The organism is Arachnia rubra (assembly GCF_019973735.1).
GTDB classification, from domain to species: Bacteria; Actinomycetota; Actinomycetes; order Propionibacteriales; family Propionibacteriaceae; genus Arachnia; species Arachnia rubra.
The window spans coordinates 2,218,782-2,334,124 of sequence record NZ_AP024463.1; the positions used below are offsets into that span (position 1 = coordinate 2,218,782).

Genomic DNA, 115,343 nt, shown 5'->3' on the forward strand with positions numbered 1-115,343 from the left:
TCCGCCGGTGGGCACTGGGACAGACGGCATCCAGGCGCCGTCATGACAAGACCCACCGGCTCGCGCACCGGCAAAGCCCCACAGCCGCGGCGAGGCCCAGACCTCTGCTCTGGGCGATCACCACTGCGGGATCCCTCATACCGCCCGCTCAGGCAGCTCCCCGAACCGGGCATGGACGACGTCACCGACCGCGAAGACCTGGACTCCAGCATCCGTTTCGACTTGAAGCCTCCCGTATTCATCGACTCCATGCCCGGTGCCCGCTATCGCCCGCTGCTGGTCGACGACGATCCGCAACGGGATGCCTATGGATGCGCAGTGCCGCTGATACTCGCTGCGCACCTGACCTGCTGCCTGCCATGACTCGTAGAGCCGCTGGAAGTGTTCCAGCACCGATACCAGAAGCCGCCGGGGATCTTCGGGAAGCCCGGCTATCCTGCAGGATGTGGCGGAAGGCACCGGAAGCTGATCCTCATCCATCGAGATGTTGATGCCGACTCCAATGACGGCTCTGGCCCCTCCCGGATGCTCGATACGCTCGCTGAGGATGCCGCACACCTTGCGACCGTCGATCAGGACATCGTTGGGCCACTTGAGCTGCACCCTCTGGGGTTCACGGGCCATCCCGCTGATAGCGGCATGCACAGCCATGCCCGCCAGCAGCGAAAGCCACCCCCACTGCGAAGGTCCAGGCCTGGGCTGGAGCAGCAGTGAGAAGGCCAGGCAGGCACCGGGGGGAGCCACCCAGCTGCGGTCCAGGCGTCCACGGCCGGCCCGCTGATCCAGCGTCGCGACAACGAGGCCTTCCGCTTCCCCTCTCCTGGCTTCGGCCGCCACATCGGAGTTGGTGGATCCAGTGTGATCCAGCCACCGCACCTCACGCCACATATTCTCGGACATGCTGGTCACCTTAGAGGCTCCACCGATGGGAAGGGGCGGCAAGGCAGCCCTGCCCATCCCTGCCAGCGAACTCTCTCATGAGGCCCATGACCTTAAGGAATCGGTACCGGGGGTTCTCCGTCCCACAGATAGCCCCTGCCCAGGTCTGTGGAAACCGTTATGAACCGGTCTGGCAGTGGGTGTCACGGCTGAGCGCTAAGGTGCCCTGCATGGACATCGACATCCACACCACCGCCGGGAAGCTGACGGACCTCGGACGCCGCATCGACGCGGCCGTCCATGCGGGCTCTGCTGCCGCAGTTGAGAAACAGCACGCGAAAGGCAAGATGACCGCCCGTGAGAGGGTGCTTGCTCTCCTGGATGAGGGAACCTTCGCAGAGCTGGACGAATTCGCCAGGCACCGTTCCAAGAGCTTCGGGATGGATGCCCGGCGTCCCTACGGGGATGGCGTGATCACTGGCACTGGAGCAATCCATGGCCGCCCTGTCTGTGTCTTCAGCCAAGATGTGACGATCTTCGGCGGAGCCCTGGGAGAGGTCTACGGCGAGAAGATCGTCAAGATCATCGACTTCGCGCTGAAAACCGGCTGTCCCCTGATCGGGATCAATGAGGGTGGCGGCGCGCGGATCCAGGAGGGGGTGGCCTCCCTGGCCATGTACGGGGAAATCTTCCGCCGCAACACCCGCGCTTCGGGAGTGATTCCGCAGATCTCGCTCATCATGGGCGCGGCGGCGGGCGGTCACGTCTACTCCCCTGCCCTGACCGACTTCGTGGTGATGGTGGACAGAACCTCGCAGATGTTCATCACCGGGCCTGAGGTGATCAAGACGGTGACCGGCGAGGACGTGTCCATGGAGGAGCTGGGGGGTGGCCGCACGCACTCCAGCAGGTCCGGGAACTCACACTATCTGGCAGCTGACGAGAACGATGCCCTCGAATATGTGCGCGACCTGATCAGCTATCTACCACAGAACAACCTGGAGGATCCCCCTGTCTACGACGACGCCGAGGTAGACCTGGTCATCACCGACCATGACCGCAGGCTGGATCAACTCATTCCAGACTCCGCGAATCAGCCGTACGACATGCGCGAGATTATCCACAACGTCCTGGACGATGAGGAGTTCCTCGAGGTCATGGAGCTGTTCGCAGGCAACGTGATCACCGGTTTCGGACGCATCGAGGGTCGTCCAATAGGGATCGTCGCAAGCCAGCCCACTGTGTTTGCTGGCTGCCTGGACATCGACGCCTCCGAGAAGGCCGCACGTTTCGTCCGCACCTGCGATGCCTTCAACATCCCGGTGCTGACGTTCGTCGACGTGCCCGGTTTCCTTCCTGGAGTCGACCAGGAGCATCAGGGAATCATCCGGCGCGGTGCGAAGCTGATTTTCGCCTACGCTGAGGCCACTGTGCCCACGATCACGGTCATCACCCGTAAGGCCTACGGCGGTGCCTACATCGTGATGGGGTCGAAACATCTCGGGGCAGACGTGAACTTCGCCTGGCCAACGGCACAGATCGCGGTGATGGGGGCTCAGGGCGCTGTCAACATCCTGCATCGCAAGACCCTGGCGGAGGCTGAGGATCCCGGCCAGCGGCGGCAGGAGCTGATGGCGGAGTATGACGAGGAATTGGCGAACCCTTACGTGGCGGCGGAGCGGGGTTACATTGATCAGGTGATCTACCCACACGAGACGCGCGCCCAGATCATCCGGGTCCTCCGGCTGCTGCGCACAAAACGTGAGCAGCTGCCCCCCAAGAAGCACGGGAATATCCCACTGTGACCGGGCGCTACGACATCCGGGCCGCCGGGGCCACAGAGGAGGAGATCGCAGCCCTGGTGGTCGTACTCCAGGCCCTGGGCATGGCCGAGGACAGGCTCAAGGCGGCTGATGACCGTCCGCTGGCGGGTGGCTGGAAGTCCTACTACCGGACCGTACGCCAGCAGCTTGTCTATGGCCGTGATGCCTGGCGCACCTACATCAGGTTCTGATGATGCGGTTCATACTCGCCTCCAAATCCCCTTCGCGGCTGGAGCTGCTGCGCCGGGCCGGACTGGACCCCGAGGTTCAGGTCAGCAATTTCGACGAATCACTCATCGTCGAACCCCAGCCTTCCCGGCTCGCGCTGCGGTTGGCTGCCGCGAAAGGAGAGTATGTAGCCGAGCGCGTCGCCGGCGACGCGATCTTCGTTGCCTGTGACTCTGTGCTGGAGTTCGAGGGACGAGCCCACGGCAAACCCCACACGCTGGAGGCTACGACTGCACAGTGGAGGCGGATACGTGGCCGTCAGGGAGTGCTTCACACAGGACATTTCGTGCTGGTACGCCATGGCGGCGAAGCCAGGCAGGCCATCCGCACCGCGAGCACGGTGATCAAGTTCGCCGACATCACCGACGACGAGATAGCAGCCTATGCCGCCCAAGGTGAGCCCCTGCAGGTTGCCGGAGCCTTCACCATTGATGGCCTGGGAGGCGCCTTCGTCACCGGCATCGAAGGTGATCCTCACAACGTCATCGGGCTTTCTCTCCCCCTGCTCCGGCAGATCCTGCTCGATCTGGGCGTCACTTGGCCAAGCCTGTGGAAGGCAGAAGCCACCAGCTGACGCCCGAGAGGGCTGACTCCGGTCCCTGCCGGACCTCTCAGGTCATTCCTGCCCAGATGGTAGGTCACTCTCCATCCGGGTGATCCGGTTCCAGTCATCAAAGCCGCAGCGCACGCGGGCTCCACCGGGATAGTTCAGGATAATGCCGCCGTCATCGGTCCGCTCCGGGCTGAGACCTCGCTGAGCGCCGTAGGTGCCGATCGTCTGCCGGTGGTTCCCGGAATACTCCAGGCAAGTCGACATCATCCGCGGGAGCACCACAGGCGTAGGATCCGACAGTGCCAGATTGAGTATCGCCAGGTATGCCACGCCCTGCTGGTATGGGGCGGCATAGATAGCGGTTGCACCCGCTAGCCTCGCGGTGAGGAAAGCAACCGCGGAGCCCGGCCGCATCCCATAGTCAGTCACACCATCGAGCGAGAACATCTCGGTGGTGAACTCCGGGATACCAGCCTCACGCCCCTTGGCGCAGCCCGGCAAGATCGCCGAGACCGCTGGATGCGAAGAGCCATAGCCCGGGTTCGCCCAGGACCACATCCAGGTGTTGGAGATCTCGGATGACGTGCCGATCACCGCGACGTCATAGACATGCTCTCCGAGCCACAGTTTGCGCTTGTCCAGGTCGGCTTCCCAGGCAGCGGAACCGGCCTGGTCAAACAGGGTTTGTTGCCCCTCAACAGCCAGCAGGGCAAAGTCATTCAGAGCATCGGTGAGGGTTACAGCCATGGGGCTATGGTTCCACATCCCCGGACCGGCACCCGAGCGTTTTCCAGACCACCTCAAAGGGTATGACATTTTCTTTTAAGCCCCGCCAGATCGTTATCGCCGGTTGACCGGTCATGGCAGGGACTTGAAGGACGGCTCAACCGAGCAGCAGAATTGGGGCATGTCGCTACCTGCCCGCTCTCCCCTGACCGACGTCGGGGCGAAGGCTGCCAGGATTCTGGACCAGGCGCAGGCCATGGCAGACCAGCTGCGAGCCGAAACCCGGGCTGAGGTGCTTGAGATCCTGCGCCGCCACGAGGCGGAAAGAGCCGCTGCTGAGGACCTGGCGGCAGCGAATGCCCAAGCGAGGCATGAGCTAGCCGAAACGCGGGATCAGGCCCGCCAGCACATGTCTGCGGCAGATGAAGAGGCGCAGTCCACTATGCGCGAGGCGTCATCACGCGCAGCCCGCCTGGTGGCTGGGGCGGAGCAGACCTGCGACCAGCTGCGGGCTGACGCCACGCGGGAAGCAGACCAGATAGTGCAGCGCAGCCGCGATGAGGCGGACAAGATCCTGACTGAGGCCAAGGAGGCCGCGGAAAAGATCGAGGCGCAGCGAGACGCCGAGCAAAAGCGCCTGGAGGCTACCTGGTCCAAAAGAGAGCAGGAATGCGACAAGGGCATCGCCGAGCGTACTGCGGTGGCCGAGGCCGAGACCCGTGAGCTGCTGTCCTCGGCCCGCAAGGAGGCCAAGGAAATCGTCGAGGCGGCCCACAAGGAGGCGGAACGGCTCAGGGAGACAACCACCACATGGCGCGAGGAGTACATAGCTGCGACGCAGGCCACAGTCGATACAGCTGAAAAACAGCGTGAGGAACTGCTCGCCTCCGCTCAGCGGGAATCCCAGCAGTTGCTCAAAGAGGCATCCTCGCAGTTGAGCTGGACCAAACAGACTGTGGCAGACCTACGAAGCAGCGTAGAGGCCGAGGTGGAGGCGAGGCGGGTGGAGGCCGCGGAGGAACTGGAGGTCTGGAAGCAGACCCAGCGCGACGACTTGGATGCCTTCATAGTCTCTCGCCGTCACGAGTTGGCGGTGGCTGAGGCCGCCACCATCGCGGCTGTGCGGGAAGCCAACGAAAGGGTCGGCAGTCTGTTGTCGGCAGCCCAGGAGGAGGCCGAGCGAACCCGTCGTACCGCCGAGTCAGAGGCTGATACCCGCCGCCGCACCGCTGGGGAGGAGTCCCGGGAGCTGGTGGAACGGGCCAACCGGATCCTCTCCGCTGCGAAGGAGGAGGCCCGGACTCTGCGTGAGCAGACCATGACCGAGCTGGACCAGCTCCATTCGGAGCATTACACGAAACTGCGTGCCGATCGTGAGGCAGCCAAACGTGAGGTCGAACAAGCCAACGCTGAGGCTGAGCGAACCCGCGCAGAAGCCCGCCGCCGGTTGAGAGAAGCCCGCGAAGAGGTCAATCTGCTTTCCAGGCGACGTGATGAGATCACAGCCCAGTTGGGTAAACTGTCCGGGGTCATTGAGGCTTTAGCTGCCCCCGGCGACGATGAAATAGGAGACCGATGACCGACGAAACATTCGCAACGGTGCGCCGGGGCTATGATCCAGCCCAGGTTGACTCCGTTCTGCGCCGTATGCGCCAGACGCACGCTGCCGCCCTGCAGGAGGCGGCCACTCAGACAGTGGAGATCAATAAATTAAACCAGGCGCTTGAAGCCTCGCAGGGCCGTGTCACCGGTTTGCAGCAGCAGGTCTCCGAGCTCCAGGACCAGCTCAACCAGGCCCAGGCCCATGTTTCCGCGGCCGCGAACGGGACGGATTTCGCCTCTCTCGGAGAGCGGATCGTGCAGATGCTCAACCTGGCCCAGGAGGAGGCAGAGGACATCCGACTCCGTGCCCAGGAGGACGCCGAGGCTATGGAGATCCAGGTGGCCCATGAGGTTGAGCATGCCCGCGCCGCAGCGGACGGTTACGCCAACGAGACCCGTACCAAGGCTGAGGCCGATGCAGCACGGATCATCGAGCAGGCCAACCGCGAGGCCGACGAGCTCTTGGACCATGCCGATCGTGAGGCGTCAGCGCGCCGGCGTGAGGCCGAGGCCGTCTTCGAGCAGCAGCGTGCCGCTGCAGGAGCCGCAGCAGCAGAGTTCGAGGCCACGCTCGCGGAACGCCGGGAACGTGCGACAGCAGAGTTCGCCACCCAGATGGCAAACCACGAGCGCGCTCTCGCGGTGGCCAACGACAAGCTGACGGAGGCTCAGGCGGAGGCCGTCCGCGTGCTAGAGGAGGCCCATGCCTCAGCGGAAGACGAGAGGGAACGTGCGGCCACCGAGGCAAAGTCGCGGCTCGAGAACGCCCGGGTCGCAGCCGAGCGTGTCAAGCGCGAGTCCGAACGAGAGCTGAGTGCGCTTGCCGCCCGCCGCGACTCCATCACCGAGCAGCTCGCAAACGTCAGGCAGATGCTCTCCACCCTCGGAGGCAGCGCCCTGGCAATGAACCTGTCGCCCAGCAGCCCTGCCAGCCCCAGCGAGGCCGCTGTTGATGAGGGAGCTGCGAAGAAGATCTCGCCGGCGAAAGCCACTGCCAAGGCCAAGTGACCCCCAGTTACTCGCGATCAGTGCGCAGGGTGAGAGCCGACAGTTCCCCAGCCACCGTGAAGGCACCTTGCCACTGACCGCGTTTGAAGAGCAGCGAATCCTGCCCGTCAGCCGTGATCTCGAACCCGGCGGCGGGCAGATTCCGTCTCAGCCAGGCGGCCAGTTCGGCTCTTGCCGGGGATGTGATGGTCAGGGTGATGTTGGATTCCAGGTCCACGCGGTCACGGATCACCAGGCCCTCGGGCAGCCAGAAGTCGGTGGGGCCGTTCCGGAATCCGAGCTGAGTCAAAGTGGCCCCGTCGCTGGGGGCGACTGCCGTCCAGGTAACCTCCGGGGTGGTGGCCTGCGGTGGTGGGGTGGTACATCCTGAGAACGCTGAGACCAGCAGCAGCCAGGCTGCAGTCCGCCTCATCGGCGTTCCAGCCCCAGCACGACATCACGGGGATCATCCAGGCAGATTCGCACCTGAGCGGCCAGCCGGGCCTGTCTGGGAGCCGGAAGCCGTCCTGCCGGGAACCATCCGACGTCACTGATCTCACCGTCACCGATCCCAGGTTCCCCGCCGACCAGGCGGCCCCGGAACCCGTGATCCAGGAAACGGCACCGGTCACCGTTGGGGAAGGTGACCTCGTCCATCGCGTCCAGCCACAGCATCCGGTCCACCTCTACCTCGACGCAGGCCTCTTCCCAGGCCTCACGCACCACCGTTTCGGCAGGGTTCTCCCCTGGCTCCACGATCCCGGAGATCGCTGACCACTCGCCGTCGTCGGCGCGACGGCAGAGCAGCACCTCCGGTCCTATGCTCCCCTCTCGCACCACTAGGAGGCTGGCTCCGCTCAGCCACAGCGAGGCGCTTCCGATGTGGCGGCGCAAGTCGAGGATGAATTCAGGCGTTGGCATGCTCCAACCCTAGTTGGGTGCGACGCAACGCAACGATCCGTAGTTGCAGCTAGACTCCGCGGCAAAGAATCCGACTCAAGGAGGCTAGGGTGGGCAGCACGACCATCTCGAAGGTTCTGATCGCCAACCGTGGGGAGATCGCTGTCAGGGTGATCCGGGCTGCCCGGGATGCCGGCATCGCCTCGGTGGCGGCGTATGCGGACTCAGACGCGGATTCGCTGTTCGTCAAGCTCGCGGACGAGGCTTTCGCCCTGGACGGCGCCACCCCAGCTGACACCTATCTGAACGTCGGCAAACTCCTGGACGTGGCGCGCCGCTCTGGAGCCGACGCCGTGCATCCGGGGTACGGCTTCCTGGCTGAGAACGCGGACTTCGCCCGCGCCATCATCGATGCGGGCCTGAAGTGGATTGGCCCGCCGCCCGAGGCGATCGAGAGCCTGGGGGACAAGGTCAGAGCTCGTCACATCGCGCAAAAGGTGGGTGCCCCGCAGGTTCCAGGCACCGTCGACCCGGTCGCCGATGCCGCTGAGGTGGTGCGATTCGCCGAGCGCCACGGCTTGCCGGTCGCGATCAAAGCAGCCTTCGGTGGAGGCGGGCGCGGCCTGAAAGTGGCCCGCACGCTTGAAGAGATCCCCGAACTGTTCGACTCCGCGACCCGGGAGGCCATCACCGCCTTCGGGCGCGGGGACTGCTTCGTCGAACGCTACCTGGATAAACCGCGGCATGTGGAGACCCAGTGCCTGGCGGATGCGCACGGCAACGTGGTGGTGGTCTCCACGCGTGACTGCTCGCTGCAGCGCCGCCATCAGAAACTCGTCGAGGAGGCACCGGCCCCCTTCCTCAGCCACGAGCAGGTGGAGCTCCTCCGTGGCTCGTCCAAGGCCATCTTGAGGGAGGCTGGTTACGTCGGCGCCGGCACCTGCGAGTTCCTCGTCGGTCTCGACGGCACGATCTCCTTCCTTGAGGTCAACACCCGCCTCCAGGTGGAGCACCCGGTCTCCGAAGAGGTGACGGGTATCGACCTGGTGCAGGAGATGTTCCGCATCGCCGAGGGCGAGGAGCTGGGATACGACGACCCCGAAATCCACGGGCACTCCATCGAGTTCCGCATCAACGCCGAGGACGCGGGCCGCGGCTTTATGCCAGCTCCAGGCACCCTGGTCAGGTGGCATGCCCCCACCGGGCCTGGAATTCGCGTCGACGAGGGATATCACGCTGAGATGACAGTGCCAGGCGCCTTCGACTCGCTCGTGGCGAAGCTGATCGTCACAGGGGCAGACCGCACCCAGGCCCTAGCCAGGGCACGGCGGGCACTGGGCGAGCTGCAGGTCGAGGGCATGCCGACGGTGGTCCCATTCCACCAGGTGCTGCTGGAGGAGCCTGACTTCATCGCTGCCGACGGCAAGTTCAAGGTGCACACCCGCTGGATCGAAACCGAGTTCGCCAACGAGATCCCCGCCTATACGGGTGTGCTAGGTGAGCCTGAGGCCCTAGGCGAGCCTGAGGTAATCTCCGTGGAGGTCAACGGACGCCGCATGGAGGTGAAACTGCCCGCCGGGTTCGGCACCCGGCCCGAGGCCCGCGGCAAGACTCAGAAACGACCGACCAGGCGTGACCGCGGTAGCGCCAAGGTCTCCGCGCCGAGCGGCAACGGGCTGATCTGCCCCATGCAGGGCACCATCGTGAAGCTGTCCGTCCAGGAGGGCGAGGTCATCGAGGAGGGCCAGGTCGTGGCGGTCATCGAGGCGATGAAGATGGAGCAGCCGCTGCATGCCCACCGTCCCGGCCAGGTCGCCAGGCTGGCCATCGCCCCAGGCCAGGCCGTGAATGCAGGTGATGTCATCTGCGAGATCACGGACCCGGAGTAGTCCTTGGCCTTCTACTGGGCCGACGGCAGGAACTGGTCCATGTCGAGAGCGGGCAGGGCAGCGCTGGGCACGCTGACCACCCTCGCTGGGATGCCCGCGACGGTGGTGCGTGGTGGGACGTCCTTCAGCACCACGGAGCCCGCCCCGATCTTCGCTCCCTCGCCGACGCGGATGTTGCCGAGCACCTTGGCCCCAGCACCGATCATCACGCCCCGCCCGATCTTGGGATGGCGGTCGCCACCGACCTTTCCGGAACCACCGAGAGTAACCTCGTGCAGCATCGAGAAGTCATCCTCGACGACGGCGGTCTCGCCAATGACCACGCTGGTGGCGTGGTCGAACATGATGCCCTTGCCGATCTTCGCCGCGGGGTGGATGTCGACAGCGAAAACCTCCGAGATCCGCGACTGCAGGTACAGGGCCAGAGCCCGGCGATCACGTTCCCAATAGGAGTGCGCCACCCTGTAGGCCTGGATGGCATGGAAACCTTTGAAATACAGCAGGGGGCCGGCGTACCCCGAGGCGGCAGGATCGCGATGGACCACAGCCTGCAGGTCGGCACGGATAGCGTGCTGGATGCACTCCTCGTCACGCAGTACATCGAGAATGATGTCGCGGAGGCTGAGCGCCGGGAGGGTGGCGTTGTCGAGCTTGGCGGCGAGAATATATGCCAGGGCAGTCTCAAGATCCGGCTGGCTGAGCACGACATGTGACAGGAACCCGGCCAGTAGTGGCTCGTTGGCGGCAGCCTCTGCGCACTCGGCACGGATGGATTCCCAGATCAGGTGGTCGGCGACGATACGTGCAGGATCCATTGCTTCTCCAAATCGGTCGAGTGGTTGTCAGCCTAGTGGAAGCCGACGCCACTTGCAGGTTCCAAATAGTTGGCCATCATCCACAGGGCACATGCTGACTGATAAAACAACAATCACTGACAGCAAGATCAAAGATACTCTAAGTTAACCTCGACACCAGTCTTCAGAGAACTCGATATATCTCATTGTTTTCCCCAAGAAAGCGAACAGTACTTTGATACTTAGGATATGAATTGCTTAGAGCTAATTCAATAGCATTCACCCCACCGGGAAGTTCCGCCCCGCACCCCAGGGAGTCAATCTGCCGCGAAAATAATTCAGAAAACTCTCGCCCCAGCGACCCCCCTTTTCGTATGACCGACTTGAGCGCAGGGTGGCCCTTATCAAGTCTCAACAAGATCACCGCAGCAGCAACCCACGAATCTATTTCACCCAAGAGATATGCCTTGACAATCGCATGCATGTCAGCAGGAATATCATCGACTTTGGCGACTTCCTCAAGAAGCCTCTCCCTAAGAGAATTATTTAGCTCATCCAAACGACCTAACTCATCGAAGCCAGTTTCGAATAACCGCCTCGCCTCAGCACCTCCATACCCAGCGATTCTGGTTAAGCCAAGCAGGTCAACGATCACAGAAATAGCAACCTTCAAACAAGCAGCGCTATCTCCAACAGAAGAGCCATCGACGGCATTCACCTCTTCAAGCACATCAGACGCTTGAACAAACTCCCCACTCCAGAACAATGATTCCGCAAGATTAAATCTCGCTTTCGCATCTTCAGTCGAGAGAGATAACTGAGCACGATACATGTCAACCGCAGCTTTATACGCTTTGATCCGCCACGCCGAGTGCCCTGCAAGCCCAAATGCGTCTTTCCTTTCGCCATATCCGCCACCCGGAATTGACACGCAGCAATAGAACATGAGGAAGCTGACAAAGAATTGGACAGAGTAGCCACCAGGAGAGAAATGGAATAGATTTCCAAGGTTATAACAGCGACGAGCGACTTCGGCAGGTCGAGAAGCAGCGTGGTTTTCAACCATTTCGAGAGAAGCACGAAACAACCTATCAAGCTGCTCGTTATCAAGACCTCTTCCAGCAGACTTAAAAAGTACTCCGTCGATCAAATCCGACTCACCCAAGGACCCAGATTCACACTGGCTCACAAAATCATCAACAGCTACACGCAGAAGGGTCGCCGGCAATTTTTCTCCTTCCAGAATTGCCGACAACTCTTGTGAACTTAGATCTAAAATCGACCCGTCGCTGTTTTCCGCCAGCAGAAACAAGCCATTGAAAATGGTTAGCGGATCAAAGTCGTCCTTATCATCGAACCCCGCCGCCAAGACCACCCCTCCGGGGTCTGGCCAAATCAGCGGCGCTTTCACGGTTCCGAATTCCTTTGGTAACAGCATTTCCAATAACCAGAGACTTTCCTGATCGGGAGCAATGCCGACAACAAGTATCAAGTTCGGCATACCTATGAGCATCAGCGCCAGATTGTCTCGAAAAGATGGTTGCGCCATGTTGTGACCACCCGGCATAAATAGACCTTCATAGCGCGTTGCGATGAATTGCTTTAGCCCCATCACGGGTCGAATCCACACCTTGCAGCGCGTTGGTATCTCCTGATGCGCAGCCATTCTGCGCACCTCAGTATCGGTAAAGCACCCCTGGCTCTTCTTTAAAGCAATAATATAGGTCATGGCGGTTTTCACTGCCCAAACTGCCAGATATCGCGTATCGAGACCGCTTGCATGGACGGTGGAACTCTTCATGATCACGGGCGAGAGAACACGCTTCACCTTCGCCTCCAAAATACTCATCCAACCGTTGTTGCATTTGGAACAAACCGGAGCAGTGATTTGCGGAACCAGCTTGGCGGCATTGACATTTTTAGGAACTGCCACAACTCTACCGTTTTCAATGCAAAGATCAGCATATTCGTAAGGCATTCTCTCTCCATGCGCATTTGCCAATAAGTTTTTCGCCATGGGAGACTGGCGAAGCCATTTTGGCCAAACATGTTCCTTGGTCTGACGCCCCGCTCTTCCACACATAGGACATTTCCACCTGCCCATAAAGTTTTCCTTTCTCTTCGGAGCCCACTATCCCAACAGCCGGCCAAGTCAACAGGCATCTTGGAGTAACGCAAGTAAATTTTACCAAAACCCTCGGGGCGACCCGAGCAGTTTCTTATTTGTACAGGGACAGGTCGAGCAGTTGCATGCCCTGCGAGCTGTAGGAGATCGAGACCCGCATATTGTCCTTGATGAATTCGGTCTGTTCCATGCCGGGAATCTCGTAGGAGAGCGTTTTCTCCTGCCAGCTGGGAAGCTGCCGGTACTGCTCGACCAGCCGTGTATACGATTCCTGGCTCTTCACGCTCCATTTGAGGGATGTGAGGTTTGACATGTCATTGACGACGATGAGTCGTTTCATTCTCTTGAAGCGGCAGTTCTGAGGGCCAGGTTGCGGGTATTTCTCTGCCCTTGACCAGTTCCGAGGTCAAGGGATCATTCGGGCCGCTGGCCTCCCCGGCCGCGGATGACTCTGCGGCGTTTGGCGTCGCCTGAGAGGTTTCGGCGCTTGCCTCGAGGGAAGGCGCAGTCTGCGTCTGCCCCCCGCTGCAGGAGCTCAACCCCAACACGGCAGAAATGACACATAAAAGCCCGGCAAAACCGAGTTTTCGTCCTGTATCCATCACGACTCCCATGAACTTCGATGTTCCTACCTTGAGTATCCGCCAAGCATATCTGCTACAACCCCGGGTAAGCTCGGTTGCATGACCGCAGAGTTGCGTAACGCCCAGCGCGATGAGTTCTGTCGCGTGTTGTCCATGGTCGCTCCGGATGCCCCGACGCTGTGCTCGGGTTGGACCGCGTTCGATCTCGCCGCGCACATCTGGATCCTGAACCACGAGCCCCTCGCCTGGGCGGGAATGCTGCTGCCGCCGTTCTCGTGGCTCACGGACCGGGAGATCCGGCGGACGAAGGAACGGTTCTCCTACGCCGGGCTGGTCGAGGAGATCCGCACCGGCCCGGCGTCCTTCGCGTGCATGCCGACCGATCCCCGGGAGGATCACCGGCACTCCCTCGGCGAGTACTTCATCCACACCGAGGACGTGCGCCGCCCGAACCGGCTGCCCAAACAGGAGATCTCCCCCGACCTGGCCGAGGCCCTGTGGCGGCGTCTCAGGACGGCCTCCTGGCAGCTGCACCCGTTCGCATCCTGGGAGTTCCGCACCCCGCAGGGTGGCCACGGGAGGATCGGGCGCGGCCCCGTCACCAAACAGATCACGGGCGAACCCGGTGAACTGCTGATGTGGGTGTACGGGCGCACCGAGGCCGCCCGGGTGGAGATCGTGAAGTTCTGAGGTTCACAGGAAACGCACTGGCTTCTCAGGGGAAACCCATCGTTGCGAGCCCAAGGATTCTTCCCAAGGGACGAAACCGAAAGGCGGGACAGCAATGGGATTCAGGAAGATCACGGCCAGGTTCGCGGGGCTCGCCGCAGCAGTCCTGCTGGCGGCCGGGACCCTCGTCGGATGCGTGAACGCGAGCGATGTGAAGGCGGAGGAACCCGCCTCGGTGAGCAGCACAGCGCCGGCCACGAAAGCCTCGACCACCTCCGCGGGAACCACGACCGGCTCCAGCGCCGGGGCCACCTCGGCGGCGAGTACCGCAGCCGGCACGAACACCGAGCTGCCCTCCGGTCAGGTGAGCGTGACCATCGACGGTAAGTCCACGACCCTGTCCGGTGCCTACGTCGTCGACGGCATCGACGCGGTGATCGACGGCGGAACCTACTCCTCCGCCACCGCCGACCAGGCCGTCTTCCTGGTGGTCAACGGCGGCAGCCTGACCATCAGGAACGCCGGGATCACCAAATCCGGGGACACCTCCAACGAGGAGCAGTCGAACTTCTACGGATTCAATTCCGCGGTGCTGGTGGCCGGTGAGGGATCCAGCGTGACGGTGGAGAACACGACCATCACCACCCAGTCATCCGGTTCGAACGGTGTCGTGGCCACCGGCGGCGCCACCGCCACGGTGGGGCAGACCACCATCGAGACCCACGCGAACTCCTCGCGTGGCCTGCACGCCACCTACCAGGGAGCCATCACCGGCGAGAACGTGGCCATCCACACGCGCGGAGCGCACTCCGCCACCCTGGCCACCGACCGCGGCAACGGCACCGTCACGGTCACCGGGACCAACGACCTGAACACCGAGGGCGACGGCTCTCCCCTGCTGTACTCCACCGGCCAGATCTCGGCCAGCGGGGTCACGGGGGAGGCGAAGGACTCCGAGGTGGTCGTGGTGGAAGGCAAGAACTCCGCCACCCTGACCGATTCCACGGTCACATCCAACGGCAAGAAGGCCGTGATGCTCTACCAGTCCTTCAGCGGTGACGCGCACGACAAGGACGCCACCGCCACCCGGTCCACGTTCACGATGACCAACACGAAACTCACCGCAAACGGCACGGACGCGGTGCTCTACGCCACCAACACCACCACCTCCGCGACCCTCACGAACGTGGAGATCACCTCCAGCGCCTCAGTCGGCGTCAAAGCCGACGAGGACCGCTGGGGCAAGTCCGGAAGCAACGGAGCCACGCTGCACCTGATCCTGGACGGCACCACCATCACCGGCGGTGCGACGGCAGGAAGCAGCTCGGCGATCACCATCGCTTCCACCAACGGTGGCAAGGTGGAGGGGGAGGTGAGCGGTTCGGTCACCAATTCCTGACATGGCTACAACGGGCGGCCGGGAATCCCTCCCCCGGCCGCCCGTCCATGCCGCCAGCCGCGATCGGCGCAGGGCGGTTAGCCACATGGTTTCGACACGACCGGCTCGCTGACGCTCGCTGGTCGGCTCAACCAACTTCGGAGAGTCACAGACCGCCTCGCTGACGCTCGCGGATCAGCTCGACCAATTCCGGAAAGGACAGGTCGGCTCGCTGACGCTCGCGAATCGACTCAGCCAGCTCCGGAAAGGGAAACCCCACCGGCTCGCGGGGCTCGGCTCAATCAGCGCCGGAAGGGAAACCCTCCCGGGTTGTCGTCATTCGCCGGGGGCGCGCACCCCGATGGTGAGCAGCAGGTTGGCGTAAAGCCGCTGGTCGGCCGAGACGATGACGACGGTGACGTCCTCGGCCTTCGCGGCGTCGTAGAAGTCCCAGCGGGGAATCTCGTCGAAGGCCACGCCGGGCAGGGCGGCACGGTACTCGTCGTGGGCGGGGATCACCTCCGGGGCCTCGATGCCCACCGCGTCCGCGGCGGGCACCATCAGGCCAGCTCGTTCGATGGGGATGGTGTCCTTCAGCACGGCAAGGATCTGGGTGACATTCAGCAGACCGGGCGCAAGGTTCAGGAAAATGCGTTCCGCCGCCGCGGGTGCGCCACTTGCGACCGGGTAGTTGCCGTCGGTGATCAGGATCTTGCCGCTGTGCCCACTGCGCCCCAGCGCCGCCAGCAAGCCTGGGTGGGTCATGGGTCCGTACAGCATCTCAGTGTCCTTTCGTGGATTCTCGGATTATCAGCTCGGGCTCCAGGATCGTGTGCCGCGCCGGTCCTCCCCCGATCAACTCGGCCAGATGCCCGACAGCGCACGCCCCCACCTCGTGGTGCGGCTGGCGGATCGTGGTCAGGGGCGGTAGGAAGCTGTCTGACCCGTCGACATCGTCGATGCCAACCACAGCGACTTCCCCGGGAACGCTGCGGCCGTGCTCGGCAAGCCAGCGCAACGCCCCGAGAGCCAGGTGGTCGTTGCTGGCAAACAGCCCGTCGATGCCGCTGGGGAATTGGGCTCCGAGCAGATAGCCGCTGGAGGCAGTCCAGGACCCAGCCGACACCTTGACCGGTTCAATTCCTGCCTCCTCACAGACCGCCTGGAAGCCGTCACGGCGCTCGTGGGCGTCGAGCCAGTCGGATGGCCCACAGATGTGCAGCAGGCGGCTGCACCCAAGCTCGATGAGGTGTCGCGTCGCTGTGCGGGCGGCTGCCTCCTGGTCTATGGCGACGCTGGCAACGTCATCCGGCAGGCCGGAACGCTGCCCGATGAAGACCGCGGGGATCCGGCCGTGCACCACCGACACGAGGCCTGCGGACTGGGCGTGCCCTCCCAGCACGACAATTCCGTCCACCCCCAGCGGAACCAATTGGTCGAGAGTGGGTTTCTGATCGGCCGGGCTACCGGCTATGGAAGTCTGATAGCCGAGTCTCCCAAGCTCCGAGACCACGGAGAGAAAGGTGCGGGCGTGCCCACCGAACAGCGGGGTGGCATTGACCACATGGATCACGCCGGTGCGGCGATTCGACAGCGACCTGGCAGCCAGGTTGGGACGATAGCCAAGTTCCTCCACCGCAGCCAGCACCCGTTCCCGGGTCTCGGGCGCCACGACGCTGGCCCCTCGAACTACCCGGGAGACGGTCTGGCTGGAGACCCCCGCAAGCTTGGCGACATCGGACAGGCGAGCCTGTCTGGCGCTGAACCTCATGGCCGGTGGATCCGGGTCTCAGCGGTGGCCGCGATGACCTCATTCCTTTGGTTAGGCTCGAGAGCCCCCATCACCTCGAACTGCACCAGCAGCGAACCGAGGGTTGAGGCCTCAGCAGGCCCCGCCAGCACGGGGATCCCGAGGCAGCGTGCGGTCAGGTCACACAGAAGCACATTACGAGAGCCGCCACCGACCAGGTTGAGCTGCGTCGGCTGCTGGCCTGTGAGCGCGGCCAGGTCCCTCACGCCCCGGGCATAGCGTTCTGCAAAGGACTCACACAATGCACGCACCAGCTGTCCCTGGCTGATCTCCCCTAGCGCGCCCGCAGTTTGAAGGGCCCGGGTGACGCGTTCCACCATGGATCCTGGCTGGGCATACTGCGGATCATCAGGGTCGATGACCACGCCGAGGGAGTCCGCTTGGCAGGCGCACTCCACTAGTTCCGCGATGTCGTGCACCTGGCCCGCGGCCTTCCAGTCGCGCTGGCTCTCCTGCAGGATCCACAGACCCGTTATGTTGAACAGCGGCCGCACACCGTGGTCGGCACACGCCTCATTCGTCAGCCCCAGGGAACGGGCCTGGCCGCCCAGCAGCGGGGAGTCACGAAGGACCCCGAGCACCGACCAGGAGCCGGCGGACAGGAAGCAGGTGGCACCCTCGTCGCGTTGCAAGGCCTCCACAGCGCAGGCGGAGTCGTGGGCACCGGCACGCACCACGGTCAGCTGCTCCAGCCCAGGGACGGTGCACGCCCCGGCCACACCATGCTCCGGAGTCAGTTCCCCCACCCAGGCCCGAGGGATCCCGAGGGCCTCAAACACCTCACTGGCCCAGGCGTTCGCACCTGGCGCACACAGGCCTGAGGTGGAGGCAATCGACCGGGACCAGCCCGTGACCCCGGTCAGCAGATAAGTGAACCAGTCGGGCAGGAACAGGATCTGGTGCGTACGGGCCGCCAGCGCAGGTTCCTCTGTCAGATAGGCGAACAGCTGATTCGCCGAGTTGATGGTGGCGGGGGCGATCCCAGTCAGCTCCCAGGCACGTTCGTCGGAAAGCCGCGCCTGGAAACCCCCGAGGGTACGGCTGGTGCGCTCGTCCCGGTAACAGCGCCCTGGGGTCAGGGGATCGCCACCGGCATCCAGTGGCACCCAGTCGACGCCCCAGGTGTCGACGCTCACTGAGGCGGCGTCCGGGAATTGGGCGACGGCCAGCCTCAGGCCCTGGACCATTTCCCGGTAGATCAGGTCAAGGTCCCAGCTCAGGTAGCCGTCACGCATGGTGGCGGTGTGCGGGAAACGATGAACCTCCGTCTCGGTGATCCGGCCATCGGCCAGCACCCCGGCGATCACGCGCCCTGAGGAGGAACCAAGGTCAACGGCTAGGGCGGTGGAAGTCACAAGAGGCTCCTGAGAAAGTCTGGTCTTAAGAATGAATGTTAGCGCTAGCAGAGGCGGTGCGAGACCCCTGAGCGGGGGTGCGGGAATCGCCACGAGTTATACTCGTGGCGATTCCCGCACGAATGGGTCCGATACGACCTCAGCCGTACAGCGGACCGAACTGAGCGCAGGCGCGGTAGTCCGCACCTTCCAGGTCGGCGGTGCCGAAACCAAGCCAGTTCTTCGGGCGGAAGACCTGGTCAGCCGGGACATTGTGCATGTTGACGGGAATGCGCAGCATGGAAGCGAGCGTGATGAGGCGGGCTCCGATGTGGCCGTAGCTGATGGCTCCATGGTTGGCTCCCCAGGCATTCATCACCGAGTAGACACTGGTGAACGCGCCCTCGCCGGTCAGGTTCGGCACGAACCAGGTAGTGGGCCAGGTGCGATCGGTGCGGTTCTCGATAGCGGTGGCGACCTCGTCAGGCAGTTCGACGGTCCAGCCCTCGGCGATCTGGAGAACGGGGCCGAGGCCATCGACGAGATTGATGCGGCACATCGTCACGGGTACCTCGCCGGCGGAACGGAAGTGCGTCGACATGCCCCCGCCAGGGAAGTACTCATAGGTGGCCGGATGGAAGGTGGTGCTCTCAAGCATCGCCTTCTGGTCCTCCTCGGTGACCTCCCACCACGGCTTGATGACGTGCTTGCCATCGCGGACCGCAGCGAAGGATCCGTCGAGGGTGGTTGATCCGGAGTTGCGCAGATCGATGATGCCTCCGGCTGCGCGACCGGTCAGCTTGTGGCCCGTGACCCGTTCCACGGCTCCCGGAGACCAATAGGTACGCACGTCGCTGAACAGCTGGGAGGTGTTTGTGAGCAGATGGTTGAACAGCATCGAGGCGCCGTTGAGGGAGTCGTTCTCCGTCGCCAGGATGTAGGGGGCGCGGGTGCCGTTCCAGTCGAAGGTGGTGTTGAGGATGGTCTCCATCAGGTCGCCGTTGGGGAAGCCGTCGGTCCACTGCCGCTGCCCCTGGAACCCAGCGGCGATGGCACCCCGGCCGAGAGCCTCCTCACCCCAGCCCTTCTCAGCCAGGCGCGGGTTCCCGGCCATCAGGTCGCGGGCGATGAGCGTCATCTTGACCGAGTAGCTCCACCACTGGTCATGCAGCTCCGGTTTCTGGTTGTGAGGCGGGTTGAAGTCCTCGCCCTGCCGGAAGTTCTCACGCACCCAGGCGAGCGCCTTCTCATGCTCCTCGACGTCGTAGATCTCCTCATCGACGCGGCGCGCAAACTCGCTCATGTCGATGTACTCGTTGCGCATACCGAGGTACTTGGTCCAGAACTCATCCTTGACCACAGAGCCTGCGATGCCCATCGACACCGCCCCCATGGACAGGTAGGAGCGTCCCTTCATCTGGGCGACGGCCAGTCCGCAGATGGCGTAGTCGAGTAACCGCTGCCGCACCTCGGCGGGGATAGTCTCGTCGTCAGCGTCCTGCACATGCTGCCCGTAGATGCCGAATGCCGGAATGCCCAACTGGGTGTGTCCCGCGAGTGCGGCAGCCAAGTAGACGGCGCCGGGACGCTCCGAGCCGTTGAAACCCCAGATAGCGTGAGGGATGGTGCGGTCCATGTCGACGGTCTCCGTGCCGTAGGCCCAGCAGGGAGTGACAGACAGCGTGAGCCCGACATTCTCGCGGCGGAACTTCTCGGCGGTGGCCTGCGCCTCAGCCACTCCGCCGATGGTGGAGTCGGCGATGACGCACTCCACAGGGCTGCCGTCCGTGTAACGTAGTTCCGCCTCGTAGAGGGCAGCGACCCGTTTGGCCATGTTCATGGTCTGGTCTTCGAGGCTCTCGCGTACCCCGCGGCGGCGGCCGTCGATGATGGGCCGGATACCGATCTTCGGGTGATTGGTCATGGGTTTTCCCTCATTTCAGTTGTGGTTGCTGGACTTGAACAATTCCGATGTCCCGAAGCCGGCGGATCCGCGACGCGGGAATCGGCCAAGAAAGGTTCCTGCCGGGTGAGTCCCAGCTCACCCGGCAGGAACGGTGGGGTCATTCGTAGAGGCTCTGCGCGATCGCAGGATCGGTCATATTGTCCTTGTCGAACCAGGAGTAACCGGAGTCGATGGTGGGCGGCAGTTCCATGCCGTTGGCTGCCTTGATGCCAGCGATCACGGTCTCATAGCCCATCTTGACCGGGGCCTGGGTGATGGCCCCTGCCTCTGTTCCTGCCTTGATGGCGTCGATCTGGGCCTTCCCGGAGTCGAATCCGACCAGGGTGAGTTTCTTGCCGGATTCGTTGACCCCCTGCAGCGCCCCGATGGCGGTGGCCTCGTTGGACCCATAGATGCCGTTGATGTCGGAGTTCGCGGTGATCAGGGCCTTCGAGGTGTTGGCCGCGAGGCCAACCTCACCGGCGTACTGCGGTTCCAGGAGCTTGATGTCTGGGGCGTTGGTCTTCATCCACTCCTGGAAGCCCTCGCACCGCTGCTTACCGGTGGCTGAAGTCTGGTCGTGGCAAACCATGCCGACAGTTCCCTTACCGCCCAGCAACTCGGACATGTGCTTGGCGGCCACCCCGGCAGCAGCCTTGTTATCGGTGGAGACGGTGGTCTTCGGGATGGTGGAGTCCACCCCGGAGTCAAAAGCGACCATCGGGATACCGGCCTGCTGGATCTCCTCCAGCACCGGCTCCGCGGACCCCGAGTCGAGGGCGGCGAAACCAATGGCAGCAGGTTTCTGCGCCAAGGCCGTCTTGAGCTGGTCGAGCTGCTGCTGCGTGGCCTGCTCATTGTCGGGCCCGACGAATTCAATCTTGTAGTTGAACTCCTTGCCAGCCTGCTCGGCGCCCTGTTTCACAGCCTGCCAGAAGCGGTGCTGGAAGCCTTTGGAGACCAAGTAGATGGTCTTGCTGCCGTCTCCCTTGGGAACGTTGGCGCTGTTGGAGGAGGAGACGGAAGGGGCGGCGCTGACCGGTGATGATGGAGAATCGGATGAGTTCTTGGAGCCACCAGAGGTGGAGCAGGATGCGAGACCCAGAACCAGCACTGACGACAGTGCCAGTGCGGAGCGCAGCATGCGCATGGCGGTTTCCTTTCGGTTGATGGGAGGAGAGCCTCCCAAATTCTTCTGTGCAAAATCAGAGAGCTGCGGCAGCCCGTTTGCGGCGGAGAATGTCGGCATAGACAGCGAGCAGGACGACCACACCGGTGACGACGAACTGCCACTGCTGCTGGACGCCCATCATCTGGAGACCGACGCTCAACGTCATCATCAGCAGCGCACCGGTCATAGTGCCGATGATGTTGGCGCGCCCGCCCGACAGCGAGGTGCCACCGATCACCACGGCCGCGATCACCTGGAGCTCCATCCCCAGGCCTTCTGCGGGCTGCACGAAGCCAAAGCGCGCGGAGTAGAGGATGGCACCGAAGGCGGTGAAAAGCCCCGCGGTGACGTAGACCAGGAGCTTCCATTTCTTGACGTTGATGCCGCTGAGGCGGGTGGCTTCCTCATTGGAGCCGATGGCGAGGGCATAACGACCGAGCAGGGTTTTGCTGAGCAGCACAGCCGCGATGATGCCGAAGACGACGAAGATCAGGGCTGCGTTGGACAGGTAGGGCACCAGGTTCCCATTGGCGATCGCAAAGTAATCGGGGTTGGCGATCTTGATCGAGGAAGATTTCGAGATGATCAGCGACAGGCCCCTGGTGACCATCATCATCGCCAGGGTCGCGATGAACGGCGGAAGGTCGAGATAGGCAATCAGCAGGCCATTCACGAGGCCGACCGCGACCCCGACGAGAAGGGTGAGCAGCAGGCCGAGCCCGAGCGGCAGGTCCATGAATTCACTGGACATGAAGACACCTGCCATCACGGCGCAGAACGTCATGCCCGTGCCAACGGACAGATCGATGCCGCCGGTGGCGATGATGAAGGTGGCTCCCAGCGCCATGGTACCGATAGCCGCGGACTGCAGGAGGATGCCTGGGATGATCTCCAGCCCGAAGTTGCTGGCGGCGAACATGAAGAAGACGAACACCACGATCAGCGCTGCGAACACGAACAGCTGCTGAAGCCAGGACCTCACGAACTGCAGGTCCTTCGATGGCTGCGGGGACGATGCGGCATTGATGCTCACGCTGCGGTTCCTTTCAATTGCGCTTTGCCGACGGTGGCCAGCTCCATGATGTTTTCCTGGGTGGCGTCCTCGTTGTTGAGGAAGCCGGTGATGCGGCCATGGGCCATGACTGCGATGCGGTGGGACAGGCGCAGCACCTCCGGCAGCTCGGAGGAGATGACAATGACCGCCTTGCCCTGCCCGGAGAGCTGCTCAATGAGGTCGTAGATCTCCTCTTTGGCCCCGACGTCGATGCCGCGGGTGGGCTCATCGAAGATCAGGACATCGCAGTTGCGCACGAGCCACTTCGAGATGACGACCTTCTGCTGGTTGCCGCCGGACAGTTTGCCGAGCAGCTGATGGACGTTGGGGGTCTTGACACGCAACTTCTGGCTGTACTCCTGGCCGACAGTGCGGATCTTGCCGTCGAGAATGAAACCACCGATATTGAAGTCGCGCATCGCGGCCATCACGGTGTTCGCCTTGATGTCCTGTTCCAGCAGAAGCCCGAACTGCTTGCGGTCCTCCGACAGGTAACCGATTCCGGCCCGGACCGCATCGGACGCCTCCCGGACGTTGACCGTCCTGCCGTGGACCTGGATCGTTCCGGTGGAGCGTGGGTCGGCCCCGAAGACGCAACGCGCCACCTCGGTGCGGCCAGCACCCATCAGGCCTGCAAAACCCAGGACCTCACCCTTGCGGACCTCGAAGCTGACATCTCGCAGCAGTTTCTTGGTGGAGAGCCCCTCGACCTTCAGCATCACCTCGCCGGAGGTCACCTTGGTGCGGGGCCGCGCCTCAGCGGACACCTCCCTGCCCACCATCATGGAGATGATCTCGCGCATCTCGACATCCCGGGTGGTCACGGTGCCGACATACTGGCCGTCGCGGAGCACCGAGACCCGGTGTGTGATCTCCTCAATCTCCGGCATACGGTGTGAGATGTAGATCAGGCCGGTGGAGGGAGTCACGAAGTCCCGGATCATGCCGAAGAGGGCCTCCGTCTCTCCAACGGTCAAGGCCGCTGTGGGCTCATCCATCACGAGGATCCGGGAGTTGTAGGACAGCGCCCGCGCGATCTCGACCATCTGCTGGCGGGCCACGGATAGGTCACCGATCCGGGCTGTCGGATCGAGGTTCATCCCGAGCCGCTCGAAGAGCTTCGCGGCCTCGTGGTTCAGTTTGGAGTCATTGATCCATCCCGACTTGTGACTGCCGGGGCGGCCAAGGTATAGGTTCTGGGCCACCGTCAGGTCGGGGACCATATTCAGCTCCTGATGGATGATGGACAGTCCCAGCTCACGGGCATGAGCCACACCGCCCACCGTGACCTGCCTACCTTCAAGCCAGATCTGGCCGCCGGGATCGGCGGTGTAGATACCGGTGAGGATCTTCATCAGCGTCGACTTGCCTGCGCCATTCTCACCACACAGACCGAGGACCTCTCCTGCTTCAAGGTCGAGGTTGACGTTCTGCAGGGCCTTTACTCCTGGGAAGGTCTTGCTGATGTTCTTCAGCTCAAGCAGCTTCGTCACTTGCACTCCTTCGTGTCCTGTTCCGCCGAGGCCTGCGACATCGCCGTCAAACCCTCGGGATGTTAACGCTAGCACTGTTGCGGCCGGATTCGTCAAATGCACTCTGAAGCAGTTAACGGTTTTTTCTAAAACACCTAGTCAAAAGCATATAGCGGCGCTGTCATATACCTTCGTGGACCAAGCTGCCACCCTGGCATCCTCCAGGGAACCGGACATCAGGCCGGGCGACTGCCTCGCAAGACAGCCGCCCGGCCTGGTTCTACCGGCTACCGGTTACAGATCAGGCGTGAGTTCCCGCGGAACGCAGGTACTCGCACGCCTCAACGACCCGCTTGGCCATACCGGCCTCAGCGGCCTTGCCCCACGAACGCGGGTCATACTGCTTCTTATTGCCAACCTCGCCGTCGACCTTCAGCACACCGTCGTAGTGACGGAACATGTGGTCCGCGACGGGGCGGGTGAAGGCGTACTGGGTATCGGTGTCGATGTTCATCTTCACCACGCCGAAGTCGACGGCGTCCGAGATCTCCTGTGGGGTGGAGCCGGAGCCACCGTGGAACACCAGATCGAACGGACGTTCCTTACCGTACTTGGCCCCGACGGCATCCTGGATCTCCTTGAGCACCTCCGGGCGCAGCTTCACCGCACCCGGCTTGTACACGCCATGGACGTTACCGAAGGTAAGCGCGGTCAGGTAGCGGCCCTTGTCGCCGAGACCGAGCACCTCGACGGTACGCAGGCCGTCTGCGACGGTGGTGTAGAGCTTCTCGTTGATCTCCGCCTTGACGCCGTCCTCCTCGCCGCCGACAACACCGACCTCGATCTCAAGGATGATGTTCGCCTTGGCGCAGCGGCCCAGCAGTTCGTCGGCGATGGACAGGTTCTCCTCCATCGGAACCGCGGAACCATCCCACATGTGCGACTGGAACAGTGGGAGCTGACCGTTCTTCACGCGTTCCTCGGAGATGGCCAACAGAGGACGGACGAAGCTGTCCAGCTTGTCCTTGGGACAGTGATCGGTGTGGAGGGCGACGTTGACGGGATAATTCTTCGCGACCTCTTGGGCGAAGGCTGCGAAGGCCGCGGCACCAGCAACCTTGTCCTTGATCGTAGGACCCGAGAAGTACTCGGCACCGCCGGTGGAAACCTGGATGATGCCATCGGACCCGGCTTCGGTGAAGCCTTGCAGAGCGGCATTCAGCGTTTGGGACGAGCTGACATTGATGGCCGGGTAGGCAAACTTGCCCTCCTTGGCCCGGTCGATCATCTGGGCATAGACCTCAGGGGTTGCAACTGGCATGGTGCCTCTTTTCCGTGCTGGAACTAGGAACAGGACCAGCCTATCGCGGCCACTCCCCCATGGAACCGTCAGTCTTAGAGATCCGGCACATGGGCATCGACTGTGACGGAGCCACCCTGGTCAGAATATCCTCCGGTCGAGGGAAAAGCCGGTGTAGATACCAGATCCGTGGATGACAACGCCTGTCTCACCTGGGCCAAGCGGCCTGCTCCTCCCATCAGGAGGATCATAGATCTTCACGATCGCCCTGCCGTGCCTGCGGACATCGATCCGGTAGTCCCGCGTGCTGATGAGCTCCACCCCCAGGGCCGCGGCAATGGCGCCGGTAGCCAGCGCTTCAAAGAAGGGCGCCGAGGCCGGCGACACCAGCCTGACGATCATCGCCGTCACGTGGCTGTGCTGTTCCAGAGCCTCGAAGACCTCATAGACACGACTGAAGACGCCCACATCCACGGCATCTGCCGCCCCCAGGAACTGCGCCATCTCGTGGGCTGTGCTCGATGCCCTCAGTGTTCCGCCAGCCACCCTGAGGAGGGCACCAAGCCCGGCGAGCAGCCTGCGATCGCAGGCCAGCACATCGCAAACGTTGATGTTGTGCACCGACCGGGTTGCGACAAGGGCATCGAGCAGCCCATCCGACCCACCCAACAGGCTGGCCGGCGCATTGATTGTCCGCTCGGGAATACCCAGGCCGTGCATGATCCGTAAGCAGTCCGCCAGCCGTTCCGGGGTTCCGGCCCGGTATGGCGTATCCAAGAAGGTGTAGGAAGCCTCGAGCTTCCCGGCGCCCTGTTCGGACCGGAGGAAACGGGCACAGTCCGTCAGTGCAGTCTCCAGATCCGCTATCTCCGCGAGGCTGTCGTAGGCCAGGTGGATGTTCAGCGGCCCCGGCTCGCGGGTGTAGTCGTGCTGCTCGGTGCTCACCCTGTCAGCCAGATCAAGTTTCACCGTCCTCACGGGAGGGTCCTCTCATGCTCGGACCTACCGATGAGGTCATGACCGAAAGGTGTCCCATCGGAACCGTAGACCGCCCACTCGTCGATGTTCTGCACGATCACCGGTTTGCCGTAAAGCCTGCCAGCCTTCGACAGTCTCCCGTACGACTGGAGCTTGTAGATGCTGGAGACATCGAGCAGGCCGTAGGAGTCGATCATGCCCCGGTAATCGTCGTTCACACGCTCCCGGACGTTCAGCAGCACATCGACCCCCTTGACGTGCCTGACTGCGAACACCGCCGCGGCAACGGTGTCCATGTGGCCTGAGATCTCCTTTAGGATCCAGTAGTTGACGCTCACCTTCAGGCAGAAGGCGACCTCTGGCCTCTCGCGGCGCAGCATGACCATGTGCTCCAGGTGGGAGATGAGGTCGATGCCGTTGGTGAGGATGTTGACTTTGACGATGTTGTCCAGCGTGAGCGCGTAGTGGAGGATGACCCAGAACCCGGGATGCGTGAAGGGTTCACCTCCCTCCAGCTGGACCTCCACTGGGACGCCGCGGGCGTTGGCCATATCGAGGATGTCGAAGGCTCTACGCACTTCGATGAAAGTCTCGCGGCCAGTGCCGGAGTACATGCAGCAGAACGGGCAGTCCAGGTTGCAGTTGCTGGTCAGTGACAGGTAAACCCGGTAACCGTTTCTCACCGCGATGCCCCTCGGTCATGGTAGCCGTCGTACCGGTCGAGGATGTCCTCGGTCTCGATCCACGAGCCACACAGGTTGCCGTTCTCATGCAGGACCATCTCATAGACCATGTCCGGGTTGTCGTCTTTCTCGGTGTACTGCCGGCTCAGGTCCGCGGACTCGGAGGCGACAGTGCAGTCCCTGTACCGGTAGACCTCGACGTAGTAGTAATAGCCGAGGATATTCAGGACTCTGCGGAAACTGGCGTCATCGTCGATCTCGCCCCAGAGATCGTTCAGGCGCACCTTGTTCTCGTCCATGTAGCGCATCATGGGGAGGTTCACGGCATTGCGGTCGTAGTCCATGAGCTCCCGGAAGATGAAGTTCCTGGCACCCACCTCCCGCAGGACGTCGAGATAGGTTTTCATCGTTCCGACGGTCCCCACCCCCTCCCGCAGGAGGATGCAACTGATGCGCGGGGCAAGCCTCTCACCCTCAAGGTAGGACAGGATCCTGGCCAGATGTGCCAGGCTGGTGTCACTGACAGTGCGTTTGTAGCGCATGATGCGCGCATTCTCGGCGTCGTCCCAGTGGGCACGCGAGATGTTGAGGTGGTCGAATCCCGCTTCCAGCAGGGCGTCAATGGGCGCCTCCCGGTGACCGCCGACCGGGCGGAATAGCCCTGACCCATTGGATGTGATGGTCTTCTTCCTGAAACCGAGCTCTCTCAGCGCCTTGGCGATGATGTATGTACGCGGCAGGATCGTCGGCTCGCCCCCGGTCACGCTCACCGACGGATTCAGTGGGCGAATGGCCTCAAGGACTTCGTACAGGCGTTTCTCGTATTCGGCGTCGGAGGAGATCTTCTGCTTGGCGTAGATCAGGCTCTTGTGCTCGTAGCGAAGCAGGGAGACGCAGAACGGGCAGTCGGCATTGCATAGCTCATCGACGAAGACCGACAGGTTGAAGTTCTTGTAGACGTTGCGCTCACCCCCGTCCTTGAAAACCCAGGGCACGGCCTCATATTCACGCACGTCATATCTGTCCTGGCGAGCCGATCGCAGTCCTTCTTCATAGACGGCCTCCCTGTGGCTGCCCGTCTTCCGCAAGATGCCCGTCAACCCACGAGATTCAATAACTGTCATATTGACAGTATAGCGAGATGCGTAGCACCGGAAAAGACACACGAATGAAGACCGGGTAGCAGTTATTGACGCTGGAGCACAGGCTCGGTACATCCCGTCTCGCATGGCAATTCCTCGCCGGTTTCCCTGGCGGCGAGGTTCACGTCCGGCCTATCCACAGCCGGTGAGAGGGCGTCACAGCATCCGGTCCAGGTCTGAAGCGTCGAGGCCGATTCGCCCCATAGATCTGGCCCTGACCGCCGAATCGATGTCCCCTGGGCTGACAGCCAGGAAACTGGCGGGGATGCTCACCACCTCCTGACCTGCCACCTCCAGCCGGAGCCGCGGGCCAGCGCCCCATGACGGCCCCGAGATCTTCAACGCCGTGATCTCAGCCCAGCGGGCACGCACCTGTCGTGGCCGGACGAACTCCATCCCCGCCGGGTCGATGTAGAACGCAGTACCTTGGTCCAGCGACACCAGGTCCCGTTTTGCACGACTGAGAAAAAACACGGTGACACCGATGCGCACCAGCGTGGCGAGAGCCCAGAAGGCTGCGATGGCCGGAAGCCCCCACGCAGGAAGTATGTTCTGCATCGCCTGACCTACCCCGCCTGGCAGGAGCTGGGGTCCCAGCCAGATCATCAGCAGGACTGCCCCGAAGATGGCTGCAAAGATGATCTGGAGACGTAGCGAGGAACGCTGCCTGGAAACGCGAGCGGCTGTTGGCGACGGCGTCAGGCCGACCACGAAACGCTCTGGATTCATGGCCTCATGCTAGTGCCGGGTACTGTCATTTCGCCGGTGCTTTCTTCTCTCAGATGCGGCGCCTCGCTCACGGTACACCCAGTAGCGCTTTGCTCGATTCTTGGCACAATCTGCCCCGGAACCGCTAGCCACGGCACCAGCTAGGCCAGATGCTGGAGGGACCAGTGGTACATGGCGATCGCCGCTGCGGCCCCGGCGTTGAGCGAACGGGTGGAGCCGCGCTGGGTGATGGCAACCAGCCGTGAACAGCCGGCGACCATGGCGGGGGTGAGGCCTGGCCCCTCCGAACCGAAGATCAGGCAGGTCTCTCGCACGAGACGGCAGCCTTCCAGGGGTGAGGCCCCCGGCAGGTTGTCCACCCCCACCGCCTCGATGCCCCGCTCCCCCAGCCAGCTGAACAGCGATCCCTCGTCCTCGTGATGATGGAGGTGAAGGTAGCGGTCGGTGACCATCGCGCCCCTGCGATTCCAGCGGCGCCTGCCGATGATGTGCACTCCGCTGGCATTGAAGGCATTCGCGGTGCGGATGATGGAGCCGATGTTGAAGTCGTGCTCCCAGTTCTGGATGGCGACGTGCAGGCCGGAACGGTTTAGGTCAAGATCGGCGACAATTGCCTCCACCCGCCAGTAACGGTAGCGGTCGATCACATTGCGGCGGTCACCGCCGGCCAGCAGGTCGGGGTCGAGACGTTCATCACGCGGCCACGGCGCGGGATGGGGACCAACTCCCACTACTGGGGCCGTGGGGTCGTCCGGTTCGGAGCTCACCGCCGTTGCAGGCGCCGGTCAGCCCAGACGACACCGGCCACCACAGCGGCACCAGCGAGCGCCAAGCCGAGCAGGACGGGCCAGCTCACATTGGGAGCGAGGGGAGTGCCGTCGGCAGCCCACGGCCACACGGCTCTGAGCGAGCCGAGCAGCAAACCTGACATGATGGCCATGGTGGCGGCGTGCCGGTTCTCGAGCAACCAGTTGAGTCCCTTGACGAACAGGCCGAGCCCGACAGCCGCACCGGCCGCGAACAGCGCCAGATAGCCGAAGTTCCTGTCGGCGACAGCAGCCATGGTCGGCACGTACAAACCGAAGATCTTCAGCATGAAGGATCCTGAGATGCCTGGCAGTACGAGGGCACAGATCGCGATGGCAGCCGACCCGAAGATCATCCAGGCTGGCGGATTCTCTATGACGCTACCTGCGCCGAGACCTGTCAGGAAGAAAGCAGCCACCGCGGCGACGGCGAACAAGCCGGCCAGGATGCCCTTCTGGGCGCCTGTGTGCCTGTCCTCGGGCCGGATCTCCATGACGGGAACCACCACGGAGGCCAAGACCATCCCAAAGAACAGCGCATGAGCAAGCTGCGGGGTGTCCTCCACGAACACCCTCATGACCCCCGCCATGGCGGCCACCACGACGACCATACCCAGTAGGGCGGGCACCACGATGTCCCAGCGAGCCTTCCTCACCTCAGCCCAGGCGGCCGCGAACTTGAGAGTCACGCAGTGCTTGATCGCGGTGACCACGTGGTCAGCTGAGTTGATGAGGGGCTCATAGATGCCAGAGATCAGGGCGATGGTGCCCCCTGAGACCCCAGGCACCAGCTCAGCTGAGCCGATCAGGATCCCCCTGACGAAGTTTGCAACGGCGGCAAGCGGGTTGAAGCGCCCAGTGGCGCGCCTCGGGTTCTGCATCAGGCTCCTAGTTTTCGCAGCGACCTGGCAAACGTTAGCGTTATCCGGTGGTCGAATGCGATCAGGCTCCGGCAGGAGGACCGAAGTTCACAGCCGGCGCCTGCCGGACTGTGGGGTCATTGACCTCGAAATAGGTGGCCTGCTGGAACTTCCCCATGCCTGCGACGATGTTGGAAGGAACCGACTCAATGCGGGTGTTGTAGTCACGCACGTTCGCGTTGTAGAAGCGACGGCTGGCGGCGATCCTGTCCTCCGTGTCGGAGAGTTCACGCTGCAACTCCAGATAGTTGGTGTTCGCCCTCATCTGCGGATAGGCCTCCACGGAGATCATCAGGCCCCGGATCGCATTGGTCAGCTCAGACTCGGCGGCGGCGCGTTGTTCGCTGGGAGCTCCCTGGAACTGGTTCGCCAAAGCCATGGCACTGGTGCGCAGGCTCGTCACCTTCTCCAGGACGGCGCTCTCATGGGCCGCAGAGCCACGGACGGTCTCAACAAGATTCGGGATGAGCTCGTAACGGCGGTTCAGCTCCACGTCGATCTGCCGCCAGGATTCCTGGATTACGTTCCGTGCTTTCACCAGGACGTTGTAGGAGAAAACCCCCCACACAACAGCTATCAGGACCAGCACCAACACCAACCCGACGAGGCCCAGCACAAAACCGAGTGCGCTTGTCATGAGTCAACTCCTTAGAAGATCTCGGATCACCATCAACGTTATCTCGCCCACAGGGTCAAGTTGGGCGCTTTCACAGGCCCAGGTCGGCCAGCCCGATGGCGTGGCGATATTCCAGTCCTGCCCCTGCGATGCGTTCCGCGGCTCCGGTGTCACGATCCACGATGACGGCGACGGCCACTACCTCACCTCCCGCCTGGCGCACAGCGTCCACCGCGGTCAGGGCCGACCCACCTGTTGTCGAGGTGTCCTCCACCACCAACACACGCCGCCCAGCCACCTCGGTTCCCTCGATACGCCGCTGGAGACCGTGTGATTTGGCCTCCTTGCGCACCACAAAGGCATCCAGCCTGCCGCCCCTGGCTGCCCGGGTATGGAGCATGGAGGCCGCCACTGGATCAGCGCCAAGGGTAAGCCCCCCCCACAGCGTCGAAGTCCAGGTCTGCGACGAGCTCCTCCATGACGCGTCCTACGAGGGGGGAGGCCGCCCCATCAAGAGTCACGCGACGCATGTCCACGTAGTAGTCCGCCTCCCTGCCCGATGCCAGGGTCACGCGGCCCCGTACGATGGCCAGTTCCCTGATGGCCTGGATCAGGTCTTCACGATCAGTCATCTCGGCTCCGTAAGTCTCAGTCATCTCACATTGTCCCATCAGGAAAAACGCAGCTTGCTACCGGAGGGCAGCGGCGAGTCCTGGGCATCGGCATCTGTGAACGGCTCCGCTCCCCCAATCCAGCTTCGCAGCTCCCGTCCCTCGGCCCAGCGGTAGGGGAAGGGCTGCCGTGCGGCGTCGCGTCGCAGGCCCTTCATGTCCACCTGCGCCGCGGAGGCCGCAAGCAGCAGGTTCCCAAACCGGCGTCCCTTCCAGACCGAGTGCTCGGTCCCGGTCACCAGGTGCCGCCAGCGCTCAGCCAGCCCGGCGGCAAGACGTCTGGTCCACCGGAAGGGTGCCGAATCGGTCACGTTGTAGATCACCATTCGTCTGTTCCTGCCTATCCTGGCCAGCTCATCTAGGAACTCACCGCTGACCAGGGACCTGGGGACCTGGGCGCCGTCGAAAGCGTCCACGACCACCAGATCGGCATAGCTGGCTGGCATGGCGGCGACTCCAGCCCGGCCATCGATGTCACGGACCTTGATCCCGCTTCGTGGGGGCAGGGGCAGTTTCCGCCTGACCTGAGCAGTAAGATCGGCATCGGGTTCGCACACAATCTGTGCTGTTCCAGGACGCCGCCAGGCAATCCACCGCGGGATGCTGAGCCCGGCTCCACCGATGTGAATGACCCGGAGCCGCTCGGTTCCCCCCGCGTCTGGCAGACCGTGCTCAAACAGCAGCGACACCTGAACGACGTATTCAAACAGCAGGAGATCAGGACGATCCGGGTCTACCCAGGACTGCGACGTGTCGCCGAACATCACACGGAAGGCACCGGGATGTTGGTGGTCAGGAACCAGCGGCATGCACCAATTATCCCAAGGACGGCCTGGGGGATGACAAGCATATGTTCCCGGGAGAAGGAGCCAGGAAGATGGGGCAACAGCCAGATCACCCTCGCGGCCGCCTCTCCGTTTCGCGGGACGCTCATTCACGGATGACACCACCCTGGCTGACGCTCTGCGGCCAGTGAGTCCGCGACGCGCGAGAAGATCGCGGCCCGTCTTCCCGAGCTCGTGGCCTGGACGTAGAGTGGGCCCCGCGCGGCCAGCGTCCAGGAGGCCGCAGCTCATGTCGAGTCACTGGACGAGGAGATCGGGATCGCCCTGATAGCCACGGCCCTGGCAGGCGACGGGAAGGCCCTGGTGCGCGGCCTGGATCTCTCCCTACCGGTGTGTCTGGAACGCGTCACAACTGAGTCGGGGCTGCTCCAAGCCCTGTTCTCAGGCAATGCCCTTGCCCACTTCGGGCAGGCCACCGCACAGCAGGACCTGACAAGTCCTCGCGCACAACTGGCGGTTGCCGCCTACGCCTATGTGGCCGGGATCGCCGGGCTAACGGCCATAAGCCGCAATGACAGTCGCACGCTCTTTGAGGACTCGGCGCACCAATAGTGTCATTTCAGGGATGGACGCAGGTCTGTACTGGGTCCGAGACCTGTCCCTTGGCGCGGCGCAGCACGATCTTCACGCAGGTCTGCTCGCCCCTGACGGGAATGATGATGCTAGGCTCCTCGACGCTGCGCCGGGCCTCCGCATCAGGAGCCCCGACAACCTCAACCAGGTAGGTGTCAGCAGGCTGGGGATCAGGGTTGGTCCAGGTGAACTTGACCTCTTGGCCGGTTACCTTCCCAGAGGCATCGACGACGGCGGGGACATTCTTGGGACGATCCTCCCCCATGGCATCCTGACGGGGACCGATCACACCGTTGAACCACAGCACCCCCAGAGTCACAGCCGTGGCAATCGCGAAGACTCCCGTCAGCAACAAGACCAGCTGTCCGCACCCCTTCTTGTTCTTCAGCGCGGCCCCGGCCTCCTCGGCCTGGTCCTCCTCGGGGCTCTTGGGCTGGGGAACCGGAAGCCCCTCGACATGCCGCAGCCCGGCCTGGGCGAATCCATGGCCCCGCAGCAGTACCCCCGGACCCGGTGCTCCCGTCGATATCCCAGGAGGGGTCGGGTCGAAGGCAGGACTCATCGTGTCGTGGAACGTATATCCGCCGGTGAGGGACGACATCCCCATCGTGTATCCCGCGGTGAGCATCGAGCCGGAGTCGCCCAGCAGCCAGCCCGTCTCCAGTGACCCCGGGTCTCCATGTTCTGTGCCATACGCGGTGTGATCCTCGGACTCCGTCAGGACATCGACCGGGGTGACGGGAACTCCCATGGAGGCCTGGACCGCTTGGATCGCACGGGCGAACTCCAGCGCAGAGCTGTACCGCCTAGCCGGATGAGCGGCCATCGCCGTCCCCAGCACCTGCTCCAGCATCTCAGGCACGTCAGGCCTGCCGGTGCGAGGTGCCACGAAGGAACGAGCCCGCTCCCGCAGGGCGTGACGTTCGTTGTCACCGCCAGGGACAGCGAGTGGGCTCCGGCCCACCAGCATCGCCCAGGTGGTTGCCGCCAGGGAAAAGACATCGCTCCACGGCCCCGCCTCCATGGGCGAATCGGGATGCATCTCGGAGGGAGCCCACAGCGGACTGAGCGCGTTCGCAGCGGCGGAGAAGTCACGGGACGCGGAAATCCCGAAGTCGGTCAGGGCGGGACGCTGGAAACCTGTGAAGAGAATGTTCGCGGGTTTGATGTCCCGGTGGAGAATGTCCTGCCGGTGCACGGTCTCGACCGCTCCGGCAAGCTGCACCGTGTATTCCATGGCCAATGTGGTGGCGAGTACCCGGTTCGCCACCCGGGTGCCAAGGTGAGCCGTGGAGCATTCCTCCATTACGAGGAAGGGACGGCCATCGGCAGACAGCCCGGAGCTGTGGATGGTGACGATGTTGGGATGCCCTGACAGCCTGGCCATCAGCACCGCCTCCGCGGCGAAAGCGTTGAAGGTCGCTTCGTTGACGGTCTGATGCAGCACCTTCACCGCCACCCCACGTCCCAGCGAATCACGGTAGCGGAAGACGTCAGCGAAGCCACCACCACCGAGCCATTCGATGAAGGTGAATCCCGGAATCTCCGGAGGAGTCGTGCGCTGTGCCATCAAGGAATCCGATCAAGATGTAGGAGCAGGTCGTGACCCATGTCGATCACGTCTCCAGGAAGCAGGGTAATGGGCCTTTGGGGCAATCGCACGGGTGGTTTGGCCCTGCGTCGCATACAAGTTCCATTACGGCTGGCCAGATCCTGCGCCAGCACCCGCCACCCGTCCAGCACAATCGCCAGGTGGTTTCCCGAGACATGCCGGTATGGCAAGGCAAGTAACTTCGGCGCCTCTTGCAAGGAGAGCGCATCTGCGCTGGGATGCCGCCCGATGATGATGGGACCAAGCAACGCGATGGGTTCCATACGGGGAACCTTCAACCAGCCCAGCTGGGGGCGTCCAGCTCTGCAAGGCTCGCCTTCGACCGGTTCGTCACACACAAAACAGCGAGCCCGCTCCGGGGGGTTTGCATGCCCAGCTGTGCAGAACCGGGACAGCACCTCGGCGACCTCCGGGCGACGCGGCCGGCTGGCCGGAATCGCGTCGGAGAGGGTTTCCCCGAGCAGCAGCTCCTCAGCTGTGCGGGGCGCCGGGCCGTGCCTCGGGGCAGGAGCGGCCTCATCGTCTGGGTCATTACCGCTTGGCTTTTCCAGGGCATCCGGCGGGAGCGACCCGGGGATGGAATCCTCGCCGGACTCCTCCAAGGAGCGGCTGGCCCTGGGAAAATCACCGAACCCCACGCCCTCAGCCAGTACGACACCCTCGACGAGCGGGCTGGAGGATGCCCTGACCTGTCCAAGGTGCAACGCTGTCACGTCAACCACAACCCGTTCTGCCCAGGTGGCCACCCCATCACCACGAAGTGGCTCATTGCCGTTGGGGCTAGCCACTCTGAGGGTCAGAGCACCACGTACGGCGAGATGCCACCTGTCCCCATCAGCGATCGCCACGGCGAATGAGGGCAGCTCCAGCAAGCCAGCCCCCGTGCCCTCCGACAGGGTCCTGAGGAATATCCCTAGCTCAGAGTTTTCCCGCAGTCTGGAGAACAACAGCTCCGCGAGCGGCAGCCCCGCGCTGGGGGCGAGCAACGCGAACCCCCCTTGCCAGGCGACAGCGATCCACCGCCCCTCGCTCCACCGCAGCACGCCCTTGAACGCCATCACTTGCCCTCCGGATCAGGAATGGTGTCGTCGTGATTCCATGAGACTGTTTCCTCCTCACTCTCGTCAAGCGACATGACGTCATCCAATTCGCCACCGGCCACCTGGATCACCTCAAGACAATCCACCACCGCCAAGGAGACATTGTCCCTTCCCCCGGCGGCTAGGGCCTCGTCGAGAAGACGCTGAACGGTCTCCTGAGGATCATCATCCCCCACCATCGCGGCAGCGAGCTGTTCCCTTTCGACCGCGTTGCTCAAACCGTCAGTACAGACCAGCATCCTGTCCCCCACCCTGGCGCGGATCAGCCACTGGTCGGCAACCGGGCTCCCCAGCCCGGCGCCGAGGGCGCGGGTCAGCCGAGGTCTGTCGCCCTTCCCGGAATGGGACCCGACCGAGTGGTCAACACTGATCTGCCTCAACTCTCCGGAGCGCATCAGGTAGACCCGCGAGTCCCCGATGTTGAAGACAAGCCAGCAGGGCGTACCGGCATACCTCGCCAGGGCAACCCCGGCCACAGTAGAACCCGGTGGCCGGCCCCGGTGCTCTAGGCTCTCGATGTTGTCGGCCGCCCGCCGCACGATTCTGGTGATCTCAGCGCCGCTGAGCCATTCTCCGGCACAGGATTCCTGGAACCTGCGCCGCACCTCGCCAGAAGCGCGCTCACCCCCCCTCATGGCCTCCCATCCCGTCCGCCACCAGGAAGACGGGAGGCACCGCCAGGCAGGCGTCCTCGTTGTCGGGACGCACCAGCCCCGGATGAGTCACAGCGGCGAACCGCACCGTCATCCGGGGCTGCGTCACGACACCAGCCTCAGGGTGCGCCCGCCGAAATGCACCAGCGTCCCCGGCGCAAGCCGCTGAGGCTCGTGGACTGGTATGCGGGTGCGCTCCCGGTCAATCTCGATGTAGACGCCGTTGGTGGCACCGATGTCGATCACCTGCACATGCCCGCCCTCTGGTATGAGCACCAGGTGGGTCTTGGATAGTCGCATGGTCTCGTCAGTGACCTGCACCGAGCGTGCATCAGGGTAAGCATCAGGGGCGAGGGGGTTGCGTCCCAGGACCAATGGGCCATCGACCTTGATCCGCAGGCCGTCGTCCAGCACCACCTCTGAGATCACGTCCGGCACACCGGGAGCGTCATCGGGCAGTGTCTCTTCCTGTAGGAAACGCGGGCTCGGGACGGCCCGAGCCGCCGGAACGGGCTTCTCCTGCTCCTGCTGCGGCTCGGCAGGAGAGACGGCGGTGGCCCGAGCCGGGGCAACCGGGGAGACCGGTGGGAACACGGGTGCCCCCGAGGTGGCCGCCCACGGCCCAGCTGCCTGGAAAGCAGATGCCTGCGGAGGGCTCAAGGGTGACGAGAACGGCGAAGGCTGGGGGGTGAAGGGGCTCGGTGGCCGCACAGGCTCTGCGGCACGTGCAGGACTAGGCATCCGCACAGGCGATTCCTGCTGCCCAGCTGACAGCTCAGCACCCGGTGCCCCGGACGGTATGCCGCGCTGCGCCTGGACCTGACCGCCGGCCTGCCCGGGTTCGCCGGAGACCGCAGGCTGCGGCAGCACTGGGAAGCCACCAGGAGCCGGAGTGATCGGATCCGCAGTCGGCGGGTAGACGGGAGAGGCTGGTCGTGGAATACCAGTGCTCGGAGCAGCCGACGGGGAGAGGCTGGAATACTGCTGTCCCCCGAAACCCGCCTGACCACTTCCAGCGCCCATTCCAGCCGCGACAGGCTGCGGTATCCGAGTCTGCTGGTTTGAGAGTGCCTCACGAGAAGCAGGGCCGCCATAGGCAGGCGGTGCGAAAGCAGACGCCGCACGCTGCGACGTGGCACCAGCGGCAGAAGTGGAATAGACGTCCCGCGGTGGCTGCCAGAGGGAATCTTTCTCACTGGCTACCTGGGAATTATCGCCGGGGCTACTTTCCACCGGCACCAGGTTGAAAACCCGATCGAGCCAGTGCTGTCCGTCCCGGTAGGTGAAATAGTAGGAAATCGTCACCAGGAACAACGTCAATACCTCGACGGCACCCTGCACCAAGACCTTCACCAAAACCATGGAGCCATTCGCCTGATTGGTGCGGCTGTCGACGAAACGATAGCCGAGGAGCCTGCCGCCCATGGTGGTGGACCACAGCAGCGCCGCCGCGACGCTGAAAGCGAAAACGGCAACGCACAGAAGCCAGCCGATCACGGTGAGGATCGCAGTGACCAGCTCAGATCTGATGACCACTCCGCTCATGGTGAGCAGAGTGGGGACCAGGAAAGCCAGCACCAGCAGCAGGTGACCGGAAACCCGGCGGCCGATGTTGACGGGCCTGGCTTTGGCGCTGCCGAACTGCCCAGGCATCATTCACTCCTCATTTCCTCGGTTCTCCGGCGGCTTGTAGAGCGGTCGAATTGCCATTCGCACCGCCTTGCCTACGTAACCACAGCCTCCGGGAACGTCGCTGCGCTTCCACCCCAGCCCGCTTCAACGATTTGAGAGAGAATAAAGCAGCGGGCCGAGCGTACCAAGGCTTGGTCGCCAGGAGTGAACTCTTGAGTTTTCCGGCCTGTTCCCAAACAGAGTCCCGCGCGGTGATTTCAGGTTCTGACGGGCCGAAAACAGAGGAGTCGATCTTGTCGGCCGTGGCCCTGATGGGAAGATCCCGGTACCTCTCCTGGAGGGAATTGGCGGATTCCCGCCGGGTGTGGTTCGCGACGGCGACAAAACCAAGGTCCCTGGCCCGGTCCACCACCTCATCCCAGGCGCCCGCCACCTGATCTGCTGTTTTTCCCCGCCGGCGACGCTTGAATGCCCGCCTCGCCTTGATGAGGGCAATCACGATCAGAGGCGACAGGAGAACCAAAACCCCTCCGGCACCAATCGCGACCATGATCGCAATCTGCACCCAGTCCTGGGCCTGCTCCTTGGGGTCATCGAATTCGACCTCCTGCTGGTCAGCCACGACGGTCTCATCCTCGACGTGCTCAGGAGGGCTCGGCGGCGGCTCCACCCGGGGTTTCGGCTTCGGCCGGGGTTGTGTGCTCTCCGAGTCAGGCAGACGGTCGCGGTCGGGAGTGGGATCGAAGGTGACCCAGCCCGCACCGTCCAGGAAAGCCTCCACCCAGACGTGTGCCTCCGTGCCGCGCACCTTCCAGCCATCGGTCACATCGACGTCAGCCGCCGGATAGAAACCCATCACGACCCGCACAGGAATCCCGAGTTCCGTGGCCATCAAGGCCATGGCGGCCGCGTACTGCTCGTCATCGCCGACCCACTGGTCCTGGTTGAACATGTAGGCGAGACGTTCCGAGGTGTGCCCGGCCCGGGAACGGTTGTCGGAACCGTCCGAGTAGAAGCCCTCGGTGTGAAGCTTCTGCTCGATCATCGTCAGCTGCTGGTACGAGCTGGCCGCCCCCTGGGTCCAATCCGTGGCGTTCTTGACCAGTACTTCCGGAACCCTGTCCACCCGCGCCAGAGGCGCCGCACCGATGCCTGCCCCGCTGATCCGGTCACGCTGGGAGTCGCTGAGCGGGATGGCTGCCACCCCCGACACCCGCAGCGAACTGCCATCGCCGATCCTCGCAGTGGTGAGAGCCTGCCGGGTAGCGCGATTGAGGTAGAGCCCGTGCGCCTGCCTGCTGGCCTGCTCCCCGTCGAACTCGATACGGGACGGCTCGCCGAAGGCCGGCACCCAGACGTCGTCGTAGGCCTGTGCTGAGATCACGGATTCCTGGGTGGCCACATCCGGCGGCCATGGCAGTTCACGCCCCACACGCAGATACTCTCCACTGTTCTGCGAGACATTGAAGACCACGCCGTTCCACTCGTCCATCACAGCCAGCCGGAGCCGCCCGCCGGCTGGCGTCCCAGAGACGGTGAACAGCACATCGTCCTTCTGGTTGAGCTCATACAACCTGTACTTGGTGAGCGGGCTCGGATACTCCTGCAGGTTCAAGGGGGGGGGCGACATTGTCCCGCAGCACCTGCCGGTTGATGTCCTGGCTGGACAGGGCATTGACCCCGAGAGCTGCTCCCGAGGCCAGTGTGACAACGAGCGATGCCGAGACCGCCTGCCAGGCGCGGCGGGACAGCCCACGAGGCTGGCGCACCAGGAACTCCGCGTTGGCCGCGCTCACCCGGCTGATCCGGTGAGCAGTGGCCCAGGCAAGCAGCTCCGCGCCCAGGACGACCCCCAGCCACAGGGCAGTCGTCGTCTGCCGGATCCCGAAGGCGATACCCAGGGCCAGCCAGCCCACCGGCAGCAGCATCGGCCACACCACAGCCCGCGTGAACCTCACGATCCCGGCCAGCGCGACCGCGAACAGGATCCCACCCAGCAGCGGAGCCGCCTGCGGCCCGGAGAGATCACCCGCGGGGGTCGCCACCGTTAGCACGTCATACCAGCCCTGATAGACGAGCTGCACCAGTCGCGCGAGAGTGTCCAGCGTCGAGATGAAACCACCGATAGTGGTCTCCGGAACCGCCAGCGGTCCTCCAAGAAGCAGGTAGGCCGCGAGGATGGCCGCGAACCACAGCGCCACACCCCAGCGGAACCTGGCCGCCAGCAACGGGATCACGATGCCGGCGGTGATCCCCACCAGGGCAGGAAGGTAGCCACCCGCTCCCCCGAAGACCGGTTGGAACGCCACCACGCCTGGCAGCAACAACAGCCAGGCCCCCATGACTCGGGGCAAGGAGAAGTCAGCCTCGCGTCTCATGCCAGGCTCCTGACGGCCGGACGCAGGTCATCCAGCTGCGGCACGTCCAGGATCACCAGGTCCCCGACCTTCCGCCTGGCCAGTTCCTCATGGCCCAGGCAGCGCACCGCGAACGGGAACACCCCTGGCGGCAGGGCCAGCTGAGCAGAGCGCAGCGCCGCCGGGGCGGAGGAGCCGGTGATGAAAGCGGTGACCGAGACGCCCGGGACCGACCCGTACTTCAGGGCGAGCTCCCGCAGGTCGTGGCCTTGCTCCCTCAGCTCTACCCCGGCCAGCCGGTCCAGCAGACCCATGGCGTTCGGGATTGGGATCTCCCCCGTCGAGGTACAGAGACTGACCTGGCGTTCCTCCCGGAGCGCCGAGACCCCAAGGGACCCGGCGGTGGAGACCGCGAGCTCGAAGTCCTCTGGCGTTGCGTAGTCGTTCTCGACCGTGGAGAGCAGGATCAGCAGATGAGCACGCATCGTCTCCTCGAACTGGCGCACCATCAGCTTGCCCGTGCGGGCTGTGGTGCGCCAGTGCACGGAACGCCGGTCATCGCCTGGCACGTATTCACGCAACGCATGAAAGGACACATCGGAGGAGGAGAGGTTCTGCGTCGCGATCCCTTCGATGTCCCGCAGGAAACCTATGGCCCCGGCCTCCACCCGCACAATCCGTGGGTGGACGAACAGCTCGCTGGTCCCGGAGAGCAGCTTCTTGCGACTAACCGCGGCCAGCGGATCGGTCATAGCGGACCGCACAGGCCCCAGCAGGATCACGCCCCGGCGGCGGGCCGGGATCGAGAACGGTTCCCGATGCACCTGCCCAGGTCCAAGGGCCGGGACTCTGAAAGATGCGACCTCCCCGCCCACGGGGAACTCAAGGGTCGCCGAGCCCGATGCCTTCCCGCCGGCCGACCGCACCTGTAACTCTCCCGTTGCCACATCACCAACCTGCACCCGTGGGCGCGACAACTCAAACAGCACCTCGTGCTCACGCCTACCCAGCACCGACAGGACCGCGACGGTCATCGCGACCAGGCACATCACCGACAAGGCCCGGAACTCCAGCCAGCCGAACAACCAACCCGGGATCCCGGCCACCACCGCACCGGCCAGCAACGCCCACCCCAGCGGGGTCACCGAGGCGATGGGACGCAGTCCCAGGACACGTCGCAGAGCCCGCATCGGCAAGGACGACCGGGAAACAGCTGCTGAGGCGGAGGACTCAGGCACGGGTCTTAGGCGTTCATCCGGTTCGTGGGAGCCTCCACCAGGGTCAGGACCCGGGCTATCACGTCGGTGGGCCCCACCCCGGCGAACTCGGCCTCCGGGGACATGATGAGCCGATGCGTCCACACCGGCGCGGCAAGCTCCTTGATGTCGTCGGGCAGGACGTAGTTGCGGCCGTGGGCAGCCGCCCACACCCGCGCGGCCCGGACCATCGCGATGGCTCCGCGGGTGGAGACGCCCATCGAGGTGTCATCGTCGTCCCGGGTGGCCTCCACGAGTTTCTGCGCATAGTGCAGGACCGAGTTGTCCACGTAGTTGTCACGGACCGAGTCGATCATCTCCGCCACGGCCTGCTGGGCGAGTACCGGGTTGAGCTGCCGGGAGCGGTCAGGCTGCGAAGAGCCGGCGAGCACATGGATCGCGGCCTCCGTGTCGGGATAGCCCACCGATGTCTTCATCAGGAAACGGTCGAGCTGCGCCTCGGGCAGCCGGTAGGTGCCCGCCTGCTCGACGGGGTTCTGGGTCGCAATGACCATGAACGGCCGCTCGGTCGGGTAGCGTTGGCCGTCCACTGTGACCTGGGATTCCTCCATCACCTCCAGCAGCGCTGACTGCGTCTTCGGTGAGGCCCGGTTGATCTCGTCGGCCAGCACGATCGAGCTGAAGATGGGGCCGTGGTGGAAGGTCCAGCGCGACGTGGACTGGTCGTACATGGTGATGCCCGTGATGTCGGAGGGCAGGAGATCCGGGGTGAACTGGATTCGATTGTGGCTGCCGTGCACCGAGGCCGCGATCGCCCTGGCCAGGGCGGTCTTCCCGGTGCCCGGCGCGTCCTCAAGCAATAGATGCCCCTCCGCCAGCATGCAGGTCAGCGCCAGGCGGATCACCGGGGCCTTGCCTAGCAACGCCTGACCGACGTTGTCAGTCAGCCGCGCGAAGGTGTCCGCGAAGAAAGCGGCCTGTTCCGGGTTCATGGTCATCTGGGTCAATTCACCTTTGTTTCAGTTGGGACGTCACTTGCACTCGCCAGTGACATCTTTGCCATCGCCATAGCCCTCGGATAACAAATCAGCCGGGAATGGATCACTCGCCCCGTTGCCGCTGGGGTCGATCCTGCGAACCCTGATCTTTATTTTTTCATCATCGTCGTGCCGCCTGGGGCTAGGAAGTTTGCAGGTTGTCTCACCAGGTTCCCAGTTCTGCACTGTGACTTTAAGGCATCCCCACCCCTGGCCCTGGCAGTTGTATGAGTCATCCCTGGTGAGGGTCGCCTTCTTGTCTCCCCAGGTCGAGGCGCAGGACTCGCTGGAATACTCACTCCAGACGCCGTGTTCGTTCTGGGCCCGGGCTTTCACACAGACATTCTGCTTGCGTCCGTCGCCCTTGTCCACGGAACCCGACAGGTCGTCTGTCGTCCAGGTATCGGTCTTGGCGTCTTTGCCCTCAGCCTTGACCGTGGTGGTGATCTCGACCTGCTTGACACGGGCCCCGTTGCTGGAGCCGGGAACCTGCCAGCGCAGGGAGGCCTGCTCCACCCCACCCTCACTGCTGACGACGGGTGCCTGGGGCGGGCCGTAGGCCGTCACGGTGGCGGTCGCCGCCTCCCCTTCGGAGGTCTGGCCGAGGACATTCGCGACAGCGACGAGCCGGACGGTGACCGATTGCCCCAACTGGAAGGCAGAGCTGGTCACCACCGTCGTCCCCGGCTTGACCGTGCCGGAATGCCCCCCAGCGCTCCAGCGGTAGGTGATCTCGCTCTCCTTGACCCCGTTGCCCGAGGCGGCCCCGAAGTCGAACTGCACCTCGTTGCCCTTGCCGGTCGGCTTCAGGGAGAACCTGGTGGGTGCCCCCGGCGGCTGGAAGGCACGCACGGCGTTCGACGCGGGCGAGGGGGCCGACCACTGACCGGACTTGTTGGTGGAGCGCACCGTGAACGTCACCGTCTCGGTGGACGGGTCCATCGGCGTCGTGCAGGTGGTGGACTGCTGCTCCGGGCACACCTCCCGGCCATTCTCATCGGTTACCACATACCGGAAATTCGAGTCGCCATTGGGATTCCCGGGTGGGGACCACGTGATGTTCGCCCTGGGTTTGACCGAACTCGAACTCGTGTCCATAGTCACCTTCGGCTCCCCCTGGTCTGACGGAGCGCCCGCGGGGGTCTCCGCGCGTGACTCATCACTGGTGGGCGGGGTGAGCTGGCTGTTTTCGTCCGTCAACCGGTTGTGGGCTGTGACCGTGAACGTGTAGGCCTGCCCGTTCGTCAGACCCGTCCACGTGAGGCTAGTCGCGGTGGTCTCCTGCTTCTGCCCGCCGGGGTACATCGTGACGGTGTACCGGGTGACCGGCGAGCCGCCGCCCGGGACCGTCGCGGCATCCCAGGCAAGGGAGATCTGCTGGTCGCCGAAGGCGGGGACGGGGGCGGAGGGTTTGGACGGGAGTGCGTCCACCAGGATCTCGTTGCTCGGCGCGGACTGCGGGCTGCGGGAGTTCAGGTCAGACTCCTCCACCTCGGCCTTGACCGTGAACGTGTAGCGCCCGCTGTTCGCCAGCCCTGGGATGTCGCAGGTGGTCTGGAGCCCGCAGGTCTTGCTACCGCCACGCCAGAAAACCGTGAACCCCTTCGGGGTGGCGCCCCGCCAGCCGGCATGGGTCCAGGAGACCCGCGCCGTCTGGGAACTCACATACTGGGCTGTCACGGCGGTCGGCGCCCTGGGCACGTCCTTGACAACGATCCGGATGATGCCTGTGCGCTCCCGCGAAGGATCGTTGGTGGCATCCGCCACGCGGTAGGAGACCAGGACATCGTCCACGGAATCCGCCCCTGTCCCTGGGTCTGTTGGCGTGATTGTGAGAGTCCTGCCCTCCGCGCTCACCGTGGCCGACCCGCGCACCTGGGGGCTGCCCACCAGGGTGATCTCCCCACCCGAATCCGCGAAGGGGTTCGTAACCAGCCTCGACAGGTCAAAGGAAACGGGGTTCCCCACCCTCCCGTCGCGTTCAACCACCTCAGAAACCGTCATAGGTGGCCGCGTAGATGCGATCACGGTGACCGGGATGGTCATGTTCACCGGCTCCGTCGACCCGTCATGCGCCTGGACGACCACGGAGGCCGAGGCGCCGACCGGTGTGCCTGTGGGCACGGAGATGGTGAGCTCCTGCCCCGACACGCTGGCCTGAACTGGGCCATCTGTGCTCACCAGAGAGTAGGTCATCGTGTCGTTGTCCCCCGGATTCGGGTCCGTAACCATGGCACTCAGCGAAATCTGCTGGGCAGGCTCGCCGGGGGCAACCCGGAGCTGGGTGGGTCTGAGCTGCGGTGGCTGCTGCCCGTCGCCCTCGACGATGACGCTCAGGCTGAGTTTGCTCTTCAAGGCCTGCGGGTCATCCATGGATTGACCGTCGGTGACCTCGAAGGACACCGTCGTCTGACCCGCGAAACTCTTGTCGGGGGTGAACTCTATGGTCTGGTCATCCACCACCTTGACGCCATTGTTGCCAGCCTCAGCGCTTCCTCCCGGGCCAGCGAGCACCGAGTCGACGCTGGTCAGGCGTGCAGTGCGCCCAGGGCGGGTGACCACCCAGTCCTGGAATCTGATGTTCAGGGGCTCACCCGCCTTGACACGAGCCTGTCCCCTGCTGGTGTTGATGGCGGGTGGAACGGCTGCCCTTCCGGGAACCACGATGGCGGCACGCGAAGACAGTCCGTCGGCATCGGTGATGGTGTACAGCACGATCTGCCGTTCGTCAGAGACCGGCACCGTGACCGTTCCCCCCCTTGACCGTGGCTGGGGACTCGGCCGTGACCTTCAATTCGGAGACCACCCCGTCCGGGTCGGAGTCATTCTCGAGCACAGGCACCTCGACCTGGTCGGTCCCTGCGATCTTCGCGGCCGGGACGACGTCATCATTCGCCACGGGCGCTCTGGGCGAGACTTTGGAATCAACCCTGACCGTGACCACGCCCCGGTCGGAGACACCGCCGCCGTCGGTGATCGTGTAGTACAGGTGATAGACCCCCTCCTCAGGAGGAGTGACCACGACGATCCGTTGTCCCCTAGTCTGCGCCTTCGGCTCCCAACTGCTGTCAGTCGCAGCGGCCGAGCCCTTCACCAGCTGTAGCTGGTCACCGTCGGGGTCGATGTCGTTGGCCAGGGCCGGGATCTCCAGCCGGGTCGACGGGCGCGCCGACACCTCATCGGCGACAGCGACAGGCGGCTGGTTGGCAGCTGGCGGTGGTACCACGCCGACGCGGATCACCCCCTCGCCCTCAGCCCCGAAACGGTCGAGCACGCGGTAGGTGAAGGTGTCGGTTCCCGAAACCCCTTTCGCCGCTTCGTAGACGAGGTAGTTCCCCTCCACCTTCACAGCCCCGAGCTTCGGCACCTGCCCTCCAAGCCCGCCCAGCGTGACCGAGTCACCGTCAGGGTCGATGCCGTCTAGAGGCACCGGTATCCGCACCGAGGAGCCCGCGAAGGTCCTGGAGTCGAGCTGTTTGGGCGCCGGCTGCTCATTACGCACATCCATGGCACGGATGTTGATGGTCACCGTGGTCGAGGCCGGATTGCCCTGCGAGTCACGAACAGTGTAGATCGCCTCCGCGGTACCGGCTTCGCTTCCTGCCCGGAACCGGACCATACCGTCGGAGATGAAGAACTCGCCGAGCGCCGGGTCCGAGCGAACGTCGAGCTCCGGTGCCAGGGACAGGTCAAGGTCCGCCGGGGAGTAGTCGTTGCTCAGCACGGGCACAGTCACCAGGTCACCGACCCGTACGTTCGTACTGTCTGGCGTGGCCACTGGTGACTGGACCGTGGCCGGCGGTTCCTTCGGGATCACCAGCACCTTCGCGGTGGCGGACTCATGACCATTGCTCACCGTGTACGTGAAGCTCTGCGGCGTGTCGATCCCAGCCGGGGCGGTGATCCGTAACTGGGAGTGCTTGACTACCTCGATGTTGAGCCCTGGGGCATCGGCCTGGGAGACCCCCTGGATGGCCAGCACCCCGCCCGCCGGGTCGAAGTCATTCTCGAGGGCGTTGATGGACACGGAGCCGTTGGAGGGCAGCAGCCCCAGATCGTTCTCAGGCACAGGCTGCAGACCCGAGGAGTTCGGGTCTACCACGTCCACCCGGATGCGCCCCTTCGCATTATTCGGGCCGTCCGTGATCCCATAGACCAAGGTGTAGTTCCCTGGCTTCGAGGCCACAAAACGGATCGTCCCCGCCTGGTAGTCGGGTTTTATCTCGGTGTCCGCCGGGGCGGCGGAGACCTCGACGAGTTTCAACTCATCGGAGTCGGCGTCCGTGTCGTTGCTGCGCGGTTCCAGGGTGATCGCCTGCCCCACCGTAGCGACGTAATGGTCGTTGTTGGCCACGGGTGGGGAGTTCGTGGATCCCGGGGACACCTGCGCAGCCAGCTCACCGGTGGCCGCGTCACGTCCATCGGACACGGTCAGGTTCACTGCGCGGTGCCCGGGTCCGCCCTTGCCCAGGTCCTTCAGGGACACATACCCATCAGGCCGCCACGTCATCTCAAGGCTGTTCTCCGCGCTGGCTTGCTGGAGGTAGATAGGGTCGCCGTCCGGATCCACCCAGTCCGCAAGCACCGAGTAGCTGGCGGAGGCCCGCTCGCTGATGTTGACCTGGCTGTCACGCACCCTGCGAGGCGCCGAGTTCTCGTTCTCTGAGCGGAGGTTCACCGTGACCGTGGCGACATTCGAGACATCCACGCCATCGAAGGCCTGGTAGGTGAAGGTGATCGGCCCCTTCGCGTCCGCAGGCACCTCGATACGGATCGCACGTCCCTCCTTGGCGAGTGAGAGCTTCACCCCCTCGGGCACATCCCGCAGCACCGCCGTCAGCACATCGCCATCCTGGTCTATGTCATTCATCAGGACGGGGAGCACCGTCGCGGTCCCCGGCCTGGCTCCCAGATCATCGTCCACGGCCTGTGGCGGGTGTTGTTCCTCCGAGAACTCACGGGTCTGGGACTTCTCAGTCTCCTCGGGGTCCTTCTTTTGTTTCTCGTCCTCCAGCTGGGACTCGACCTGTTCCCAGTTGTTCACCTTGGCCATCTGCTTCAGGGGCAGGAAGACATCGCCGGTGACCTCGTCATTGATGACGACCACCTTGCGGTTGGTGCGGAACACCGGCTGTTTGGCCGAGGCCAGCTCGGGATGCTGGGTCTTCTCATAATCTCTGCCACCGCAGTCACGCATGTAGTAGCCCGACTCCGCCCACAGCGCATGGATACAGCCCTGCAGCTGGACCGGTGCGACGGGCTTACCACTCGAGATGCTCTCCCGGGTGATCCTGCCTGAGGCGATCTCCACCTTGATCAGCTCCGACGGGGTCGCGACCACGACCATGCTGGAGGGTCCTGATGGCTGCTGGACGATGCCTCCCTCGAACCCGGGATCCTCGACTGCGCGCCCGTCCACGGTCAACGTGGTGCCGTCCAGCACGGCTACCTTGTCACCGACTACCGTGAGCTGGGCTGAGTCCGACAGCCTCCCATTCACCTTCTGGCCCTGTTCCCTGACCGTTGCCTCAGAATCGGTTCCCGTGACGGTGCGCAGCTGACCCTCGGCGGTCAGGACGTACCCGGTGCCGTCTGTGCCGACGGCTACCCGAGGTGTGTCCAGCCCCTTCAAGAGCGGCTCGGCTGTGAGGCTGAAGCCCGCGGCCCCCCGGGTGTCGGTGGCCCAGATGCGTCCCTCACTCTGATCAGCGAAGAGCACCTCGTCCCCGCCATGAGCCACGAGAACCCCAGCGACTCCGGCCTCGCCCAGGAAGGCGACCGAGGCCACATCCACCGGCTGGACGCTGTCGGCACTGCGCACGAGAACGTTCCCAGCCGACTGGGTGACATCGAAGGAACTGGCCGAGGGCCGGATCGCCCCGTCGATCGTCTGTGACTCGTGGTTGAGGTGCCCGACCAGTCGCTGCGTCTGATTCGTGACCCACACCCCGCCGTCGTTGAGTTCGACATCAGCCGCAGGCACTCCCCGGTGAATCAGGGCGAGAACCCCGAGGGAAAGCGCGACGAGACCAACCAGCGCGGTCTCGACGCGCCTGCGCGTGACCAGAGCCATGCGACCTTCTTCCTCCCTCTTGCCCAGTCAAATCATCAGCCCAGGCACCCCCCGCCTTCCACGCTCTCAGGAATGTGCCTGGGCTGAGTGGAACATTAGGGGTTACCCTGGGCCCGTCTCCAAACTATGGGGTGTATGGACCTGTACGAGACTGGCTCTACAAACATCATGCCTAGCCAGAACGATTTGATTTTTCTGCATCCTGCATGCAGGAATTCACTTTAGGCCAATGATCCGTGCACTCAGCCCTCCTTTTAGATGACACCCTTTAGGGTAGTCCACATGCTCCCTCCTTTCAGCCGCAGCGCCCTGACGCAGCAGATGGCAGCGGCACGGAGCCGGGCTGGCCTGTCTATCCGGCGCGCCGCCGCGATAGCTGAGGTCCCCGCCTCGACCGCCCAGGGATGGCTGGAGGGCAGGCATCTGCCCACCCCGTCGCTCATGCCGCAGTTCATGAAACTGCTGCGCGCTCTGCAACTCGTCACGGTTCAAGACGAGGCGGCCTGGGCAGAGGCAATCGACCGGATGCGCCGTTCCAGCGTCGTCGTGGAACCCCCCTATGTCGGCCTGCGGCCCTACACGACCGCGGAGTCCGGCCTCTTCATGGGACGAGAACGCACCCTGGAGGAGCTTCTGACGGCCTGTGCCGAGGCGGAACCCCCCCCGGGTGGTGACACTGATCGGGGCATCTGGCACGGGCAAGTCGTCGCTTCTCGCAGCTGGGCTCATCGGGCGCGGCACGGCCCCGGACGGCCCACTGTCCAGTCTGATTCCCGCGCAGCTAAGGGTGCGCGACCTCCTCACCTGGAAGGTGCCCCCGGAGGCGAGCCTGCTGGTCGTCGACCAGTTTGAGGATCTCCAGCACCTCGACGACGACGAGACTGAGCAGCTCGCCGACATCCTGTGCCAGCTGCCCGGCCATGTGGTCTGCGTGACCGGCCTCAACGCGGACGCGGTTGGCACTGTCCTGCGGCATCCCCGCCTGGCGTCCTTCCTGGCCACACCGGTCCTGATAGGCCCCCTAACGACTGCTGAATACCATCAGATCATCGAGGCCCCAGCGCGGTACCACGGCCGCGCGGTCTCCCCCGAACTGGTCGAGGTGCTGATCCGTGACCTGCACCAGTACGGCTATCCCGACCCGGGGGTCGTACTGCCGCTGTTGTCAAACACGCTGCGCCACTGCTGGACCGCTTCAGCCGGAGACACCCTGACAGCCTCCAGCTATCTCACATCGGGCGGGCTGTGGGCCTCGCTGAACGACGAGGCCGAGGCCGTGCTGCAGGCCCTTCCGCCCGGCGGTCAGCAGCTGGTCCAGCGGCTCATGCTGTCGCTGGTGGTCGTGGACGCGAAACAGCTGCTGCGCCGCTCGATCCCGTTCAGCTCGCTATCGCCACAGCTGGTCCCGGTGGCAGAGGCGTTCGTGGCATCACGTCTCCTCAGCCTCAGGGAGGACCAGCTGAGCATCGCTCATGAGGCCCTGCTGACCCGCTGGCACCGGCTGCGTAGCTGGGTCACGCAGGAAGAGGCCACGCTGCTGGTTGGGCGGCGGATCCACATGGCGACGCGGCTCTGGGATGAGGGCGGACGGAAACCAGAGGGCCTGTTGCCCGCGGAGGCCGTGATGTGGCAGTCCTGGTCGCAAAGCGAGAACGCCCCTGTCTTGACGAAGGATGAGCGCGAGTTCATTGAGGCCTCGCTGGCCACAGGCCGCAGCCACGAGGCCGCGCAGGAAGCCCAGCTGAAGCGCACCCGCGCCCAGCAGCATGGCGCCCTGGTGATTGCAGCCATCGCCGTGGTCCTGGCTGTGGTGGCGGCTTTCCTCGGCGTCCGTTCCAATGGATTCGCCCAGCAGGCAAGCACCACCGCCAGAACGGCCCAAGCCCAGCAGCTGGCCCTCGTCTCAGGCCAGACCCGGGACACCGACCCCAATGAGGCCGCCGAGCTGGCCGTCGCATCATACCGGCTGGAGGACAACTCCCAGACACGTTCGTCTGTGATCGAGTCGGCGGGCACAGCGGCTCCACAGCGGGTCCTCGGCCCCACGGGAAACACCATGGTGGCGACCGCACCGAGAGACGCCGCCGTCCTACGGGGAGACAGCAGTGGAAAGCTGACCCTGTGGCGGGACGGCAACCTGAAGACCGAACCCGAGACCATCGACACCGATGGGGGGCAGCTCTTCGCGGTGCAGCCGGTGTTGCAGGATGGCCGCCGCCTCGTGATCGTCGCCGGCCAGCGCACGGCATCGGTGTGGGACCTGACCCGCGCTCCTCGGAAACTGGGTGAGTGGGCCACACCGGGCGTCACCTCATACAGCACGGCCTGGCAGGGCAGGGTGGCGCTGATAGGGAACCTGCACGGCGAGGTGCTGCGTATCAACCTGGAGAAGCCGGACCACCCTGAGGTCCTGAGCACCCTCCAGCTCGGAGAGGATGTTGCCGTCATGGCCCTGACCGCCACGCCCGATCTCGTGGCCGCGGGTGGTCCCCGGGGCCGGCTGGCGTTGTTCGACTCCTCGGGAGCCGCTTTGCCGGATGTCCAGGTGGGTGGGCAGATCCTCTCCCTCGACGTCTCCGAGGACAACACTGAAATCCTGGCTGGAAGCAGCGCCTCGAACGCTCTGCTGCTCGGCATCTCTGGGACCTCTGCGCAGGTCGCGCGGGAGCTTCCCATGAAATCGGGGGTGCACGCGGTCAAGCACCTGGGAGACCGCGTGGTCCTGGGCGGCTCCCAGGGTGAGGCCGTCGTCATGGACAAGACGGGCCAGACCATCGAGAGCAGTCCCGTGCGCAGCGTCATCACGAGTATCGCCAGGGGTGCCGACGGATTCCTGACCGGCGCCACCGACGGGACTGTGGCCCTGTGGCGGCCGCCGCCGGTCCTGCTGGGTAGCAACGGCGTCAAGATGCATGATGTCCGACAGGCCGGAGGCAGGCTGATCATCACCACGGCCGCTGGCCCGCGGGTTCTGGATGCCACCACCCCGGGAGCCCACGAGATGACGGTGGCGCCCTCCCCCGACGGCACCGGCTACCTGTCGCACGCCGCCTCAGATGCCACGGGGAGAACCCTGGTGACGCAGTCAGATGACGGAAAGGTGGTGGTGCTAGGCGCCAACGGTGATGGCTACAGCGTGGAGCAGGTCATCGATGAAACCCGGGCGGTGATCGACCTTGTCATCTCTCCGGATGGCAGGCACCTGGCGATCGGCCACCGGAGCCAGGCCGGCTATCACCTGTATCGCAGGACAGAGACCGGCTGGTCCCTTCAGGGCAGCCTGCACGCATGGCCGGGTGGGCTAGCGTTCAACTCTGATGGCACGCTTGCGGCGGCCATGAGCGCCGACGGCACGGGATTCGTCGTGGCGGCGATCACCGATGCGGGTCCCGAGATCCGTGCCGAGGCGAGCCTGCCTGGGCATCTGGTGCCATGCACCTTCGATTTCTCTCCCTCTGGCCAGCTGGCCGTCGGGGCCCTCAACGGGGAGATCTCGCTCATCGACCTGGCCGATCCGGCCAGCCCGCAGGTGTCGGCCCGGCTCTCCGACGCTCATGTCTCCTTGGAGAGACTGCGTTTCAGCACCGACGGCACTCATCTGCTGGCCACGAGTGTGGAAGGCGACCTATGGGCCTGGGAGACAACACCAGATGCCCCAGCGCTGAGCCTGCACATCGAGCACCCGGCGGCCTCTATCGCCGGTGCTGATTTCGCGGATGGCCGGCTCCTGCTGGCGCTCTCGGACGGTACGGCGGTCTCGTGGCCCGGCGAGGGAGCCGCTGCCGCAGCCGACCTGTGCTCCCGGCTCGGCGATCCGTTGACGCCCCAGGAATGGAGCCGCCTCGCCCCCGGGGTGCCTTTCATGAACGGCTGCTCCTGACGTCTGGTGTCGTGTGGTGGGAGTTCGAGTGGGAGGCGGTTCCGGGGCCGAAAAACACCGGCGAACTCACGCCACACGACACTAGGATCACGGGGTGCCGCAATCTTTGAATCGTCAGATCCTGGAGTTGGCGCTGCCTGCGTTCGCGGCGCTGGTAGCCCAGCCTCTGTTCGTCATGGCCGACACCGCGATCGTCGGGCAGCTCGGCACGGAGCCCTTGGCCGGCCTGGGCGTTGGCTCTACCTTGACGCTGGCAATGGTCGGGGCGTTCATCTTTCTCGCCTACGGTTCCACAGCGACCGTGGCGCGCCTGATGGGTGCCGGGCGGCAGCAGGAGGCGGTGGAGTCTGGGATTCAGGCCATGTGGCTGGCTGTGGTCCTGGGGATGGGCATCGGCGTGGTCTCCTGGGGTTTCGCCCCGCAGCTGGCGGCCTGGCTCGGAGCGAGTGGTGCCGTCCTTGAGCAGGCGATCGCCTATCTCAGATGGTCGCTGCCGGGATTACCGGGGATGTTCCTGGTGTTGGCTGCCACGGGAACGTTGCGTGGCATGGCCGATGGCCGCACCCCGATGCTGCTGGCGATCGGGGCCGCTGTCCTGAACCTTCTCGGGGACGTCCTCCTGGTGTTCGGGTTCGGCATGGGAATCGCAGGCTCGGGGGCCGCGACCGCACTGGCCGAGACCCTGATGGGGCTGGCGGCAGCTGGGGTCGTGCTGCGTGGGGCGGGGCGGGTTGGGGCGGCACGGCGCCCTCGGGCCGCGGGTATGAGGACGAGTCTTCTGGTCGGGATCCCATTGTTGATCCGTACCCTGGCCTTCCGCGCCGCATTGTTGCTGACGCTATGGACAGCGGCCCGCTACGGCGAGGTAGCACTGGCTGCGCACCAGGTGGGGTTCACCATCTGGAGTTTCCTGCAGTACGTCCTGGATGCGTTAGCCATCGCAGGGCAGACCCTGATCGGGCAGGCTCTCGGTGCGTCCCGGCCTGAGGAGGCCCGGGCGTTGGCGCGCCGGATGACCTGGTGGTCGCTGTGTGCCGGGGTCGTCCTGGGGGTCGTGACGCTGCTGGTGCGGCAGCCGCTGGCGGCGCTGTTCTCCCCGGACCGGGATGTGCGCGAGGCAGTGGCGGCAGTGCTGGTGGTGGTCGGCTGCACGCTGGTGATCGCCTCGTGGGTGACCCTGTTCGACGGGGTCCTGATCGGCGCCGGGGATGGCCCCTACCTGGCCTGGGCGAGCATTATCACGCTCGTCGTCTATGCACCGATGATCTTGGCCGTGGCCTGGTACGCGCCCGCGGGCATACCGGGACTGACCTGGTTGTGGCTGGCGTTTTCGCTGGGCTTCATGGGGGTCCGGGCCTTGACGCTGTGGTGGCGGGAACGCTCAGACGCCTGGCTCGTCGCCGGCTGAAATATCCCACCGATGCGGGCTGGCACGCACTACGGTGACCACATGGATGATTCAACCAAACATCTGAACCTGGAGGCCGACCTTCTGGTCATCGGCTGGGGTAAGGCAGGCAAGACCCTGGCCCGCGACCTGGCCTCCGCGGGTAAACGGGTCGTGCTGGTGGAGCGCGATGATTCGATGGCCGGCGGCACCTGCATCAATGTTGCCTGCGTTCCGACCAAGACCCTGGTGAATCTCGCGGAACGCCGCGGGGAGCAGGCCCCGGATGAGTACCTGCCAAAGGCCATCGCATCCCGTGACGCCCTGATAGATAAACTCCGCGCCGCCAACCATGCGATGCTCGCCAGTTTGGAGACTGTCACCCTCGTCAGCGGTGAGGCGCGCTTCATCGGCCCGCACGAGGTGAGGGTCCAGGCCGGTTCCGAGACCCTCGATATCAGCGCGGAGGCGGTGGTGATCAACACCGGTACCTCTCCTGCGATGCCTGACATCCCAGGTATCAACGGTGAGTCCGTCTACGACTCGACCACCATCCAACACATCGCTGGCGGCCGGGTTCCCCCGAGCCTGACGATCATCGGAGGCGGCTTCATCGGACTCGAGTTCGCGAGCATGTTCGCCGCCTTCGGTTCAGCGGTACGGATCCTGGAACGTGGTTCAACCTTCCTGCCTGCCCTGGATGATGACGTGCGTGAGGCTGTGGTCACCACCCTGGCCGACCGCGGCATCGAGATCGTCACCGACGCTCCCGTCTCCGCCATCGAGGACGACGGTAGGCAGGTGGTCTGCGGCGCAGGCACGTTCGAGACCGACGCGGTGTTGGTGGCCGTTGGCCGTAAGCCGGAGACCGCTGCGCTGGATCTGCCCGCTGCCGGGATCGAGACTAACGAGCGGGGCTTCATCGTCGTAGATGATCAGCTGCGCACTAGCGCCGACGGCGTCTGGGCGGTGGGTGACGTCAATGGAGGTCCACAGTTCACCTACGTCTCCCTTGATGACTACCGGATTGTCAAGGACCAGCTCGTCGGTGACTCACACCGGTCCCGGGCCGACCGAAAAGCTATCCCGACCACGACTTTCATCACTCCCCCGCTGGCGCAGGTGGGGCTGAGTGAGCGTGAGGCCACTGCCCAGGCAGTCACCTACCTAGTGGCGTCGAAACCTGTCGCGCAGATCGCGGCCATGCCCCGCCCCAAGACCCTGGGCGAGACTCACGGCCTGATCAAGGTCCTGGTTGCGCCCGGCACCGACGAGATACTCGGTGCGACCATCTTCAGCGTCGATGCCCAGGAGGTCATCAACCTGGTGGCGCTGGCCATGAGGAATGGGGTGACCGCCTCACAGCTGCGCGACGGGATCTGGACCCACCCGTCGACTACAGAGGCGTTCAACGAGGTCTTGGCCGGGTTGCACACGCCCTGATGATGCGTTCATAAAAGCCAAAGCGCGAAGGGACGGACGGCATAGCGCGTCCGTCCCTTCATCTCATGTTGGGATCATTGAGCAACATCCTGAGCCGAGGCGCTCTTGCCGCCACGTGCCTTCTTGTTGATGAAATAGCAGGGAATGATAATCAGGAACCAAACTGGTGTCCAGAGGACGGCTGCCCGCTTATCCTCATCGAAATACAAGATCACCAGGCTGATCGCAAAGAAAACCAGAACAACCCAGCACATGACCCTTCCGCCAGGCATCTTGTAAACAGACTTCTCGTGCAGCTCGGGATTCTTTTTCCGATACACCAGGTAGCAGACGACGATAAAAGCCCATATGAACAGGAACAAGACCGCCGTGATAGTGGTGACCAGCTCAAAGGCCTGCACAATATCCTCAGAGGTGTACTGGAAAACGACTCCCGTCATGAGCAGCGCACAGGAGCAGATCAATGCATTACGAGGAACTTTGCGCTTGGACAGCTTCTTGAAAGCCTGGGGAGCTTGACCATCAAGTGCGAGCCCGTACGCCATCCGGGAGGTCGAGTACAGGCCTGAGTTATCCGAAGAGGCAGCAGCCGTCAGCAGAACAAAATTCATCACGTGAGCAGCTGCCCCAAAACCTGCCAGAGAGAACATTGAGACGAAGGGGCTCACACCAGGAACGACTTCCCGCCACGGGATGACGATGGTGATGGCCGCCAGCGCCAGCACATAGAACAGCGCCAACCGCACTGGAATCGCATTAATGGCTTTGGGCAAGTTACGCTCAGGATCCTTGGTTTCCGCAGCTGCGGTTCCAACAATTTCAAGCCCAACGAAGGCGAAGAAAGCAATCTGGAAGCCGCGCAGGAACCCGCCGAAGCCCTTGGGGAAGAACCCACCGTCATTCCATAGATTCTCGACGGTGGCGGGCTGCCCATCCGGCGAGACGAAGCCAGAGAACAGCAAACAGGCCGCAACCACCACCAAGGCGCCGACAGCAACCAGCTTGATCAGAGCAAACCAGAACTCAGCCTCGCCAAAGTATTTCACGGCCAGCAGGTTCAAAACTAGAAGTGTTCCCGCTAGCACAGCAGCAGGCAACCACTTGGGAACCTCTGGCCACCAGAACTGAGCATATCCCGTAATGGCAGCAAGATCACCCATGGCCGCTACAACCCAGGCAAACCAATAGGTCCATCCAGCAATGAACCCGCCGGCCGGCCCGAGCAGATCCTCCGCAATATCACGGAATGAGCGGTATTTCAGATTCGACAAGAGCATCTCACCCATGGCGCGCATCATGAAATACAGGAAGAATCCTATAACGGCGTACACAAGCATGCTTGAAGGGCCAGCTTCATGGATGGTGTTGCTAGACCCCATAAACATTCCGGTGCCAATGGCTCCACCAAGAGCAATCAGCTGAAGGTGCCGGTTACTTAGACCTCTCTGCAGCTCTTGTCCTTCTTCACTTTTCTCGTCTGGGCCTGCATCGAAGACCTTATTCTCAGTACTCACTGGGAACTCCTTTGTTCGATAACTACTGAATCTCTCGGAACTGTACTAATGCCGCCGCACGGCCTGTTTCCGGATGTGGGGGGAGGTGCTGGCGGACAACAGTCCTCCGTAGCTGGGTAGGAATCGCACCTCAGAGCCGACAGCGACCGGGGACCTGGCGTCGGTAACGTCGATGATCAGATGATCGCTGCTGGCTCCAAGCACCTCTATGCCTGGATCGATGGGCTCGATGGCTTCCGGGGCGACGTCCTGACGCCCGATGTCACAGATGGCACGGAGCCGCAGGCCACGGTCGGTGAAATGGGTGGTGTTGCCGAAGGCGTCCTGCCCGGTCTCGCCCACCGGCACCGACGGCTTGCGTTGCAGCTCGATCACCCCTGCCACGAGTCCCACGGTGTCCTGCCGGGTTCCAGGCCAGGGTGAGCGGTCCAGCACATTGCGGCCCAGGACGATGGCCTCCCCGATACGCAAATGGTTTATCCCATCTGGCATGTCTCCGCTTGCCAGCAGCGGCAGGTTTGCGCTGTTGCCGCCGGAGACCAATTCCAGGGGATGCCCGGTGACGCTGCGGCATTCGTCACGGATACCGGTCAGCATCTCCATCTTCTCCCGGGTGGGCACCACCCCGCCGAAGCACGCGAGATTGGTTCCCAAACCAGCCACCTCCAGGTGGGGCAGGTGGGCGATGCCTGCGACGACGTCGACGGCACGGTCCGGCCACACTCCCTCACGCAGGTCACCGACGTCGACCATCACCACCACCTTGTGCCGCAACCCAGCCCAGCCAGCGGCCCCTGAAAGCGCCTCCGCGGTCTCACGTGACGAGATGAGGGAATAGTCAGCCCAGCGCACCGCCTCAGGGGCATTGCAGGGAGTCGGCGCCCGCAACAGCATGGTGGGCAGCCCCATGCCGGCCTCCGCGACCCGTTTCAAGTTGTCGATCCGGGAATCGGCCAGCATCACACACCCCGAGCCCTCCAGCGCCCGGAGAAGAGCCGGGTGAGCCTGCATCACCTTGGTGACCGCCGCCACCTGGATTCCGCTGGAGCCGCACTGGGAGATCACGGCGGCGGCATTCTGAGCGATCCGGTCGATGTGGATCTCAAGCCTGGGTGTCTCCACGCTCATACGTCCGGCACCTCCTCACCAGTGACACGGGGAATCTCTCCCACCTCACTGGTCACCCAGTCGGCGAAGGTGGCAGCAACCTCCTCGTGATAGACCTGCGCCAGGGTCCCCAGCGCAGAGAACCGGTAGTCGCGGTCAATGAGGATGCGTGCCTCGGGAGGTGGCATCAACCGCGCCCCTGCGCCGAGACGGATTCGGCCCAAGATCTCCTCCCCGCCGGGGATCCGCGTCAGGGCACCGCCAGTGCCGATGATCCAGCGGACCGCGGTCAGGTCCTTGCCACGCACGATCTGCTTCTTGCCCGTCGGGGTGAACAGGTCGCTGACAGTGCCAACGTGCCTGCGAATCCCGACCTCGACCGCACACTCAGCCAGCCAGCGGGTGACGTCCTCCTCCCGCTCGTCGGAGGGAATGGCCCGCAGATACTCGAGCCTGTCCCCATCACCGTCCTCACCCGCCATCGCCGCCACCTGCCGGGCATTGACGAAGACACCGAGGTCACCTTCCACGGTGCGTTTGGCCCTGGGTTCCGGGTCGATGCTGCGGCTCGTCCACTCCATGGAACCGTTGGTGACGCTGTGGATGTCTGTAGTGGCGCCGCCGACATCGATCACCAGGGCATCGCCAAGGGTGTCGGCGAAGATCTCAGCGGCCAGCAGCACCGCCCCGGGGGTCGGCAGGATCTCGAAGGTGGACAGCTCAGTGAGCCGGGCCATGCCGGGAGCCGTGACGATGTGCTGGTTGAAGACCTCATGGATCAGCGCGCGCACTGGCTCGATCTGAAGCACATCCACGTCGGGGAAGACGTTGTCAGCGCACATCAGCTCTACACCGTTCCTCGCGAAGATGTCCTGCACCCGGCGCCGGAGGGCAATGTTGCCGGCGTAGATCACTGGCACCTGCAGCCCTGACTCCGCGATCATCCTCGCGTTGTCGACCACGATCTGTTTCTCGCCGTAGTCCACTCCCCCCGCCAGCAGGACGATATTGGGGCTCGCCTCAAGCAAATCCTCGATGTCCCAGGAGTCGATCGCCCCGACGGTGGTCAGGCCCACGATCGCACCAGCGCCCAGTGCCGCCTCCCTGGCGGCCCTGGCGGTCATTCCCTGTGTGAGCCCGTGCACGCTCATCCGCAACCCGCCGGCAGCAGAGCTGTTGACGAAAACCTGCGTCTTGTCGATCTCGATGCCGGATGCCCGGATCGCGGCATCGACACCGATCGTCACGTCTCCCTGCGCGACGGAGGTCGGGGCGAATCCCTGCCCGATGTGCCTGAACCGCCCGTCCTCCAGGCAGAAAGCATTCGCCTTCGTGATCGTGGACCCGATCTCGAGGGTGGTGACGACCCGCATCAGCTCACCCGGCCTTCCCCAGTTCACGCCCACGCATGGTCCGCACGATGGCGTCGAGGACGTCGATGCCCTTGGTGCCACGCCCGAAGGTCGCATCGAGGCCCGTCTCGGCCGCCATGTCACGGCTGACCTGCGTTCCGCCCGCGATCAGCACCTTCTGGTCACGGATGCCCCGTTCCCTGGTGAGTTCGGCGAGTTTCTTCATCATCGTGCGATGGACCTCGTTGTGGCTGATGACGGTGGAGATCAGGATCGCATCCGCACCCGACTCGATGGCGGCGTCCACCATCTTCTCGATGGGCACGGAGGTCCCGAGGTAGTGGTACTTCACACCATACTTCTCGAGGCCACCGTGTTTAATGTCGAGGATCTCGCGCATACCGACGCTGTGCTCGTCCTCGCCGACGGTGCCCGCCACCACGGTGATCCCGTGGTCGGTGACGAACTGGCGCAACTCCTCCTCCGGCAGCAGCTCAATCTTCTCCGGGATGGTCAGCTCGGTCTTGTCCACATCGAAGCCGACATGTCCCTTGACTTCGACGAAACATCCCTCGGCGGGCTGCAGCACCTGGAGGTTCACCACCTCGGGGTCTCCCAGCCCCATGCGCCTGGCCATCTCCAGGGCAGCCTCGACGGCGATCTCGGCGCGTTCTGGAATCATCAGCTCCACCAGCGCGACCCCATCCCCGGCCCACTCGGCCTCGGGGCGCAGCAGGTTCCCGGTCCGGTATTCGCCGGTGCGTTCGAGCCGTTTGTGGGCGTTGTCCTCTGGGTCGAGCTCGTCGATGTAGACGATCTTCTCGGGATCGCAGAGGGTGCAGCCCCCGATCAGGTCACAGGCCTTGCCTACCCCGGCGGGCAGGCTGTTGTTGCCGAAGTGGTCGCAGACCGGCGCCAGGTAGTCGGGGTCGCGCTCGATCACAGTGCCGACGGCGATACCGCCCTCGCCGTCGCGGGCGATGCCGTCGTGGTTGCGCTCCGGGAACTCCGCGGAGTCGACGAAGAACCCCTGTTCCACCGCCGCGAAGTAGCCACCCGCGTGCAGCATCTCCGCAAGAAACCCGATGGCGCGTTCCTTGAGGTCACGCACCATCTCGCCGAGGGGACCCTCGCGGTTGAGGGTGAGCAGCTCCTTGATACCGTCCAGCGCAGCCCAGGTCTGCTTGACCGTCTGCACCCCACGCACCGAGTTGTAGTGCCAAGGCAGGTTGCGGCCCTCGTCGGGGGTGATGGTGCTCTGGATGTCTGCGCTGGTCAACATCGAGATGAGCGTGTCGATCACGTGGAGGCGGATTGCCTCGTTGATGTCGGACTCGATGTAGCGGGTGTTCTGCTGGGCGCGCATCTTGTATTCGGAGAAGAAATCACGCAACGCCACCGCGTAGGGCAGGTCGTACCACAGCTTCGGGGTCGGCGGGGCGCTGGGCGGCACCGTCGAGAGCCCGATCAGGTCCTTCGGCATCCCGACCATGGCGGAGAAGGCGGAGTTCAGGCCGTGCTGGACCATGAGCTCGGGCATGACCTTCCAGCCGTGCCGGGCTGTGGCGTTGGCGTTGTGGGCGCCGTCGATCTGGAAGATCCGGGCACCGGTCATGACCTTCTTCGCCTCGCCAGCGTCGACGTAGCTCCGGTAGGCATTGATGTTGCGGTAGAGCACGTTGTACTGGGGGTCCTGGTGGGCCCCGTTGACGCCCTCCTCGGCGAACAGCACCGCCACTTCCGGGCCGGCGATGCCGGAGACATAGCTGTGGAAGTTGATCGGGCGGCCGACCTCCTCCTCGATGAGGTCGCAGGCCTTGCGGCTGGCGCGCAGCTGCTTGCGGGTGATCGGCACCCCGCCGATGCCCTCGGGCGTTCCCTCCATGAGGCCGTCGATGTGGCTCTGCCCGGTGGTGCGGATGACCATGATGTGGTCGGCCCCGTTCCAGGCCGCCATGCGCATGCGCCGGATGTCGTCCTCGAAATGCCCGGAGGCGATCTCGGAGGTGACCACCGGGATGGGCTGCGGGTCGATGCCCTCGAAGTACTTCGCGGTGGGCATCGGGACGCTGTTCTCCAGCGGCTCGGACATGTCCCGGTAATGGAAGCCGCCCATGTCGACACCGTCCTTCGGGACGGTACGCCAGGTCCAGCCCTTGCGCGGCGGATGGTAGTTCTCCAAGTCCTGGAGGATCTCCTCCACATCGATCTTGGTGTTCGGGTCCAGCTTGTCAGTCATGCTCGTCACTCCTCGAAGAGCCCGGCCAGCACAGCCGGATCGTCGGCTATGGCGGCGGCCGCCGCCCGGATGTCCAACCCGTCGCGCTGGGACAGGCGCAGCACCACGTGACCTGCGCCCTTCCCCAGTAGCCCGGCATTGAGCACGTTCTCCACCACGGCATGGGTGGTGACCGAGTCGATACCCATGCGCAGCAGCACCGACCGCTCGATCGACGGCGTGGTGTGCGTGCGGGCCAGGTCCACCACCGGCTCCATCACCTTGTGGCACAGCTCCCAGAACCTGGTCTTGAGGGCGTCGTCGTCCAGCGTCGCCAGTTCAGCACGTAGTTTCTCGAAGCGGTCGACCCGCTCCTGTTCCTCGGTGTTCATCATCGTCCTTCCTGTTCACTCGCCGCCCGCGACCCCAGGGACGAGCGATCGCACGTGTTCTTCGGTGGTGTTGGCGTCGGCGGCCAGGAATTCGACGTCCTTGCTGCTCCACCGCTCGGGGGGCAGCACCTTGGCGGCGTGCCTGATGTAGCTGCCGCGCAGCCTCTCGAGATCCAGGGGTTTGCCCGCTACCTGGTCGAGTCGCTCCGGGATGACGATCGCCTTGCCGGGGACGTTGTCCGCCGGGTCGCCCCTGCGCACCTCGATGCCCCGGCTCTTCGCGAACGACAGCTGGCTGTTGTGGTGCTTGCCCGCGCCGGTGTACTCGGTTTCCTGGACGACGATGATCTGGTCGCGGTCCATCTGCATGGCAAGAGCGACGGCCGCCGTCAGGCTGGTGTTGCCGGCCGGGCCGCGTTCCAGGCCCTCAAGTTTCGTCAGCAGCTCGGTCATGTAGAAGACCTCGCCCTGGGTGACCAGGTGGTAGCCGTCCATGTACCGCAGGGCGCGGGCCGCGTTGCGCGGCACATCCACCCGGTCGGGCCAGGTGGCGAACGGCACCCCGAAACCGGTGTGGCCCGTGGTGAAGGATTTGTTGTTGAAGTCCTTGTCGGATGCCATGTGCAGGCCGGTGAGGTCGACGGAGACCGCCACCACCTGGGTCTGGTCGCAGCCCACCTTGCGCAGGCCGCGGGCCGTGCCCGTCAGGTTGCCACCGCCGGCGTGCGTTACCGCGACCACGTCGGGCTGGCGTCCGTAGCGTTCCTCCACCTCACGGCCGATCTCGGCGCCGAGCGTCTCCACCCCCGCGATTCCGTAGGGGGTGTAGAGGCTGGCGTTGAAATAGCCGGTCTCCTCCAGGGTGCGCAGCAGCACGTAGAACAACTCCGGCCCCACCGTCAGTTTGACCACCTCGGCTCCGTAGGCCTCACAGGCCCGGGACTTCTCGACGATCTCGGGTTGCCCGACGTGCTCGGAGTCGTAGACCTCCTGGATCACGATGCACTTGAGTCCCTGCTGGGCGGCCTGCGAGGCGACGGCCGCCCCGTAGTTCCCGCTCGTCGCGGTGACCATGCCCTTGAAACCCTTCTTGCGGGCCTCGTGGGCGCTGAGGGAGGCGCGGCGCGCCTTGAAACTTCCGGAGGCGTTCGCGGCCTCGTCCTTGACGAGGATCCTGGCCCCCTTGCCGGGGCCGGCGATGGCCCGCACCGCCTCGGTGAGGCGATGCAGTTCGTGCAGCGGGGTCCTGCCGACCTTGGTGGCCCGCTGGATTTCGGCCACATCGTCGAGGGAGTAGCCGGTGGCCGCCATCATCGCCTCATAGTCGAAGGCAATGGGGCTGATGGCGAACTCGTCGTAGTCCAGGCCCAGGGAGGAACGCATGATCTGGTTCTTGCGCGCCATCACCTCGGCGTAGGAGTCGCTCATGATTCGTACTCCGTTCCGATCGTGAGGATCTCGTCCACGGTCTCACCGAAGCTGTGGGAGTATCCCGGGTTGATCCGGCTCAGCACCCCGGTGTGGGTCCGCCCGATGATGGTGCGGATGGTCGCCTCCTCACCCAGCGCAGCGGGTGCCGTGAGGAAACCGTCAACCCACTGCAGCAGCGGAGTGGCCGCCGTGTCCGGCGGCACCCCCGCCGCGCGTTCCCCAGGAGCCAGCACCACCTGCTGGATCTCCACCCACGCCCCTTCCGGGGCAACCGTCGTTGCGCTCACTGCATCACTCCAATCGCTCGGGAACAGCGGTCACCGGCGCTCGTAAGCCTCAGGGCCCATGAGCGCCGTCGGCGACGGCAGGTCGATGATCCGTTTCAGCCCGGGGGTGGCCGCGAAGATGCGGGGGATGGTGTTGACCGCTATGCCCGCCGTGGCCTTGCCGCCGGCAATCTCCGGCCCGGTGGACATGCTGATCTCGGGCACACCGTGGATCGTGATGTAGTCGCCGGTATCGACGCCTTCGGCTCCGGGATCCACCTGCTGAGGATGGACGAGCCTGATGACCTGTTCGCCGCCGCTGTAGCCGGCCGCTATGTGGTTGCAGCCCGCAACCCTCCCCGGCTCGATGACCTGCCCCCTGGCCTGGCGCGGCACCTTCGCGATGATGGGCTCAAGCGTCTGCTCCACGCGGTCAACCCCGAGACCGAGGGCGTCGCTGATCAGGCGGACAGACTCTGGGAAGCCCACATGCCCGACGATGGACCCGTCGGCCACCCCCGCCCTGAACTCCTCCGGCGTGGTCCCGACGCCCTGGGTCGAGAGCACGGTCTCACCGTAGGGGCTCAGGTCGTTGATGCGGCTGGCCTCGATGCTGGTGACCTCCTGGCTGCCCGCCGTCAGCACCACCACGAGATGATCGAGCACAAAGCCCGGGTTCACTCCCACGCCGATGGCGGAGACACCATGTTTCTTGGCGAGAGCATCCAGTTCAGCCGCTATCTCCGGGTTCTGTGCCTCGGGGGCGGCCATCTCCTCGGCGATACTGACCACATTGATGCCCGCGGAGATGATCCTCTTCAGATCGGGAAGCTGCTTGGCCACCCAGGAGGTGGTTGCGATGGTGATCACATCCACTTTGGCTGGATCGAGGATGCTCGCTGGATCGTCGCTGACCACAACTCCCGCGAGTTCCACGCCAAGCACCTCGCCGACATCCTTGCCCGCGAGCTCTGGCCTGATGTCGAATGCGCCCACCAGCTCCAGGCCCTGTTTGGCCAGGATCACCTTGGCAACACCCTGGCCCATCGCGCCAAGACCCCACTGGGCCACCCGGATTCGCTGATTCTTGTTCACTTCTCTCCCTCGAGTCGTCGTTTCCACCTCAGCCGAGACACAGCACGGGCAGCACGTTCAGGACACCGGGATGAATGTCCCCACCTGGGAGAACCGGATCCTGAGTCCGCCGATACCGCTTCGCCCTGCCACCCTGGCGGTTAGTATGTTCGCCATGTCCAGGGCTCCTCGCCCGGCGCGCATCCCTACGGATGCCCGTCGGCTCACTGTCGTGAAGGTGTCGTCACTGACCATTCCGGTTTCACGGTATCCACGGCCCCCCGCATTCACCCCGCTAAAGCCAGATTTGAAGGCGATGAAGACCCAACAATTGCGATCTTCCCATTGCCAGGAGTCCAAACCGGAAAAACTCCCAGAAAACCCCTCGGATAGGGGGCGCTGGTGAGGGACGAGATGGATCTTCAGCTGATCGGCCTGCTGCAGATCGACCCGCGCATCTCCTGGTCCAAGGCGGGCGAGATCCTCCAGATGTCACCAACGACGGTGGCGAACCACTGGAATCAGTTGGTGGATAAGGGACTGGCCTGGATCTGCACCCATCCGAATCTGGAACACCGGTTCACCGCGGTGGTCGAGGTCGACTGCCAGACCGAGTTCCTTCCCCCGGTGATCGAGAAAATGTGCTCCCATCCCCTGATCACCAGCGTTGACGAGACCACCGGGCAGCGCGACCTCCTGCTGACCATCATGGCCCCCGATATGGCGACGCTGACCTCCCTGATCATCGACTGGATCGGCGGCCTCGAGGGGGTGCATGGAACCCGCAGCTCCCTGGTGACCAACGTCATCGTCGGAGCCGAGGCCTGGCGGGTGAACATCCTCACTCAGCGCCAGGTCAACCAGGCGCTCCCGCAGCGCACCCCCGACAAGCCTGCGGTGGACACCGACGATGCGGACCTGGCGCTAGCCCAGGCCTTGGCCCACGACGGCAGGGCCAGCATCGCTTCGCTGTCCCAGGAACTGGGTATGCCGACCAGCACAGTGCACCGCAGGATGCGCCGGCTCCTCAGCAACCGGAACCTGATCATGCGCTGTGACACTGCCCCCGAGGTGGCAGGCTGGCTGCTGGAGTGCACCTGGCTGACAACAGTGGCCTTCAATTACAAGACCCGGGTGATAGAGCTCTTGAGGGAGCAGCCGTCCCTGCGCTCCTGCATGTGGATGACGGGTGGGAACAACCTGCGCGTCAACTTCCGGCTGAACCACAGGAGCGCCATGGGCGCCCTGGAGTCATCGATAGCGGCGGCCATCCCCGGACTAGCACCCGACGAGACCATCGTGCACCTGCGCAGCCACAAGTCGATGGGCTGGCTGCTGCGCCCCGACGGCAGCTGCACCGGTGAGTTCGTCTCGCCGTACTCGGTTCCCAAGAGATCCCGCGGGTAGCCGCCTGCAGGGGGCACCGGGGGGATCTTTCGATCCCCCGGCAAATCATCCAAGCCGGTCGTAATTGCCCCCGGCAGCTCCGGGTGTTCAGCACCGCCGGCCGTTCAGACGATCGCGATGCCGTCGTCCACCCGGTCGAAACGGACCTTCTCGCCGTCATGAATCTGGCCAGAGAGCAGTCCGCGGGCAAGCTGGTCCTCGATGGTGTTCTGCACGAGACGGCGCAGCGGACGAGCCCCGTAGACCGGGTCGAAGCCCACCTCACCCAGCCAGTCGGCTGCGGCATCGGTGACCTCCACAGTGATCCTGCGCGACGCCAGGCGGCGGCCCAGCCGCTCCAGCTGGATGGCGACGATCCTGCGCAGGTCCTCACGGCTGAGCGACTCGAACATGACGATATCGTCCAGCCGGTTCAGGAACTCAGGACGGAACGCGGAGCGCACGACTCCCATCACCTGCTCCCGTTTCTCCTCATCGCTCAGCAGCGGATCGGAGAGGTACTGCGACCCAAGGTTGCTGGTGAGGATGAGGATGGTGTTGCGGAAGTCGACCGTGCGTCCCTGGCCATCGGTGAGACGACCGTCATCGAGAACCTGCAACAGGATGTTGAACAGATCGGGGTGGGCCTTCTCCACCTCGTCAAGCAGCACCACGGAGTACGGGCGCCGCCGCACCGCCTCGGTGAGCTGGCCACCCTCCTCGTAGCCAACGTACCCGGGAGGTGCGCCGACGAGCCGGGCCACCGAGTGCTTCTCGGAGTACTCACTCATGTCGATGCGGACCATCGCGGTCTCGTCGTCGAACAGGAAGTCCGCGAGCGACTTGGCCAGCTCGGTCTTGCCGACGCCCGTGGGCCCGAGGAACAGGAATGAGCCGGTGGGACGGTTCGGATCGGAGATACCGGCCCGGGAGCGCCGCACCGCATCCGAGACCGCTTTAACGGCCTCGCGCTGCCCGATCAGGCGGACCCCGAGACGCTCCTCCATCTCCATCAGCTTCTCGGACTCGCCCTGCAGCAACCGCCCGACCGGGATCCCCGTCCAGGCACCCACAACCTCGGCTATGTCGGTCTCCGAGACCTCGTCGGAGACCATGCGGGAGACATCAGCGTCGGTCCTCTCAGCGTCGGTGAGCTGCTGTTCAATCACAGGGATCTCCCCGTACAGGATCTGGGAGGCGCGCCCCAGGTCACCGGCACGCTGTGCCTTGTCGGCCTCGACGCGAAGGGCGTCGATCCTCTCCTTGAGATCGCCGACACGGTTCAGCCCGGACTTCTCCTGCTCCCAGCGGGCCTCCAGGGCTCGCAGCTTCTCCTGCGCATCCGCAAGTTCAGCACGCAGCGTGGCGAGACGCTCACGGGAGGCGGCATCCTCCTCATTCTTCAGGTGTAGTTCCTGCATCAGCATGCGGTCCACATCACGGCGCAGCATGTCTATCTCTTCGGGGCTGGAGTCGATCTCCATGCGCAGCCGCGAGGCGGCCTCATCCACCAGGTCGATGGCCTTGTCTGGAAGCTTCCGGCTGGTGATGTAACGGTCAGACAGCACCGCGGCCGCGACCAGCGCTGAGTCTGTGATACGGACCTTGTGGTGGGCCTCATAGCGCTCCCGCAGCCCACGCAGGATGGCGATGGCGTCCTCCACGGAAGGCTCACCGACATAGACCTGCTGGAAGCGGCGTTCCAGCGCCGGGTCCTTCTCGATCCGTTCCCGGTACTCGTCGAGTGTGGTGGCACCGATCATCCGCAGCTCGCCGCGCGCCAGCATGGGCTTGAGCATGTTGCCCGCATCCATGCCGCCCTCACCGGCAGCACCCGCACCGACGACGGTGTGCAGCTCATCGATGAAGGTGATGATCTGCCCCTCAGACTCCTTGATCTCGTTCAGGACAGCCTTCAGACGCTCCTCAAAATCGCCGCGGTACTTGGCTCCAGCCACCATCGAGGTGAGATCCAGGGAGACCAGGCGACGGCCCTTGAGGGAGTCAGGGACGTCACCCTCCACCAAGCGCAGGGCAAGGCCCTCCACAACGGCGGTCTTGCCGACCCCTGGCTCGCCGATCAGCACCGGGTTGTTCTTGGTGCGGCGCGCCAGCACCTGGACGACACGGCGGATCTCCTGGTCACGGCCGATGACCGGGTCAAGATTGCCGGAGCGGGCGCGCTCGGTCAGGTCCACGGAGTACTTCTCCAGCGCCGACTCGCCACCCTCGGACTCAGCCGAGGTGACACGCTTGCCACCTCGGGACTCCTCGAAGGCCTTGGTCAGTTTCTCCGCACTGGCCCCGGCATGCTCCAGGATCGTCCGGGCCTGGGAGTCCACGGAAGCGAGGGCTATCAACAGGTGTTCGGTGGCCACGAACTGGTCGCCGAGCTGCTCGGCGAGGGTCTCCGCGGTGGCCAGCACACGCGCCAGCGCCCCCGAGATCGTGGGCTGCGTCACCGAACTTCCGGTGCTGGAAGGCTGTTTGGCGATGGCCTCGGTGGCCTGGGTATCAACGGCGGCCGGATCGGCGCCGACGGCGGCCAGCAGGTGGCCAACGGTGTTGTCGGGTGTCAGTAGTAGGCCGTGCAACAGATGCACGGGTTCAGCGGACGGATTGCCCGCGGTCAAAGCCTGCCGCACTGCCGCGGTCACGGCGTCGCGGCTCTTGGTGGTCAGTTTCTCAGTGTTCACTTAGTCCTCCAGAGTGCCGATTACAAAGTTGAGCCTACCACACTCAACCTTATTCCATGCAGTTTCAACACCCGCCCAGCCACTGTCCGAATCGCCGTCATTTCAGGGGAACAGACCACAGCGGCTACTCCGGGCGTTAGGCTCAGCACTATGGACGGGGCAGGATTCCCACTGCAGGACCCAGCCACCGCCCGGTCGCCCATCGAAGTGCCGACGACAAGGAGTCCCATGTCTCACCTGACCAAGAACGGATTGACCACCACCATTCCTGTCACAGGGAGAATCCCGAACCTCCCGAGCGTCACCGCCTGGGTGGAGGAGATCGCCTCGCTGACCAGGCCCAGCGCGATTCACTTCCTCGACGGCTCCGATGAGGAATACGAGCGTCTTGTAGAAGGGCTCATCGAGTCCGGTACGATCGTCCGGCTGAATCCGGGCAAGCAGCCAGGCTCCATCTATGCGCGCACCGATCCTGACGACGTCGCCCGCGTCGAGGACTCCACATTCATCTGTTCTGTGGACGAGAACGATTCCGGCCCCACCAACAACTGGATGGACCCCAAGCAGATGAAGACCATCATGACCAAGCTGTACAACGGCTGCATGGTGGGACGGACCATGTATGTCATCCCCTTCTGCATGGGGCACGTGGACTCCCCTGACCCGAAGTTCGGGATCGAGATCACGGACTCGGCCTATGTCGCGATTTCCATGAAGATCATGACACGGATGGGCACCAAGGTGATGGAGGCCATGGAGAAACTCGAGGCGGACTTCGTGCCCGCGCTGCACTCCGTCGGCATGCCCCTGCCGCCCGGCATCAAGGACGTCCCCTGGCCATGCAACGACATCAAATACATCGTCCACTTCCCCGAGGAGCGGACCATCTGGAGCTACGGCTCCGGATATGGCGGCAACTCCCTGTTGGGCAAGAAGTGCTACGCGCTGCGGATCGCATCTGTGATGGGACGCGACGAGGGCTGGCTCGCCGAGCACATGCTGATCCTGAAGCTCACCTCCCCCGAGGGGAAGTCGTATCACCTGTGCGCAGCTTTCCCCTCAGCCTGCGGCAAGACGAACCTGGCGATGCTGGAGCCCACCCTGCCGGGGTGGAAGGTGGAGACACTCGGCGACGACATCGCTTGGATGCGCTTCGGTGAGGATGGCAGGCTCTACGCCGTCAACCCGGAGGCCGGGTTGTTCGGGGTGGCTCCCGGCACGAGTACGGGGACAAATCCCAACGCCATGGCCGCCATCGAGGCCGGGAACTCGATCTTCACGAACGTGGCACTCACCGATGACGGTGACGTCTGGTGGGAGGGGAAGACGAAGCAACCCCCGGAGCACCTGACGGACTGGAAGGGCCGGTCCTGGACCCCTGAGGGCGGCCCGGAGGGCGGCAGGCCCGGAGAGAAGGCAGCGCATCCGAACTCCCGCTTCTGCACCCCCATCTCGCAGTGCCCGATCCTCTCGGACGAGTTCTACGACCCACGCGGTGTGCCGATCGACGCGATCATCTTCGGCGGTCGCCGCGAGAACACGATCCCCCTGGTGGCTCAGTCACGCAGCTGGCAGCACGGCGTGTTCATGGGAGCCACCTGCTCATCCGAGACCACGGCCGCAGCCAAGGGGGCCGTGGGTGTGCTGCGCCGCGATCCGATGGCGATGCTGCCGTTCATCGGCTATCACGTCGGCGACTACCTGCGGCACTGGATCCGTCTGGGCGAGCGCACCACCCCCGATAAGCTGCCCAAGATCTTCTACGTCAACTGGTTCCGCCGCGACGCCGAGGGCAGGTTCCTGTGGCCTGGTTTCGGGGAGAACTGCCGGGTCCTGAAGTGGATCGTGGAACGTCTGGAGGGCAAGGTGGAGGCCGTCGAGACGCCGGCGGGCCTGCTGCCGGAGAAGAAGGACATCGACGTCGAGGGTCTCGGCATCAGCGATGAACACCTCGAGCAGGTACTTCGCTACGTCCCCCAGGAGTGGGCAGACGAGCTGCCGCGCATGCGCCGCTGGCTGAGGTCGCTCGGCCTGAAGGTCCCGCAGGAGGTCCACGACGAGCTGTGGCACATCGCCATGAACGTCATCGGCGACCGCTGACAACTCTCCCGGTGGCGGGGCTGACACCACCCCGCCACCGCTGCGCCGGCCTCGGGGGAATCACGGGTCTGTGCGAAAGCTCCACCTGCGCATTCCTATTCCTGGCGCCATGGGGATCCTGGTGGCCGATCTGCTGCGTGGTGCAGGCTTCAGGAGGCCGGTGCCTCGACAGCCTCCAGCTGGCCGCCCGCCCACAACTCCATGACCAGGTCGGCGCCGGGCATCGGGGCAGGTGCCCGGACCACCTGGTAGATCGCTGCGACGGGCACGTCCGCCACGTTGACCAGTCGTCCCGGCCCAGCCAGCAGCACGTCCAGGTCGAATTCCCGGAACAGCTTCATCACAGTGGCGCGGTTGGCGGCGTCCAGGCCGTCGAATGCCTCATCGAGCCACAACGGCCGGGGGCCGGTCGGCATCTCTTCATACATCGCAGCCAAGGTGGCCACCAACGGCATCATCAGCATCACGACACGCGCCCCACCCGACAGCTCCGCATACCCGCGGGTGGTCAGCGGCCCCCATGTCCCGGAGCCGCGCCGGTGTTCGAGGTGGATGTCATACCAGCTGCGGTAGTCCAGCCGTTCCGCGAGTCCATTGCGCCAGTCAGCCAGCCTCGAGCTCTGGGCCTCTCTCTTGACCTCATCGATGCGAGTCCTCAGGAATTCCCTGACCCGGGACTCCGCCTCAGGGTTGCCCCAGGTGGGGGCACTGACGGCCTCCAGCACCTGCCGGGTCGCGGCGTCCTTCGGAGCCAGAACGATCCTGAGCGCCGTACGGTCTGTGCGGGTGGCATGCGACTCCAGCACCCTATTGATGCGTTCCACGAGGCCCTGGGTGGCACTGATCCGGTCCCGCAGATGATCCATGAACGTGGATCCCAGTAGCTGCCCGAGGACATCCTGCACGCGCTGGTCATAGCTCGAGGCCAACTTCTCCCGCACACCCTGCAGATGAGCCAGCGCTTCCCCGAGGGACAGGTCGGTGCCATGGGCGTCGACAGCGACGGTGACCTCCGGCAGGTCATCGGTCTCATCGACCCGAAGGCTGCGGCCGCCCAGCTCCAGGTCGGCGCGGGCCTCGGTCGCGCCGGTGTGCAGCTTCCGCCAGGCGCTCTGGACCTCCTGATCGCTGTGCCGCCAGTTGCGGATCTTGATCTGCTGGTTCGCGGCCTGGACCTGAGCGCCCACCTGGGTGATCGCCACCGAATCCGGGTCTGGCAGCTCCAGGCCCAGCTCACCGGCCAGGCCCGCATCCACCAGCCTCCGGAACCAGGCGAAGGCCCGGTCACGCTCAGCGGCGACAACCTCGTGGTCCCGTTCAGCGGCCGCCAGCGCTTCCTCAGCCCGGCCCGCGCGGCCCGCCAGCTCAAGAAGCTCCCGCTCCATGCTGTGCGCCTGTGCCGTCGCATCTGAGGCGCGCTCCTGCAGCGTCTCCAGTTCCTGGATGATTTCCTGGTCATCAGCCCCGATGGCCGTCTCAAGGGCCTGCACCCGGGATCTGGCGGCGATCAGCCGTTCCTCGGCCGCCTGTAGCCCGGTTGCGGTCTCGTCTCGTAACCGTGTTCCGTCAGCCGCTGCCTCGACCGCCGCCTCCCAGGACGACAGGGCCGCGGCCTCCCGGTCCCGGGCATGCCGCAGGATGCCAAAGGCGTTCTCAGCCCGTCGCAGTCGCTCCTGGACTTCAACGAGCTCGGTGGCCCGGACAGGCAGCTGCCGTTCTGTGGTGAACTCCAGCAGGGCAGCCCGCCTGGAATCGGCCTCGGCCCTCAGGCCATGGGAACGGGCCTCACGCTGCCCGGCGACTTCCTCGGCCGAGGCCGCCAGGGTCTCCGCCGTGGCTGCGTCACGCAGCAGCCCGAAGAGTTCCCGGTCATCGGGAGCAGAGGCCATCGCCCGTTCCAGAGCCGATAGCTCAGCTGCCGCCCAGCTGCCCTCGGCCTCGGCCTCGGTGGCCTCGGAGACGGCTGCCTCCCGTCTACTGACGAGCTCTTTCCTACGACGTGCCAGGCCGGTTTCCCGGGCCTGATGGCCAAGATATTCAGCGTCACCGCAAACGCAGCTGGCCTGTCCCATCACGGACCCGTTGCGCCAACGGCCATCCAGCGCCACAGCAAGCCCGGTCTCTGGCAGGTCCTCACCTGCATGGACCAGGTGAATTCCCCTCAACAGGGCGTCGATACGGTCGGCCCACGGACCGGGCGCTGGCTCCATCACCTGTCCGAGTCCCCTGGCCACAGGCTGGCCGGCCACAGCCTGGACATCGCCGACGACGGACTCCTCATCGCTGACCCAGGCGTCGAGCAGCCCCGAGGCAGCAAGCGCGGCCTCGACAGCAGCCAGCTCGCTACCTGACAATCCCTCCCTGGGATTCAGGAGGCGCCACACGGGTGCACCGGTTCTGGGACGGGCGCGTCGCGCCCACAGCACGGGCGGCTGCGGCTCTATAGCGCGGTTCCTCTCCAGCTCCTCGATCTGCCCGGCCAGTTCGTTGGCCTGCTGCCGGGCTGCGCGCCCACGCGCCTGCGCCTCCTGCAGGCGCGCCTGGACTGGCCCGCAAGCTGCCTCGAACCATTCCTCCCGGATCCGTTCCCTGAGAGGCGGCCGCGGAGTCTTGCCGTCGGGCAGCGAGGCCTGCCAGGGCTCGACATCCACGCTGCGCCCAAGCCCGTCTGTCCACACGTCGAGCCGCGCCGCCAACGAGTCACGTTCCTGCTCAGCCGCCGCCCACGCCGTCTCGCGGCGTTCCCCAGCCTCGGTGGCCCGCTGCCGCGCCTCCGCAGCGACCTCCTCCGCGCGGCTGGCCTCCTGGTCCGCGAGGGTGACCTCGGCCAGGAGCTGCTGGGCGCGCCTGACGTCACGGTTCCTGTCGCCCACCCGTTGCTCCGTCAGCAGCGGGTCGAAATCGGTGATATCGAGTCCCGCCTCCCGTGACGCATACCGCGCATCCGCGACGCGGCCAGCGGTTTCTCTCCTACGGGTCTCGAGGCGCGCCCCGGCGTCGCCACAGACCTCCTCACTCCTGCGGGCGATCCCCCCAGCGGTCTCCGCACGCCGTTCCGCCTCTGTGTGTTCCCGGGCGGCCATCTCCGCGACAGCACGGGCATGGCTCAGCCGTGCCAGCCTGCCCTGCGCCTCCTGATGACGGGTGGAGACCTGCAGTTCATCGGCGGCCACCCGGGCTTGCTCACCCGCCAGTTCGAGGGACCTGCGTTTCTCCTCCACCGCTGCCCGGTGCGTATCGACGTCGCTAAGTTGCTGCCGGGCCTCCTCCTGTCTGCGGGTGACGTCGCCGAATGCGGAGACGGCGTCCTGGCCACGCTCGGCGGCACGTTTGAGGATCGCCCTGACCCAGGGATGCCAGGACCGGGCAGTGAACCTCTCCACCACCTCCACTGCAGCCACGGCACGGTCCAGGTCAGCACGGATCTCATCCAGCTGGTCCCAGCCATCGGCGAGCTGGTTGATCTCGGAGCGGTCCAGCTCGGGGAGAGCATCGTGCAGGCGGTCACTGATGAACCGCACCTGCAGCTGCTCCCCCAGCTTCGGAGTCCGCGTGACCCGCAGCAGCTTCCCGACTGCCTCCAGCTTCTCGGCCGTACTGCCCAGGAGCCGGGAGGCCACTTCGGCGCGGTAGGCGGCCGCGCTGGGATGCCTGACAAAACCCTCCGCGGACACTTCCTTCGGGGACACCACGCGGCGCGAGGCCAGCAGGTCGCAGCCACCCCGCACCCGGTCCCTGCCGGCAAGGGTGCACCAGCTCAACCGCATGTCGGCAGCCGCGCTGCGAGCCTCCGCGAACAGGAGCGTGGTGAAGAACTCGTCTCCGGACTCGGCACGGCGCCCATACTCGACCCACAGCCACCCCTGGTGAGTGGACGCGGTCGCCTCCCTCCGGTCGGCATTGCGCCCCGTGGGCTCGACGTAGTAGCGGAACGTCTTCCCGGAACGCCCCAGGGTGTCGATGTTGTTCGAGGCGACGTCAGCGAGCCACGGGATCAGCGTGGTCAGCGCCATCAGGGACGACTTCCCGGTCTCATTGCCGCCCGTGAGCTGCACCCAGCCGTCGGCATACCAGTACTCGGTGACCTCAAATTCCCACAGGTTCACCACACCGGCCCGCAGCACCTGCCAGCGGTCGGCCCTGGCGGGGCTGGGAAGCTCACCCGCAACCAGGGCATCACGCCAGGCCTTCAGTCGCGCATCGTCGAGCATTAGTCGTCCTCGCTCAGGGTCAGTTCGGCGTCGCGGTAGCGTCCTGCCGCGGGGGTGAGAATCCAGTCTCCGGCCTCCAGCCTCAGCAAGCCGATGCCAGCCAGCCGGGCCGCCACGGCATCGCGGATCGCCTCTGGCGACTCCCGCAGCGCGGTAGTGAGCTGTTTTCCCTTGTCACGGTGGATGCGCTCCGCCGCTGCCAGCACCTGTTCACCTGGCACCCGGTGGAATCCGCTGGCTTCCTGGCATAGGGAGTCGATCATGGCCAGCGACACCCAGTCCAGGGTGGTGGCGTCAGGAAAACCACAGACCAGGCCCTGCGGCAGCTCCCGCGATGCGGGCAGGACCAGCACCAGGGCATCGCTGCGCACCTCAACCTGACCGCCCGTCAGCTCCTCGGCTCTCTCGGCCAGCCGGCTGCGATGCGCCGCCAGGTAGTCGCGGTGGGACTCGGGGAGCTCAGCAGGATACAAGGCCTGGCATTCGACCAGGACCCGTAGCAACTCCGCCCCCCGGGTGTCCTCACCGCCATCCGCGCGGCGCGCCAGGGCCAGGTCGACGTCATCGGTGTTCACCAGCAGCATCAAAGCATCACGATGCAGCAGATAGCCGGCACCGATTCCCGACCCGGTGCGTTCCCAGTCGTTCTGCAGCGTCCCGGGGGTGCGTTTCTCCAGCACTCCGTGGCCGGTCAGCAGGTTGACGGCGGACAGCAGCCGCTGCCGGTCCGGCCGGTGGTTCGGGTCGTAGGGCCAGCTCCCGTTCATCTGGGCCAGCTGAGCGACGTCGTCGGACAGTTCCTGGAGGGTGAGTGACTCTCCGAGGCTGGCTTCCAGGCAGCTGGCGGCGTACAGGACAAGCACCAGCTGACCGCGGGGAATCGGCGTGGCCGCGGGCAGCGCGACGGCGCCGCCGATGGGTGGTCGGCGCAGCCGGTAGCAGCGGTTGTTGCCGGCTAGGAGATACCCGAGCCGTTTGGCCCAGACCTTCAGGGTGGGGGCGTGGCGATGCACCAGCACGTGCAATTCCGGATGCCGCCAGGGCGTGACGAGCGGACTCGCCAGCAGCCCCATGAAGGCGGCCTGGATCTCGGCGTGGTCATTGCCCAGCATCATGCGGTGAACTCCACGAGGGCGTCGGCCAGCACCAGTCGTCCCTCATCGGTGACGCAGATGGCTGAGCGGGGCGGATCCACGGGGGTCAGTTTCATGCTCCACCGCCCATCCGCGCTGGAGCCGGCACCTTCTGCTTCCCGGGCGGCGGTGAGCAGGCCGAGGAAGAGCCGGGTCTCCTCCGGGCCCAGGGCAGGCCACTCGCTGAGGTATGTTCCCGAGCGGGACACCAGACGGCGTTCGGCCTCCCGGAGCGCAGCCTGGTCGTGGGCGGCAGCAGCGCGCGCGAGAGCCCTGGCCTTCGAGCGGTCCACGACGCGGGGTGCCCGGCCGGATAGGGAACGGCTTCCCTGGGTGCGCAGCCTTTTGGAGACCGGCACCGGTGGCGCCTCCCAGGTGCTGGGGCTTCCGGGCACCTCGGGAGTCTCGAGCGCCAGGTGTCGCGCGGAGTACAGCCCGGTGCCTGCCGCGAAGACCTGCCAGGCGGTGGCGTCGTCCGTGGCCCGGGCCACCGCGTCAGCCAGGCGGGCCAGTTCCGCGGACCTGGAGACTGTACCGCCGGCCGACAACAGCGCCCGGTGCCCTCGGAGCACCGGAGTGACTGCGTCCCGCATCTGGCGTCGCAGCAAGGTGGCCTGCGATAGCTCGCCGCTGAACCAGCGTTCAAGCACAGCCACCACACCTGTCAGGTGGGTGGTGGCGTGCTCGAGGGTGCCGGTATTGATCTCAGCGCCAAGCCGCTGAAGAGTCAGGGCCCGCCAGGTCTCGGGGGTGATGGCCTCCAGCTCCGGCAGGCAGGCGGTGATGCGCCCGGACCAGGCATCCACGCCGGCACCCCAGGCATCGACATACGCGAGGATGGTCTCCAGCAGGCGTGTGATACGGACCTGGTCGGGTATGCCACCGAGTGCCGCGGCCATCCGGGACTGCCACTGGCTGGCCTCCCTCGCCATGACATCCAGGGTGGTCTCGACGACGGAGAACTCCCGGGAAGCGTCCTCAAGACGCTCACCGGCCAGAGCGTCCAGAGCGGCCCGGAGTCGGTCGGCGAGCACAGCGGGCGCCAGCAGGACCGCGGTGGAGCCGGGTCCGAGGTCCCTCTCGACGGCTCTGACAGCCTGGTTGAGAGCGGCCCCCGCCTCGGTGAGCTGGTACCTGTAGCGGTTGCGGAGGAACTCCTCCTCGGTGGTGGCCTTGTCCTGCCAAGCTTCGCAGGTGCCCCAGGCCACCAGGGATGCCAGCCGGTCGGTCAGGTTAAGCTCGCTGAGCAGTTCTGCCGCGGAATCCGCAGGCAGCCGGGCACGAATCAGGGTGGTCAGTTCGTCATGTCCCACCCCGGTGAGCGAGACCTCCTGCTGGGCGGCGAGTACGTCGACGATGAGCCGGTACTGGCGGGCATGGGATCCGGCGAGATAGCTGGCTGCGCGTATCTCTCCTGGAATCGTCAGCAGGTTCCAGGGCGACGTCTCCCCTTGTCCAGCATCAGTCACGGAATCCACCCTACCCAGGGTCAGGGGCATGGCCCCGGGGGTCCCGGGAACCACGCCCCTAGCCTGCGGCAGGCAGCCTCAGGTGATGCGGCCCGTCTTGGGCAGGCCAGGCCTGACCGGTGCTCTGGTCGGGTCGGCAGTCGGCTGCCCTGGCGTGGCTGGGGAACTGCCGGGATCCGCAGGCGCGTCCGAGGTTACGGACGGCGACGGGGCCGGGCCAGCTCCCTTCCTCACCTCACCGGTGATGGCCTCCGTGACTCCCTGGGCGTTGTCGAAGACCACCGCCATGTAGCCGAGCGGCTTCTGCTGGGTGGAGGCAGCTTCATTGAGCTCGAGGCTGAAGGTTTTCGCCTCGCCCCGGTTGACCTTGAAGAACTGGCCGTCGTTGAATGGTTTGTTCGCCGGGTCGTACTGAGCCCACTGATCGATCGTGTCGACGACTTTCTCATTCTTGATGTCGGTGACCGAGGCGGTGTAGCTGAATTTGCCTTTGATACCGAGCTGGCTGGCCACAACCTGTAGCACCACGGTGCTCGAGTCCGTTGGTGAAAGGGTCATTGACCCGGAGGCATAGATATTCCCGGATGACAGATCAGCCACGAACACCTCGGCGACGCCGTTGATCTCCTTGTCACGCACCCAGCCAGAATCCGCGCTGATGATGCGATAGTCAGCCTTGCCGTCGTTGTCATTGTCGATATCGACGTTGTATATGAGCTGGGCCGGGTTGGAGAACCGGGAGCTGGAGTTCAGGGCGAAGTTCACCGTCCGCAACGAGTCGTCGCCGTAGCTTGCCACGCCAACGCTGGCCAGGTCCTGGCCGCTGTCGATGTCATCGGGCACATCCGCCGGATCGCTCAGCCCCCATGTGTAGAGCGCGGTGTAGGCGTCAACCGCGCCACCCTCGTTGGTGAAGGCCACATCGGTGCCCTTCGGAGTGAGGGTCGCTGCGGACTTGACGGTGGACAGTGAACGCGGCACCAGCAGGTAGGGCATGCTCAGCGTCTGCCCGCCACCACCGGTGAAACGCAGGTTTCCGGAGACCTCGTAGAACCAGGGAGAATTCGGGCTCGCGATGCTGCTAGGCACCTCCGACGCGGGCAGGGTGATCTTGACGTCCACATCCACGCTGTCACCCGCCGGAACCGTGACGCTCTCCTGGGCGAGCGAGACGGTGGCATTGAGCGATCTCCCGGAGGGCTGCACTGCAGCGGTGAGCTGGACCGTCTCGGTGCCCTTGTTGACGAGAGTCACCTTCCGGGTTGCCTCGAAGGTGGAGGCCGACTCGGCATAGCCGAAGCTGAGATTCGGCTCGCGCACGGCCACCCCGTTGACATCGGTGGAGTCCCCGTAGACGATGACCGAGGCTCCGACGGCGTCAGCTGGGTCAACCAGGCCACCAGCACGAGTTGTCTGGTAGTTGGCAATCTTCTCAGGATCAGCGGTGTTTACCACCGCTGCGGAGATCTCCTGGGAGCTCCAGCCGGGATGAGCCTGCTTCGCCAGGGCTGCGACCCCAGCCACGTATGGAGAAGCCATGGAGGTGCCGGATTTGACGTTGCCGAGGTCGCCAGTCCCCACAGCTGCGGACAGGATCGAGACGCCGGGTGCCGTCACATTCGGGCGCAGCGCCGAGTCACCGGTGCGCGGCCCCGATGAGCTGAAGCCCGCGACCTTGCTGAACTCAGGATTGGTGATGGAATCCGCAGTAAGCGCGACCTCCTTATCATGCGCCGCGATGAGTGCCTCGCCGTCGGAGGACTTAACGCCAAGCAGCGGGACGCTGACCCGCCACTGTTCGCCAGTCTCGGGATTGCCGGTGATCAGCCCCTCATAGGGAGGCAGCTCATCGCTGTCATTGATCATGATGGCCCCGGCAAGTCCCCAGCGCTGGGCGTTCATGGCGCGCAGCACGCGGGCGCAGCCACCACGCTTGGTGACCACGATGGACCCGCGTGGAACGCTGGCGTATTCATCACGGTCGCAACCGGTGGACACCTCGTCTCCGGTCTTCAGGACGTGGAGTTTGGCGCTGGCAGGCAGGGCTGCCCCATTGATGTTCATGGCCTGGATCATCGTGCCATCGACGCTTAGCTGCGCAGCCGGGTAGTCCTGGATTGCGTCGTTGGCAGCGACGGAGATCACCCCGGAGGCCACTCCCGGTGAGCCGGTCAGATAGGGCTGCGGCCCCGAGTTGCCCGCCGATGCCACCACCACAATCCCAGCGGCGATGGCGTTGGAGACAGCTGTGGCATCGGGATCTGTGGCCTTGCCGAAAGCTGAGCCGAGTGACAGGTTGATCACGTCCATGTGGTTCTTGACGGCCCAGTCGACGGCCTCGGTCGTCAGATCAGTCCCGCCCTCGCAGCCGAAAGTCTTCAACGCGTACAGGTCCGTCTCAGGAGCGACGCCGGGGCCGATACGGAATTCATTGTTGAAGGTGTTCTTGTCGTAGGGACCCTGGAAGGTGTCACCGTCCGCGGTCACTCCCGAGCCTGCGGCCGTGGCGGCCACGTGGGTGCCATGCCCGGCCTTCTCGCAGTCGATGGGGTTGGCGTCCGGCTGGGGAGTGTTGTACCCGTTGTAGGAGTCGCCGGCGAAGTCATACCCGCCTTTCAATCGGGAACCGTAATAGGGTATGGGATCTGCGGCTGCGGTGGCCTCGGCGAATGCGTCCGGAGTGCCCTCCCCTCCAAAGGTGGCATGGGTGTAGTCGATGCCGGTGTCGATCACGGCCACCTTGACGCTCTTGCCCGTATATCCGGCGCCGCCCGCACCCTGCCAGGCATCTGGGGTGCCGGCATAGGGCACGCTGACCCGATTGCTCCGCTCGCGCACCGGTATGGCGCGGACGGCCTTGACGCCGGATATCTGCTCAATGTCCGCCAGTCTTCCGCTATCAATGGTTACCCGCATCCCGTTGTAGGCCGACTGCATGCGCAGCTCCGGGTTCTCGGCGGAGCCCCCCAGAGCCGCTATCTGCGCGGCTACTTTGTCCTGGGTAGCGGAGAGCCTGTCCTGTATCTGTTTCTCCTCCGCCTCGCTCAGGGAACCCCCCGCGCGTGCCCTCACCACTGCGACTGGTTCCTCTTCGAGTTCCACCATGACCGTGACCTGTCCCTCCTCCTTCAGGAGTTTCTTGGCCGCCTCAGCGGGAATCTGGGTTTTGGGAGCCGACTCGATCAGATCGGACATGTTCTCTGGTTCTGCCTTCTCATCGGCCTCATCGGCAGAGGCCACCGCCGCGGGGATGAGAAGCACCAGAGCCCCCAGGGTGGCCAGTAGTCTGCTACGCCGCACGCTTCTGCCTTTCTTTTATTCTTAGTGTGATTCTGGATGGCACAACCAAAGGTAGCGACATGTCGTCCAGATATTTTAGGTAGACCTTAATTCCATGGAACTGTTTTGTGAACCCCCTGTAGAGGGAAATGGCCATTCCATACCTTTTCTCACTATCCCTGCTAACCTTCGGAGACGCCGGGGTGCCCCGCAACAAGGGGCTGAGATCAAACTCGTCGAACCTGATGCAGTTCGCACTGACGAAGGGAGCGTTATGAACGTCGCATCTGTCCTCACACAACTCCGCGCCACGACCCCGTTGGTCCATTGCCTGACCAACACCGTCGTGCCGCAGATCACCGCCAATGTCCTGCTGGCTGCCGGAGCGGCCCCCGCGATGATCGACCTTCCGGAGGAGGCCGGGATCTTCGCTGGGGTAGCCTCCGCCGTGCTCATCAATGTGGGCAATGGCTCCTCGGAGCAACATAAGGCCCAGCGGACAGTGGCACTGGCGGCACGGGATGCCGGGACACCCTGGGTACTCGACCCGGTGGCGGTCGGCTCCCTCCCCGTCAGGACCGCACTGGCACGAGAGCTACTGGCCTGCTCCCCCACCGCCATCCGGGGCAACGCCTCCGAGATCCTCGGGCTGGCCGGGACCAGCACTGGAGGACGGGGTGTGGATGCCACCGATCCGGTGGAGGCTGCCGTGGAGGTGGCACAGGAACTGGCCGCCGAGCACGGCACCGTCGTCGCCATCTCCGGCCAGACCGATGTGGTCGTGAGTCCTTCCAGGACCACGCGCATCCACGGCGGCGACCCCCTGCTGCCGCTGGTGATCGGCACGGGTTGCTCGCTCGGCGCAGTGGTCGCGGCCGCCCTCGGCGCCACGCGCGAGCAGCCCTGTCCGCACGACGCCACCGTCGCCGCCCACGCCCTGTTCGCAGCCGCAGGCATCGTGGCTGGCCGGGATGCGAAGGGCCCGGCGAGCTTTGAGGTGGTCTGGCGCGACGCGCTTTACGCGTTGACCCCGGATGAGGTAGCCGGGCTGGCCGCCGTTGAGGAGTCCTGATGACAGTCGACTGGCGGCTCTACTACGTCACCGACCCGAGCCTGGCCGGTGGCCGCGACAAGGTGGCCAGCACCGTCGAGCAGGCCGTCCTGGGAGGGGCGACGGTGGTCCAGTTCCGGGACAAGGAAGCCGACGACCAGGCCTTCCGGCAGGGCGTGCTCGCCTGCCAGAAGGCCATCGAGAGGGCAGTGACCAAAGGCGCAGCCGGCGCGGAGCTGTTCGTCAACGACCGGCTGGAGGTCGCGACCCAGCTGGGGACGCACCTGCACATCGGCCAGTCTGACGGCGATCCGGCGCGAATCCGCGCGCGGCTGGGTCCTGGCCGGTTGCTGGGCATCTCGGTGAGTTCCCGCAGCGAGCTGGAGGCAGTGGTCCTGGGCGGCCACGCGGACGTGATAGGCCTCTCCCCGGTCTGGGACACCAGCACCAAGACCGACACCGCAGCTGCCCTGGAGCTAGAAGGGGTCCGGGAGCTGCTGGCGGCCAAGCCGGCGGAACTGCCGGCAGTGGCCATCGGGGGAATCACCATCGCCAACGCCGCTGAGGTCATCGCCACCGGGGTGGATGGCATCTGCGTGGTGTCGGCCATCGCCGCTGCCGCCTGCCCACGGGAGGCAGCAGCACAACTGAGGGCGCTCTGGGAGGAAGCATGACGCCGAGAACCGCACTGTCCATAGCCGGTTCCGACCCGAGCGGCGGCGCCGGCATCCAGGCCGACTTGAAGACCTTCGCCGCCCTCGGGGTCTACGGAATGGCTGCGATCGCCGGCCTGACTGCGCAGAACACCCAGGGGGTGCGGGCGGCGTCGGCACTCGACCCCGGATTCGTCGTGGCACAGGTGGAGGCGGTCCTCGACGACATCGAGGTGCACGCGACAAAACTCGGGATGCTCACGAACACCGGGATCGCTCAGGCGGTGGCGGAACTGATCTTAAGGCGCCGGGAGGACTTCGGTTTCGTCGTCCTCGACCCTGTGATGGTGGCGACCTCGGGTGACAGGCTATTGACGGACGACGCTATAGCGGTGGTCCGCACCCAGCTGCTGCCGCTGGCTGACCTGGTCACCCCCAATGTCCCGGAGACCGCGGTGCTGACGGGTTCCCCGCCAGCCCGCAGCGCCGAGGAGCTTCTGGCCCAGACTGAATGCCTCGTCGCAGCGGGGGCGCACGCCGTGCTGGCGAAGGGCGGGCATCTGGAGGGTGAGGAGATGACCGACCTGCTAGTCACCGGCAAGGGCGCCACCGCGTTCACCAGCTCGCGGGTGGCAACTCGCAACACCCACGGCACCGGTTGCACGCTGAGCTCGGCCATCGCTGCCAGTGCTGCCCGGGCGGGCACCGCTCCGGGGGACGTCGTCCCGCATCAGGTGGTGTCCGCTGCCCGCGACTTCCTGCACCGCGCCATCGCCGCCGGAGCCGACTGGCAGCTCAGCCGCTCCCCCAAAACCGGGCACGGTCCCGTGAACCACCTGATCAACCTCGCGAGAGAGTCATCATGAGCTGGCACACCCGGGAGTTCGCTTCCAGAGCGTGGGACCATATCGCGCAGATCCGCGACCGCATCGACCACCTGCCGCTGTTGACGGAGCTGGCCGACGGCACCCTGGAACCGCGCCGTTTCGTCGAGTACATCATCCAGGACGACTTCTACCTGCGCGGGTATTCACGCGCCCTGGCTCTGCTGGCCGCCCGGGCCCCGGATCCCAGGGCTCGCGCCTTCTGGGCGAGGAGTGCCGGAGAGGCCGTCGAGGGTGAGACGCTGATGCATGACGCCCTGCTGAACGATCCGCTGCTGGCCACGCCACACGCGAGGACAGCATCCCCCACCACCCGGGGCTACGTGAACTTCATCCAGGCAACGGTCGCCTACGAGCCGTACCCGGCCGGGGTGGCTGCGGTGCTCCCGTGCTACTGGGTCTACGCCCATGTGGGCCTGGGCTTGGCCAAGCGGGCCGCCGCCGTCAAGGAGCATCCTTATGGAAGCTGGGTAGCTGCATACGCCGACCCGGTCTTCCAGGAGACGACGGCGGTCGCAATCGAACTGCTGGACGAGGCGGCGGAGGCCGCCGACGATGCCACACGGGAGGTCATGCTGAGCACCTTCACGGACGCGGCGCGCTACGAGGAGCTGTTCTGGGAACGCAGCTATGCCCTGGAGGCCTGGACTCTATGACTTGATCCGCAAATGCGGATCAGATGAGTACTCTTTGCCGCAGAAGTCATATAGATTATCTTCAACCTCCGCATCTGGTGGATCTTCCAGTCACGCTCTCCAAGGGAATCTCATGGCTTTCCAGAAACTCGGCACCTCCCTATCCGCCCTCGCTCTGGCCGCGCTGCTGGCGCTGTCCGCATGTGGGTCGAACGGCCCCGCCACCTCGTCCTCCGCACCTGGCTCTCCGGCAACGATGGCGTCACAGTCTGGCTCCCCTCGTGTGGTCGATGACGAACTGGGGCAGGTGACGGTACCGGCGGAGTCTAACCGCATCGCGACCACCGCCCCGGCCTACACCACGGCCGTCCTGCTGCTCGGCGGCGCCGACAAGCTCGTCGCCCTGGAGGACAACTATGGGAAGAACGAGTGGATCAAAGGCAAGTACCCGCAACTGGCGAATCTTCCCGTCGTCTTCTCGGGGAACGAGGTCAACATGGAGGAGCTCCTGAAGCAGAGTCCCGACCTGGTGGTCTACGCGAACCGCTATGGGGAGAACAACCTCAGGCAGCTCCAGGACCTAGATATCGCAGCGGTCTCCAGTCCCAAGGGCAGTGACAAGGAGGGAAACAAGATCGACCAGCTGCGGGCCCGGCAGGTCTATCTGGGTGAGGTCATCGGCGGTGTGCAGCTGGACAAGGCCAACAAGTACTCGCAGGAGTATCTGGCGATCAAGTCCGAGATCGAGGCCAAGACGGCGAGCATCCCGGAGTCGGAACGTCCCACGGTCGTGCAGCTCTCCGGCGCGGGCGATTCCCTGCAGGCCAACAACGGCTCCGCCATCGGCCAGGAGCTCATCACCCTCGCGGGCGGCGTCAATGCCGGAGTTGGTGCGACGGGTGAGTCCAAGGGACCGTCTGGCCAGACGAAGATCGACCCGGAGCAGCTCCTCAGCTGGGATCCCGAACTGTTGCTGGTTGACAGCGCCCAGATCAGGGACACCATCACGTCCGATTCAACGTTCTCGGGTCTGAAAGCGGTGAAGAACAACAACATCATCGTCATCCCGAAGGGCGCCATGGCCTGGGCTTACAACGGCCCCGAAGAATACCTCAACATGTACTTCTTCGCCAAGGCAGTTCACCCAGAGCTGTTCAAGGACATCGACATGGAGGCCAAGACGAAGGCCTTCTACAAGGAATACTTCGGCTTCGATCTGGATGAGGCCGACCTCAAGCATCTTTTCGGCCTCTCTGATGGGCAGAGCGTCGAGGACGTCTTCAGCTTCCACCGAAGCTGATCCAGCGATGACCACGCTGAGCGGGCGGAGACCCCGGTGAAGTCCCGGGACCACCGCCCGGCCCCCTTCTGGCTCGTCTTCGCTCTCGCACTGGCAGCGCTGACCGCTATCGTCGCCGTCTCCTTCCTGGTGGGCCGCTATGCGATCGACCCTTGGGAGGCCGTGCGCATCATGGCCTCAAGGTTTCTCGCCGTGGAGCACACCTGGCGGGAGCTTGACGCCAAGGTGGTCTGGGAGGTGCGCTGGCCCAGGACCCTGATGGCGGTGCTGGTCGGGGCGGCGCTGGCCAATCTCCTGTCCGGGGCCTTCTCCCCGCTGGTGCCCAGCCTCGCCTTCGGCATGGGTATCCTGGGTGTTCTCCTCGCCTACGCGCTGGCGAGGGTGAAGGGCATGACCCCGACGATCATGCTGGTGCTGTCGGGGGTAGTCGTCAGTTCGATCTTCAACGCCGGGGTCTCGATCATGAAGTATCTGGCGGATCCCGAGGATGACCTGCCCGCTATCACCTTCTGGCTGATGGGTTCCCTGTCCGGGATGCGGTGGGAGAACCTGGCCTTCGCCGCCCCCATCATCGTGGTGGGGCTGGCGGTGCTCATGGTGATCACCTGGCAGCTGAACCTACTGACGATGGGGGACGCTGAGGCGCGGTCACTGGGCGCCAACGCACAACGGACCCGGCTGATCGCCATCGTCTGCGCGACGGCGATGACCGCGACTGCGGTGTCACAGAGCGGTGCGATCGGCTGGGTGGGCCTGGTGATCCCCCACATGGCGCGTATCCTCGTCGGCCCTGACCACCGGAAACTGGTGCCGATTGCGGCCGTGCTGGGCGCGGCGTTCCTGCTGACCATCGACAGCCTGACCCGCACCGTGTCGGAGTCCTCTCTGCCCCTGTCGATCCCCACCGCACTGGTGGGGGCGCCGTTCTTCGCGATACTCCTGCGGCGTTCCAAAGGGGTGTGGACCCGATGAACCCGGTGCTGCGCGTCACAGACGTCGAGTTCGGCTACCACCCAGGCAAGCCCGTCCTGCGAGACATCAGCTTCGAGGTCTCGCCCGGTGAGGTGTTCATCATCCTGGGAGCCAATGGCTGTGGGAAGTCAACGCTGATGCGCACCATCCTGGGCGAGTGCAAACCCACCTCGGGACGCATCACAGTCGGTGGCGATGACGTGACGTCGCTGGGAGTAAAGCAGCTGGCGCAGCGGATGGCCATGGTTTTCCAGGACCACTCCGCGCCATTCCCGTTCACGGTCTTGGACGTGGTCAAGATGGGACGCACCCCGCACCTGCCGCCTTTCGCCTCCCCCACCAAGAAGGACAACGTCATCTGCCTGGAGGCATTGGAGACAGTGGGGCTCAAGGACTTGGCTTTCGAGCCGTACACGCAGCTCTCCGGCGGCGAGCGGCAGCTGGTCCTGATCGCCCGCGCCCTGGCCCAGCGTACCGGCGTGGTGTTGATGGACGAGCCGACCAGCCACCTCGACTACCGGAACGCGACCACTGTGATCTCCACCGCGCACACCCTTGCCCACGAGCAGGACAAGGCCGTCGTGATGATCACGCACCTGCCGGATCAGGCGTTCTATTATCCATCGCGCGTCGCACTGATGAGGAACGGCCGGTTCTTCGCCTCAGGCCCGAGCGAGGCCGTGCTGACCAGCGAAAACCTCAGCAAGGTCTATGGCATGGACATGCTGGTCCTGACCGCCTCCGACGAGAATGGCAGACGATACCTGACCTGCCGGCCCGCCCTCAGCGATCCTCACGGCATGTGAAAGCAACGTGCCCCGGTCCCTCAGGGACCGGGGCACAGGTCGTCCGATGTGGATCAGTCTTCGCGCTGCTTCAGCACCGCCTTGGCCGCGGCGAACCGGGCGATGGGCACGCGGTACGGGGAGCAGGAGACATAGTTCAACCCGACGGACTGGAAGAACTCCACCGAGTCGGGGTCGCCGCCGTGCTCACCGCAGACACCTGTCTTAAGGTTCGGTTTGACGGCCCGTCCTTTGGCGACGCCGATCTCAACCAGCTGGCCCACACCGTTCACGTCGATGGACTCGAACGGGTTGCGTTCCAGCACCTTGCTCGTGACGTACTGGGTGAGGAAGCCGTTCTCCGCGTCGTCCCGGCTGATGCCGATCCCCGTCTGGGTGAGGTCGTTGGTGCCGAAGCTGAAGAAGTCCGCATGCTCCGCGATCTGGTCCGCGACCAGGGCAGCGCGCGGCAGCTCGATCATCGTGCCGACGGTCACCTCCAGCTGTTTGCCCGCCGCCTCCAGCTCCTCAGCGACGGTGCGCTCCACGATCTCGCGTTGCACCTGGAGTTCCCTGGCCAGGGCGACGAGGGGGATCATGATCTCCACGCCGACGGTCTGGCCCTCACGTTCCAGCACCGCGAGGGCGGCACGGATGATGGCGCGGGTCTGCATGGCGGGGATTTCGGGGTACAGCATCGCCAGGCGGCAGCCACGGGTGCCGAGCATCGGGTTGAGTTCGTGCAGCCGTTTGACCTGGGCGAGGGTGGCGCGTGCCGCTTCCAGCTCCGAGGGGTCCCCGCCTGTCAATTCGAGGCGCTGCACCAGCAGCGACTGCTCCACGAGGTTCGGCAGGAACTCGTGGAGTGGCGGGTCGAGGAGCCGTACCGTCACGGGCAGGCCCTTCATGGCGGTGAAGATCGATTCGAAGTCGGCCTGCTGCATCGGCAGGATCTCATCGAGAGCGTCTGCGCGGGCCTCCGGCGTTTCAGCGAGGATCATCCGCCGCACCGCAGGCAGGCGGTCGGCAGCCATAAACATGTGTTCGGTGCGGCACAGGCCGATGCCCTCCGCACCCAGTTCACGGGCTTTGGATGCGTCCTCGAAGTTGTCGGCGTTGGCGCGGACCCCGAGTTCCCGGACCTCATCAGCCCAGGTGACCACACGCTGGAAGTCCTCGTTGATACGCGGCGGGATCAGCTCGATGGCCTGGCCGAAAACGTCACCGGTGGAGCCGTCGAGGGTGATGACCTCGCCCTCCCGGATCACCCTGTCCCCGACGGTGAGGGTGCGCCCCTTCGCATCAATGTGGATGCCGGAGGCGCCCGCGACGCAGGGTTTGCCCATGCCACGTGCCACCACAGCCGCGTGGGAGGTCATACCGCCATGGGCTGTGAGCACTCCCTGGGCGACGATGACCCCATGGATGTCGTCGGGTGTGGTCTCGTAGCGCACCAGCACGACCGGCTCGCCACGCCCGCCGCGTTCGGCGGCGGTGTCGGCGTCAAAGACCACCTCGCCGACAGCGGCCCCCGGGGACGCGGGCAGGCCCTTGGCGATGGGCTTCTCGCTGTGGGAGGGATCGATGGCGGGATGCAGCAGCTGGTCCAGCTGCGCTGGCTCGATCCGCAGCAACGCCTCCTCTTTGGTGATGACCCCCTCGTCCACCAGGTCGGAGGCCACCTTCAGCGCTGCCGCGGCGGTGCGTTTGCCGTTCCGGGTCTGCAGCAGGAACAGCTTGCCGTTCTCGACGGTGAACTCCATGTCCTGCATGTCACGGTAGTGGGCCTCCATCTTGCGCATGGTGGAGACGAGTTCCTCATAGGCTTCAGGCAGCACCTCGTTCATCTCCGCAAGCGGCCGCGGGGTGCGGATGCCGGCCACCACATCCTCGCCCTGGGCGTTGACGAGGAACTCGCCATAGAGTTCCTTCGCGCCGGTCGAGGGGTTCCGGGTGAAGCACACGCCGGTGGCGGAGTCGTCGCCACGGTTCCCGAAGACCATCTGCATGACATTGACAGCCGTGCCCAGGTCGGAGGGGATGTTGTTCGCGCGGCGGTACACCTCAGCCCGGGGGTTCTGCCAGGAACGGAACACGGCGTTCACGGCCCGGTGCAGCTGCTCGACAGGATCGGATGTCCATTCACCACCCAGGTGATCGTTGCTGATCTCCTTGAAGGTGCCGACGAGCTCCTTGAGGTCATCAGGGCCAAGATCGGTGTCGAGTTCGACGCCACGCTTGCGTTTCAACTCGGTCAGGGCGTCCTCGTAGGCGTATGCCGGGACGCCCTCGACTACTTCGCCGTACATCTGGATGAAACGCCGGTAGCAGTCCCAGGCAAAACGCTCATTGCCGGACTCCTCGGCGATGGCCGCCACCGAATCATCGGAGACACCAAGATTGAGGATGGTGTCCATCATCCCGGGCATGGAGAACACAGCACCGGAGCGGACCGAGACCAGCAGGGGTTTCTCCGACCCGCCGAGCTTGCATCCTGTGCGTTCTTCCAGCCTGGCCAGGCCGGCGTTGATCTCGCCGGCCAGTCCATCCGGCCACTCACCGCCCCGCTTCATGGTCTCCACGCACGCCGTGGTGGTGACGGTGAAGGCGTCGGGGACAGGAACCCCGACGCGGGCCATCTCAGCGACGCCCGCCCCCTTTCCCCCGAGCAGGTTCCGCATGCTCGCGTCACCTTCCGAGAGGTCGTAGATGTAGCGCTTCTCGCTCATTCGCGTTTATCTCCCTTGATTGTTGCGACAGATCTGCCTAGTCATCCTCCACCTTAGCGGCATTTGACGACAACCCCCCAAAATGCGCAGGGTTACTCTCCCAGAGATGCACTTGGGATGTCTGGGCACACGGGTAGTCTCGACCCATGCTGAAGCCATTGTCTGGAGTCGCTGGCATGGTGGTCATCATGTCCCTGGCTGCCTGTACCTCAGGAACCAAGGCTGAGCCTGAGGACCCTGGCTCTGGGGCGACTCCCTCGTCCGGGATATCGCAGCTCGTGAGCCCAGCTCCGGCCTCCACGTCCTCTTCCTATGTGGTCGTCTCGGAGCCACCGACAGAGCAGATGGATGCCATCCGCGCGGATCTGGAGGCCCGTGGCGTGGCCGGCTCTGAGCTGACGCTGGTCGAAGCCCGCAAAATCACCTGGAACAACGGCGCTCTCGGATGTCCCCAGCCTGGAGCGCAATACACACAGGCCCTGGTGGACGGCTGGTGGATCCTGGTGAAGGTGGGCGATACGACCTACGACTACCGCTTCGGCGACAGCTCCTCCCCTATGCTGTGTGAGAACGGCGGGACGTTCGAGTTCATCGCAGACAGCTGATCCCCCGTGGCAGGCGCCAAGCACACCGGGCAACCGGGAGCCGCAGGCGATGAAAACAAAGATTAAATAAAATTTGAGGGGTGGTCCCGCCGGCCGGCGGGACCACCCCTGTTGATTTTCGATTCTCCCTTCCCAGCGCAGAGCCCTGGGACAGGCCTTGCGCAGGACGGTCTCGCTTACCTGTCTAGCCCCGGATTATCCGGCGTGACCGGATCCGTCGGGTCGGTCTGGGACGGGCTGCCGGTCGGCTCTCCCGGACTCGCTGATGACGAGGGCTCTGGGGAAGTCGGCGTAACGGTGGGCTCGCTGCTGGGCGAGGGGGAAGAACCCCCATCGCCAGAGAGAGAACCGGTGACTGCCTCAGTGGTTCCTTGGCCATTGTCGAACACCACTGCCATCCACCCCAGGGAGCCCTGTTCCTCATAGGCCGTCTTGTTGTATGACGTGTCCACGTCCTGGGACCCGCCGGGAGCGACTTGGAAGACCTGTCCGTCATTGAAGGGCCGGTTGCTGGGGTCGTAGAAACCGTGCTGGTCAGTACGGTCCCTCACGTCACTGCCGTGCATGAGGTTGCTGGTGTCAGCCCAGTATTCGATCTTGCCGTTCACACCGATCTCAGAGGCTTTGACCATGAGGATCACCGTGCTGGAGTCAGTGGGTGCAATGGTGCGGAACTGGGCCCGCTTGATGCGATTCCTGGCCAGGTCGCAGATGAAGACCTCGGGAATTCCGTTGTAATTCTTTCCCGTCACCTTGCCGGAATCCAGGCTGACCAGGCTGTAGTCGGCCTTGCCATCGCCATTGTTGTCGATGGAGACCTCATATCTGTTGCTGGCTGCGTTCGAATGACGAGTGTGGCTGTTGATCGCGAAGGCCAGATGCTTCTCTCCCGAGATATCGCCGCTCTGCACACCCACGTTTGCGATGTCAACGCCAGCATCGTCTGTGGATTCATCTGCCAGGAGATCGTCCTGGGGATCGGTGATACCCCAGTTGAACAGCATGCCTTTGGCCTCGTAGGTGCCGTCCTGGTTCTGGAAGCTGATCTTGGAGGCATCTGAAGTCTGCCCGGTCACGTTGGTGGTGGAACGGGGAACCATCAGGTAGGGAACATTCAAGGACCTGTCGCCAGAGGTGAACTCGACATTGCCGGAGGCCTCCTGGTACCGCAGCGACTTGTCGTTCTCCTGATAGCTGCTGGGGATCTCAGAGGCCTTGAGTGTGAGGTTCACCTCTACCTCAGCGGTACCGCCCGCGGGGATGGTGACCTGATCTGTATTCAGGCTGACCTGAGCAGGCAGGCTGCCGTCGGCTGCCTTGACCGACCCGCTGAAGGTCGCCTCCGAGTCTCCCTTGTTGACCAGGGTGATCGTGCGGGTCTCCTGGAAGGTGTCGTTCGACTCATGATACCCGAAGCTGAGGACGGGGTCGCGCACCACCTTGTCGTCGATGTCGGTTGAGTCACCAAACGCCAGGACCTGGGCGGACGTAGCCTCAGTGGGATCGATGAGCCCCCCGCCACGGGTTGGGCTGTACCCGCTGACCTTGCCGGGATCGGCCGTTGAGACGAGCGCGCTGGAGATCTCCTGGGCATTCCAGCCTGGATGGGCCTGGACGGCGAGAGCGGCGACGCCAGCGACCTGAGGCGTGGCCATGGATGTGCCAGATCGGGGCTTAGCATCATTGCCTGAACCGACCGCAGCCGAGGAGATGTTCACACCAGGGGCGGCAACACCTGGGCGCAGCCCTGAGTCACCACTGCGAGGACCCGCTGAGCTGAAGGTCCCGTACCCCCCGTCCCTGGAGGGATCAGTGGCGGCCACAGAGATGACACCAGCTCCGACACCGGGCTCGCTCGTGATGTAGGGCTGCTCACCGGAGTTACCGGATGCGGCGACCACAACCACCCCCGAGGCGACGGCATTGGCCGCGGCAATCGCTCCAGGGTCGGTTGCCTTGCCGAAGGCCGCGCCGATCGACAGGTTGATGACGTCCATCTTGTTCTTCACAGCCCAGTCAATGGCCTCCGGGATGAAGGTCGTATATCCCGTGCATCCGAAGACCCGTGCGGCGTAGAGATCGGCCTTGGGGGCGACGCCCGGACCCACCTTGAACTGGTTCTCGTGGGTCTTCTGGTCGTAGGAGCCCGAATACGCCTGGCCGTCAGCGAGGACGCCGCCTCCCCCGAGCGTGGCGGCGACGTGGGTTCCGTGTCCCTGCTTCGTGCAGTCGAGGGGGTTGTTGTCGGGCTTCGGCTGGTTCTTGCCGTTGTAGTCGTCACCGACGAAATCGACGCCACCCTTGACGTGCGGCGCATCGGGTCCATACCAAGCTGGGTTGGGTTTGTCCTGAGCGTCTGCTGCCGCCTGCTCCTGGTAGGCGTCCGCAGTGCCGGGGCCGCCAAAGGTCGCGTGGGTGTAGTCGATGCCACTGTCGATGACGGCGACCTTGACGCCCTCTCCGGTGTAGCCAGTGGATCCGCCGGATCCCTCCCATATCTTCGGGACGCCGAGGGAGGGCACACTGGCAGTGTTGCTGCGCTCGTACACGGGGATGGAGTGCACGGCCTTCACCCCGGGCACGGACCTAAGCGATTCCAGCTCGTTGTTGTCGATGGTCACGCGCATCCCATTGAAGGCGGACTGCATCTGCCCCTCGACCTGTCCACCCTTGGCCTCAATGGCCTTGGCAACCTGTCCCTGGTCACTCTCCAGTTTGCTTTCTATGTCCTTCTCCTGGGCCTCGCTGAGCGATCCCTCGGTCTTTGCCTCCGTCACGGCGACGGGGTCACCCTGGAGTTCCACCATGACGGTGCTCTTGCTCTGGGACTCGAAGAACTCCTGTGCGGCGTCAGGACTGATCTCCCCATCAGGAGCCGGAACGGCAAGACCGCCTATGCCGCTCTCGCCTCCCGTCTCGTCCGCGGTGGCCACTGACACCGGAAGGACGAGTGTTAGGACACCCGCCGTGGCTAGTAGTTTCTTACTTCGCAAGGTTCTGCCTTTCCTTGTGCGAGGGACCCGAACGGGTCCAAGACGGCTGCCGTCTCTTCCTCCCATCTCGGTATCTCCGGTCCGAATGGGAAAACAGCGCCGAATCGCACACTAGTCTTCGCACGGCCCACCACCAACCCCTGTATATGAGCCACATCCCGGCTATTCCCCCAGGACCAGCTCATACTCCTACATAACCCCTTGCCAGAAGCAGGATTCACGCGAAGACGAATGGTTCCTGAGAGCCAGGAAACACCTTAATAAGATTTAAAAATCAAAAGTTTTTAAATCAAATAGGTGGGGTCTTCCAGAGAGCTCTCTGGAAGACCCCACTTATTGGGAAAGGTCAGCCTGCGGTGGCGGCAACCCGTCGTCGCATCCCCTCCGCGTACTGCGCGGCCTCGAGACCGGCGACAAGGTGCCACACCCCGTCCCCGACCTTCACCGCGGCGGTCAGTCCAGCCCGTTTCAAGGCATCGACGTCAACCTTGGAATCATCGGCAACCTCGACCCGTACCCGGGTCTCGGCTATGGGCTCGACGGAACGCACGTTCTCCTCCCCACCGAGCGCCGTGACCCACTGCTTGGCCTGATTGGTCTCGACGTCGCCGACCACGATCACACGCGGCTCGGGGGCTGCCGCATCCTCAGGTTCACCGGCCCGGCGGGCGGCGGCCTTCTGCTCTGGCGTGCGGTAGTCGAAGAGGAGCACCAGGGCGAAGCTCAGGAAGAACGCCGCGGCAATGGCGATGACGTAGAGGAACGTGGGCGAGAAGATCGGTATGGTCAGCAGCGAGGAGAAGACGAACCCGCCGGCCTTGAGCCCGCCACCGAAGCCGATGATGATTCCGCCCAGGGCGCAACCGGCCAGCATCCTCGGATAGATCTTCTTGAACCGCAGGTGGATGCCGTACAGGGCCGGCTCCGAGATACCACCGAGCAGGCCTGCGACCAGCGCGCCGGTGGCGGTCTGGCTCATTTGCTTGTCCCGGTCGCGGACAGCCAGGACCAGCACGCCCGCAGCGGCCCCGAAGCAGGCGAAGTTCCAGGCGCCCATGGGACCCTCGATGTAGTCATACCCAAGCTGGTTGATGTTCAGGATCATGATCGCATTGATGGGCCAGTGCAGTCCCAACGGCACCATGAACGGATAGGCCAGTGGGACGAGAATCGCGAACACGAACGGTGAGAAGCCGTTGATGGCCTGCAGGGCACCCGCCAGCCAGGCGCCGGCGAAGACCCCGATGGGACCGATGAGGAAAGCCGTCAGCGGAAGCATGATGAGCATCGCGAAGAACGGCACGAAAATCAGCTGCAGGGAGTCGGGGATGATCTTTCTTAACAGCTTGTAGAGCGGGCCGAGTAGGCCCGCCATGAGCAGCGGCGGGAACACCTGGGAGCTGTAATCGAAGATCGTCAGCGGGACGCCGAAGATATTGACGAGGGTGACCTCGCTCCCGGCGATGACGGCCTTGTATGCACTCGGGTCGCTCTTGAGATTCGCAAATGCCGGCAGCATCACCAGCGCCATAACCGCGAAGCCGACCCAGGGATCGGCGCCGACCTTCTTCGTGGCGTTGTAGGCCACCATCAGGGGTAGGAAGACGAAGACCGACTGCCACATCAGGTTGATGAATGCCCAGTCGGGCGGCAGGGTCACGTCCGGCAAGTTCCAGTTCTCGATCACGCCCAGCGTGACCATCAGCGACATAAAGGTGATGAATAGCGAGGCGCCGAGCAGAGCTCCCAAGATGGGGCGGAAAGAGTCCGAGAGAAACTCGAAGAACGAGTCCACCCAGGCGAACTTGCCACGGACACCACCCGCGCGAGCTGCTGCCTTGATCTCTTCATCGCTAGGCTGGCCGACATTCGCCATTTCCGGCAGGGCATTGATGTCGTTGTAGGCGTTCTGGACGGCACCACCCATAATGACCTGGAACCGGTTGCCGGCCTGTGGCACCGCACCCATGACGCCCTTGATCGACTCCACCTCCTCGACTTTCACACCGGAGGAGTCGATCAGCTGGAAACGTAGCCTGGTGGCGCAGTGCGTCAGACTCTGGATGTTGCCCGGGCCGCCAACGGCCTTGACGATCTCTTGCGCAGTGGACATGACGATCTCCTCACGCCTCGTCCAGCGGGACGAGGGCACGTACTTCAGCGGGGGTGGCACAGACGACCGCCCGGTCAGCAAGCTCCTTGCAACGCTCGCGTGAATACGCACGCACAGCCGCCTTGACCGAGGGGATCGCGGGAATGGAACAACTCAGCTCATCGACTCCGAGGCCGACGAGGATCGGCACCGCCTGCGGGTCGGAGGCGACGCCACCACACACGCCCAGCCACTTGCCGCGCTCATGGAGGGCCTCGGCGGCCTGTCCGATGAGAGCCAGCACAGCTGGGTTGCACGGATCGACCTGGCTGGCCAGCTTGGGGTGGCCGCGGTCCATGGCGAGGGTGTAGCTGGTGAGGTCATTGGTGCCGACGCTGAAGAAGTCGCACCCATCCTCGGCCGCGAACTGCCTGGCCATGACCGCGACGGAGGGCACCTCCATCATGATGCCCACGCTGACCCGGTCCCACGCAGGCACTTTGGAACGTTCCTCATCGAAGATCTGCTTCGCCCGGCGCCAGTCGTCGATGGTGGCGATCATGGGGAACATCACGTGCAGCTTGGCCCCAGCATCCGCGGAGGCCAGGATCGCCCGGATCTGGGTGCGGAGTACCTCGGGCTGCTCCAGGCCGACCCTGACGCCCCGGATCCCGAGGAAGGGATTCTCCTCGGCCGGGATGGGCAGGTAGGCCAGTGGCTTGTCCCCACCGACATCCAGAGTCCGGATCACCAGCGGCTGCTCGGGCTTGAGGGCCTTGGCGCAGTCGGTGTAGATCTGCGCCTGCTCCGACTCGCTGGGAGCGGTGGAGCGTCCCATGAACACGAACTCGCTGCGTAGCAGGCCGACGCCTTCCGCGCCCTTGCCCATGGCAGCAACCGCATCGTCCACTCCCCCGATGTTGGCCACCACCGCCACCCGATGGCCGTCGGTGGTGACGGCAGGCTCATCCTTGGCGGCCTCCTCGACCGCCTTGCGCTCCGCCATGCGCGCCTGCCGCTCCCGCAGCCGGGCGACCTCCTCGTCCGTGACGCCCATGCGCAGGGTGCCCTTCGACCCATCGAGGACCACCAGGGTGTCGTCGGCGATGTCGAGGGCCCGCGCCTCGATTCCTGCTACCGCGGGGAGGTCGAGGGACCGTGCGATGATCGCCACGTGTGAGGAGGCCCCGCCACCCGTGGTGGCGAAACCGACCACGCGGCTGCGATCCAGTTGCGCGGTGTCGGAGGGAGTGAGCTCCTCGGCAATCAGGATGGTGTTCTCCGGCAGTTCCGCCTTCTCGGAACGCTGGCCGGTGAGCTCCTCAAGCACCCGCTGCCCGACGTCGCGCACATCGTTGGCGCGCCCGGCGAGCACCTCGTTCTTCAGGCCGGCCAGTTGGTCGGCGAAGGCGTTGAAGGCGCCACGCCAGGCGAACGCGGCGGACTTGCCCTTGTCGATGGCCGAGGCAGCCAAGTCGAGAAGCTCGGGATCACCCAGGATCTCCTGGTGGGCGGCGAAGATCGCGGCCTTCTCCTCGGAGGACTCGTCCGCCATCCGCTTCTGCAGGGCAGACAGGTCGAGCAAGGCCCGGTCGATGGCGGAGTTCAGCTTGCGCCGCTCCTTGTGACGGTCCTCGGCGAACTCCTCCACCACGATGTCCTCATGGTGGAGCTGAACCACACGCCCGATGCCGAGCCCCGGAGAGGCTGAGGCGCCGAGCAGCAGATTCCAGTCCCCCGACCGCGGGCCGGCAGCCTCCGCGACTGGCTCCGTGATGGTGGGCATGGGGGTGGTGTCCTCGGTGCTGACCACGCCACCGCTGGGCAGGGTTGGGCAATCCTCCCCAAGACCCTCGCGGATACCCTGGGATATGGCTTCCACGGCCTCGTTGGCATCTGCTCCATGCGCGGTGACGACGACCTTCTCACCGCAGGCCACCGCGAGGCTCATGATCGCGACAATGGACTTCGCGTTCGCGGAGTCGTCGCCCCGGCGCAGCTGGATATCGGAGTGGTACTTCTTGGCCAACGCGACGAGGGTTGCGGTTGGGCGGGCGTGCAGGCCCGTTGGGTTCGGCACGATCAGGGCCTCCGAGACGGCGTCCACAGCGGCCCCCGACTCCTGATCGCCCTCCTCACGTGCTTTGAGCTCCGCCACGGCGGCCTCGTCGATTCCGGCGTTCACCAGACCCGTGACCGGGGTGATCCCGGAGATCAGCTCGGTATTGGTAATGACCACCTGCGTGAGGAGCGACTTGGCATTGCGCCCCACGTCGTCGAGGTCAAAGTCGATGAGTAGATCTCCGGCACCAACCTGCTGCCCCTCTGCGACATGCGCCCGGAAGCCCTCACCGCCCAGGCGGACGGTGTCCAAGCCTATATGCATCAGGATTTCAAGGCCTTCGGCACTGCGTATGGTGACAGCGTGGCGAGACGGTTGAAGGTCCACCACCTCCCCGCTGACTGGCGACGTCAGCCGGCCCTCAAGGGGATCGATGGAGAACCCGTCCCCCACCATTTTCCTCGCAAAGACTGGGTCCGGCACGTCTCCTAAAGGCACCATGACGCCTGTCAGGGGCGCCCTGAGACTTACCCGCGCGGTCGACTCTGCACTCACAACGGCACTTCCTTTCCGGAGGGAGGGGCATGACCGGATTCACGCCTGCTCCCCGTGCTTCCAGCAGCCTAGTTGGCATCCGCGGGTTGGGGAACACCTTCGCAACCATTTCCTTTCTGACGCGGGATTACTCCTCTCGTTGCGGCCGTTACCGAATCGGAAGGTTAATTTTTGGTTAACTGCCCTTCGGCGGACACAGATGTGGGTTAATTTCAGGCCACGCGGAAGACATGGAAAGTCCTCGACCCGGCAGAAGAGCCGCAACGGGACGAACCAACCCTGTCCTTCCGCCAAGACGAAGGGACAATGAAGTGACCGAACCCTCCGCAATACCGCCCGAGGGAGTCCAGTTGCGTGCGCGTCGAAGCCCGCGGCTGATCGCGCTGGGGGTATTGCTCATCGTGCTGGGGGCGCTTGGGGCCGCCGCCTTGTACACGACGGCGACCAGGCACCGGCAGGCCGTCGCCATGGCGAATGACGTGGTCCGTGGCCAGGAGATCCGCCTGACCGACCTGACCATCCGCGAGGTGCCGGGCGATTATGAAGCCGGGATAGACCCGGATGAGCTGGAGAGCCTGGTGGGACAGCGGGTTCTCACCGATCTGCCCGCGGGCAGTTTCCCGGCCCGGCGGCATCTGGGAGACCGGCAGTTCCCAGCAGGCAATGTCGTCGTCGGGCTGAAACTGGGTCCCGGCAGGATGCCTAGCACGACCCTGGTGCCGGGGCAGAGGATCCAGCTGATCAACCTCGCAGAGAGTGCGGCGGTCGCCGAGGCCCAGGTCGCCACCCTGCCTAAAAAACTGGACGATGGCGTCACATGGCTGCTGGATGTCAGCGTCTCTGGTGAGCGTGCCGCCCAGGTCGCAGCCCTCATCGCCGCAGACCAGCTGGCCCTCATCGCCCTCCAGGAGCCGTGATGTCGGTCATCGTCCTGACCGGTGGGCCGGGTGCCCCCGGGATTACCACGACCGCTCTTGGGCTCACGCTCCAATGGCCTGGCGATGTGATGCTCTCCGACTGCGACCGCGACCCGGCGCAGGCCATCCCGGCAGGCTATCTGCGGGGGCTTGACCTGGGAGGCAGAGGCCTGGCCACCCTGGCCCGGCTGCACCGCGAGGCCCGGGATTTCAGCCCGGACCTGCTCGGCCAGACTGTGCCCCTCACCGAGAACGACAGCTCCGCACGCCGCTTCCTCCCAGGGTTTGCCCAGCCGGGCGCAGTCCGGCTATTCGACCACATCTGGCCAGAGCTGGCTGAGGCCTTCGAGACCCTGGACGCCAAGGGAATGGATGTCATCGTCGACGCCGGGCGGCTCGGCCGCGAGGGCCTGCCGGTCGCGCTCCTGGAGGTGGCGGACGCGATCGGCTTCGTGCTGCAGAGCAATCTGAAGTCCCTGGCCGCGTCGCGGCTGTATCTGCCGCTGCTGGTGGAACAGGTGAACAGCCTCACCGCGGACCGTCCCCTGGGGCTGTTGATCACCGGCCCGGACCGTCCTTATTCGGCACGCGAAATCACTGCCCAGTTCAGCGTCAGCTGCTGGGCACAGATTCCATGGGCACCGCACCCAGCCGGGGTCCTGAGCCATGGCCTGACGCCCCCTCGCCGGTTCCGCAGCTCGCCGCTGCTGAGCTCCTACCGGGCCACTGCCCTGAACCTCACCCAGCAATTGGAGCGGGACAAAGGACTCAGACGCAAGCTGCTGCTGGGAGAAGGTGCGCCATGACCAGCGATGCTTCCAAGCCACTCAGCCTGTCGGGGGCGTTCGCAGCCCTGGCCACCTCTGATTGGCATCCGTCGGCAGCACCTCGTCACCGGTTCTTGGATGAAGACCTGCCGCCCAGCCCCGACATCGACTGGCAGCTTGTGGTCTCGCTGCGCAGGCAGGCAGCCGAGCAGATCGGGCAGGCGAGCGAGCAGTGGCTCACGGAACACGGCACCGTGATGCCTGAGGACGACCGGAAGGCGAGAGGCAGGGCCATCATCCGTGGGGTCGTGCACGCCCATGCCGAACGCCTCAGCAGCGAGGGGGCAGCGCTGTGGCCCATGGAGCTGGAAAGCAGCTACGCCGAGGCAGTGACGCAGGCGATCTTTGGGTATGGGAGGCTCAGCCCGGTCCTCAGCATTCCGGAAGCTGAGAATATCGAGATCACTGGCTGGGACTCGGTGATGATCCAGTACGGCGACGGGCGCAGGGAGGAGCACCCGCCTGTGGCCGACTCCGACGAGGAGCTGATCGAGGCGGTGCGGTTCCTGGGTGAGACGGCGAATCCGCCACGTCCCTTTGATGACGCCCACCCGACGATGACCGTGGCACTCGGAAGCCGGTTCCGCCTGCACGCCATCGGGTTCGGGCTGAGTCATCGTCCCTCCGTCATCATCCGGCAGCACACACTGACCTCCGTGAACCTGAGGGAGCTGACCGACACGGGCATGCTGCCGGTGCCGCTGGCCCGCCTGCTCGCACAGGCGGTGCTGGCCCGCAAGTCGATCGTGATCTCCGGTGACCAGGGCGCGGGGAAGACCACCCTGCTACGTGCCTTGATCGCGGAGATCCCTCCGACAGAGCGTTTCGGGACCCTGGAAACCGACTACGAGCTGCTGACCCACCTACAGCCTGGACGCCGTAACATGCTGGCGCTCCAGGCGAAGATGGGGCTCGGAGAGCAGCAGGGCGACCGGCATATCGGGGAGTGGAGTGTGGCCGATCTCATCCCTGAGGCGCTGCGCCAGAACCTGTCCCGGCTGGTCGTGGGCGAGGTCCGGGGCGCCGAGGCAGGCGCCATGTTCGAGGCGATGCAGGCGGGCGCCGGCACTCTGTCCACCACCCATTCGCATTCCGCCACCTCGACCATCGACCGGCTGGCGGCCCGCGTCGCCCTGGGCGGGGTCCTGACCGTCGAGGAGGCGATGCGGCAGATCGCCCACAACATCAACTTCATCATCCATGTGACGTTGCAGGACGACACCTGGCGCGGTGGGACCCGGCGACGTTTCGTCAGTGAGGTGCGACAGCTCACGGGGGTCATCGAGAACAACCGCCCCACCACCCATCTCGTGTACCGGGCTGGCCCGTCTCCGCTGTTCCAGCCGGAGGCGGGAATGTCAGCGGAGCTGGCTGCCTTCCAGGAGACGTCATGGGAGCGCTGATCGCCGCTGGGAGCGGAGCCCTCGCCGTCGCAGGGGTGATCCTGCTGTTGACGGGCCTGCGGCGCCGGGTGCAACCCTCCGCCGCAGGGGAACCGTTGTCTGCCCGGCTGGCAAATCGCTGGCGGATGATCACACCACGTGGCCGCGTCTGGATTGGAGCCTCGCTGACGGCTGGCGTCGTGACCGGCGTCAGTACCGGCTGGCTGGCAGCCCTGGTCCTGATCCCGGCTGTGCTGCTCGGCGTCCCCTACCTGCTGAGTGAGCCCGCCAACCCGGAGGTGGACAAGCTGGCGGCTCTGGACCGGTGGCTGCGTTTCCTTGGACCCTCCATAGCCACAGGAAAATCCATCCGGGACGCCATCATCACCACCCGCAGCCAGGTGCCCAAAGCCCTGACAAGGCCAGTCGCCCGGGTGGTGGCCCGGCTTGACCTGGGCTGGACCACGAGTGACGCCCTGATCACGATGGCCGATGAGCTCAAGTCCGCGGATGCCGACGGTGTGTTGGCTGCGCTGGCAATAGCCTCCTCCCGGGGCGGGGTCGGGGCCCGCCCGATGCTCGCAGCGCTAGCCGAGAACACCCAGATGCGGTTGCGGGCGCTACGCGAGATCGCCTCAGAACGCGCCAAACCCCGCGCTGTGGTGCGCCAGGTGGTGGTCATCACACTCGCGATTCTCGCCGGGGTGTGGCTGTTGTCCCCCGGATACTTCGCCCCCTATACGACACCCATCGGACAACTCCTGGCCCTGCTGCTGGTGGGGCTGTACGTGGGGGCGCTCCTGATGCTGCGGCGACGCACCCTGCCGAAACTGGGTGCACGTTTCCTGAGGGGAGGAAACTGATGGGACTCATGGGTTCCCTGATGCTGGCGGGGATGGTGATAGGCGCCGGGGTCCTGCTGATCGTCATCGGCACGTTGCGCTCACCTGTGCGACTGGCCGATGCCCTGGCGGTCCTGGATGGCACAACCCCCACACCACGAGAGGAAAAACCTGAAAGGCATGGGCTTGAAGCGGTCGGCAGCTGGTTGCAGTCCACATTGCATCTCCCAGTAAGCCGGAGACAGCAGCGGCTTCTTCTGCTGTCGGGACGGAGCGTCGCTGACTTCTTCGCGGAGAAGCTGGTGCTGCTGATAGCGGGAATGCTGGCTCCGGTGGTCTGGCTCGTCATGCAGGTTCTCCTGGGAAGCCCGGCCACTCCCATGCCCCTCATTCTGAGCCCACTGCTTGGAGTGGGAGGCTACTTCCTGACGGATCTGAGACTTTCCAAAGCCTCCCGGCACGTGCGCAGGAGCACCGCCGAATCTGTCCATACCTTCTTCGACCTGGTGGCGCTGGAGCGACTGGCGAATGCGTCCGCCACCCAGGCGGTCACCCAGGCTGCGACGATCTCGGATGCGCCGCTGTTCCGCCGCATGGCGGCAGGCCTGGAGAGATGCCGCCTGGAGCAGACCACGCCCTGGCGTGAACTACACAGCATCGCTGACGAGTGGGATCTGCCGGAGCTGGGCGATTTCGCCGACATCATGCGCCTGGAGGAACAGGGCGCGGCTTTGGCGGAGACCCTGCAGGCCAGGGTTCGGGAGTTGCGGGAAGCCCATCTCTCGCAGCAGCGAACCAGGGCGCAGGAGGACACCGAGGCCCTGACGATATGGATGACCCTGCCAGCGCTGATCCTGGGCCTGACGTTCATCATCCCGCCGTTGTTCATTCTCGTGGGTCGTTGAGGACCCGGGATGAACAGGTCCTGTGGAAAACGGATATTCCAGCTCACAACCAACCAAAATGACGATAGATAGGGAAGAAGGAAGCATGTCCCCGATACTGATCCTCCTAGAACAGCAGCTGAACCGATTGATCCTTCCCCGCCGGGACGAGCGTGGGCTGTCGCAGTCCACGGAGAATGCCATTCTGCTGGCTGGAGCGGTGACCATAGCCCTGATTGTGATCACGGTGATCACGAAATTCGTGGAGGCCAAACTCCCCAAATGAGGGTGCCATGACCACAACACCCGGAAGGAATCCCGGTATGAAGCGAGTCGCAGCGGCTGTGGCCGCCGTCCTCACGCTCGTCCTGCTGTTGCTGGGTGTTCCCTGGCTGCTTGTCTGCTGGGGACGCGTGACGGATCTGGTCACGGTGGATTGGCGGACTGCTCTCCTACGCCCCGACGACGGCCGCATCACCCTGGGACTGCTGTCCCTGGTGGGCTGGCTGGCATGGGCCCTGCTGGCACTGACCACGGCTGGGGAACTGCTTCGCACCGTGTCACGGGGAAGGATCAGGTTCAGCCTGCCGGGCACCAGCTGGCTCCGCCCGGCGGTTGCCCTGCTTGTCGCCACCGCACTATCACCGCTGTTTGCAGCCAACGCCACCCCTCTTCCCGACGGCGCACCCATGGCGATCGCGGCACCGGCCGAGGCCCAGCCCAGCGCACCCGGGGAACTGGCTCCCCAGGACGCCCAGCAGGAATCCGGCAGCTGGCGTGAGTACAGGGTGCGGCAGGGCGATGAGCTCTGGGACATAGCCGAACGCGAACTCGGAGCAGGCGAACGATGGCGTCAGCTGGTGGCTGCGAACCCCGGGGTCGACATTGACCATCCACCGGCCCCGGGAAGAGTCCTGCGCCTGCCGTTGACGATCACGGTTGAGCGGGGCGATTCTCTCTGGCAGCTGGCGGATAGGCACCTCGGTGATCCCGAGCGCTGGCCTGAGCTGCAGGACGCCAACCAGGACCAGATCCAGGACCCCGACGAGATCGACCAAGGATGGGTCCTGACCCTGCCCGGAGCCGATATAGCGGCCGCGGAAAAAACGTCGCCTGGTCCTCCGCCCACCGCCGGCACACCGGATCAGAGCCCACCCTCCGCTGAGCCGTCAGCACCGCCGGGGACCTCTCCGCCAGCAACCGCCCCAGCCTCCGAAACTCCCACAGCCTCCGAGAAGGCGGAATCGCCAGCGCTGGAGGATCGCGTCGATCTGTCCCATTACCTCGGGCCAATTGGCGGGCTGCTGGCAGCTGGTGTCATCACGGGCCTGTCGCTTCGGCGCCGGGGCGCCCTGCATGAACGTGCCATAGGGCGCCGCATCCTCCCCGTGCCGGCCTCTCTGGAACGGTTCTGGACCGCCCTGGGAAAGCGTGGCACCGAACCCGGCTCCGAGACCACCACTCCGGCATCGCCTACCGCAGTACTGCTGGGCTGGCGCGGCGAGGAGGAGATCTGGGTCGTCCTGGAGGAAAGCCGCTGTCTCTGGCTGTCCGGAGCCCAGCCAGAAGTCCTTGGCGCGACGGCCAGCGCTTGGACCAGCCTGCTCTGCGCGGAGTGGTCATCTGAGGTGGATGTGGTCGCTGTGCATCCCGAGGAATCCTGGGAGGAGACCGTCGACGATCCCCGCCTCACGGTGCTCTCCAACTCCGAAGAGGCCCTCGGGCAGTTGGAACAGCTTTGCGGCAGACGCAGGGTCGCACTCAGCTCGAATCCCCTCAAGGCCGTTCGCGCAGACCCCGACCGGGCTGCGGACTTCACCCCCACGGTGTTCATCTTCTGCGATCCCCTGACAGCGCAGCAGGCCAGCCGGGTCATCCGGGCAATTGAACTCGGCGATGTGGGCGTCAGCGTGATGGCTCCGCTGCGGGGACGGCCACCTGCGCTAGGCCGTCATCTCGATCTCAGGGATCAGCAGAAGGCAACGCTGGATGCGGGAGACACCTTCAACCCACAGCTCATCTCCGGACCTGCCCGGCATGCCCTGGTCAATCTGTTCGCCTCTTCAGTCAACCCCAGCTCGGAGCCCGCCCCATGGTGGCGCGACGATCCCCTTCCCCTCGATGAGAACCCGCTGCCCGGCAGCCGACCCAAGGATCCGCACATGGCCGCCGAACCTGATTCCCCGACACTGCTTCTCCTAGGGGAGGTGGAGCTGGTGGCATGCGACGGGCAACGACCCCATAGGGCAGCAGGACGCTGCCTTGAATGCTGTGCTTGGTTGTTGTCCAATCCCGGGGCGACCCCCACGCAGATGCGCGAGTCGCTGATGGTCGCCGAGAGCACCAGGCGTTCCAATATGTCGCGGCTGCGCAGTTGGCTGGGCACCGGCCCAGACGGAGAGCACCTGCCAGATGCCTATTCCGGACGCATCCAGCTGGCCGACACCGTCTCGAGCGACTGGGAGAGGTTCCAGTTGTTGCTCGCCGGCGGCGTCAACCGTGCAAGCGAGTCGCTGCTTGCTGAGGCACTCGCGCTGGTGAGGGGAGCGCCGCTGGGAAGCTTCGAGTTCCAATGGAGCTGGGCGGAGCAGCTGCGCAGCGACATGGTGAGCATGATCATCGACGCCGCTGCGATGCTGGCGGACCGCTGTATGGCGCGACGGGAACACGAGACCGCGGGTTGGGCCATCTCCCAGGGAATCCGCGCTGCCGGCGAGGTGGAGCCGCTGGTGGTGCGGCGCATCCGTCTGCTCGCCCAGGCTGGTGACCGGGCTGGGGTGGATAGGCAGGTGCTGCAGCTCACACGTGCGGCCCGGGCTGCCGGGCGGGATCTCGGGCAGGAGTCAGTGCTCATTATCCAGGAGGCCCTCCAGGCCTGCCGCAGTCAGCAGCGCCGGGAGGAGTCGATGGTCAGTTGAGCAAAGTAAGCAGATGGGGCACCGCGGCCAGCACGCCTGCGACCGCGACCACGCAGCTGTCGTACCGGGTCCAGGCACTCTCCCCGAGCCAGGTCCGGGGTCCTGGAGCCAAGTAACCGCGCGAGTCCATGGCGATCGTGAGCCTCCCGGCCTGCCTGACCGATTCGACGAGCAGGACAAGGCACAGCGCTCCCCATTCACGTGCCTTGCCAGTCAGTGACTTCCCGGGACCTATGCCACGAACCCGCCGTGCCTGCGCCATCTCCTGCCAGAGCACCGCGAACCTGTCGAGACGCCGCAGCGCCGCCACCACAGCCAGAACAGGACGTGCTGGCAGCCGCAGCCGCCCTCCAAGGTGATCCCCCAGCGCCGTGGGGTCGAGGAACGAGGCCGCCACCACACCAGGTAGCACGATGAAGGCGACCCGCAGCGCCGCCACCAGGGCGGGTTCCACCGCTCGCGGATCGGACAGAAGCCAGTTGGACCAGGCAACGGACACAACAGCGATGACCGGCGGCGCAAGCCACCTCAGTGGAAACCGGAATCTCAGCAACAGCATCCCCACGATGACCAGAGCTGCCACCCCGCCCCCGAGAGGCATGACTCCCTTAGTGAATAGCCCCGAGACGGTGAGCATGATGGCCCCGAGAAGCAGGGAAAGCGGCCCAGCCCGCTCAAGCAAGCTCGCCGGTCCAGGCCGTCCCGGGTTTGCCTGAGAGCGTCCTCCCTGCTCCTGCTGCGTCACCTGCCCGACAGGCTCAAGGTGGACCTGTCGGTCCGTGAGCCGCACGAGGGAGGCGTCATGCGTGGCGACAAGCACTCCACTGCCTGCCTTCCGCGCCTCCAGCAGGACCCCCGCCACAGCGGCCCAGGCCAGGCGGTCAAGGCCCACCGTCGGTTCATCGGCCAGAAGCATCGCAGGACCATGGAGCACCGCACAGATCACCGCCAGGCGTCGCTGCTCCCCACCGGACAGGCTCAGGGGGTGACGCTCCTCCAAGCCTTCAAGGCCAACCGCAGCGAGCAGCCGCAGGGCCTTGAGCTCCAGCTGTTCCTGGGGCTGTCCCAGCGCCAGCGCTGTGACGGTCAGGCAGGACAGCACCGTGTCCCCCACCATGAGGCTCTCAGCAAACTGGGGTACCCAGCCCGCCCAGGCGGCCAGCTCCCGGGAGGTGAGACGTGCAGGATCATCGCCGTCCCTGACCCGGACCTCACCCGCGACCACGGGCAACGCTCCCAGGAGAACGGAGAGCAGGGTGGATTTTCCCGCTCCGCTGTCTCCTTGCAGCGCCACCAGCTCACCTGCCCGGAGCTCCATATCAACTCCGTCGAGCACTCTCACCGAGGGGTCGCGTTGCACGCTCCTCAAGGTGAGCGGCGGGGTCCGGTCGGCAACGACTCGCTGGGCACTCGCCACAGCCTCTCCATGGCCACCAGGCCGGTCCGCTCCGAGAAGGACCTCAGTGGGCTCAGGGTCGGGCGCACCTGGGACCCAGAGCCCGAGCTCAAGCAGGTGGCTGTCGTGACTCTCCAACACCTCCTGCAGCGGTCCGTCGGCAATGACCCTCCCCGCATCGATCACGACCAGGCGTTCCACGATCCCCGTCCAGCCTGCGATGTCGTGATCGGCGACGACCAGGGTCGCCCCGATGCGAGCGCAGATGTCATCCACCGCGGCGCGGAGCTGGCCAGCTGACGGGGCATCGAGCATCGCCCCGGGCTCGTCCAGCAGGATCACCCTGGGGCTCATCGCCAGCACACCAGCCAGCGCCAGGCGCTGGGCCTGCCCACCTGAGAGGGCACCGGTCGAGTGCTGCGGCCCGTAGGGGAAGCCGACCAGCCCCAAGGCCTCGGATACCCGGTCGTGGATCTTGGGCCTCGGCAGGCCGAGATTCTCAGGCCCGAAGGCGGTATCGCGTCCCACGCTCTCGGCGACCACCGAGTCGAAGGGCTGCTGGCTGACCAGGCCCACGTCACTGCGGCCCGCCGCAGCAGGCAGGCCTCCCACCGTCACTTCGCCTGAGAGCTCACCTGGCGCGTGGTCTTCGAGCACCCCGGCGAAGGCACGCAGCAGCGTGGACTTCCCGGCACCACTTGCCCCTGCCAGCAGGACCCGCTCCCCCGCCGCGACCTTCAGGTCGATGCCATCGAGAAGAGGACGGCCAGCACCTAGGGGCCGCCAGGCCAGCGAGACCGCTCGCAGCTCACCTGGTTCAGCCACGCTGAGCCAGATGCTCCCGGCCAGCCGGGAAGGCATTCAGCGCCCCGGTGGCGGCCATCGCCCTCACCAGCAGCCAGCCCCCGGCACCAGCCACCACGATGCAGGAGATCACGGCACATCCGAGGGCTACAAGCCTCATTCCCATGGTGTATTCCCCCTGGTAGACCCACCATTCCCAACCACACAGCTCCAGGACGGCTGAGAGAGCACCAGCCAGCATTGCGGTCCAGAGGCGGAAACTCCGCCAGAGGAACACCGCGAGGATGATCTCGGCCCCGAGGGCCTGCAGCAGTCCCGAGACCATCACATTGAGTCCCCACTGATTCCCCAGGAGCGCCTCGACGGTGGCGGCCACGAGTTCGCACAACAGTGCCGCCCCAGGGCGGCGGACCACGAATCCACCCACGACAGCCGGCAGCACCCACAGGCCGAGGGTCAGGCTGGCCAAGGGTGGGAAAGCCGCGTTCAACACCGTGGAAACCGCCGGGTACAGCAGCAGGTCCCACCCCCAGAACGCGACCCCTAGCGCAACGCCGAGGATCGCGAGGGTCACCAGGTCGACGGACCGCCACGCGAACGGTCCTCCGGCAGCGAACTGTGGTTTCGCCTTGCCGGCGGTTTCAGTCATGTCAGCTCCTGTGGTCTACCGGTTTTACCCGGACTCCTCAGGGAGACCGCGACGCAGGCACACCTGATTCACCCCGCGATCAGAGATTCCCGACTCCCTACGCCGGTGCTAACCGGTTCAGGTTCGAGGGTCTGCGGTCTCCCGCACTCTCAGCGCTACTGCGCTCCCCTGTCGTGTGCTGCGAACATTACTCATCGCCATCCGCAACGCCAACATGACCGCACCGGATCGAGCGGCGGCCACCAGCACCTCCCGGTCCGGTGATCCCGCCTACTACGATGGTCCGGTGATGAGACGGCTGATGACGTGGGTGCTGCTCCTGGCAGCGGTCATCACTGGCGTTGTCGCCTCCCCTGCCCGGGCGGAGGGCAGCGTCGATGTGAACATCAGTTCCGTCTCCCCGCAGCTGCTGGACCTGTCCCACCCGGACCAGACCATCACCATCAGCGGCACGGTGCGCAACAACACTGACCATTCCCTCAGCAAGGCCAGCGTCCATTTCTGGCGCTCCACCGCCCCCATCACGGAACACGACGACCTCCAGCAGACGCTCACCTCCGAGCCCACGCAGCCACTCGGCAGAAGGCTCGTGGGGGCCAACAACTACCAGGACCTGGGAGAGCTCGCGCCCGGAGCCTCGATGAGGTTCACGGTGAGCGCGACCGTGCAGGACCTGAACCTGCCCAAGGCTGACAGCGCCTATCTGCTGGGGGTCCATCTGCGGGCCGACGCCCCTGACGGGAACCATCTCACGGCGGGACGGGGCCGCGTGCTGGCCATCGCATCCAAGAAACCACTGCCGGTGTCGAATGTCGTCAAGCTCGCTGCCCAGCCGACCCTACTGGACGGCAGCGACTTCCAGAACGACTCCCTGGAGTCCCAGCTGGTCGGTGAGCTCTCCGAGCTCCTGGCCGCAGCCGAGAAGCCAGGCGCGTACACCCTCCTGGACCCGTCGCTGCTGGTGGAGGTCCGGGCCCTGGCCGAGGAACACACCGTGGCCGGAACCCGCACCCCGCCCAGCCAGAACGCACAGGATTTCTTGAATCGGCTCAACACCCTGATCAGTGCGGGACGGGTGATGCGGCTGCCCTTCGGGAATCCCGACCTGGCGCGGCTCCACGCGACCGGGGACCTCAGCAGTTTCGAGACCGCACTCAGCTGGTCGGAGACCGCCCTGAAAACCGCTGAGCTCGGGGCCATAGCCGATGCTCCGCTTGTCGCGGACCTGGGGGACAACGACAGCCAGGACCTGGCGCTGACCCTCGCGCTCCACGGCTTCAAGAAGGTGTTCGGGAACAATTTCACCTCCAGCGGGATGATCAGCACCACGGACCACAGCGTCAAAGCCCACGCCCTGCGCGTGTCCTCCCTGGTGCTTCCCGGCATCGGCCCCGGCAACACCCTCACCGAGGCCCAGATCGCCGGCCGCCGCCTGGCGGAGGGACTGCTCGATGGCTCGCCGACGATCCATCTGGTGCGTTCCGCGGCGGACATCGACCGCGCCGCCCTGCTGGAGGGGGCCGAGACCGCCGCCACCCTCCCCGAACCCCGAGAGCAGGCGCGCTATGCGGACACCACCACGCGGGCAACCCCATGGCCCAAGCTGCGATCCCAGATACAGGGGATGTTCGACTCATCCCAGCTCCTGGAGGAGGTCACTGGTACCGATCGCAAAGCCCTGAACGCGGCAATCGCGGCGCGCTCCTTCAGCAGCGGCTTCAATTCCGAGGCGGAGGCGATGGCGTTCGTCAGCGCCACCCCCAGCGAGAAACTGGATGCCACAAAGGTCAGGCTGAGCGTCTCCAGCCAGTTCGTGATGGGATCCGAGAAGAACGAATTCCCCGTCACGATCACCAATCCGTTACCCGTCAAAGTGACGGTGAAGGTGAATTTCACCAGCAACTCCCCCAAACGTATCTGGGTCGAATCATCGGAGCTGGTGACCCTGGAGCCGGGCGAGCAGCGGACGGTGAACGTCACCCTCCACAGCGCCGCGAACGGTGTGGTGATGGTGCGGGCCCAGCTGGCGACGCAGGAGGGGACCCGCTTCGGACCGGAGGCGCCGGTGGAGATCACGGCGACCGGCCTGGGGCGCGTCGGCTGGATCATCATCATCGTCTCGGGTGCAGTAGTGGTGGGAGGCACATTCCTGCGTATCAGGGCGGTGCAACGGGAACGAGCCAGGGAGAGTCGTGAGCAGTAAGACCAGTGGTGAAGTGAGCAGCACCCGCAAGTTGCTTTCCGCAAGCGCCCTGATGACAGCGGGAACGCTCGTCTCCCGGGGCCTCGGCATCCTGCGCACGATGCTGATCGCCTTCATCCTCGGCAACGGCACCCGGCAGGCGGACATCCTGTCCTTGGCCAACACCATCTCCAACGGCATGTACTTCCTGTTCGTGGGAGGTGCGGTCAACACGGTCTTGGTACCGCAGATCGTGCGGGCCATCCGCCATGACGAGGACGGCGGCGAGGCCTTCACGAACCGGCTGATGACCGCCTTCATGCTGGTCATCAGCGTCGTCACCGTGGTCCTGACGGTCGCCGCCCCACTGATTACCTTCTTATATTCCTCAGACGCCTACCGCTCCGCTGACCTGGAGACTCAATACGCCTCGATGGTGGCGCTGACCTACTGCACTCTCCCGCAGATCTTCTTCTACGGCGTCTACACGATCCTGGGGCAGGTGCTCAATGCACGGGACCAGTTCGGTCCCATGATGTGGGCCCCGATCGCCAACAACGTCATTGGGCTCGCGGTGCTCGGACTCTACCTGGTGGCCTGGGGAACCGGCGGAGACCACTCGGGGGCCTTCACCAATGAGCAGACGCTGCTGCTCGGTCTCGGCTCCACCGCCGGTATCGCCGCCCAGGCGCTGGTGCTGATCCCGTTCGTGCGGAAGGTGGGATTCCGGTTCCGGCCCCGTTTCGATCTGAGGGGAACTGGACTCGGCAAGACATTCCAGCTCGCAAAGTGGACTCTCGGCTTCGTCCTGATCAACCAGATCGTCCTCATGCTGGTGACCCGCCTGGCCACCTCGGCAACAGCTGCTGGCACGGGCGGCGGCTCCAATGTTTACACAAATGCCAACCTGATCTGGATGATGCCGCACTCCCTGATCACGGTCTCCCTGGCAACCGCGATGTTGCCGAATGCCTCACGGCTGGCCGCCGAGGGAGATCTCGATGGCGTTGCAGCCGAGGCCCGCAAAACCATGCGGCTATCACTGATGGCCCTGATTCCTGCATCGGCAGTCTTTCTAGCGCTCGCCGACCCCCTGGCCACGTTGTTGTTCGGTCACGGCCAGGGCAGCCGCGACGCCGTGCTGATCGCCTGGGCGCTGGCGGCCTTCGCCCTCGGGACGGTGCCCTTCAGCGTCCAGTTCATCTGCCTGCGCACCTTCTACTCCCTGGAGAACACCAAGACCCCATTCCTGCTGCAGTGTGTCATCGGCAGCGTCAATGCCGGCGGCGCGCTCCTGCTGGTGCACCTGGTGCAGGATCCCTCCTGGACGGCCGCGGCGCTGGCCGCGGCATATTCCCTGGCCTACCTCGTGGGAGTCCAGCTCAGCTGGCGGCAGTTGAAACGCAGCCTGCCCAGCCTGGATGGCCGCGATCTCCTGATGCACATCGCCCGCCTCGGAATCGGGGCGGGCAGCGGAGCGGTGGTCGCCTGGCTCCTGTCGGGCTGGATCACCGGCGCCCTCCCCGGAGGGAAACTGGGGCCGCTGCTGGCTCTCGGCATAGGCAGCGGCCTGATCGGAGCCACCTTCTTCGGGGTGGGAAGACTGCTCAAGGTCCGGGAGCTTGCCAGCCTGGGAGACATGGTGCGTTCCCGGCTTGGCCGCGGCAAACCCTCCGACAAACCGGAGGAGGAACAACCGGAACAGGAATCGGCACTCCCCAAGATCCCGACCATCGGGCCCGAGCCCGCCACCGTCGCGGCCCTGGCAGACGACCTCATGCCCACGGGCCTGCAGACGGTCATCGCCGATGGCAACTTCAACGGCTGGAATGCGGCCCGCATCCCGGAGGAGTCCATGTCGGCGGCCCTCGAACTGCCCAGCCTGGTGCGGGACCTCAGCCAGGAGTCCACCGACGACATGCTGAAGACCAGGACCAGCCCGGCAGTGCGGGAAACCCCCGAGCCCGTCGAGCAGGACATGCATTCGCAGGTCATCGGGCCGGATGAGCCGTCGTTCTTCGAGGGCGTCGACGAGATCACCGCAGGACAGCGATTGATGAACACCGGCGACCTGCTGTCGACGCGGTTCCGCATCGAGGAACTGATCATGGTCCGGGACGGCATCGAGACGTGGCGCTCCCACGACCTGGTGCTCTCCCGCGACGTCGTGGCGCACGTTATACCAGCGGACAGCCCGTACAGCAATGACCTGCTGCAGGCGGCCCGCAAGGGCGCGATCGCCACCGACTCGCGTTTCCTGCGGGTCCTAGACGCGGTCAGTCTCGAGGATGATTCCCGCGGGCTCAGTGGGTACATCGTCTGCGAATACGCACAGGGCAGTTCGCTGGCGGAGCTGCTGAAACACGGACCGCTGAGCGCCCTTGAGGCAGCCTGGGTGGTGCGGGAGCTGGCCGATGCGCTCACCTCGCTGCATGGGCAGGGCCTGTTCCACGAGCAGCTGACCCCCGACAATGTGGTGATCACGAACCTCGGCGCCGTGAAACTGGTCGGGTTCGGCGTGGAAGCGGGTTTCCACCCGAACTCCTCAGTGAAATGGAGCGACCGCGAGGCCGCAGACGTGCGGGGACTCGCGAGCCTGCTGTACGCGATGCTGGTGCTGCGCTGGCCGGGTGGGAATGCCTGGGGCCTGGAGGCGGCCCCCGTCATCGCGGGCGAGCCGGCTCCGCCACACACCGTCGCCACCGGCGTCTCCCCGGCACTGGACCAGATCTGCACAGCTGCCCTGACCGAGCGGGGAGCGGCATCGGACCACAGGATCACGACCGCGTCCCAGCTGGCGGCGGCGCTCGCCTCCGTGCTGGGGACCGCGGATGCCTCCGCGGATCTGGAGGCCCGGGTCAGGCAGCCCCAGAATCCGATCCCAGGCAATCTGCGGCCTGCCACGCTCGAACCAATGCCCGCGCCCGACGCAGCGGCAACGCAGATACAGCCTGCGGTCAGCCAGCAGCCTCGCCAGAAAGTGGTGGAGACCAGCGCTGTGGAGGACGTGAAGTCCGCCAAAAACACCTACGAGGGTAGGCCTCTGCTCTGGATGGCGCTGCTGGCTGCCATCGCGACACTCGTAATCTCCCTGATAGTGGTCGCGATCAACAGTCTTGGCCCAAGGCCAAGCACCGGCGATTCCGCTGCGCCCAGCCCGGCGGCAAGCGAGTCGCAGGGAACCTCCGAGGCCGGCACCGTCGTGCCGGTGGCCAGTGCGAATGACTTCGACCCGCGGGCGGACAACGGCAATGGTGAGGAGCATGCGGACCAGGCGAAGAACGCCATCGACGGCGACGCTGGGACGGGCTGGTCCACTGTGAAGTACTGGACTTCGGCGATGGGCGGCGAGAAACCCGGTGTCGGCCTGGTCCTGGACCTCGGACAGCCCGTCCAGATCGGTGAGGTCGAGGTGAACTTCGCCGCGGCCGGCGAGAACGTCGAGTTGCGGGTCCCAGCCAAGGAGGCGACAGACAAGGCCCCCATGGACCGCCAAGCCCAGTGGAAGGCGGTCGCTAACGCCGAAGGTGCTGCTGAGAAGACAGTGCTGAAGCCGTCGGAGCCGGTGACGAGCCGCTACCTGCTGGTCTACCTCACGAAACTGCCGGAGGTCTCCAAGGACCGCTACTCGGCGACCATCAACGAAATCGTCGTCAAACACGGCTGAGACCACCTTCACCGTAAGTTCTGGAGCCAGTCCGCTACGGTTCTGCCATGACCGACGGTGTCCTGGAAATCCATGTGCTTGCCGACTCGACCGGGGAAACTGCGGTACGGCTGGCCAGAGCCGCCCGCGCACAGTTCCCGGATGCGCATTTCGAGATCATCCGGCACCCCAGGCTGGGAAGACTGGAGGCCATGATGAAGGCCCTGAACACGCTGAAGGAACGCTCTGACCAGCGGATCGCTGTCTTCTTCACGCTGGTGAATGCCGAGCTGCGGAGCCTGGTGATCAATGCCTGCAAGGATCTGGCGATTCCCTACACCGACCTGATGGGTGATGCGCTGCTGGCGCTGGAGG

General features: G+C 64.8%; 86 protein-coding genes, 1 pseudogene and 2 riboswitches (1 of these 89 only partly in view). Of the genes and pseudogenes, 33 read left to right on the top strand and 54 right to left on the bottom strand.

Annotated elements, in window-relative coordinates; genetic code table 11:
• Positions 1–135: 135 nt before the first annotated feature.
• Positions 136–900: a biotin--[acetyl-CoA-carboxylase] ligase gene (locus tag SK1NUM_RS10205; RefSeq protein WP_212321713.1), complete on the bottom strand. Its 765-nt coding sequence runs from the start codon at positions 898–900 to the stop codon at positions 136–138.
• 209 nt (positions 901–1,109) lie between these two features.
• Between SK1NUM_RS10205 and SK1NUM_RS10210 the strand changes: the two genes are divergently transcribed.
• From SK1NUM_RS10210 to SK1NUM_RS10220, 3 genes are read left to right on the top strand one after another with little or no spacing between them, the layout of a single operon-like run.
• On the top strand, positions 1,110–2,684 hold the full coding sequence (locus tag SK1NUM_RS10210) for an acyl-CoA carboxylase subunit beta (RefSeq protein WP_212321714.1): 1,575 nt from the start codon (positions 1,110–1,112) through the stop codon (positions 2,682–2,684).
• The gene (locus tag SK1NUM_RS10215) at positions 2,681–2,893 is read left to right on the top strand and encodes an acyl-CoA carboxylase subunit epsilon (protein ID WP_212321715.1); all 213 of its coding nucleotides are present in this window, start codon (positions 2,681–2,683) and stop codon (positions 2,891–2,893) included. The genes SK1NUM_RS10210 and SK1NUM_RS10215 overlap by 4 nt, the downstream gene beginning before the upstream one ends.
• A 2-nt stretch (positions 2,894–2,895) precedes the next feature.
• Positions 2,896–3,504 (top strand): Maf family protein, encoded by a 609-nt coding sequence (locus SK1NUM_RS10220; protein ID WP_212327710.1) that lies wholly within the window; start codon positions 2,896–2,898, stop codon positions 3,502–3,504.
• A 42-nt stretch (positions 3,505–3,546) separates the two neighbouring features.
• On the opposite strand, the gene SK1NUM_RS10225 is transcribed toward SK1NUM_RS10220, so the two are convergent.
• On the bottom strand, positions 3,547–4,230 hold the full coding sequence (locus SK1NUM_RS10225; RefSeq protein WP_212321716.1) for a DUF6882 domain-containing protein: 684 nt from the start codon (positions 4,228–4,230) through the stop codon (positions 3,547–3,549).
• 160 nt (positions 4,231–4,390) lie between these two features.
• Between SK1NUM_RS10225 and SK1NUM_RS10230 the strand changes: the two genes are divergently transcribed.
• Both SK1NUM_RS10230 and SK1NUM_RS10235 read left to right on the top strand, forming a co-directional pair.
• Positions 4,391–5,788 carry a coiled-coil domain-containing protein gene (locus tag SK1NUM_RS10230; RefSeq protein WP_212321717.1) on the top strand — a complete coding sequence of 466 codons (1,398 nt, stop codon included), beginning with the start codon at positions 4,391–4,393 and terminating at the stop codon, positions 5,786–5,788.
• Positions 5,785–6,819, top strand: a complete 1,035-nt coding sequence (locus SK1NUM_RS10235; RefSeq protein WP_212321718.1) for a coiled-coil domain-containing protein — start codon at positions 5,785–5,787, stop codon at positions 6,817–6,819. Before SK1NUM_RS10230 ends, SK1NUM_RS10235 begins: the two co-directional genes overlap by 4 nt.
• A gap of 7 nt (positions 6,820–6,826) precedes the next feature.
• Here the strand turns inward: SK1NUM_RS10235 and SK1NUM_RS10240 are convergent, their stop codons facing one another.
• Positions 6,827–7,231, bottom strand: coding sequence for a hypothetical protein (locus SK1NUM_RS10240; RefSeq protein WP_212321721.1), 405 nt, complete (start codon positions 7,229–7,231; stop codon positions 6,827–6,829).
• Positions 7,228–7,719 (bottom strand): NUDIX hydrolase, encoded by a 492-nt coding sequence (locus tag SK1NUM_RS10245; RefSeq protein ID WP_212321723.1) that lies wholly within the window; start codon positions 7,717–7,719, stop codon positions 7,228–7,230. Before SK1NUM_RS10245 ends, SK1NUM_RS10240 begins: the two co-directional genes overlap by 4 nt.
• An 89-nt stretch (positions 7,720–7,808) precedes the next feature.
• On the opposite strand from SK1NUM_RS10245, the gene SK1NUM_RS10250 reads away from it, so the two are divergent.
• On the top strand, positions 7,809–9,587 hold the full coding sequence (locus SK1NUM_RS10250; protein WP_212321726.1) for an acetyl/propionyl/methylcrotonyl-CoA carboxylase subunit alpha: 1,779 nt from the start codon (positions 7,809–7,811) through the stop codon (positions 9,585–9,587).
• Positions 9,588–9,598: 11 nt separating this feature from the next.
• Here the strand turns inward: SK1NUM_RS10250 and cysE are convergent, their stop codons facing one another.
• From cysE to SK1NUM_RS10265, 3 genes are all read right to left on the bottom strand, one after another.
• On the bottom strand, positions 9,599–10,402 hold the full coding sequence (gene cysE, locus SK1NUM_RS10255) for a serine O-acetyltransferase (protein ID WP_212321728.1): 804 nt from the start codon (positions 10,400–10,402) through the stop codon (positions 9,599–9,601).
• A 163-nt stretch (positions 10,403–10,565) separates the two neighbouring features.
• Positions 10,566–12,359, bottom strand: coding sequence for a tetratricopeptide repeat protein (locus tag SK1NUM_RS10260; RefSeq protein WP_212321729.1), 1,794 nt, complete (start codon positions 12,357–12,359; stop codon positions 10,566–10,568).
• 241 nt (positions 12,360–12,600) lie between these two features.
• Positions 12,601–12,846, bottom strand: a complete 246-nt coding sequence (locus SK1NUM_RS10265; protein WP_212321730.1) for a hypothetical protein — start codon at positions 12,844–12,846, stop codon at positions 12,601–12,603.
• A 343-nt stretch (positions 12,847–13,189) separates the two neighbouring features.
• Here SK1NUM_RS10265 and SK1NUM_RS10270 point away from each other — a divergent pair, with 343 nt between their 5' ends.
• Together SK1NUM_RS10270 and SK1NUM_RS10275 are read left to right on the top strand one after the other, a co-directional pair.
• On the top strand, positions 13,190–13,780 hold the full coding sequence (locus tag SK1NUM_RS10270; protein ID WP_014846005.1) for a maleylpyruvate isomerase family mycothiol-dependent enzyme: 591 nt from the start codon (positions 13,190–13,192) through the stop codon (positions 13,778–13,780).
• 94 nt (positions 13,781–13,874) lie between these two features.
• Positions 13,875–15,158: a right-handed parallel beta-helix repeat-containing protein gene (locus SK1NUM_RS10275; RefSeq protein ID WP_223927494.1), complete on the top strand. Its 1,284-nt coding sequence runs from the start codon at positions 13,875–13,877 to the stop codon at positions 15,156–15,158.
• 315 nt (positions 15,159–15,473) lie between these two features.
• On the opposite strand, the gene SK1NUM_RS10280 is transcribed toward SK1NUM_RS10275, so the two are convergent.
• The 17 genes and pseudogenes from SK1NUM_RS10280 to SK1NUM_RS10360 form a co-directional block, all read right to left on the bottom strand.
• Positions 15,474–15,917 (bottom strand): RbsD/FucU family protein, encoded by a 444-nt coding sequence (locus SK1NUM_RS10280; RefSeq protein ID WP_212321731.1) that lies wholly within the window; start codon positions 15,915–15,917, stop codon positions 15,474–15,476.
• A 1-nt stretch (position 15,918) separates the two neighbouring features.
• Positions 15,919–16,908, bottom strand: a complete 990-nt coding sequence (locus SK1NUM_RS10285) for a LacI family DNA-binding transcriptional regulator (RefSeq protein WP_212321732.1) — start codon at positions 16,906–16,908, stop codon at positions 15,919–15,921.
• The gene (locus SK1NUM_RS10290) at positions 16,905–18,302 is read right to left on the bottom strand and encodes a rhamnulokinase (RefSeq protein ID WP_212321733.1); all 1,398 of its coding nucleotides are present in this window, start codon (positions 18,300–18,302) and stop codon (positions 16,905–16,907) included. The genes SK1NUM_RS10285 and SK1NUM_RS10290 overlap by 4 nt, the downstream gene beginning before the upstream one ends.
• A 139-nt stretch (positions 18,303–18,441) precedes the next feature.
• Complete coding sequence (locus tag SK1NUM_RS10295) at positions 18,442–20,205, bottom strand: L-fucose isomerase (RefSeq protein WP_212321734.1); 1,764 nt, start codon at positions 20,203–20,205, stop codon at positions 18,442–18,444.
• A 139-nt stretch (positions 20,206–20,344) separates the two neighbouring features.
• Positions 20,345–21,376, bottom strand: coding sequence for an ABC transporter substrate-binding protein (locus tag SK1NUM_RS10300; RefSeq protein WP_212321735.1), 1,032 nt, complete (start codon positions 21,374–21,376; stop codon positions 20,345–20,347).
• Between the two features lie 55 nt (positions 21,377–21,431).
• The gene (locus SK1NUM_RS10305) at positions 21,432–22,430 is read right to left on the bottom strand and encodes an ABC transporter permease (RefSeq protein ID WP_223927495.1); all 999 of its coding nucleotides are present in this window, start codon (positions 22,428–22,430) and stop codon (positions 21,432–21,434) included.
• On the bottom strand, positions 22,427–23,944 hold the full coding sequence (locus tag SK1NUM_RS10310; protein ID WP_212321737.1) for a sugar ABC transporter ATP-binding protein: 1,518 nt from the start codon (positions 23,942–23,944) through the stop codon (positions 22,427–22,429). The genes SK1NUM_RS10305 and SK1NUM_RS10310 overlap by 4 nt, the downstream gene beginning before the upstream one ends.
• Before the next feature lie 280 nt (positions 23,945–24,224).
• On the bottom strand, positions 24,225–25,244 hold the full coding sequence (fbaA, locus tag SK1NUM_RS10315) for a class II fructose-bisphosphate aldolase (protein WP_212321738.1): 1,020 nt from the start codon (positions 25,242–25,244) through the stop codon (positions 24,225–24,227).
• 120 nt (positions 25,245–25,364) lie between these two features.
• Entirely contained in the window at positions 25,365–26,201 is an 837-nt protein-coding gene (locus SK1NUM_RS10320; RefSeq protein WP_212321739.1) for a hypothetical protein, read from the bottom strand.
• Positions 26,198–26,884: a radical SAM protein gene (locus tag SK1NUM_RS10325; RefSeq protein WP_212321740.1), complete on the bottom strand. Its 687-nt coding sequence runs from the start codon at positions 26,882–26,884 to the stop codon at positions 26,198–26,200. The genes SK1NUM_RS10320 and SK1NUM_RS10325 overlap by 4 nt, the downstream gene beginning before the upstream one ends.
• Entirely contained in the window at positions 26,881–28,008 is a 1,128-nt protein-coding gene (locus SK1NUM_RS10330) for a radical SAM protein (protein ID WP_212321741.1), read from the bottom strand. The genes SK1NUM_RS10325 and SK1NUM_RS10330 overlap by 4 nt, the downstream gene beginning before the upstream one ends.
• A 174-nt stretch (positions 28,009–28,182) precedes the next feature.
• Positions 28,183–28,755, bottom strand: a complete 573-nt coding sequence (locus tag SK1NUM_RS10335) for a hypothetical protein (protein WP_212321742.1) — start codon at positions 28,753–28,755, stop codon at positions 28,183–28,185.
• A 140-nt stretch (positions 28,756–28,895) separates the two neighbouring features.
• Positions 28,896–29,522 carry a TrmH family RNA methyltransferase gene (locus tag SK1NUM_RS10340; RefSeq protein ID WP_212321743.1) on the bottom strand — a complete coding sequence of 209 codons (627 nt, stop codon included), beginning with the start codon at positions 29,520–29,522 and terminating at the stop codon, positions 28,896–28,898.
• Positions 29,519–30,442 carry a DUF368 domain-containing protein gene (locus tag SK1NUM_RS10345; RefSeq protein ID WP_212321745.1) on the bottom strand — a complete coding sequence of 308 codons (924 nt, stop codon included), beginning with the start codon at positions 30,440–30,442 and terminating at the stop codon, positions 29,519–29,521. The genes SK1NUM_RS10340 and SK1NUM_RS10345 overlap by 4 nt, the downstream gene beginning before the upstream one ends.
• A 61-nt stretch (positions 30,443–30,503) precedes the next feature.
• Positions 30,504–31,118: a LemA family protein gene (locus SK1NUM_RS10350; RefSeq protein WP_212321747.1), complete on the bottom strand. Its 615-nt coding sequence runs from the start codon at positions 31,116–31,118 to the stop codon at positions 30,504–30,506.
• A 70-nt stretch (positions 31,119–31,188) separates the two neighbouring features.
• Positions 31,189–31,729, bottom strand: a pseudogene (pyrE, locus tag SK1NUM_RS10355) (orotate phosphoribosyltransferase).
• A gap of 38 nt (positions 31,730–31,767) precedes the next feature.
• Entirely contained in the window at positions 31,768–32,577 is an 810-nt protein-coding gene (locus tag SK1NUM_RS10360) for a spermidine synthase (RefSeq protein WP_212321750.1), read from the bottom strand.
• Between the two features lie 339 nt (positions 32,578–32,916).
• Between SK1NUM_RS10360 and SK1NUM_RS10365 the strand changes: the two genes are divergently transcribed.
• The gene (locus SK1NUM_RS10365; RefSeq protein ID WP_212321751.1) at positions 32,917–33,165 is read left to right on the top strand and encodes a hypothetical protein; all 249 of its coding nucleotides are present in this window, start codon (positions 32,917–32,919) and stop codon (positions 33,163–33,165) included.
• Between the two features lie 7 nt (positions 33,166–33,172).
• On the opposite strand, the gene SK1NUM_RS10370 is transcribed toward SK1NUM_RS10365, so the two are convergent.
• Genes SK1NUM_RS10370 through SK1NUM_RS10420 form a run of 11 tightly spaced genes read right to left on the bottom strand, consistent with a single transcriptional unit; the run spans position 33,173 to position 48,867 of the window.
• A complete protein-coding gene (locus SK1NUM_RS10370) occupies positions 33,173–34,756 on the bottom strand; it encodes a serine/threonine-protein kinase (RefSeq protein ID WP_212321752.1) in 1,584 nt (527 codons plus the stop codon).
• On the bottom strand, positions 34,756–35,856 hold the full coding sequence (locus tag SK1NUM_RS10375) for an FHA domain-containing protein (protein ID WP_212321753.1): 1,101 nt from the start codon (positions 35,854–35,856) through the stop codon (positions 34,756–34,758). The genes SK1NUM_RS10370 and SK1NUM_RS10375 overlap by 1 nt, the downstream gene beginning before the upstream one ends.
• Positions 35,856–36,533 carry a PP2C family protein-serine/threonine phosphatase gene (locus tag SK1NUM_RS10380; RefSeq protein WP_223927496.1) on the bottom strand — a complete coding sequence of 226 codons (678 nt, stop codon included), beginning with the start codon at positions 36,531–36,533 and terminating at the stop codon, positions 35,856–35,858. Before SK1NUM_RS10380 ends, SK1NUM_RS10375 begins: the two co-directional genes overlap by 1 nt.
• Positions 36,520–36,660, bottom strand: a complete 141-nt coding sequence (locus tag SK1NUM_RS10385; RefSeq protein WP_223927497.1) for a hypothetical protein — start codon at positions 36,658–36,660, stop codon at positions 36,520–36,522. Before SK1NUM_RS10385 ends, SK1NUM_RS10380 begins: the two co-directional genes overlap by 14 nt.
• Positions 36,657–38,204, bottom strand: a complete 1,548-nt coding sequence (locus SK1NUM_RS10390) for an FHA domain-containing protein (protein ID WP_223927498.1) — start codon at positions 38,202–38,204, stop codon at positions 36,657–36,659. Before SK1NUM_RS10390 ends, SK1NUM_RS10385 begins: the two co-directional genes overlap by 4 nt.
• A gap of 10 nt (positions 38,205–38,214) precedes the next feature.
• Positions 38,215–39,813: a transglutaminase family protein gene (locus tag SK1NUM_RS10395; RefSeq protein ID WP_223927500.1), complete on the bottom strand. Its 1,599-nt coding sequence runs from the start codon at positions 39,811–39,813 to the stop codon at positions 38,215–38,217.
• On the bottom strand, positions 39,749–40,561 hold the full coding sequence (locus tag SK1NUM_RS10400; RefSeq protein WP_223927502.1) for a hypothetical protein: 813 nt from the start codon (positions 40,559–40,561) through the stop codon (positions 39,749–39,751). Before SK1NUM_RS10400 ends, SK1NUM_RS10395 begins: the two co-directional genes overlap by 65 nt.
• A complete protein-coding gene (locus tag SK1NUM_RS10405) occupies positions 40,558–41,778 on the bottom strand; it encodes a DUF58 domain-containing protein (RefSeq protein WP_212321758.1) in 1,221 nt (406 codons plus the stop codon). Before SK1NUM_RS10405 ends, SK1NUM_RS10400 begins: the two co-directional genes overlap by 4 nt.
• A gap of 5 nt (positions 41,779–41,783) precedes the next feature.
• Positions 41,784–42,755, bottom strand: a complete 972-nt coding sequence (locus tag SK1NUM_RS10410) for an AAA family ATPase (protein ID WP_212321762.1) — start codon at positions 42,753–42,755, stop codon at positions 41,784–41,786.
• Positions 42,756–42,788: 33 nt separating this feature from the next.
• The gene (locus SK1NUM_RS10415) at positions 42,789–45,536 is read right to left on the bottom strand and encodes a fibronectin type III domain-containing protein (RefSeq protein ID WP_223927504.1); all 2,748 of its coding nucleotides are present in this window, start codon (positions 45,534–45,536) and stop codon (positions 42,789–42,791) included.
• The gene (locus SK1NUM_RS10420) at positions 45,523–48,867 is read right to left on the bottom strand and encodes an Ig-like domain-containing protein (RefSeq protein ID WP_223927506.1); all 3,345 of its coding nucleotides are present in this window, start codon (positions 48,865–48,867) and stop codon (positions 45,523–45,525) included. The genes SK1NUM_RS10415 and SK1NUM_RS10420 overlap by 14 nt, the downstream gene beginning before the upstream one ends.
• A 282-nt stretch (positions 48,868–49,149) precedes the next feature.
• Here SK1NUM_RS10420 and SK1NUM_RS10425 point away from each other — a divergent pair, with 282 nt between their 5' ends.
• The 4 genes from SK1NUM_RS10425 (at position 49,150) to SK1NUM_RS10440 (ending at position 55,577) form a co-directional block, all read left to right on the top strand.
• Positions 49,150–49,719: a helix-turn-helix domain-containing protein gene (locus SK1NUM_RS10425; protein ID WP_223927508.1), complete on the top strand. Its 570-nt coding sequence runs from the start codon at positions 49,150–49,152 to the stop codon at positions 49,717–49,719.
• Positions 49,655–52,747 (top strand): WD40 repeat domain-containing protein, encoded by a 3,093-nt coding sequence (locus tag SK1NUM_RS10430; protein ID WP_223927510.1) that lies wholly within the window; start codon positions 49,655–49,657, stop codon positions 52,745–52,747. Before SK1NUM_RS10425 ends, SK1NUM_RS10430 begins: the two co-directional genes overlap by 65 nt.
• 94 nt (positions 52,748–52,841) lie before the next feature.
• A complete protein-coding gene (locus SK1NUM_RS10435; protein WP_212321767.1) occupies positions 52,842–54,155 on the top strand; it encodes an MATE family efflux transporter in 1,314 nt (437 codons plus the stop codon).
• A 42-nt stretch (positions 54,156–54,197) separates the two neighbouring features.
• Complete coding sequence (locus SK1NUM_RS10440; protein WP_212321769.1) at positions 54,198–55,577, top strand: dihydrolipoyl dehydrogenase family protein; 1,380 nt, start codon at positions 54,198–54,200, stop codon at positions 55,575–55,577.
• 74 nt (positions 55,578–55,651) lie between these two features.
• Here the strand turns inward: SK1NUM_RS10440 and SK1NUM_RS10445 are convergent, their stop codons facing one another.
• From SK1NUM_RS10445 to ord, 8 genes are read right to left on the bottom strand one after another with little or no spacing between them, the layout of a single operon-like run.
• Positions 55,652–57,091 (bottom strand): amino acid permease, encoded by a 1,440-nt coding sequence (locus SK1NUM_RS10445; protein ID WP_212321771.1) that lies wholly within the window; start codon positions 57,089–57,091, stop codon positions 55,652–55,654.
• Between the two features lie 45 nt (positions 57,092–57,136).
• The gene (locus SK1NUM_RS10450) at positions 57,137–58,219 is read right to left on the bottom strand and encodes an alanine racemase (protein WP_212321773.1); all 1,083 of its coding nucleotides are present in this window, start codon (positions 58,217–58,219) and stop codon (positions 57,137–57,139) included.
• A complete protein-coding gene (locus tag SK1NUM_RS10455; protein ID WP_212327715.1) occupies positions 58,216–59,571 on the bottom strand; it encodes a glutamate mutase L in 1,356 nt (451 codons plus the stop codon). The genes SK1NUM_RS10450 and SK1NUM_RS10455 overlap by 4 nt, the downstream gene beginning before the upstream one ends.
• A 4-nt stretch (positions 59,572–59,575) precedes the next feature.
• Positions 59,576–61,789: a D-ornithine 4,5-aminomutase subunit OraE gene (gene oraE, locus SK1NUM_RS10460; protein WP_212321775.1), complete on the bottom strand. Its 2,214-nt coding sequence runs from the start codon at positions 61,787–61,789 to the stop codon at positions 59,576–59,578.
• Between the two features lie 5 nt (positions 61,790–61,794).
• Positions 61,795–62,163, bottom strand: a complete 369-nt coding sequence (gene oraS, locus SK1NUM_RS10465; protein WP_212321777.1) for a D-ornithine 4,5-aminomutase subunit OraS — start codon at positions 62,161–62,163, stop codon at positions 61,795–61,797.
• Between the two features lie 12 nt (positions 62,164–62,175).
• Entirely contained in the window at positions 62,176–63,588 is a 1,413-nt protein-coding gene (gene ortB, locus SK1NUM_RS10470) for a 2-amino-4-oxopentanoate thiolase subunit OrtB (RefSeq protein WP_212321778.1), read from the bottom strand.
• Positions 63,585–63,878 carry a 2-amino-4-oxopentanoate thiolase subunit OrtA gene (gene ortA, locus SK1NUM_RS10475; RefSeq protein WP_212321780.1) on the bottom strand — a complete coding sequence of 98 codons (294 nt, stop codon included), beginning with the start codon at positions 63,876–63,878 and terminating at the stop codon, positions 63,585–63,587. Before ortA ends, ortB begins: the two co-directional genes overlap by 4 nt.
• A 30-nt stretch (positions 63,879–63,908) precedes the next feature.
• The gene (ord, locus tag SK1NUM_RS10480) at positions 63,909–64,952 is read right to left on the bottom strand and encodes a 2,4-diaminopentanoate dehydrogenase (protein ID WP_212321783.1); all 1,044 of its coding nucleotides are present in this window, start codon (positions 64,950–64,952) and stop codon (positions 63,909–63,911) included.
• Positions 64,953–65,333: 381 nt separating this feature from the next.
• On the opposite strand from ord, the gene SK1NUM_RS10485 reads away from it, so the two are divergent.
• Complete coding sequence (locus SK1NUM_RS10485) at positions 65,334–66,338, top strand: Lrp/AsnC family transcriptional regulator (RefSeq protein WP_212321784.1); 1,005 nt, start codon at positions 65,334–65,336, stop codon at positions 66,336–66,338.
• Between the two features lie 104 nt (positions 66,339–66,442).
• On the opposite strand, the gene clpB is transcribed toward SK1NUM_RS10485, so the two are convergent.
• The gene (gene clpB, locus SK1NUM_RS10490; RefSeq protein WP_212321785.1) at positions 66,443–69,013 is read right to left on the bottom strand and encodes an ATP-dependent chaperone ClpB; all 2,571 of its coding nucleotides are present in this window, start codon (positions 69,011–69,013) and stop codon (positions 66,443–66,445) included.
• A gap of 228 nt (positions 69,014–69,241) precedes the next feature.
• Between clpB and SK1NUM_RS10495 the strand changes: the two genes are divergently transcribed.
• On the top strand, positions 69,242–71,113 hold the full coding sequence (locus SK1NUM_RS10495; RefSeq protein WP_212321786.1) for a phosphoenolpyruvate carboxykinase (GTP): 1,872 nt from the start codon (positions 69,242–69,244) through the stop codon (positions 71,111–71,113).
• 149 nt (positions 71,114–71,262) lie between these two features.
• On the opposite strand, the gene SK1NUM_RS10500 is transcribed toward SK1NUM_RS10495, so the two are convergent.
• The 4 genes from SK1NUM_RS10500 to SK1NUM_RS10515 form a co-directional block, all read right to left on the bottom strand.
• Entirely contained in the window at positions 71,263–75,324 is a 4,062-nt protein-coding gene (locus SK1NUM_RS10500) for an SbcC/MukB-like Walker B domain-containing protein (RefSeq protein WP_212321787.1), read from the bottom strand.
• The gene (locus SK1NUM_RS10505) at positions 75,324–76,439 is read right to left on the bottom strand and encodes a TIGR02678 family protein (RefSeq protein WP_212321788.1); all 1,116 of its coding nucleotides are present in this window, start codon (positions 76,437–76,439) and stop codon (positions 75,324–75,326) included. The genes SK1NUM_RS10500 and SK1NUM_RS10505 overlap by 1 nt, the downstream gene beginning before the upstream one ends.
• Positions 76,436–77,926 carry a DUF2397 domain-containing protein gene (locus tag SK1NUM_RS10510; RefSeq protein ID WP_212321789.1) on the bottom strand — a complete coding sequence of 497 codons (1,491 nt, stop codon included), beginning with the start codon at positions 77,924–77,926 and terminating at the stop codon, positions 76,436–76,438. Before SK1NUM_RS10510 ends, SK1NUM_RS10505 begins: the two co-directional genes overlap by 4 nt.
• Positions 77,927–78,004: 78 nt before the next feature.
• Positions 78,005–81,226 (bottom strand): S8 family peptidase, encoded by a 3,222-nt coding sequence (locus SK1NUM_RS10515; RefSeq protein ID WP_223927512.1) that lies wholly within the window; start codon positions 81,224–81,226, stop codon positions 78,005–78,007.
• Between the two features lie 168 nt (positions 81,227–81,394).
• Positions 81,395–81,491, top strand: a riboswitch (TPP riboswitch).
• Here SK1NUM_RS10515 and thiM point away from each other — a divergent pair.
• The 7 genes from thiM (at position 81,480) to SK1NUM_RS10550 (ending at position 87,506) form a co-directional block, all read left to right on the top strand.
• Entirely contained in the window at positions 81,480–82,277 is a 798-nt protein-coding gene (gene thiM, locus SK1NUM_RS10520; RefSeq protein WP_212321791.1) for a hydroxyethylthiazole kinase, read from the top strand. (Overlaps the previous riboswitch by 12 nt.)
• A complete protein-coding gene (gene thiE, locus SK1NUM_RS10525) occupies positions 82,277–82,930 on the top strand; it encodes a thiamine phosphate synthase (protein WP_212321792.1) in 654 nt (217 codons plus the stop codon). Before thiM ends, thiE begins: the two co-directional genes overlap by 1 nt.
• Positions 82,927–83,775, top strand: coding sequence for a bifunctional hydroxymethylpyrimidine kinase/phosphomethylpyrimidine kinase (gene thiD, locus SK1NUM_RS10530; protein WP_212321794.1), 849 nt, complete (start codon positions 82,927–82,929; stop codon positions 83,773–83,775). Before thiE ends, thiD begins: the two co-directional genes overlap by 4 nt.
• A complete protein-coding gene (locus tag SK1NUM_RS10535) occupies positions 83,772–84,449 on the top strand; it encodes a TenA family protein (RefSeq protein WP_212321796.1) in 678 nt (225 codons plus the stop codon). The genes thiD and SK1NUM_RS10535 overlap by 4 nt, the downstream gene beginning before the upstream one ends.
• A 112-nt stretch (positions 84,450–84,561) precedes the next feature.
• Positions 84,562–85,728: an ABC transporter substrate-binding protein gene (locus SK1NUM_RS10540; RefSeq protein ID WP_212321797.1), complete on the top strand. Its 1,167-nt coding sequence runs from the start codon at positions 84,562–84,564 to the stop codon at positions 85,726–85,728.
• A 36-nt stretch (positions 85,729–85,764) separates the two neighbouring features.
• Complete coding sequence (locus tag SK1NUM_RS10545; RefSeq protein ID WP_212321798.1) at positions 85,765–86,700, top strand: FecCD family ABC transporter permease; 936 nt, start codon at positions 85,765–85,767, stop codon at positions 86,698–86,700.
• Entirely contained in the window at positions 86,697–87,506 is an 810-nt protein-coding gene (locus SK1NUM_RS10550) for an ABC transporter ATP-binding protein (RefSeq protein ID WP_212321799.1), read from the top strand. The genes SK1NUM_RS10545 and SK1NUM_RS10550 overlap by 4 nt, the downstream gene beginning before the upstream one ends.
• Positions 87,507–87,559: 53 nt before the next feature.
• Here SK1NUM_RS10550 and ppdK read toward each other — a convergent pair whose 3' ends face one another.
• Entirely contained in the window at positions 87,560–90,214 is a 2,655-nt protein-coding gene (gene ppdK, locus SK1NUM_RS10555; RefSeq protein ID WP_212321801.1) for a pyruvate, phosphate dikinase, read from the bottom strand.
• Positions 90,215–90,360: 146 nt separating this feature from the next.
• Between ppdK and SK1NUM_RS10560 the strand changes: the two genes are divergently transcribed.
• On the top strand, positions 90,361–90,819 hold the full coding sequence (locus SK1NUM_RS10560; RefSeq protein WP_212321803.1) for a hypothetical protein: 459 nt from the start codon (positions 90,361–90,363) through the stop codon (positions 90,817–90,819).
• 176 nt (positions 90,820–90,995) lie between these two features.
• Here the strand turns inward: SK1NUM_RS10560 and SK1NUM_RS10565 are convergent, their stop codons facing one another.
• The 3 genes from SK1NUM_RS10565 to ptsP form a co-directional block, all read right to left on the bottom strand.
• Positions 90,996–93,758: a S8 family peptidase gene (locus tag SK1NUM_RS10565; protein ID WP_223927514.1), complete on the bottom strand. Its 2,763-nt coding sequence runs from the start codon at positions 93,756–93,758 to the stop codon at positions 90,996–90,998.
• Between the two features lie 400 nt (positions 93,759–94,158).
• On the bottom strand, positions 94,159–95,925 hold the full coding sequence (locus SK1NUM_RS10570; protein ID WP_212321807.1) for a PTS transporter subunit EIIC: 1,767 nt from the start codon (positions 95,923–95,925) through the stop codon (positions 94,159–94,161).
• Positions 95,926–95,935: 10 nt separating this feature from the next.
• Positions 95,936–98,521, bottom strand: a complete 2,586-nt coding sequence (ptsP, locus tag SK1NUM_RS10575) for a phosphoenolpyruvate--protein phosphotransferase (RefSeq protein ID WP_212321809.1) — start codon at positions 98,519–98,521, stop codon at positions 95,936–95,938.
• Positions 98,522–98,832: 311 nt separating this feature from the next.
• Between ptsP and SK1NUM_RS10580 the strand changes: the two genes are divergently transcribed.
• The 7 genes from SK1NUM_RS10580 to SK1NUM_RS10610 all read left to right on the top strand — a co-directional run bounded on the left by SK1NUM_RS10580 (position 98,833) and on the right by SK1NUM_RS10610 (position 106,291).
• Positions 98,833–99,438: an SAF domain-containing protein gene (locus tag SK1NUM_RS10580; RefSeq protein ID WP_212321810.1), complete on the top strand. Its 606-nt coding sequence runs from the start codon at positions 98,833–98,835 to the stop codon at positions 99,436–99,438.
• Complete coding sequence (locus tag SK1NUM_RS10585) at positions 99,438–100,244, top strand: hypothetical protein (RefSeq protein WP_212321812.1); 807 nt, start codon at positions 99,438–99,440, stop codon at positions 100,242–100,244. The genes SK1NUM_RS10580 and SK1NUM_RS10585 overlap by 1 nt, the downstream gene beginning before the upstream one ends.
• Positions 100,241–101,668, top strand: a complete 1,428-nt coding sequence (locus SK1NUM_RS10590) for a CpaF family protein (protein ID WP_212321813.1) — start codon at positions 100,241–100,243, stop codon at positions 101,666–101,668. The genes SK1NUM_RS10585 and SK1NUM_RS10590 overlap by 4 nt, the downstream gene beginning before the upstream one ends.
• Entirely contained in the window at positions 101,656–102,510 is an 855-nt protein-coding gene (locus tag SK1NUM_RS10595; RefSeq protein WP_212321814.1) for a type II secretion system F family protein, read from the top strand. Before SK1NUM_RS10590 ends, SK1NUM_RS10595 begins: the two co-directional genes overlap by 13 nt.
• The gene (locus tag SK1NUM_RS10600; RefSeq protein WP_212321815.1) at positions 102,510–103,394 is read left to right on the top strand and encodes a magnesium transporter CorA family protein; all 885 of its coding nucleotides are present in this window, start codon (positions 102,510–102,512) and stop codon (positions 103,392–103,394) included. The genes SK1NUM_RS10595 and SK1NUM_RS10600 overlap by 1 nt, the downstream gene beginning before the upstream one ends.
• An 85-nt stretch (positions 103,395–103,479) precedes the next feature.
• On the top strand, positions 103,480–103,659 hold the full coding sequence (locus SK1NUM_RS10605; protein ID WP_223927516.1) for a hypothetical protein: 180 nt from the start codon (positions 103,480–103,482) through the stop codon (positions 103,657–103,659).
• Positions 103,660–103,696: 37 nt separating this feature from the next.
• The gene (locus SK1NUM_RS10610) at positions 103,697–106,291 is read left to right on the top strand and encodes a LysM peptidoglycan-binding domain-containing protein (RefSeq protein WP_212321817.1); all 2,595 of its coding nucleotides are present in this window, start codon (positions 103,697–103,699) and stop codon (positions 106,289–106,291) included.
• Here SK1NUM_RS10610 and SK1NUM_RS10615 read toward each other — a convergent pair.
• Together SK1NUM_RS10615 and SK1NUM_RS10620 are read right to left on the bottom strand one after the other, a co-directional pair.
• Positions 106,284–108,512 (bottom strand): ATP-binding cassette domain-containing protein, encoded by a 2,229-nt coding sequence (locus SK1NUM_RS10615; RefSeq protein ID WP_212321818.1) that lies wholly within the window; start codon positions 108,510–108,512, stop codon positions 106,284–106,286. The two genes, SK1NUM_RS10610 and SK1NUM_RS10615, sit on opposite strands and share 8 nt — an antisense overlap.
• The gene (locus SK1NUM_RS10620; protein ID WP_212321820.1) at positions 108,505–109,140 is read right to left on the bottom strand and encodes an ECF transporter S component; all 636 of its coding nucleotides are present in this window, start codon (positions 109,138–109,140) and stop codon (positions 108,505–108,507) included. Before SK1NUM_RS10620 ends, SK1NUM_RS10615 begins: the two co-directional genes overlap by 8 nt.
• Before the next feature lie 77 nt (positions 109,141–109,217).
• Positions 109,218–109,320, bottom strand: a riboswitch (TPP riboswitch).
• Here SK1NUM_RS10620 and SK1NUM_RS10625 point away from each other — a divergent pair.
• From SK1NUM_RS10625 to SK1NUM_RS10635, 3 genes are all read left to right on the top strand, one after another.
• Positions 109,316–111,343 carry a DUF6049 family protein gene (locus SK1NUM_RS10625; protein ID WP_212321822.1) on the top strand — a complete coding sequence of 676 codons (2,028 nt, stop codon included), beginning with the start codon at positions 109,316–109,318 and terminating at the stop codon, positions 111,341–111,343. (Overlaps the previous riboswitch by 5 nt.)
• Entirely contained in the window at positions 111,333–114,989 is a 3,657-nt protein-coding gene (gene murJ / locus SK1NUM_RS10630; protein WP_212321824.1) for a murein biosynthesis integral membrane protein MurJ, read from the top strand. Before SK1NUM_RS10625 ends, murJ begins: the two co-directional genes overlap by 11 nt.
• A gap of 47 nt (positions 114,990–115,036) precedes the next feature.
• A protein-coding gene (locus SK1NUM_RS10635) for a pyruvate, water dikinase regulatory protein (RefSeq protein WP_212321826.1) crosses the window boundary here: on the top strand, positions 115,037–115,343 show its 5' portion. It continues 572 nt past the right edge of the window; the window shows 307 of its 879 coding nt (coding positions 1–307); it begins with the start codon at positions 115,037–115,039; the stop codon falls past the right edge of the window.

Coding starts and splice junctions, on each gene's coding strand:
- SK1NUM_RS10205 (WP_212321713.1), bottom strand. CDS start 900: ATGTCCGAGAATATGTGGCGTGAGGTGCGGTGGCTGGATCACACTGGA.
- SK1NUM_RS10210 (WP_212321714.1), top strand. CDS start 1,110: ATGGACATCGACATCCACACCACCGCCGGGAAGCTGACGGACCTCGGA.
- SK1NUM_RS10220 (WP_212327710.1), top strand. CDS start 2,896: ATGCGGTTCATACTCGCCTCCAAATCCCCTTCGCGGCTGGAGCTGCTG.
- SK1NUM_RS10225 (WP_212321716.1), bottom strand. CDS start 4,230: ATGGCTGTAACCCTCACCGATGCTCTGAATGACTTTGCCCTGCTGGCT.
- SK1NUM_RS10230 (WP_212321717.1), top strand. CDS start 4,391: ATGTCGCTACCTGCCCGCTCTCCCCTGACCGACGTCGGGGCGAAGGCT.
- SK1NUM_RS10235 (WP_212321718.1), top strand. CDS start 5,785: ATGACCGACGAAACATTCGCAACGGTGCGCCGGGGCTATGATCCAGCC.
- SK1NUM_RS10240 (WP_212321721.1), bottom strand. CDS start 7,231: ATGAGGCGGACTGCAGCCTGGCTGCTGCTGGTCTCAGCGTTCTCAGGA.
- SK1NUM_RS10245 (WP_212321723.1), bottom strand. CDS start 7,719: ATGCCAACGCCTGAATTCATCCTCGACTTGCGCCGCCACATCGGAAGC.
- cysE (WP_212321728.1), bottom strand. CDS start 10,402: ATGGATCCTGCACGTATCGTCGCCGACCACCTGATCTGGGAATCCATC.
- SK1NUM_RS10260 (WP_212321729.1), bottom strand. CDS start 12,359: ATGCCTTACGAATATGCTGATCTTTGCATTGAAAACGGTAGAGTTGTG.
- SK1NUM_RS10265 (WP_212321730.1), bottom strand. CDS start 12,846: ATGAAACGACTCATCGTCGTCAATGACATGTCAAACCTCACATCCCTC.
- SK1NUM_RS10270 (WP_014846005.1), top strand. CDS start 13,190: ATGACCGCAGAGTTGCGTAACGCCCAGCGCGATGAGTTCTGTCGCGTG.
- SK1NUM_RS10275 (WP_223927494.1), top strand. CDS start 13,875: ATGGGATTCAGGAAGATCACGGCCAGGTTCGCGGGGCTCGCCGCAGCA.
- SK1NUM_RS10280 (WP_212321731.1), bottom strand. CDS start 15,917: ATGCTGTACGGACCCATGACCCACCCAGGCTTGCTGGCGGCGCTGGGG.
- SK1NUM_RS10285 (WP_212321732.1), bottom strand. CDS start 16,908: ATGAGGTTCAGCGCCAGACAGGCTCGCCTGTCCGATGTCGCCAAGCTT.
- SK1NUM_RS10295 (WP_212321734.1), bottom strand. CDS start 20,205: ATGACCAATCACCCGAAGATCGGTATCCGGCCCATCATCGACGGCCGC.
- SK1NUM_RS10300 (WP_212321735.1), bottom strand. CDS start 21,376: ATGCGCATGCTGCGCTCCGCACTGGCACTGTCGTCAGTGCTGGTTCTG.
- fbaA (WP_212321738.1), bottom strand. CDS start 25,244: ATGCCAGTTGCAACCCCTGAGGTCTATGCCCAGATGATCGACCGGGCC.
- SK1NUM_RS10330 (WP_212321741.1), bottom strand. CDS start 28,008: ATGACAGTTATTGAATCTCGTGGGTTGACGGGCATCTTGCGGAAGACG.
- SK1NUM_RS10335 (WP_212321742.1), bottom strand. CDS start 28,755: ATGAATCCAGAGCGTTTCGTGGTCGGCCTGACGCCGTCGCCAACAGCC.
- SK1NUM_RS10345 (WP_212321745.1), bottom strand. CDS start 30,442: ATGCAGAACCCGAGGCGCGCCACTGGGCGCTTCAACCCGCTTGCCGCC.
- SK1NUM_RS10350 (WP_212321747.1), bottom strand. CDS start 31,118: ATGACAAGCGCACTCGGTTTTGTGCTGGGCCTCGTCGGGTTGGTGTTG.
- SK1NUM_RS10360 (WP_212321750.1), bottom strand. CDS start 32,577: ATGCCGCTGGTTCCTGACCACCAACATCCCGGTGCCTTCCGTGTGATG.
- SK1NUM_RS10370 (WP_212321752.1), bottom strand. CDS start 34,756: ATGGCACAGCGCACGACTCCTCCGGAGATTCCGGGATTCACCTTCATC.
- SK1NUM_RS10375 (WP_212321753.1), bottom strand. CDS start 35,856: ATGGCGTTCAAGGGCGTGCTGCGGTGGAGCGAGGGGCGGTGGATCGCT.
- SK1NUM_RS10380 (WP_223927496.1), bottom strand. CDS start 36,533: ATGAGGGGGGGTGAGCGCGCTTCTGGCGAGGTGCGGCGCAGGTTCCAG.
- SK1NUM_RS10390 (WP_223927498.1), bottom strand. CDS start 38,204: ATGCCTGGGCAGTTCGGCAGCGCCAAAGCCAGGCCCGTCAACATCGGC.
- SK1NUM_RS10395 (WP_223927500.1), bottom strand. CDS start 39,813: ATGTCGCCCCCCCCCTTGAACCTGCAGGAGTATCCGAGCCCGCTCACC.
- SK1NUM_RS10400 (WP_223927502.1), bottom strand. CDS start 40,561: ATGAGACGCGAGGCTGACTTCTCCTTGCCCCGAGTCATGGGGGCCTGG.
- SK1NUM_RS10410 (WP_212321762.1), bottom strand. CDS start 42,755: ATGACCATGAACCCGGAACAGGCCGCTTTCTTCGCGGACACCTTCGCG.
- SK1NUM_RS10420 (WP_223927506.1), bottom strand. CDS start 48,867: ATGGCTCTGGTCACGCGCAGGCGCGTCGAGACCGCGCTGGTTGGTCTC.
- SK1NUM_RS10425 (WP_223927508.1), top strand. CDS start 49,150: ATGCTCCCTCCTTTCAGCCGCAGCGCCCTGACGCAGCAGATGGCAGCG.
- SK1NUM_RS10440 (WP_212321769.1), top strand. CDS start 54,198: ATGGATGATTCAACCAAACATCTGAACCTGGAGGCCGACCTTCTGGTC.
- SK1NUM_RS10450 (WP_212321773.1), bottom strand. CDS start 58,219: ATGAGCGTGGAGACACCCAGGCTTGAGATCCACATCGACCGGATCGCT.
- SK1NUM_RS10455 (WP_212327715.1), bottom strand. CDS start 59,571: ATGCGGGTCGTCACCACCCTCGAGATCGGGTCCACGATCACGAAGGCG.
- oraE (WP_212321775.1), bottom strand. CDS start 61,789: ATGACTGACAAGCTGGACCCGAACACCAAGATCGATGTGGAGGAGATC.
- oraS (WP_212321777.1), bottom strand. CDS start 62,163: ATGATGAACACCGAGGAACAGGAGCGGGTCGACCGCTTCGAGAAACTA.
- ortB (WP_212321778.1), bottom strand. CDS start 63,588: ATGAGCGACTCCTACGCCGAGGTGATGGCGCGCAAGAACCAGATCATG.
- SK1NUM_RS10495 (WP_212321786.1), top strand. CDS start 69,242: ATGTCTCACCTGACCAAGAACGGATTGACCACCACCATTCCTGTCACA.
- SK1NUM_RS10500 (WP_212321787.1), bottom strand. CDS start 75,324: ATGCTCGACGATGCGCGACTGAAGGCCTGGCGTGATGCCCTGGTTGCG.
- SK1NUM_RS10505 (WP_212321788.1), bottom strand. CDS start 76,439: ATGATGCTGGGCAATGACCACGCCGAGATCCAGGCCGCCTTCATGGGG.
- thiM (WP_212321791.1), top strand. CDS start 81,480: ATGAACGTCGCATCTGTCCTCACACAACTCCGCGCCACGACCCCGTTG.
- thiE (WP_212321792.1), top strand. CDS start 82,277: ATGACAGTCGACTGGCGGCTCTACTACGTCACCGACCCGAGCCTGGCC.
- thiD (WP_212321794.1), top strand. CDS start 82,927: ATGACGCCGAGAACCGCACTGTCCATAGCCGGTTCCGACCCGAGCGGC.
- SK1NUM_RS10535 (WP_212321796.1), top strand. CDS start 83,772: ATGAGCTGGCACACCCGGGAGTTCGCTTCCAGAGCGTGGGACCATATC.
- SK1NUM_RS10540 (WP_212321797.1), top strand. CDS start 84,562: ATGGCTTTCCAGAAACTCGGCACCTCCCTATCCGCCCTCGCTCTGGCC.
- SK1NUM_RS10550 (WP_212321799.1), top strand. CDS start 86,697: ATGAACCCGGTGCTGCGCGTCACAGACGTCGAGTTCGGCTACCACCCA.
- ppdK (WP_212321801.1), bottom strand. CDS start 90,214: ATGAGCGAGAAGCGCTACATCTACGACCTCTCGGAAGGTGACGCGAGC.
- SK1NUM_RS10560 (WP_212321803.1), top strand. CDS start 90,361: ATGCTGAAGCCATTGTCTGGAGTCGCTGGCATGGTGGTCATCATGTCC.
- SK1NUM_RS10570 (WP_212321807.1), bottom strand. CDS start 95,925: ATGTCCACTGCGCAAGAGATCGTCAAGGCCGTTGGCGGCCCGGGCAAC.
- SK1NUM_RS10585 (WP_212321812.1), top strand. CDS start 99,438: ATGTCGGTCATCGTCCTGACCGGTGGGCCGGGTGCCCCCGGGATTACC.
- SK1NUM_RS10590 (WP_212321813.1), top strand. CDS start 100,241: ATGACCAGCGATGCTTCCAAGCCACTCAGCCTGTCGGGGGCGTTCGCA.
- SK1NUM_RS10595 (WP_212321814.1), top strand. CDS start 101,656: ATGGGAGCGCTGATCGCCGCTGGGAGCGGAGCCCTCGCCGTCGCAGGG.
- SK1NUM_RS10600 (WP_212321815.1), top strand. CDS start 102,510: ATGGGACTCATGGGTTCCCTGATGCTGGCGGGGATGGTGATAGGCGCC.
- SK1NUM_RS10605 (WP_223927516.1), top strand. CDS start 103,480: ATGTCCCCGATACTGATCCTCCTAGAACAGCAGCTGAACCGATTGATC.
- SK1NUM_RS10610 (WP_212321817.1), top strand. CDS start 103,697: ATGAAGCGAGTCGCAGCGGCTGTGGCCGCCGTCCTCACGCTCGTCCTG.
- SK1NUM_RS10620 (WP_212321820.1), bottom strand. CDS start 109,140: ATGACTGAAACCGCCGGCAAGGCGAAACCACAGTTCGCTGCCGGAGGA.